The 115,343-nt window shown below is 44.3% G+C and carries 103 protein-coding genes (1 of these 103 running past the window's edge); 72 read left to right on the top strand and 31 right to left on the bottom strand.

The features are described 5' to 3' along the window. From DVG78_RS18075 to DVG78_RS17965, 23 genes are all read left to right on the top strand, one after another. Nucleotides 1-2,479, top strand: partial view of an SLBB domain-containing protein gene (locus DVG78_RS18075; protein WP_114462452.1) — the 3' portion only. Its footprint begins 5 nt before the window's first position; 2,479 of the gene's 2,484 nt are visible here — the last part of the coding sequence; the start codon falls outside the window, past its left edge; its stop codon occupies nucleotides 2,477-2,479. 42 nt (nucleotides 2,480-2,521) lie between these two features. Continuing rightward, a complete protein-coding gene (locus DVG78_RS18070; RefSeq protein WP_114462451.1) occupies nucleotides 2,522-3,604 on the top strand; it encodes a hypothetical protein in 1,083 nt (360 codons plus the stop codon). A 55-nt stretch (nucleotides 3,605-3,659) separates the two neighbouring features. Beyond that, complete coding sequence (locus DVG78_RS18065) at nucleotides 3,660-4,502, top strand: ABC transporter permease (RefSeq protein ID WP_114462450.1); 843 nt, start codon at nucleotides 3,660-3,662, stop codon at nucleotides 4,500-4,502. A 35-nt stretch (nucleotides 4,503-4,537) separates the two neighbouring features. Continuing rightward, complete coding sequence (locus DVG78_RS18060; protein ID WP_114462449.1) at nucleotides 4,538-5,788, top strand: ABC transporter ATP-binding protein; 1,251 nt, start codon at nucleotides 4,538-4,540, stop codon at nucleotides 5,786-5,788. Nucleotides 5,789-5,809: 21 nt separating this feature from the next. Then, the gene (locus DVG78_RS18055) at nucleotides 5,810-6,883 is read left to right on the top strand and encodes a DegT/DnrJ/EryC1/StrS family aminotransferase (RefSeq protein WP_114462448.1); all 1,074 of its coding nucleotides are present in this window, start codon (nucleotides 5,810-5,812) and stop codon (nucleotides 6,881-6,883) included. 2 nt (nucleotides 6,884-6,885) lie between these two features. Further along, complete coding sequence (locus tag DVG78_RS18050) at nucleotides 6,886-8,967, top strand: glycosyltransferase family 39 protein (protein ID WP_114462447.1); 2,082 nt, start codon at nucleotides 6,886-6,888, stop codon at nucleotides 8,965-8,967. 94 nt (nucleotides 8,968-9,061) lie between these two features. Continuing rightward, nucleotides 9,062-9,760: a WbqC family protein gene (locus DVG78_RS18045; RefSeq protein WP_114462446.1), complete on the top strand. Its 699-nt coding sequence runs from the start codon at nucleotides 9,062-9,064 to the stop codon at nucleotides 9,758-9,760. Between the two features lie 83 nt (nucleotides 9,761-9,843). Further along, nucleotides 9,844-10,497 (top strand): acetyltransferase, encoded by a 654-nt coding sequence (locus DVG78_RS18040; protein ID WP_114068060.1) that lies wholly within the window; start codon nucleotides 9,844-9,846, stop codon nucleotides 10,495-10,497. A 125-nt stretch (nucleotides 10,498-10,622) separates the two neighbouring features. Continuing rightward, entirely contained in the window at nucleotides 10,623-11,615 is a 993-nt protein-coding gene (locus tag DVG78_RS18035; protein ID WP_114462445.1) for a glycosyltransferase family 2 protein, read from the top strand. 3 nt (nucleotides 11,616-11,618) lie between these two features. Further along, nucleotides 11,619-12,722: a glycosyltransferase family 4 protein gene (locus DVG78_RS18030; RefSeq protein ID WP_114462444.1), complete on the top strand. Its 1,104-nt coding sequence runs from the start codon at nucleotides 11,619-11,621 to the stop codon at nucleotides 12,720-12,722. Continuing rightward, on the top strand, nucleotides 12,722-13,906 hold the full coding sequence (locus DVG78_RS18025; RefSeq protein WP_229598260.1) for a glycosyltransferase family 4 protein: 1,185 nt from the start codon (nucleotides 12,722-12,724) through the stop codon (nucleotides 13,904-13,906). Before DVG78_RS18030 ends, DVG78_RS18025 begins: the two co-directional genes overlap by 1 nt. Beyond that, nucleotides 13,897-15,957 carry an ArnT family glycosyltransferase gene (locus tag DVG78_RS18020; RefSeq protein ID WP_114462443.1) on the top strand — a complete coding sequence of 687 codons (2,061 nt, stop codon included), beginning with the start codon at nucleotides 13,897-13,899 and terminating at the stop codon, nucleotides 15,955-15,957. The genes DVG78_RS18025 and DVG78_RS18020 overlap by 10 nt, the downstream gene beginning before the upstream one ends. Nucleotides 15,958-16,027: 70 nt before the next feature. After that, nucleotides 16,028-16,999: a glycosyltransferase family protein gene (locus tag DVG78_RS18015; protein ID WP_114462442.1), complete on the top strand. Its 972-nt coding sequence runs from the start codon at nucleotides 16,028-16,030 to the stop codon at nucleotides 16,997-16,999. Then, nucleotides 16,981-17,931, top strand: coding sequence for a hypothetical protein (locus tag DVG78_RS18010; RefSeq protein WP_114462441.1), 951 nt, complete (start codon nucleotides 16,981-16,983; stop codon nucleotides 17,929-17,931). The genes DVG78_RS18015 and DVG78_RS18010 overlap by 19 nt, the downstream gene beginning before the upstream one ends. A gap of 81 nt (nucleotides 17,932-18,012) precedes the next feature. Then, a complete protein-coding gene (locus tag DVG78_RS18005; RefSeq protein ID WP_114462440.1) occupies nucleotides 18,013-19,128 on the top strand; it encodes a glycosyltransferase family 4 protein in 1,116 nt (371 codons plus the stop codon). Continuing rightward, complete coding sequence (locus DVG78_RS18000; RefSeq protein WP_114462439.1) at nucleotides 19,125-20,330, top strand: glycosyltransferase; 1,206 nt, start codon at nucleotides 19,125-19,127, stop codon at nucleotides 20,328-20,330. Before DVG78_RS18005 ends, DVG78_RS18000 begins: the two co-directional genes overlap by 4 nt. A gap of 87 nt (nucleotides 20,331-20,417) precedes the next feature. Next, nucleotides 20,418-21,437 (top strand): acyltransferase family protein, encoded by a 1,020-nt coding sequence (locus DVG78_RS17995; protein WP_114462438.1) that lies wholly within the window; start codon nucleotides 20,418-20,420, stop codon nucleotides 21,435-21,437. Nucleotides 21,438-21,514: 77 nt separating this feature from the next. Beyond that, nucleotides 21,515-22,231: a glycosyltransferase family 2 protein gene (locus DVG78_RS17990; RefSeq protein WP_114462437.1), complete on the top strand. Its 717-nt coding sequence runs from the start codon at nucleotides 21,515-21,517 to the stop codon at nucleotides 22,229-22,231. 56 nt (nucleotides 22,232-22,287) lie between these two features. Then, nucleotides 22,288-23,541 carry a hypothetical protein gene (locus DVG78_RS17985; RefSeq protein WP_147277113.1) on the top strand — a complete coding sequence of 418 codons (1,254 nt, stop codon included), beginning with the start codon at nucleotides 22,288-22,290 and terminating at the stop codon, nucleotides 23,539-23,541. A gap of 20 nt (nucleotides 23,542-23,561) precedes the next feature. Next, the gene (locus tag DVG78_RS17980; protein ID WP_114462435.1) at nucleotides 23,562-25,124 is read left to right on the top strand and encodes a putative glycosyltransferase family protein; all 1,563 of its coding nucleotides are present in this window, start codon (nucleotides 23,562-23,564) and stop codon (nucleotides 25,122-25,124) included. Nucleotides 25,125-25,401: 277 nt separating this feature from the next. Further along, nucleotides 25,402-27,339: a galactose-binding domain-containing protein gene (locus tag DVG78_RS17975; protein WP_114462434.1), complete on the top strand. Its 1,938-nt coding sequence runs from the start codon at nucleotides 25,402-25,404 to the stop codon at nucleotides 27,337-27,339. A gap of 150 nt (nucleotides 27,340-27,489) precedes the next feature. Next, nucleotides 27,490-28,494, top strand: a complete 1,005-nt coding sequence (locus DVG78_RS17970) for an SGNH/GDSL hydrolase family protein (RefSeq protein WP_114462433.1) — start codon at nucleotides 27,490-27,492, stop codon at nucleotides 28,492-28,494. Continuing rightward, nucleotides 28,451-29,611, top strand: a complete 1,161-nt coding sequence (locus DVG78_RS17965; RefSeq protein ID WP_229598259.1) for a glycosyltransferase family 4 protein — start codon at nucleotides 28,451-28,453, stop codon at nucleotides 29,609-29,611. The genes DVG78_RS17970 and DVG78_RS17965 overlap by 44 nt, the downstream gene beginning before the upstream one ends. Before the next feature lie 2 nt (nucleotides 29,612-29,613). Here the strand turns inward: DVG78_RS17965 and DVG78_RS17960 are convergent, their stop codons facing one another. Beyond that, nucleotides 29,614-30,798, bottom strand: a complete 1,185-nt coding sequence (locus DVG78_RS17960; RefSeq protein ID WP_114462431.1) for a VCBS repeat-containing protein — start codon at nucleotides 30,796-30,798, stop codon at nucleotides 29,614-29,616. 147 nt (nucleotides 30,799-30,945) lie between these two features. Here DVG78_RS17960 and DVG78_RS17955 point away from each other — a divergent pair, with 147 nt between their 5' ends. Both DVG78_RS17955 and DVG78_RS17950 read left to right on the top strand, forming a co-directional pair. Further along, nucleotides 30,946-31,527: a hypothetical protein gene (locus DVG78_RS17955; protein WP_114462430.1), complete on the top strand. Its 582-nt coding sequence runs from the start codon at nucleotides 30,946-30,948 to the stop codon at nucleotides 31,525-31,527. 99 nt (nucleotides 31,528-31,626) lie between these two features. Beyond that, nucleotides 31,627-32,277, top strand: a complete 651-nt coding sequence (locus tag DVG78_RS17950; RefSeq protein WP_114462429.1) for a Uma2 family endonuclease — start codon at nucleotides 31,627-31,629, stop codon at nucleotides 32,275-32,277. Nucleotides 32,278-32,334: 57 nt separating this feature from the next. On the opposite strand, the gene clpB is transcribed toward DVG78_RS17950, so the two are convergent. Then, the gene (gene clpB, locus DVG78_RS17945) at nucleotides 32,335-34,965 is read right to left on the bottom strand and encodes an ATP-dependent chaperone ClpB (RefSeq protein ID WP_114462428.1); all 2,631 of its coding nucleotides are present in this window, start codon (nucleotides 34,963-34,965) and stop codon (nucleotides 32,335-32,337) included. A gap of 158 nt (nucleotides 34,966-35,123) precedes the next feature. Between clpB and DVG78_RS17940 the strand changes: the two genes are divergently transcribed. From DVG78_RS17940 to DVG78_RS17930, 3 genes are all read left to right on the top strand, one after another. Then, the gene (locus tag DVG78_RS17940; RefSeq protein WP_158550047.1) at nucleotides 35,124-36,275 is read left to right on the top strand and encodes a ribonuclease D; all 1,152 of its coding nucleotides are present in this window, start codon (nucleotides 35,124-35,126) and stop codon (nucleotides 36,273-36,275) included. An 82-nt stretch (nucleotides 36,276-36,357) separates the two neighbouring features. Beyond that, a complete protein-coding gene (locus DVG78_RS17935) occupies nucleotides 36,358-37,149 on the top strand; it encodes a hypothetical protein (protein ID WP_114462426.1) in 792 nt (263 codons plus the stop codon). 40 nt (nucleotides 37,150-37,189) lie between these two features. Then, complete coding sequence (locus DVG78_RS17930; protein WP_114462425.1) at nucleotides 37,190-37,819, top strand: carbonic anhydrase; 630 nt, start codon at nucleotides 37,190-37,192, stop codon at nucleotides 37,817-37,819. Nucleotides 37,820-37,887: 68 nt separating this feature from the next. Here DVG78_RS17930 and DVG78_RS30580 read toward each other — a convergent pair whose 3' ends face one another. Further along, nucleotides 37,888-38,766: an AraC family transcriptional regulator gene (locus DVG78_RS30580; RefSeq protein WP_114462424.1), complete on the bottom strand. Its 879-nt coding sequence runs from the start codon at nucleotides 38,764-38,766 to the stop codon at nucleotides 37,888-37,890. 110 nt (nucleotides 38,767-38,876) lie between these two features. Between DVG78_RS30580 and DVG78_RS17920 the strand changes: the two genes are divergently transcribed. The 11 genes from DVG78_RS17920 (at nucleotide 38,877) to DVG78_RS17870 (ending at nucleotide 52,915) form a co-directional block, all read left to right on the top strand. Beyond that, nucleotides 38,877-39,842 carry a VOC family protein gene (locus tag DVG78_RS17920; RefSeq protein WP_114462423.1) on the top strand — a complete coding sequence of 322 codons (966 nt, stop codon included), beginning with the start codon at nucleotides 38,877-38,879 and terminating at the stop codon, nucleotides 39,840-39,842. Between the two features lie 23 nt (nucleotides 39,843-39,865). Next, nucleotides 39,866-40,585: a PIG-L deacetylase family protein gene (locus DVG78_RS17915; protein WP_114462422.1), complete on the top strand. Its 720-nt coding sequence runs from the start codon at nucleotides 39,866-39,868 to the stop codon at nucleotides 40,583-40,585. A 147-nt stretch (nucleotides 40,586-40,732) separates the two neighbouring features. Then, nucleotides 40,733-42,391: a carboxylesterase/lipase family protein gene (locus tag DVG78_RS17910; protein WP_114462421.1), complete on the top strand. Its 1,659-nt coding sequence runs from the start codon at nucleotides 40,733-40,735 to the stop codon at nucleotides 42,389-42,391. A gap of 71 nt (nucleotides 42,392-42,462) precedes the next feature. Further along, on the top strand, nucleotides 42,463-43,080 hold the full coding sequence (locus DVG78_RS17905) for a 4-carboxy-4-hydroxy-2-oxoadipate aldolase/oxaloacetate decarboxylase (protein ID WP_114462420.1): 618 nt from the start codon (nucleotides 42,463-42,465) through the stop codon (nucleotides 43,078-43,080). A 109-nt stretch (nucleotides 43,081-43,189) separates the two neighbouring features. Then, on the top strand, nucleotides 43,190-44,320 hold the full coding sequence (locus DVG78_RS17900) for an ATP-binding protein (protein WP_114462486.1): 1,131 nt from the start codon (nucleotides 43,190-43,192) through the stop codon (nucleotides 44,318-44,320). Continuing rightward, nucleotides 44,320-45,096, top strand: coding sequence for an NAD(P)-binding domain-containing protein (locus DVG78_RS17895; RefSeq protein ID WP_229598258.1), 777 nt, complete (start codon nucleotides 44,320-44,322; stop codon nucleotides 45,094-45,096). The genes DVG78_RS17900 and DVG78_RS17895 overlap by 1 nt, the downstream gene beginning before the upstream one ends. After that, the gene (locus tag DVG78_RS17890) at nucleotides 45,097-46,200 is read left to right on the top strand and encodes a 4-oxalomesaconate tautomerase (RefSeq protein WP_114462418.1); all 1,104 of its coding nucleotides are present in this window, start codon (nucleotides 45,097-45,099) and stop codon (nucleotides 46,198-46,200) included. 126 nt (nucleotides 46,201-46,326) lie between these two features. Beyond that, complete coding sequence (locus DVG78_RS17885; RefSeq protein WP_114462417.1) at nucleotides 46,327-46,689, top strand: hypothetical protein; 363 nt, start codon at nucleotides 46,327-46,329, stop codon at nucleotides 46,687-46,689. Nucleotides 46,690-46,805: 116 nt separating this feature from the next. Then, complete coding sequence (locus DVG78_RS17880) at nucleotides 46,806-50,156, top strand: DUF1553 domain-containing protein (protein WP_229598257.1); 3,351 nt, start codon at nucleotides 46,806-46,808, stop codon at nucleotides 50,154-50,156. Beyond that, nucleotides 50,153-51,613, top strand: a complete 1,461-nt coding sequence (locus DVG78_RS17875; RefSeq protein WP_114462415.1) for a DUF1501 domain-containing protein — start codon at nucleotides 50,153-50,155, stop codon at nucleotides 51,611-51,613. Before DVG78_RS17880 ends, DVG78_RS17875 begins: the two co-directional genes overlap by 4 nt. A gap of 138 nt (nucleotides 51,614-51,751) precedes the next feature. Beyond that, the gene (locus tag DVG78_RS17870; RefSeq protein ID WP_114462414.1) at nucleotides 51,752-52,915 is read left to right on the top strand and encodes a hypothetical protein; all 1,164 of its coding nucleotides are present in this window, start codon (nucleotides 51,752-51,754) and stop codon (nucleotides 52,913-52,915) included. 61 nt (nucleotides 52,916-52,976) lie between these two features. Here DVG78_RS17870 and ftsY read toward each other — a convergent pair whose 3' ends face one another. The 3 genes from ftsY to rpmG form a co-directional block, all read right to left on the bottom strand. Beyond that, on the bottom strand, nucleotides 52,977-53,933 hold the full coding sequence (gene ftsY / locus DVG78_RS17865; RefSeq protein ID WP_114070324.1) for a signal recognition particle-docking protein FtsY: 957 nt from the start codon (nucleotides 53,931-53,933) through the stop codon (nucleotides 52,977-52,979). A gap of 180 nt (nucleotides 53,934-54,113) precedes the next feature. Beyond that, on the bottom strand, nucleotides 54,114-54,266 hold the full coding sequence (locus DVG78_RS17860; RefSeq protein WP_013927273.1) for a DUF4295 domain-containing protein: 153 nt from the start codon (nucleotides 54,264-54,266) through the stop codon (nucleotides 54,114-54,116). Nucleotides 54,267-54,350: 84 nt separating this feature from the next. Then, complete coding sequence (gene rpmG / locus DVG78_RS17855; protein WP_114068027.1) at nucleotides 54,351-54,533, bottom strand: 50S ribosomal protein L33; 183 nt, start codon at nucleotides 54,531-54,533, stop codon at nucleotides 54,351-54,353. 120 nt (nucleotides 54,534-54,653) lie between these two features. On the opposite strand from rpmG, the gene DVG78_RS17850 reads away from it, so the two are divergent. From DVG78_RS17850 to DVG78_RS17805, 10 genes are all read left to right on the top strand, one after another. Next, entirely contained in the window at nucleotides 54,654-55,688 is a 1,035-nt protein-coding gene (locus DVG78_RS17850; RefSeq protein ID WP_114462413.1) for a sensor histidine kinase, read from the top strand. 161 nt (nucleotides 55,689-55,849) lie between these two features. Next, on the top strand, nucleotides 55,850-56,923 hold the full coding sequence (locus tag DVG78_RS17845) for an NAD-dependent epimerase/dehydratase family protein (protein WP_114462412.1): 1,074 nt from the start codon (nucleotides 55,850-55,852) through the stop codon (nucleotides 56,921-56,923). A gap of 53 nt (nucleotides 56,924-56,976) precedes the next feature. Beyond that, nucleotides 56,977-57,918, top strand: coding sequence for a glycosyltransferase (locus DVG78_RS17840; protein WP_114462411.1), 942 nt, complete (start codon nucleotides 56,977-56,979; stop codon nucleotides 57,916-57,918). 39 nt (nucleotides 57,919-57,957) lie between these two features. Next, complete coding sequence (locus DVG78_RS17835) at nucleotides 57,958-59,562, top strand: hypothetical protein (protein WP_147277112.1); 1,605 nt, start codon at nucleotides 57,958-57,960, stop codon at nucleotides 59,560-59,562. A gap of 80 nt (nucleotides 59,563-59,642) precedes the next feature. Further along, the gene (locus DVG78_RS17830; RefSeq protein WP_114462409.1) at nucleotides 59,643-60,524 is read left to right on the top strand and encodes a class I SAM-dependent methyltransferase; all 882 of its coding nucleotides are present in this window, start codon (nucleotides 59,643-59,645) and stop codon (nucleotides 60,522-60,524) included. 84 nt (nucleotides 60,525-60,608) lie between these two features. Beyond that, on the top strand, nucleotides 60,609-61,544 hold the full coding sequence (locus DVG78_RS17825; protein ID WP_114462408.1) for a hypothetical protein: 936 nt from the start codon (nucleotides 60,609-60,611) through the stop codon (nucleotides 61,542-61,544). 108 nt (nucleotides 61,545-61,652) lie between these two features. Beyond that, nucleotides 61,653-62,495 (top strand): phytanoyl-CoA dioxygenase family protein, encoded by an 843-nt coding sequence (locus DVG78_RS17820; RefSeq protein WP_114462407.1) that lies wholly within the window; start codon nucleotides 61,653-61,655, stop codon nucleotides 62,493-62,495. Further along, nucleotides 62,492-63,463 (top strand): glycosyltransferase family 2 protein, encoded by a 972-nt coding sequence (locus DVG78_RS17815; protein ID WP_114462406.1) that lies wholly within the window; start codon nucleotides 62,492-62,494, stop codon nucleotides 63,461-63,463. Before DVG78_RS17820 ends, DVG78_RS17815 begins: the two co-directional genes overlap by 4 nt. Further along, entirely contained in the window at nucleotides 63,460-64,275 is an 816-nt protein-coding gene (locus DVG78_RS17810) for a glycosyltransferase (protein WP_114462405.1), read from the top strand. The genes DVG78_RS17815 and DVG78_RS17810 overlap by 4 nt, the downstream gene beginning before the upstream one ends. An 84-nt stretch (nucleotides 64,276-64,359) precedes the next feature. After that, nucleotides 64,360-65,103: a glycosyltransferase family 2 protein gene (locus tag DVG78_RS17805; RefSeq protein ID WP_114462404.1), complete on the top strand. Its 744-nt coding sequence runs from the start codon at nucleotides 64,360-64,362 to the stop codon at nucleotides 65,101-65,103. Between the two features lie 8 nt (nucleotides 65,104-65,111). Here DVG78_RS17805 and DVG78_RS17800 read toward each other — a convergent pair whose 3' ends face one another. The 5 genes from DVG78_RS17800 to DVG78_RS17785 form a co-directional block, all read right to left on the bottom strand. Further along, nucleotides 65,112-66,968, bottom strand: coding sequence for a hypothetical protein (locus tag DVG78_RS17800; protein WP_114462403.1), 1,857 nt, complete (start codon nucleotides 66,966-66,968; stop codon nucleotides 65,112-65,114). A 37-nt stretch (nucleotides 66,969-67,005) separates the two neighbouring features. Further along, nucleotides 67,006-68,472, bottom strand: a complete 1,467-nt coding sequence (locus DVG78_RS17795; protein ID WP_114462485.1) for a TonB-dependent receptor — start codon at nucleotides 68,470-68,472, stop codon at nucleotides 67,006-67,008. A gap of 139 nt (nucleotides 68,473-68,611) precedes the next feature. After that, nucleotides 68,612-68,830, bottom strand: coding sequence for a hypothetical protein (locus tag DVG78_RS29915; protein WP_147277111.1), 219 nt, complete (start codon nucleotides 68,828-68,830; stop codon nucleotides 68,612-68,614). An 11-nt stretch (nucleotides 68,831-68,841) separates the two neighbouring features. Then, a complete protein-coding gene (locus tag DVG78_RS17790; RefSeq protein ID WP_147277110.1) occupies nucleotides 68,842-69,291 on the bottom strand; it encodes a hypothetical protein in 450 nt (149 codons plus the stop codon). An 89-nt stretch (nucleotides 69,292-69,380) separates the two neighbouring features. After that, nucleotides 69,381-69,944: an RNA polymerase sigma factor gene (locus DVG78_RS17785; protein ID WP_158550046.1), complete on the bottom strand. Its 564-nt coding sequence runs from the start codon at nucleotides 69,942-69,944 to the stop codon at nucleotides 69,381-69,383. A gap of 120 nt (nucleotides 69,945-70,064) precedes the next feature. Here DVG78_RS17785 and gatC point away from each other — a divergent pair, with 120 nt between their 5' ends. The 8 genes from gatC to rlmB all read left to right on the top strand — a co-directional run bounded on the left by gatC (nucleotide 70,065) and on the right by rlmB (nucleotide 75,026). Further along, nucleotides 70,065-70,352, top strand: coding sequence for an Asp-tRNA(Asn)/Glu-tRNA(Gln) amidotransferase subunit GatC (gatC, locus tag DVG78_RS17780; RefSeq protein WP_114462400.1), 288 nt, complete (start codon nucleotides 70,065-70,067; stop codon nucleotides 70,350-70,352). Nucleotides 70,353-70,391: 39 nt separating this feature from the next. Continuing rightward, nucleotides 70,392-70,625, top strand: a complete 234-nt coding sequence (locus tag DVG78_RS17775; RefSeq protein ID WP_114462399.1) for a hypothetical protein — start codon at nucleotides 70,392-70,394, stop codon at nucleotides 70,623-70,625. Nucleotides 70,626-70,807: 182 nt separating this feature from the next. Continuing rightward, complete coding sequence (locus DVG78_RS17770) at nucleotides 70,808-71,170, top strand: hypothetical protein (RefSeq protein ID WP_114462398.1); 363 nt, start codon at nucleotides 70,808-70,810, stop codon at nucleotides 71,168-71,170. Between the two features lie 322 nt (nucleotides 71,171-71,492). Further along, the gene (locus DVG78_RS17765) at nucleotides 71,493-72,308 is read left to right on the top strand and encodes an Fpg/Nei family DNA glycosylase (RefSeq protein WP_114462397.1); all 816 of its coding nucleotides are present in this window, start codon (nucleotides 71,493-71,495) and stop codon (nucleotides 72,306-72,308) included. A 116-nt stretch (nucleotides 72,309-72,424) separates the two neighbouring features. After that, entirely contained in the window at nucleotides 72,425-72,736 is a 312-nt protein-coding gene (gene rplU / locus DVG78_RS17760) for a 50S ribosomal protein L21 (RefSeq protein ID WP_114070322.1), read from the top strand. 44 nt (nucleotides 72,737-72,780) lie between these two features. Then, nucleotides 72,781-73,050, top strand: coding sequence for a 50S ribosomal protein L27 (rpmA, locus tag DVG78_RS17755; RefSeq protein WP_114068013.1), 270 nt, complete (start codon nucleotides 72,781-72,783; stop codon nucleotides 73,048-73,050). A 130-nt stretch (nucleotides 73,051-73,180) separates the two neighbouring features. After that, nucleotides 73,181-74,218, top strand: coding sequence for a methyltransferase (locus tag DVG78_RS17750; protein ID WP_114462396.1), 1,038 nt, complete (start codon nucleotides 73,181-73,183; stop codon nucleotides 74,216-74,218). Between the two features lie 4 nt (nucleotides 74,219-74,222). After that, entirely contained in the window at nucleotides 74,223-75,026 is an 804-nt protein-coding gene (gene rlmB, locus DVG78_RS17745) for a 23S rRNA (guanosine(2251)-2'-O)-methyltransferase RlmB (RefSeq protein ID WP_199563271.1), read from the top strand. Nucleotides 75,027-75,091: 65 nt separating this feature from the next. On the opposite strand, the gene gmd is transcribed toward rlmB, so the two are convergent. From gmd to DVG78_RS17730, 3 genes are all read right to left on the bottom strand, one after another. Further along, a complete protein-coding gene (gene gmd, locus DVG78_RS17740; protein ID WP_114462395.1) occupies nucleotides 75,092-76,207 on the bottom strand; it encodes a GDP-mannose 4,6-dehydratase in 1,116 nt (371 codons plus the stop codon). Nucleotides 76,208-76,241: 34 nt separating this feature from the next. After that, the gene (locus DVG78_RS17735; RefSeq protein ID WP_114462394.1) at nucleotides 76,242-76,775 is read right to left on the bottom strand and encodes an SPOR domain-containing protein; all 534 of its coding nucleotides are present in this window, start codon (nucleotides 76,773-76,775) and stop codon (nucleotides 76,242-76,244) included. Between the two features lie 95 nt (nucleotides 76,776-76,870). After that, nucleotides 76,871-78,823, bottom strand: coding sequence for a DUF3857 domain-containing protein (locus DVG78_RS17730; RefSeq protein WP_114462393.1), 1,953 nt, complete (start codon nucleotides 78,821-78,823; stop codon nucleotides 76,871-76,873). A gap of 78 nt (nucleotides 78,824-78,901) precedes the next feature. Here DVG78_RS17730 and DVG78_RS17725 point away from each other — a divergent pair, with 78 nt between their 5' ends. Both DVG78_RS17725 and DVG78_RS17720 read left to right on the top strand, forming a co-directional pair. Beyond that, nucleotides 78,902-79,534: a TIGR04282 family arsenosugar biosynthesis glycosyltransferase gene (locus tag DVG78_RS17725; protein ID WP_114462392.1), complete on the top strand. Its 633-nt coding sequence runs from the start codon at nucleotides 78,902-78,904 to the stop codon at nucleotides 79,532-79,534. A 186-nt stretch (nucleotides 79,535-79,720) separates the two neighbouring features. Beyond that, nucleotides 79,721-81,373, top strand: coding sequence for an amino acid permease (locus DVG78_RS17720; protein ID WP_114462391.1), 1,653 nt, complete (start codon nucleotides 79,721-79,723; stop codon nucleotides 81,371-81,373). A gap of 224 nt (nucleotides 81,374-81,597) precedes the next feature. On the opposite strand, the gene DVG78_RS17715 is transcribed toward DVG78_RS17720, so the two are convergent. Continuing rightward, a complete protein-coding gene (locus DVG78_RS17715; RefSeq protein WP_229598263.1) occupies nucleotides 81,598-82,302 on the bottom strand; it encodes an AlbA family DNA-binding domain-containing protein in 705 nt (234 codons plus the stop codon). Between the two features lie 167 nt (nucleotides 82,303-82,469). Here DVG78_RS17715 and DVG78_RS17710 point away from each other — a divergent pair, with 167 nt between their 5' ends. Both DVG78_RS17710 and pbpC read left to right on the top strand, forming a co-directional pair. After that, nucleotides 82,470-82,772, top strand: a complete 303-nt coding sequence (locus tag DVG78_RS17710; protein WP_114462389.1) for a DUF4286 family protein — start codon at nucleotides 82,470-82,472, stop codon at nucleotides 82,770-82,772. A gap of 41 nt (nucleotides 82,773-82,813) precedes the next feature. After that, on the top strand, nucleotides 82,814-85,135 hold the full coding sequence (gene pbpC / locus DVG78_RS17705) for a penicillin-binding protein 1C (RefSeq protein ID WP_114462483.1): 2,322 nt from the start codon (nucleotides 82,814-82,816) through the stop codon (nucleotides 85,133-85,135). A gap of 5 nt (nucleotides 85,136-85,140) precedes the next feature. Here the strand turns inward: pbpC and DVG78_RS17700 are convergent, their stop codons facing one another. The 8 genes from DVG78_RS17700 to DVG78_RS17665 all read right to left on the bottom strand — a co-directional run bounded on the left by DVG78_RS17700 (nucleotide 85,141) and on the right by DVG78_RS17665 (nucleotide 93,842). Further along, on the bottom strand, nucleotides 85,141-85,641 hold the full coding sequence (locus tag DVG78_RS17700; protein ID WP_114068004.1) for a DUF3299 domain-containing protein: 501 nt from the start codon (nucleotides 85,639-85,641) through the stop codon (nucleotides 85,141-85,143). Nucleotides 85,642-85,702: 61 nt separating this feature from the next. Then, nucleotides 85,703-86,656 carry a fasciclin domain-containing protein gene (locus DVG78_RS17695; RefSeq protein WP_114462388.1) on the bottom strand — a complete coding sequence of 318 codons (954 nt, stop codon included), beginning with the start codon at nucleotides 86,654-86,656 and terminating at the stop codon, nucleotides 85,703-85,705. 121 nt (nucleotides 86,657-86,777) lie between these two features. Then, entirely contained in the window at nucleotides 86,778-87,758 is a 981-nt protein-coding gene (gene hemB / locus DVG78_RS17690; RefSeq protein WP_114462387.1) for a porphobilinogen synthase, read from the bottom strand. Between the two features lie 66 nt (nucleotides 87,759-87,824). Next, on the bottom strand, nucleotides 87,825-88,739 hold the full coding sequence (locus DVG78_RS17685) for a PfkB family carbohydrate kinase (protein ID WP_114462386.1): 915 nt from the start codon (nucleotides 88,737-88,739) through the stop codon (nucleotides 87,825-87,827). Between the two features lie 104 nt (nucleotides 88,740-88,843). Then, complete coding sequence (locus DVG78_RS17680; RefSeq protein ID WP_114462482.1) at nucleotides 88,844-89,539, bottom strand: tetratricopeptide repeat protein; 696 nt, start codon at nucleotides 89,537-89,539, stop codon at nucleotides 88,844-88,846. 291 nt (nucleotides 89,540-89,830) lie between these two features. Beyond that, nucleotides 89,831-92,281: a GumC family protein gene (locus DVG78_RS17675; RefSeq protein ID WP_114462385.1), complete on the bottom strand. Its 2,451-nt coding sequence runs from the start codon at nucleotides 92,279-92,281 to the stop codon at nucleotides 89,831-89,833. Nucleotides 92,282-92,301: 20 nt separating this feature from the next. Next, on the bottom strand, nucleotides 92,302-93,042 hold the full coding sequence (locus tag DVG78_RS17670; RefSeq protein ID WP_114462384.1) for a tyrosine-protein phosphatase: 741 nt from the start codon (nucleotides 93,040-93,042) through the stop codon (nucleotides 92,302-92,304). An 11-nt stretch (nucleotides 93,043-93,053) separates the two neighbouring features. Next, a complete protein-coding gene (locus DVG78_RS17665; RefSeq protein WP_147277109.1) occupies nucleotides 93,054-93,842 on the bottom strand; it encodes a polysaccharide biosynthesis/export family protein in 789 nt (262 codons plus the stop codon). 159 nt (nucleotides 93,843-94,001) lie between these two features. Here DVG78_RS17665 and rnhB point away from each other — a divergent pair, with 159 nt between their 5' ends. Together rnhB and glyA are read left to right on the top strand one after the other, a co-directional pair. Continuing rightward, nucleotides 94,002-94,577, top strand: coding sequence for a ribonuclease HII (rnhB, locus tag DVG78_RS17660; protein WP_114462481.1), 576 nt, complete (start codon nucleotides 94,002-94,004; stop codon nucleotides 94,575-94,577). A gap of 105 nt (nucleotides 94,578-94,682) precedes the next feature. Beyond that, entirely contained in the window at nucleotides 94,683-95,969 is a 1,287-nt protein-coding gene (gene glyA / locus DVG78_RS17655) for a serine hydroxymethyltransferase (RefSeq protein ID WP_114462382.1), read from the top strand. A 71-nt stretch (nucleotides 95,970-96,040) separates the two neighbouring features. Here glyA and DVG78_RS17650 read toward each other — a convergent pair whose 3' ends face one another. The 4 genes from DVG78_RS17650 to DVG78_RS17635 all read right to left on the bottom strand — a co-directional run bounded on the left by DVG78_RS17650 (nucleotide 96,041) and on the right by DVG78_RS17635 (nucleotide 100,353). Continuing rightward, the gene (locus tag DVG78_RS17650) at nucleotides 96,041-96,763 is read right to left on the bottom strand and encodes an RluA family pseudouridine synthase (RefSeq protein ID WP_114462381.1); all 723 of its coding nucleotides are present in this window, start codon (nucleotides 96,761-96,763) and stop codon (nucleotides 96,041-96,043) included. Nucleotides 96,764-96,898: 135 nt separating this feature from the next. Then, nucleotides 96,899-98,335 (bottom strand): pentapeptide repeat-containing protein, encoded by a 1,437-nt coding sequence (locus tag DVG78_RS17645; RefSeq protein WP_114462380.1) that lies wholly within the window; start codon nucleotides 98,333-98,335, stop codon nucleotides 96,899-96,901. Nucleotides 98,336-98,477: 142 nt separating this feature from the next. Beyond that, nucleotides 98,478-99,365 carry a hypothetical protein gene (locus tag DVG78_RS17640; protein WP_114462379.1) on the bottom strand — a complete coding sequence of 296 codons (888 nt, stop codon included), beginning with the start codon at nucleotides 99,363-99,365 and terminating at the stop codon, nucleotides 98,478-98,480. 40 nt (nucleotides 99,366-99,405) lie between these two features. After that, nucleotides 99,406-100,353, bottom strand: coding sequence for a stage II sporulation protein M (locus tag DVG78_RS17635; RefSeq protein WP_114462378.1), 948 nt, complete (start codon nucleotides 100,351-100,353; stop codon nucleotides 99,406-99,408). Nucleotides 100,354-100,462: 109 nt separating this feature from the next. Between DVG78_RS17635 and DVG78_RS17630 the strand changes: the two genes are divergently transcribed. Beyond that, nucleotides 100,463-101,173: an RDD family protein gene (locus DVG78_RS17630; RefSeq protein WP_114462377.1), complete on the top strand. Its 711-nt coding sequence runs from the start codon at nucleotides 100,463-100,465 to the stop codon at nucleotides 101,171-101,173. Between the two features lie 25 nt (nucleotides 101,174-101,198). Continuing rightward, nucleotides 101,199-101,630 carry an acyl-CoA thioesterase gene (locus DVG78_RS17625; RefSeq protein ID WP_114462376.1) on the top strand — a complete coding sequence of 144 codons (432 nt, stop codon included), beginning with the start codon at nucleotides 101,199-101,201 and terminating at the stop codon, nucleotides 101,628-101,630. A gap of 51 nt (nucleotides 101,631-101,681) precedes the next feature. Here the strand turns inward: DVG78_RS17625 and DVG78_RS17620 are convergent, their stop codons facing one another. Continuing rightward, entirely contained in the window at nucleotides 101,682-102,536 is an 855-nt protein-coding gene (locus DVG78_RS17620; protein ID WP_199563270.1) for a M48 family metallopeptidase, read from the bottom strand. Between the two features lie 201 nt (nucleotides 102,537-102,737). Between DVG78_RS17620 and DVG78_RS17615 the strand changes: the two genes are divergently transcribed. The 5 genes from DVG78_RS17615 (at nucleotide 102,738) to pruA (ending at nucleotide 109,478) form a co-directional block, all read left to right on the top strand. Next, a complete protein-coding gene (locus tag DVG78_RS17615) occupies nucleotides 102,738-104,450 on the top strand; it encodes a GMC oxidoreductase (protein WP_114462375.1) in 1,713 nt (570 codons plus the stop codon). A 35-nt stretch (nucleotides 104,451-104,485) separates the two neighbouring features. Continuing rightward, nucleotides 104,486-104,935 carry a nuclear transport factor 2 family protein gene (locus DVG78_RS17610; protein ID WP_114462374.1) on the top strand — a complete coding sequence of 150 codons (450 nt, stop codon included), beginning with the start codon at nucleotides 104,486-104,488 and terminating at the stop codon, nucleotides 104,933-104,935. Between the two features lie 227 nt (nucleotides 104,936-105,162). Then, nucleotides 105,163-105,618: a hypothetical protein gene (locus DVG78_RS17605; RefSeq protein WP_114462373.1), complete on the top strand. Its 456-nt coding sequence runs from the start codon at nucleotides 105,163-105,165 to the stop codon at nucleotides 105,616-105,618. Between the two features lie 97 nt (nucleotides 105,619-105,715). Beyond that, nucleotides 105,716-107,818 carry a prolyl oligopeptidase family serine peptidase gene (locus tag DVG78_RS17600; protein WP_114462372.1) on the top strand — a complete coding sequence of 701 codons (2,103 nt, stop codon included), beginning with the start codon at nucleotides 105,716-105,718 and terminating at the stop codon, nucleotides 107,816-107,818. Nucleotides 107,819-107,849: 31 nt separating this feature from the next. Further along, nucleotides 107,850-109,478, top strand: a complete 1,629-nt coding sequence (gene pruA, locus DVG78_RS17595) for an L-glutamate gamma-semialdehyde dehydrogenase (RefSeq protein ID WP_114462371.1) — start codon at nucleotides 107,850-107,852, stop codon at nucleotides 109,476-109,478. 124 nt (nucleotides 109,479-109,602) lie between these two features. Here pruA and DVG78_RS17590 read toward each other — a convergent pair whose 3' ends face one another. The 3 genes from DVG78_RS17590 to DVG78_RS17580 are packed head-to-tail and all read right to left on the bottom strand — an operon-like array spanning nucleotide 109,603 to nucleotide 112,039. Then, entirely contained in the window at nucleotides 109,603-110,439 is an 837-nt protein-coding gene (locus DVG78_RS17590; RefSeq protein WP_114462370.1) for a M15 family metallopeptidase, read from the bottom strand. Then, nucleotides 110,372-111,139 (bottom strand): DUF4846 domain-containing protein, encoded by a 768-nt coding sequence (locus DVG78_RS17585; RefSeq protein WP_114462369.1) that lies wholly within the window; start codon nucleotides 111,137-111,139, stop codon nucleotides 110,372-110,374. Before DVG78_RS17585 ends, DVG78_RS17590 begins: the two co-directional genes overlap by 68 nt. Nucleotides 111,140-111,190: 51 nt before the next feature. Beyond that, entirely contained in the window at nucleotides 111,191-112,039 is an 849-nt protein-coding gene (locus DVG78_RS17580; RefSeq protein ID WP_229598256.1) for an alpha/beta hydrolase family protein, read from the bottom strand. Nucleotides 112,040-112,143: 104 nt separating this feature from the next. Here DVG78_RS17580 and DVG78_RS17575 point away from each other — a divergent pair, with 104 nt between their 5' ends. Then, the gene (locus tag DVG78_RS17575) at nucleotides 112,144-113,298 is read left to right on the top strand and encodes an MFS transporter (RefSeq protein ID WP_114462368.1); all 1,155 of its coding nucleotides are present in this window, start codon (nucleotides 112,144-112,146) and stop codon (nucleotides 113,296-113,298) included. A 225-nt stretch (nucleotides 113,299-113,523) separates the two neighbouring features. After that, a complete protein-coding gene (purH, locus tag DVG78_RS17570; protein ID WP_114462367.1) occupies nucleotides 113,524-115,044 on the top strand; it encodes a bifunctional phosphoribosylaminoimidazolecarboxamide formyltransferase/IMP cyclohydrolase in 1,521 nt (506 codons plus the stop codon). Nucleotides 115,045-115,343 lie beyond the last annotated feature (299 nt).

Here is a 115,343-nt window from a genome sequence, read left to right as displayed (position 1 = left end):
GAAGTTTTTTGGAAGTTTATCTCTATCAAGCGCTCGGCGCACCATTTTCAACGTTTGCCTGGTAAGTGTTCTCGCCATTATGAGCATAAACGCTCAAACTCCCGCGGGGGCAGGCTCAACTTCAAGCGGTTCGGCAGGAGCGGGGGCTCCCGCAGCAGCACAAGGGCAACCTTCGGCAACTAATGCTGGCAATACCCCGACCGCTGCTCAACAAAGTGCCATCAACAATGCCATGTCTAAAAAGGCGGAGCAAGCCAAAGACCCCAACGCTCCCGTGAATCCTACGGAAACAAAAACAAAAGCGGATACGGTAGCATTAGATCCAGAAGAAGCTTATCGGCAGGCACAATTGGTTAAGTTGCGCCGTAAAATATTCGGTACGCAGCTTTTTAATAATCCCAAAGTAGATTTTGCTCCTTCTGAAAATATTGCCACCCCTCGCGATTATACCATTGGGCCAGGTGACGAGTTGACGGCCTATATTTATGGGTACTCGCAATCACAAATTGAAATGGTGGTAAACTCGGATGGGTTTGCGTTCATTAAACCCGTCGGAACGGTTCAATTGAGTGGCCGTACTATTGAACAAGCTCAGAAAGAGTTGATTACTCGATTGGCCCCTTATTACAACAACTTGGGGACTCCTGGCAATAGCAGTGCAAGTACGTTTCTTCAAATTCGTTTGAGCAGAATCCGGACTATCCGGGTAACTGTTTTGGGCGAGGTAGCCACACCAGGAACGTATAATGTATCTTCTTTGTCATCGGCACTTAATGCCCTTTATTTGACAGGTGGCCCTAATGAGCTGGGTTCATTTCGTCAGATTCAAGTGGTTCGCAGAAATAAGACCATCGCCACCCTTGATTTGTACGAATTATTAATGAACGGTACGTTGAATAGCGACATTCGCCTTCAGGACAATGACGTTATTCAGGTAGGTGTTTACAACAAACGCGTTGAAATAAAAGGGAATGTAAAACGCCCCGGTATTTATGAACTGCTTCCCACTGAAACCATTAATAAAGTATTGGAATATGCTGGTGGATTTTCAGACAATGCCTATACGGATCGCTTAAAAGTGTTGGGATTAACGACCAAAGAGCGCAAAATAATTGACGTCAAAATCAGCGAATTTGATAAGTACATTCCCAAGAACGGCGATGAAATAAGCGCAGAGATGTTGCTGGCTCGTTTTGAAAATATGGTTGTGATTAATGGCGCGGTTTTTCGGCCGGGTCAGTACTCGTTAGACCAAAACAAGTCGTTGCTTGAATTAATTAAAAGTGCGGAAGGGCTAACAGGAGAGGCATTTACGGGGCGGGTTAATATTATCCGTACCAGAGACGACCTATCGGTTGAGAATATTTCTATCAATTTAGCCGATATGATTAACGGCAAAACCGATGACTTACTTCTAAGACGGGAAGACCAAGTGATTATTCCTTCCAAATTTGAATTACGGGAAGCGGCTTTTATCAACATTAGAGGAGAAGTAAACCAAGGCCCTGCCGTAGGATTGCCTTATACGGCAAATTTAAGCTTAGAGGACGCCATCATCAGAGCGGGCGGGTTTAAGGAATCGGCGGCAAATTCGCAGGTAGAGGTTGTGCGTCGTCGTCGGGATGTCAATGTACAATCTGCTTCAGCCCAAATTGCAGATATTTTTACCTTTGATGTAAACCGTGATTTGACCATTGACGGAAACGACAGTCGCTTTATGCTGGAGCCTTATGACGAGATTTTGGTAAGGGCTGCATCTAACTACCAACCCCAAACTTTTGTTACGGTTCAGGGCGAAGTGGTAAATCCTGGAATGCACGGTATCAAGAGTAAAGATGAAAAATTGTCGGATTTGCTCGTGCGGGCTGGTGGCTTAACCGCTCAAGCGTATGTGAACGGAGCTACGCTGTTACGGAAAGTAACCCTGACAGATGAAGAATTAGAACAACGCAATAAGGCCGTGGCGGAGATTTCGGATGATGCAAAGAAAGGCCAATTTGTAGGCGGCGAAATTGATAAAAACAAGGAAGAAGCCATTGGTATTGATTTGAGACGAATTTTGCAAAACCCTGGCGGCCGGGAAGATATTATCTTACAAGACGGTGATATAATAGACATTCCAAAGCGATTGGAAACTGTACGCCTTCAAGGAGAACTATTATTTCCTACCACCGTTAAGTTTCGGAATGGCAGTTCATTTATGGACTATATATCGCAGGGAGGAGGGTTTACACGTACTTCCTTAAAAAGAAAGTCATACGTGATTTACCCGAATGGCTCTGTTGACAGAACGCGTAAATTCCTTTTCTTTAATATTTACCCTAAAGTTGAACCAGGCTCAGAGATACATGTTCCACAAAGAACTCAGTCTGATTTGGTTGAAGCGCAACGTGCTATTCAATCGGTTATTGGTATATCTTCAACATTAATGACCTTAATTACGACAGTAATAGCTTTTAGATTTTTGGGTAATCAATAAATAAGATGTAAAAAATAGAAGCTATTCAGGCTTAAAAGCATCATGGAACAACAACAACAAGAACAAGTAACACTTAGTCCGAAGCTTATATTTCAGAAAATAATTCAGGCCAAAGATTTAATTCTGAAAAACTGGTGGCTTATCCTGATTTTGGTCGGAGTTGGTACCGCAATAGGTTATTATGTCGACTCTGAGAAAAACAAAAGAGTACAATATGTCTCCGAAATCATCTTTAACGTTACTGGCTCGGGAGCTACCCAAGATTTAGGAGGCTTAGGGAGTTTGCTCGGTGGCATGGGAGGAGGGCGTGGTGACGCAGGCTTGTTTACAGGAGAAAATCTTTTCTATGTCATCAAAACTCGCCCTGTGTTGGAAAGGGCTTTATTAACTCCCATAACACTGAGTAACGGTAAAAAAGAGCTCTTTGTCAATTATTATCTTGACTCTACTTTTATCCGTCAAGATGATTGGGGTGATTTCTTGAAAGAGTGGTTGCCTGTACGTATTCAGCACACCAAGCGTGACTCTATGTCAAGGCTGGAAAGACAAGTATTTGATGGTGTACTGTACAAAATTCGGGATCGTGAGATTACGATCGGGCAGCCAAATATAAAAACGGCATTTTATGAGCTAACGGTTTCTATGGAAAATGAAGGTGTATCCAAAGTATTTATTGAACTTTTGCTTTCAACGGTAGAAAGGGTATACCAAGAAACCCAGACCCGGAAATCCCGGGAAATGATGGGAATAATGAGAGCTCGGGTAGACTCGTTGGGACGAGTACTCAACCGAACCGAAAGCCAACTTGCCAAAACGACTGTTATCAATGTAGAAGCCGTGGCTCCTACGGCTAAAGTAGCCGAAGGGAGACTCACCCGAAGTACTTCGTTTGTTACAGCATTGTATTTGGAAGCTTCGAGAAGTCTGGAGAGTCTCCAAATGTCAATCGTGAAAGAGTCTCCTTTGTTTACGATTATTGAGCCGGTGGTTTTGCCGCTAGAAACAAAGCTTTTTACCCGGGAGAATACTAAATTTGGGGCAATTCTTGGCTTCATTGTTGCTGTCATTTTTGTATTAGCCAAGCAAACGTATTCGGAAGCACTGAAAGACATGAAGAAAAAGTGAGTTAGTTTTTCCTGATTTTATGGAAGCTAACTCTTAATTCGTACAATAACTACAGATGGCATATTTAAATGAAGTAGTGATTGAGGCTGGTCACGGCGCCAAAAACTATTGGAAAGATTTGTGGAAAAACCGAGAATTGCTGTGGATTCTTGCCCGGCGTGATTTGTCGGTTCGGTACAAACAAACCGCTATTGGAGCTGCTTGGGCCGTTTTACGGCCCTTGGCTACAATGGCGGTAATGGTTTTTGTTTTTGAAATGGTGGGTAAATTTGAGGGAGACGCGGGTGTCCCTTATCCCTTGATGGTATTGGCGGGTATTACGATTTGGACGTTTTTTGCCAATACGTTTACCCAAATCAGCCACAGTATTTTGCTGAACTCCAATTTGGTAACCAAAACATATTTTCCCCGACTGATTATGCCGTTAAGTTCGGTTTTGGTTGGATTTATAGACTTTGCCGTATCGCTGGGTTTATACTTCATCATTGCCCTCTGGAAAAACCATTTGCCTGGTTTGGAGATTATTTTCCTTCCGTTGTTTGTATTGTTGGCTTTGTTGACATCTTTATCATTTGGATTGTTTTTCTCCGTATTGAATGTTCGCTTCCGTGATATTGCCCAACTCATTCCTTTCCTAGTGCAGATTGGATTCTATGCCTGTCCGATTGCTTACAGCGCTTCATTAGTAGAAGCCAGCCAAGATGCTTGGTGGTACGATTTGTATTATCTCAACCCGATGGTGAGTATTATCAACGGATTTAAGTGGTCTTTGCTAGGGGATGGTTCCTTTTTCAAGGTGAGTAGTTTGTACAGTACGGTGGGTGTTATATCGGTTATGTTGCTGATTTCCATTTACTATTTTCGTAAGGAAGAAAATTCATTTGTTGACTACATTTGATTACTTTTGAACCTATATAAACTTTGGGGCGCTCAATGCAGGTAATTGTAGCAGAAGATATAAGCAAAAAATACATCATCGATCACCAAAAAGCGATGCGTAAAAGTTCGACCTTACGCGATACTTTTTCGGAGAAATTCAAGCATTTTTTTGGTAAAGGCGAACAGGATGAGGTAGAAAAGGAAGAGTTTTGGGCACTTCGGGATGTGAATTTTGCCGTTGACCAAGGCGACAGGGTAGGGATTATCGGCCATAATGGCGCGGGTAAATCTACTTTGTTGAAAATCCTCAGTAAAATCACTGAGCCTACGGGCGGAAAAGTAACAATAAAAGGACGTGTGGCGAGTTTGCTCGAAGTCGGGACGGGTTTTCACCCTGAATTGACGGGGCGGGAAAATATCTTTCTCAATGGAGCGATTCTCGGTATGAAACGCCACGAAATCAAGAGTGCGTTCGAGAGTATTGTGGAGTTTGCAGGGGTTGAGAAGTTTTTGGACACTCCCGTAAAACGCTATTCTTCAGGGATGTATGTACGACTAGGCTTTGCTATATCGGCTCATCTTAGTCCTGAAATCCTCATAATCGATGAAGTGCTTGCGGTAGGCGATGCCGATTTTCAGAAGAAATGTCTCGGCAAAATGCGCGATGTATCTGAAAGCGGCCGTACGATTTTATTCGTAAGTCATAACCTTGCCGCTGTGCAATCTCTTTGCAATCGTGCTTTCTATTTTGAACACGGGCGCCTAAAAATGCAAGGAGATACCACGCACGTCGTCAATAATTACCTTAGCCATGTGGCCAAAACGAACTTGGAGCATTTCTGGGAAACTCCCGAAGAAGCCCCTGGTAGCGACGAAGTGCGCTTTAGGACAGTTCGTATTGACCCTGAGTATCAGGGAGGTAAACATTACATAGATGTAACAACCCCCGCCCGTGTTCACATTGAATTTTGGAACATGGCCGAGCGTGCCGATTTAAATTTAAGTCTGCACTTATATGCTTTTACGGGAGAGTGTATCTTTAACGTAGGAACTACCTCCCAATCTTTTGAAAAAGGATTGGTGGCTGCTACGCTGGAGATTCCGGGCAATTTCCTGAATGACGGCTCGTACGTGATTTCAATCATGGTCGTAAAAGATACATCTACTGTATTATTTCAGTTGCCCGATGCACTGGCCTTTGAGGTGGAAGACCACCGGGAGGGTGTTACTTGGTACGGCAAATGGCCCGGGTATGTGCGCCCTCAATTAAATTTTCAAATTTCTCAGTCAGAAGTACTGGTCTAAACGGTCGGCTCGCCGAAGCGAATGATTAACGTTACTAAAACATACCTTCCCGATTTTGATCAATATGTTTCTTATTTAAGAAAAATCTGGGACAAGGCCCTGCTTACCAACAATGGGCCTTTGGCGCAGGAATTGGAACAGGGGCTTAAAGAATACTTGAATGTAGACCATCTGTATTTTTGTGGCAATGGGACGATTGTGCTTCAAATGGCGCTTAAACTATTGGATGAGCCTGGAGAAATTATTACAACGCCTTTTTCATACGTTGCCACCACCAATGTGATATTGTGGGAAAACTCTACGCCTGTATTTGTCGATATTGATTCCCAGACCTATTGTATTAACCCCGACCTGATAGAAGCCGCCATTACCGAACGCACGCGGGCGATTCTGGCGACTCACGTCTATGGTAATGCCTGTGATGTAGAAGCGATTGAAAAAATTGCAAAGAAGCACAACCTCATTGTTATCTATGACGGTGCTCATGCATTTGGCGCAACCTTAAACGGGCGTTCTTTGCTTTCTTACGGCGATTTTTCTACGTGCAGTTTCCACGCTACCAAGCTTTTTCATACGGTAGAGGGGGGGGCTATTATTGCAAATGATGCCAAATGGCACGATAAATTACACCTATTGCGGGCTTTCGGCCATCGGGGTGATGATTATTATTTTGTCGGAATCAACGGTAAAAACTCCGAAGTTCATGCCGCTATGGGGCTTTGCAACTTGCCGCTTGTGCCGCAGTTGATTGCCGCTCGTAAAGCAGTTTGTGATTTATATACTGAGCTACTTGATTGGAATCACCTTGAGGCTCCTCAATGGGTAGAAGGACTAGGGCGTAATTATGCCTACTATCCCGTTGTTTTTGAATCAGAAAATAAAACGTTGGAAGTGCGTGATTTTCTGGTCAAAAACGAAATTACTCCGCGTCGTTATTTTTATCCTTCTCTCAATAAATTGCCCTTTTTGAAGGATGCGGAATCCTGCCCTGTTTCTGAAGATATTTCTTTACGGGTGCTTTGTTTACCTCTGCACGCCGAACTGCCCCACGAAGACGTAAGGCGCATTTCGGAATTGATTAACCAAATTCTGTAAGTATGGTGCTGATTAGCTTACTAAGTTTCGGTGTTTTTTTAGGATACATCGGACGCACGTCTGCCGGTATTTGTCGTCCGTCTTTGATAGAATGGTTGATTACGTCATTTCTCCTTTTTGCAGGCAGCATTATTATTACGGGATATTGCCTCTCGGCGCTAGACCTGACAGGTAGTACATGGGCGTGGGCGATTGCGGTTTTTATTCCTCCTACAATTCTAAGCTTTGTTTTTAGCAAAATAACCCCTCAAACAACGGCTTTTTCACCCCTTAAAATGGTAATAAGTCGTTGGCACGCCGCCCAGCGTTGGTATGTCAGTGGGACTGTATATTTGAGATTCCTGTTTGGAATCATGATTCTTTCGGTAGCCATTATCGGGATTACGAATTTACTTTTAGTGCTTTTCACGGTTCCTAATGAATGGGATAGCATGACAGGCCACTTGAATCGGGTCATTCAGTACATTCAACGCGGTACCATGGCGCATTTTGGAGGTACCAATTGGAACATTGATACCTATCCCAAAAGCGTGTGTACCATTCAGATTTATTCGTATTTGATTACGGGGAAATTTGAAAATGCCTTTAAACTTATCCATCATCTTTCGTACTGGATTACCCTCGTCGCTGTTTTTGGGATTGCCCAGCGAATCACCAAAAACCGTCTTAATGCAAGTTTTTTCTGTGCTTTAGCATTTGCATTGTTTTTGGATTTTTTGATGCAGGCTGTTACAACCGAAACCGACATTGTACTAGCGGCTTATTTGAGTTGCTTGCTTTATTTTTTGTTTACGTACCGAGTAACCTACGAAAACCGCTATTTGTATCTGGCGGCGTTGAGTTTTGGAATCGTTTATGGTCATAAAGTAACGTTTACGCTACTTCTGCCATCGGTTTTTGTAGTGATGATTTATACGGTGTTTTTGCAAAAGGGAAAAGGTCAAAAGAAAGAAAATGTAATATTAGGTATCAATTGGACCGCTATTTTTAAACTGGGAATTGCAATTGTTGTTTGCTTCTGCCTGTGGACATTGCCAACGGGTTACGTTAAAAATATACAGGTATTCGGACATCCCATCGGGCCACCAACTTCACTCAAACACCAGTCTATCGAACGAGCCACCTCCAATGGAGGCTACCGAAACCTGTTTGAGCAAGGCTCGCGCAATGTGGTCAGATATGCCTATGATTTTGTCAATCTGGACGGGCTGCGTAATGTGAAAATAGGGCAGGATATTAATCGTGGGATGCGTATTCCGCTGGTTTGGTTAGAAGATAAGCTGCGGATGCGGCTGGACGAAACGACGGAGTTTTCGATTGTTCCTTTTTCTTTTGAACGCCGGTTTGAGTTTTTTAATGGCAACCCGTATTGGGGAATCTTCGGTTTTGCCTTGGTGTTTCCCTTGTTGTTTTTGGCGTTGTTTGGCATCCTCCGTTCGCCGTCGCACTGGTTTTTGGCCGTTGCGTTATTGCTTCATTTTGCGGCATTGTCTTATTCTGCCCCCTACGACCCTTGGAAAGGGCGTTATTTTCAGGAAACGGGCGTTTTTGGGGTATTATTTTTAACATTACTCTTTACCCATAAATACAGCCTCGAAAAATCAGGGTATTCGGTAGCGTTGAAAACATACGTGGGTGTCGTGACCGTTGTCGCCTGTATTTCGGCGCTATTGGCGGTATTTCTCAATTTCCGCTGTTTGCCTTTTGATGCGTTGGGTAAAAAGTCTGCCTTTAAAACGGAGCGTATTCCGATGATGACGTTTGCGCGGCCCGATATTACGCAGGCTTACTTGAAATTTGATGAGTTGGTGCCCGACTCCGCCACGGTGGCCTTAGGAACCATCAATGATGATTTTGAGTACCCGCTCTACGGAAAACACCTTACCCGACGATTGATTCCAATTCGCCCTTTTGAACAACCTCTGCGGCCCATTCCGCCGGGAACTGACTATTTGATGTATGCCAAAAGCGATACCATTGCCCTTTTTAGGCCTCTTCCAACAGATATTAGATTAGGAACAGATACGACAATGAAGGGGATGATTGTGAAAGGAGAAGATTATTATTTACGAAAGCTGAAATAGCGTTGGCTCGATAAATATCCTTTTCCGAACGTTCGTATAATTTATACGAACGGTTTTTTTTAGTGTTGATTATAAACTTAACATCTCTCATCTTATGCGCCTTGCCATTATGCAACCCTATTTTTTGCCTTACATTGGGTACCTGCAACTGCTGAATGGTGTTGATAAGTTTGTGTTGTATGATGATGTCAATTACATCAATAAAGGTTGGATTAACCGGAATCGGATATTGGTAAATGGTCAGGAGTATTTGTTTACGATTCCCCTCAAAGAGGCCAGTCAAAATAAGCTTATCAACGAAATTTACCTGGGCAATGACCCCAAATGGCGGGGAAAGCTGCTCAAAACACTTGAGCAAGCCTATAAAAAGGCGCCGTTTTATTCAACGGCTTTTGCAGTCACCGAAAAAATTATCAACTTAGATGCCGAAAAACTGAGCGACTGGATTGCCGATGGTTTTCGGATTTTAGTTGATTATCTCGATATTCAAACCGAGATTGTGTCGAGTTCTAGTATCTATCAAAATACCCATCTGAAGGCGCAGGAACGAATTTTGGATATTTGTCAGCAAGAAAAAGCAGCGCATTATATTAATCCGATTGGGGGTATGGAGTTGTACGATAAAACCGTGTTTGAGCAAAATCAAATTCGGTTAAACTTTATCAAAGCAAAGCCGATTGTGTATCCCCAATTCAAAAATGAATTTGTGCCTTGGCTATCGATTGTGGACATTATGATGTTTAATGACGTGTCCACAATTCAGGGTTTTTTGAACGAATATGAATTAGTTTAGAAGAAAGTCATTGGTTAAACGTTTATTGAAAATGGAATTGCCTAGTACATAATGCTTAACCAAAGACAATTAAGGATAAAAAAATGGCTAAAGTTGTAATTTTTGGAGTGCTTGACACGGCGGAACTGGCGCATTTTTATTTAACCCACGACTCCGACCACGAGGTAGTGGCTTTTACGGTCAATCGGGAATATTTAAAGGAAGCCACTTTTTGGGGATTACCCGTTGTTGCTTTTGAAGAGGTAGAAACCCTCTTCCCGCCGTCGGAGTTTAAGTTTTTTGCGCCCATGACGGGTCGGAAAATGAATAAAAACCGCGAAAAAGTATACCTCGATGCCAAAGCCAAAGGCTACGAGTTTATCAGTTATATTAGTTCAAAAGCCACGTTATTTGGCAATGAAATTGGTGAGAATTGCTTCATTTTAGAGGATAATACCATTCAACCTTTCACCAAAATCGGCAATAATTGCGTACTATGGAGCGGGAATCACATTGGCCACCACGGGGTCATTAAAGACCACGTATTTTTTACATCGCATGTGGTGCTTTCGGGCCACTGTGTAGTAGAATCGTATTCGTTTTTTGGGGTCAATGCCACGATTCGCGACTATACGGTCATTGCCGAAGGTACGCTTGTGGCAATGTCTGCTTCTATTACAAAAAATACGGAAGCTTGGGGGGTCTACATGGGAAGCCCTGCGGAAAAAAGACCTACACCAAGTTATAAAGTATATTAATTCATTGATCGTTTAACACCGCACGGGCGGCCCCGTTATCATTCAGCATTGAGGGCTTCCAAATGGCCAAAAATGGCTGATATTCAATGATAAATGTTCGCTGATAAATGATAAATGTTTTTTGAATGGACGTTTCGATTATCATCATTCACTATAAAACCCTCAAATTAACCACCGATTGTATCCGCTCAATTTATGAGCATACCAAAGGAGTTAGCTTTGAAATTATCGTGGTCGACAATGACTCGCAAGACGGTGCGGGGGAAATCATAACGCGTGAATTTAGCGACGTTCAATGGCTCAATATGGGTTATAATGCGGGGTTTTCGAGGGCAAATAACGCGGGAATTCGGGCATCAGAAGGACGTTATTATTTGTTGCTTAACTCTGATACTGAGCTTATTGAAGATACCATTACGCGTTGCGTACAGCGCTTGGATGCGCAGCCAGAGACCGTTGCCTGCGGAGGTGTTCAGCTTTTTTCGGACCGTACTCCACGCCCTTTTTACCGCAGTTTAGCCGTATTTAAGCGGACACTGTACGTGTTGCCGCCCGGGCAAATTTTTAAGACATTGCTCGAAAAATTAATCCCTGAAACCCATTACGACGACCCCGACCAAGTGGATTGGATTCCAGCGGCCTTTTTGTTGGCCAAACGAGAAGCGGTCGACAAGGCAGGGTTATTGGATGAAGACTTCTTTTTGTACGGTGAAGATGTGGAGTGGAACTGCCGACTAGGGCGCGTCGGCAAGCTGAAAGTGTTTGAAGATTGCGGTTACATTCACCATGAGTGGGGAAGTAATCCCAAAAGGAAAGAAGTGTTGATTACCATTATCAATCGTTTTTATCCCCAAATTCAACTTTCAAACTTGGTTTGGGTGAGAAAAGAATTCGGCATTGGGCGTTTTTTGGGTCTTATGCTCAACTATTATTTGATGATTCCCGTCTATTTTGGGTGGAAAATAGCCCTTAATGCGAGTAAGTTTCGGAATCCATTTGGGGAATTGGAGCAACAAAAAGACTTCACACGTAAAGTTTGGCTGTTTTCTACCTATTTTTGGAAAATCATTCGTAACAAGCCTTATTTTTATAAGCTCGATCCAAAGAGCCATGTCTAACGCATGAAGATTTTATTTTTTACCCCTACCGGCGCGCGGACAGGTTCGGAGATGGTACTTTGGTATCTGATTAAGCATCTGACAGGAAGCGATATAAAAACAGCAGTTTATGCGCGTCAGGCGGGAGAACTGTTTGCCAAGAACTCCCCAGCCGACGCTACCTATATTCATAAATTCCACCGTGGTTTACCTTATTATTCGGTAGAGGCGGTCTATCATCGGGTGTTCGGACTGACGCCAGAAGAGAGTTATATTAAGCGAATTCACCAAGAGTTTAAGCCAGATGTATGGTATTTCAATACAATCACCATGCCGCAGTTTGCGCGGTTGGCGCGTAAATTAAAGGTACCCTATGTGGTACACGTGCATGAATTGCTAGAGACATTCGATACGCTCCGGGCCGATTCTTTTGCGGAAATGCTTACCTATGCGCAGACTACACTTGGATGCTCACAAATTGTGGTGGACCAACTTCAAAAAATGGGAGCCCCTAATCTTCACCTTTTGCATTCATTTATCGATACCCAAAAAATAAATCTTCAAAAAGACCGGGCTCGCTTGCGGCAGGAGCTAGGATTGCCAGCAGATGCTTTTGTGTGGTTGATGTCGGGTACGATGTGTATGCGTAAGGGCTACGATATAGTGCCCGATTTGCTGCAACACCTTCCCAAAAACGCGTATCTGGTGTGGCTAGGAAGCGGTAGCGAGTATGGGGTTTCGTATTATTTGGAAGAACGGGTAAAAAGAGAAGGCCTAAATTTTATTGCTTTAGGGGCCAAAGGTGGACAAGACTACTATGATTATCTCAACATCTGCGACGGTTTTGTGCTGACCTCTCGCGAGGACCCTTTCCCGTTGGTGATGATTGAATCGGCTTATTTACAAAAACCTGTGGTAGGCTTTAATTCGGGCGGAATCAGTGAGTTTGTACAGCCAGGAATGGGCGAAGTCGCTCCCGCGTTTGATATTCCCAAACTGGCCGACATCATGCAAAAAGTCATGAACGGCTCCATTGTTATTGATAAAAATGTGCTTCGCGAACGAGCATTAACGTTTGATGTAAATCGTCAATTGGATAATTGGCAAAAACTGTTGACGAAATTTTAATGAAAAAAATCCTCTTCATAAGCCACGATGCCAATCGTGCCGGCGGACAGATTGTATTGTTACAGTTGTTGCGGCAACTCAAACAGCATAATTTGCCCATGCACCTACTGCTTTGCAGCGATGGGCCGTTGGAAGAGGAATTCAGGTCGTTGGTTTCCACTACCCGTTTACCTCGATTGGGGGATGTTCATTTCAATCCTTTGGTGGAAAAACTCCTTTCTTTGCTGTCGTTGGATAATTGGGCAAAACAGAAGGTATTGAAACGTCGCTGGCGGCGCTTTAAAGAGCTGTTTACGGCGCAGGATTTTGGGCTTATTTTTGCCAATACCATCGGAGCAGCTGCCGCGTATCGGCAGTTGGATTTTATTTCGGCGCCCACTGTCCTCTTTGCGCATGAGCTGGAAATGTCAATCAAAAAATACAGCGACCCGCAGGACATGGCTTATCTCATGAGTCGTACCAATCACCTGATTGTGGTTTCGCGAGCGGTGGCGGCTTATTTTCAGAAGACATATTCGTATCCTGAAAATCAAATCAGTACGTTTCAAATTATAGATACCCCGCTGATTCTTAAAAATATTGCAGAAGCAAAAAAAGTAAACATCCGTCGAAAGATGGGATTGCCAGCCGAAGCTGTTTTGATTGGCGGCTGTGGCCATGCCGAGTGGCGGAAAGGCAATGATATTTTTATGATGGTGGCACAGCAGGTCATCACGCATTTTGGTAATAAACCCGTTTATTTTGTGTGGGTGGGAATGCCCGTTGAGTCTGAACTCTACGAAGTTCAACGCTTCGACGCCGAAAGAATGGGACTTTCAGAACGTATTATCCACGTAGGGCTTACCTCGGAGGTGTTCCATTATTTAAGCCAATTTGACGTTTTTGCGCTTACCTCTCGCGAAGACCCGTACCCGTTGGTGGTCTTGGAGGCTGCTTTGGCCGAAAAACCGATTGTGTGTTTTGAAAAAGCGGGTGGTGCGCCTGAGTTGGTCGAAGAGGATGCGGGTTTTGTAGTTTCGTATCTAGACAGTGTCGCAATGAGCAATCGAATCATCGAACTGGTTGAAAATGATGCCTTGCGCTTAAAAATGGGACAAAATGCCAAACGCAAAGTCCTAGAACGGCACCCTACCGACGAAAGCGTAGAAAAAGTGGTGCATATCATTCAAGGCCTATGCGAGTAACGTTTATCAAGTTTTTGGTGAGTGTAGGAGTCTTGGTCTATGTTTCGACCGAGCTGCTTTCTGCGTTTAATCTACTTACGCCTTTCTTTCTGTGGCTGTTTTGGCTATTGACGCTGGGCGCGGGACTTTATCTATTTTGGAGAAACCGACCGCATGATATTTCAGGGGGACGAGTGTTTGGGCAACTTTCAGGCAGTGAGCAGATTATGTTGATTTTGTGCGGTGTGCTCATTGTTCTGCCATTGTTGTTTTTGGCCGTTTATGCGCCGCCCAATAATGTGGACTCCAACAATTATCATCTTACGCGGGTGGTGTATTGGTTGCAAAACCACAACGTAAATCACTTCCCGACGATTCATGTACAGCAGTTGTATCACAATGTGATGTCGGAATATTTGCTGCTTCATGTATTTGCGCTGAGTGGTCACGATTATTTTGTCAATGTGGTACAATGGGGGGCTATGCTTGGTACGGTCGCAAGTGTGGGGGCAATTGCCAAACAATTGGGGCTTAAATCTGGCGTGCAAGTCTTGGTCAGTATTTTACAACTTACCTTACCCATCGGCATTTTGGAGGCTTCCACTACCCAAAATGATTACGTAGCGGTGTTTTTCTTTACTTGTTTCATGTATTTTGGAATAAAACTGCTACAAGAATTCAGGTGGGAAGATGTTTGGTGGATGAGTGTCTGTTTGGCGTTGGGCGGGTTTACGAAATACCCCGTTTTCTTTTATGCGTTTCCGTACTGCCTTTGGATTGGGATTCAAATACTTCGAAAAAAAGGACTCAAAACTGCTGTTTCAACGTTTGGGGTTGCATTAACAACGTTATTATTGGTTTTTGGCCCTTTTTTTAGTCGGAATTACGCTTTGTTTGGGTCAATTTTAAGCCCAAAGATTGGTAGCTCTTTGTTTGTTGAAAACATTGCCGTTGAGAAATACTGCTTCACCTGTACACTGAGCAATGTCGCCAAAAACATTGGGTTGCATTTAGGCCTTCCCAGCGCGGGTTACAACGCGAAAATAGATGCTGTGATGGCGAAATTTCATGCCCTGATTGGAGAGGATATCAACAATCCACAACTGTCGCTGGATAACTACCGGACGCAGTTTGTGATTCAGGAAGATATGTCGGGAAATCTTTTGCTGTTGATTGCCATTTGTATCGCCGCATTTTGGCTGCTTTTTCAGAAAAAACAGGGTGTATTTAAGGGGATATTGGTCTGTGCGGTGGTCGGTTTCGTTATTTTTTGCAGTTCGGCTAAATTTCAATTTTGGAGCTCAAGAACCCACATGCCAGTATTTGCACAGGGAACTCTACTGGTCGGGCTTTTAGTGGCCAATTGGCCCGCTAGAGGGCGAGTTATTTTAGGTTATTTCTTCGTTTTGACCGCCATACCCTATATTGTTGACAATTTTAACAAGCCTCTTTTCCCGATTAGATATGCGTCAAAATATTGGTTGGGATACATCCCGCGCCACCTATGTGTGCCAGTTGGTGCCAATGAAAATCAGTACCGGGAAGCGTTGGGAAGCTATTATAATTTCGCAAAACCCGAGCCTTGTTATCCTTTAAAGCAGGATTTGCCCTATGCACAAAGGCAACAAATTGTGACAAAACTGAACGCGTTGGATTATTATAAACTTGAGAGTGAGCATATTTTTAAATACGAACGGGCGCATTACTTTTTCATCTGCGACCACGATTATCCTAATACCTATTACGATTTTAAGGAGCTTGCCAAACGCATTGAGCCCAGCTCAAAAGGGGTAGGAATGTTGTTGGAACAAAGCGTAGGATTTTACCGCTATTGGAGCATCCTTCGGCCTCGGATGTCAGAAGATTGGCAAATTAGATACATTGTTTTTGAAAAAGATTATTTGGCATTGCCCAATGCGCGTCAGATATTTGCGTACGATTATGTATTGAGTGACAATGAAAAATTCATTGACAGGTACCTGCCCAAAACACAAATCGAGGCCATTTATCGAACGGGTTCATTGGTATTGGTCAAATTAAAGAAACCATCGGTTCAATTGTATAACTATTAGCTCTATCCCTTCGGTCGTTACTCATGGCGAGGCCGAAAGACGAACAGGAACCGTAACGTATATCACAGGAATGACTTTAGCTTTTACGCTTTGCTCTATCAATTATCTGGCCCAAGCCCGTACGCTTGGGGATTCTTTAAAGCGTACCAATCCGCATATTCGCTTTGTTATTGGGCTAGTAGACCGTTTAGATACGGCCAATGTTCCAGTAGATAAACTCCCCGAGTTTGAACTGCTCGAATTGCACCGAATTGGCATCGACGGGCTGGATGAAATGTGTGAGCACTATAATATTACAGAACTAAATACGGCCGTTAAACCTTATTTTTTCAAGTATTTTTTCGGTAAAGTTCCTCAGGTGAAAAACGTTATTTATTTTGACCCTGATATTATCGTTTATCAGCCGCTCGCGGAGTTGGAAGCATTGCTCGAAAAAAATGACTTTGTCTTAACGCCTCATTTGGCTACGCCTATCGAAGACCAACTCACACCCAACGAGTTACATCACCTCAATACGGGTGTTTATAATCTTGGGTTTATAGCCCTTCATAAAAGTCCCGAAGCCTTGGATTTTGTGAAGTGGTGGGAAGAGAAACTATTTGACGAGTGTAAGATAGACCTTTGTAATGGCCTTTTTGTAGACCAACATTGGGTCAACTTTGCGCCCGTGTTTTGGAACAATGTGCACGTAGAAAAGCACCCTGGTTGGAATGCAGCCTACTGGAATCTCCACGAACGTACATTTACAGAGGAAGAAAAGGGACATTTTGTCAATGGACAGCCAGTCGTATTTTTTCATTACAGCGGCTACGACCCCGCTAAGCCGTCCGTTATTTCCAAATACCAAAACCGATTTACGTTTGAACAACGGCCGGATTTAAACCCGTTGTTTGACTATTATCGCGACGAATTATTACGTAATCATAATGCGTATTATCGGCAGTTTCCGTGCTATTATATCAAGTCTGAGCCGCTGTACAAGTACCAACGCATAAGGGCATTATTGAAAAAACCGTTTGAAAAATGGCTGGCAAGACTTTAATATTTACCGTTTGTTCGGCAGAACATTACCCCTTTGCGCAGGTTTTGGCCGATAGCCTTCCGAAGGAATTGACGTTTAAGATAGGGATGGTAGGAGAGGTGGCGACTAGTGATTTGAATGTGGTTCAGTTTCGAGAATTACCGTTTGAGGTGATTCCTGAAATGCACCAACGATACGATACGCCCGCGCTTGTGGCCGCCGCAAAGCCTTTTTTTGCAAGTTATTTCTTGCTACAAAACGGCATTGAACACGTCATTTATTTTGACCCGACAACGTTTGTTTTTGGTAATTTTGATGATATTCTCCAAAAATCAACCACTTATGATATTGTCCTGACGCCCCGGTTGACCCGCAAGTTTGGAAAATCGACCTACGGAGACGAGAAAATGTTTCTCAATACTGGAATGTACGACAACGGTTTTTTTGCCGTACGTAAAAGCCAAAATACGTTTCGTTTTTTGGAGTGGTGGCAGCAACGACTCACCGACAGAGCCTATCTGGACCTATGCAACGGCATGAATCATGACCAACTTTGGTTGAATTACGTCCCCATTCTTTTTGAGAACAGCTGCATTTATAAGAATATCGGTTGGAATGTGGGTTTGCAAAATTTACACGAACGCGTGCTCACTTTCAAAGACAATAAATGGGTTGTTAACCTAACTGAACCCTTGGTGTTTTTCAATTTTAAAGAATGTCTGGAAGAGGGAACAGAGGTAAAAAAGATGATAAAAGACTCGGGGGCGGCTAAGTTGCTGAGCAGCTATAAAGAAAGGCTTAAGCAATATACAGCTGTTATACCGCCCGTATTTTCATTACGAAAATCACTTCATTCTCCAGATTCTGCCTTCAGAAAAGGGTTAAAGGATATGCTGAGAACAATTGTGGATACGATTACTTATTTTCCGATTTACCATAAAATAAGTAAATAACCATTCAGATAGAGTTTTTTTGTACTTTTGCGGGAAATAACCGCAAATAGCGGCCTATTTATTATCTTTAATGAGTGCTGCATGAAAGTTCTTTATGACCACCAGACCTTTACCGGCACCCAGTATGGCGGTATTTCCCGGTATTTTTATGAGCTGATGAATGCTTTTGCGGGATGCCCGGACATTGAATTTGAACTAGCATTAAAATTTTCAAATAATGAATATCTTCGGGATGTAAACTACTCACATCCTGTTCGTTATCAGCAATTTGCCAATAATCCCCGGGTCAATCAATTATTTTCTCGGCTCAATCGCCTCTACAGTTCTACCAAGCTGAGTTTGGGAAATTTCGACATTTTTCACCCTACTTACTATCATTCTTACTTTTTGGATAAGGTAGGAAAAAAGCCAATGGTGCTGACTTTTCATGATGTATTGAGTGAAAAATACGGAAAAATATTTCCAGTATTGGGCGAAGGACTTTCGGATTTGAAACAACAGTTACTCAAACGCGCCGACATCGTTATTTCGGTTTCAGAAGCTACCAAACGGGGTATTTTGGAGTATTTTGACGTCGATGAAACCAAAATAAAAGTGGTTCCTTTGGGTAATTATCTTGATAAACCCGCGCTTATCGGACAAAAAACACTAACGCTGCCTGAGCGTTACGTTTTGTTTGTTGGGAAGCGAGATTATTACAAAAACTTCGATACTTTTCTGGCCGCTATGGCGCCTATTCTGCTCAAAGACAAAGATTTACATCTGGTTTGTGCGGGTGGTGGAAAATTTTCAAACGAAGAAATTCGCTCAATAAATGAAGCGGGAGTGCAGAAGCAAGTACTTTATCACCCCATTTTTGATGATACTACGCTGGTTCAGTTGTATGAGCGGGCGCAGTTATTTGTGTTTCCGTCGTTGATGGAAGGCTTTGGTTTACCCGTTTTAGAAGCGATGAGTTGTGGCTGTCCAGTGGCGGTGACTGGGGGAACCTCTTTTGATGAAATTGCGGACGGAGCAGGCGTTTATTTTGAAGCTGAAAATAAAGATTCTATCAAAGACGCCATCGAAAAGGTTGTTTATAGTCAAACGCTTCAAGGGCAAATGCGCCAACGTGGCTATGAGCGAGTGCCGCTTTTTAAGGCAGAAACAACGGCTAAACAAACGCTAGAAGTGTATAAAGAATTGGTAAACGCATGATGCAACTCCCAGTACGCACCCTTATTTACGACCGAGACATCAGCGGGCATCATTTAGATTACTTGCAGTTTTTGGTGGAATATTTAAAAAAAATGCCCGAAGAAGTTCGGAGCCAGTTTGTGTTTGTTTTGCACGAAGGAGCTCGTGACCGATTCCGTGCGGATGAATCGCTGGTGCAGTTTCATTACATTGATTCAGAACAATTAGCCTCTTTTTTAGCCCTGACCAGCGTATTGCGAAGGGCGGGGGCCGAAATGCGCTACCTGACCGATTTGATTCATAAATATAAGGTTGAACGGCTGATTTTTATGCACATTGATGCCTTTCAATATGAGCTGGGAAGGACTTCGATAAGTAATTTGGGCGTAAAATTTTCGGGATTGTTATTTTTACCTTTCCGTAAATATTATGAAGACGACTCCACCCTGACCGACAAATTGCGCCGCGAATGGCGAGGATGGCGGAAAGGATGGCAAATGCGATGGATGCTGCGCAATCCACAGCTAGAACGTATTTTCTTTCTGAACGATAAACAGGGCGTAGAAGAGTACAATGTACGTTTTGGCCCGCGATTTGAGCATTTGCCAGACCCGATTGACGTGGCGCAAATCACCACTACATCGGTAGTAGACTTAAAAAGAAAGTACGGCTTAGCGGAGGGCCGCCGAATTTTCTTGATATACGGACATTTATCAGCCCGCAAAAACGTTCCTACCATTCTGGCGGCGTTGCAGCGATTGACTCACCAAGAGCGCAGCCAACTGAGTATTTTGATTTGTGGAGAGCCCGAAAAAGGCTACGATACTACGCTTTTTGCGGCTATTAACGAGGCAGAAAAGAAATACCCTGAGGTGTTGTTTATCAAGCACTTTCACTTTTTTGCCCCTGCTGCTACCAATGAAGTTTTTAAAATTGCGGATATTGTCTTGGTCCCTTACATCAATTTTTTTAGCTCCAGCAATATTCTGGGCTTGGCGGCTAAGTACAGTAAGCCGCTAATTGCCTCTAAACTTGGGGTAATGGGCGTATTGGTCAGCCAATACCAACTTGGTATTACGGTTGCTCCTCACCGGGCTGAAGCCATTGCAGATGCCATGAGTACTTATTTATCACAAAAGAATCCCGTAATTGATGGAAATAAATACCTTCAGGACTACCGTTCGGAGGTATTTTGTCAAAAGTTGCTGTTTTCGAAAGAGTAGTTTTTTGAGAAAATTAAATTTCACTTTGAAATACAAAGTAAAAAAATCAACTTTGTAACGCAAAGTGAATTGTACCTGTAATCAATTATGTCTAATAAAAAACAGCGGTTAGCTACATTAGATACATTTAGGGGCATTGCAGCGTTGGCGGTCGTTCTTTTCCATCTTACGTTACATCAGGCCGAAGCTCCAGTCCATTTTTCATGGGGAGTGACTGGTGTTGATTTATTTTTCATTATCAGCGGTTTTGTGATTTACATGACGCTCAATAAAACCACCCGGGCCGTAGATTTTGTCTTTGCCCGTTTTTCGAGGCTGTATCCAGTGTATTGGGTAGCAGTTACATTGACTGCTGTTTGGATGCTCATCGGAAAATATTGGGGCTACAGTGACATCTCTTGGGGTGATTACTTGGCCAATATGAGCATGTTTCAGCATTATTTTGGGGTGAGAGACTTAGACGAATCCTACTGGACGCTCATTGTGGAGATGCTTTTTTATGGATTGATGCTGTTGGCATTTTTGTTCAATAAAGTTAAAAACCTTGAGTGGTACGGATTTGCGCTGGTCGTTATTCAGGCGATTGTTCATGGGTGGGCCAGTGTTTCGTATCCTTCTTTGTATGCTTCTATTCGTGAAGGCTTTCCGCTGATTAATCATTTTCAACTTTTTTGGGCGGGTATTCTTTACTATAAAATTTATACGGAAGGTTATGGATTGCAGCGTGTTGGGGGCATTGTGCTGGCTTATATCCTTACGCTATTCTTATTTGAAAAAACGGGTCGGAGCAATTTGTTTTTAAGCTGGCCCGAATACATTGCCGTCAGTACGCTTTATTTTGGGAGTTTCTTTTTGTTTGTAAGTCAACGTTTGGAGTGGATTAATAACCGTATCACGCGGTTTTTGGGAACAATTTCGTACAGCCTTTATGTAATTCACCATTATTTTATGAATGGAGTTGTAACTTTACTGCGCGATAAACTAGGCTGGCAATTTATCCCAGCGGCCCTTGTGGCGTTGGTGGGGGCTTTGGTATTAGCGGTAGGGATTACGTATCTGGTCGAAAAACCAGCTTTGAACTATTTACGACTACGTTACCGCTCTTAAAAAGTTGACTAACTGTAGCTTGAGAATGAGTAGAAGACACTATTAAATCAGTGCAAAAATATTTAAAATAATTAATCGTGAGTTTAAAACTTAGCATTGTAATTCCCGCTTATAACGAAGAAAAAACGATTCAAACCGTTTTGAAAGCAGTTGCCTCTGTGGAGTTGATTGGTGGTTTTGAGAAAGAGATTATCGTGGTAAACGATTGCTCAAAAGATGAGACAGAAGCACAAATCTTTGCGTTTAAGGCAATGAATCCCAGCGTGGAGGTTTCTTATTTTAAGCATGAAGTAAATCAAGGAAAGGGTGCAGCCCTACATACGGGGATTCGCAGAGCACAGGGTAATTATGTCGTTATTCAGGATGCTGACTTAGAATATGACCCCAAAGAGTTTAATATTTTATTACAACCCATCGTAGATGGCCACGCCGATGTGGTATATGGTTCACGTTTTATGGGTGGTAAAGCGCACCGAATTTTATTTTTCTGGCATTCAATCGGGAACAAAATCCTGACGTTTTTGAGCAACATGTTCAGCAATTTGAATTTGACGGACATGGAAACCTGCTACAAGCTTTTCAGAATTGACTTGATTCAGGGGCTTGAATTAAACGAGAAACGGTTTGGTTTTGAGCCAGAAGTAACCGCTAAAATTTCGAAAATACCCAATATACGAATCTACGAAGTGGGAGTTTCGTATTATGGACGAACCTATGCAGAAGGCAAGAAAATCAACTGGAAGGACGGTTTTCGGGCTATTTACTGCATTTTTAGATATGGATTATTCAAATAAGTGACGGAACAATGTGGGAGGAATTGAAATACTATCGCCAGGCGCTTGGGATTAACATGCTTTGGAACGCATATCCGATTGTTTTTATCGTTCGGGATGGTTTCGGTATTGGTCCTCAAGGAAGTACGTTTACTATATTGTATTGGGCAGTTGGGTTGGCATTGTTAATGCCTCTGAATATTTTCAGAACTATATTTTTGCCTAACCAAACTCTTTTTGTTTGTTGGTTTAGCTTTTTGGTGTTGGGATGGGTGTATTGGAAATATTACCCAAGTCCGGCGGGTTCTCCAGAAAAGCTACGAGAAACATTGACTTACATCATACCCGTTGTGTTTCTTTTTGCATCCATGTATTATCCCAATGATAAAGCAAATATTGTGCTTAAAGTCATGGTCTTTTACACACTAGTAGCCAGCATTGGCCTTCTATACAGCTTGACCAAAGACCCTCACTGGACGTTTGGGGAGCGTGCCGCCATTAAATTTGCGGCCAATACCCAAAATAGTAACCCCCACGCCTATGCCAATAATGCGTTGTGTTCTATTCTTTCGGCATTGTTGGTGGCAGGGCGTACCAAAAACTGGATTTTCAAAATTTGCTATTTCTTGATTGCTATTTTTTCCGTTGGTGTATTAATTCTGGCCCGGACCAACATGAGTTTGATTGGCTTAGGTGTCATGATTCTCATTTATGTTACGTTGCACGGTCGTGGTATGGTGGCCTCTATATTTAAGCCGCGAGTGTTGGCTATTGCCGCCGTAGTGTACGGAATTGTTGCTTTTTTACTTTCGCAGTTTCAGTTTGCGTCGTATGCGCTTGGGGTATATTTTAATACTTTTATGTCGCGCTTCGGGAGTGTTATTTATACCGTCACTGGCGTTGAAGTAGACCAAAAAACGGCATCGATTGACCACTCTTCGGTCAATAGGGTGTATAGTTTTAAATACGTTTTTGAGGTTTTTTTGGGAGAAGGCTCCCTCGGAACCATCTTGTTTGGGGAAGGATACAAGGCCCAGTTTTTTGATGTGCCAGCCATCGAAGCGCTTGTAAATCAGGGTATATTGGGCTTTATTCTGTTCAATAGTTTCTTTGTGGTAATGGGTTTTACGGCCCTTCAGCAATTTTTCAGACCAGCCAACGATTTGTCTTTGTTTCTGGCTTATTTTTCAATCATTGTTCTTATTGCTCTGTTCTCAGGAGCACGCCCACAGGATCTCAGTATGTGGTTGGTCTATGTAATGTTTATCCGTTTTTTCGGCGTTTATTCAACACAAAAAGCCAAAAGTACCTTACAACCTCAACCCGCATAAGTTAAGTTTAAGATTGTTTCATGGCTTTGATTGAGAAAATACTTACGCGTCGTTCTTTGGTAATCGGGGTATTGTTGTTGATGACAATGGCTGGGTATTACGTTCCCCTGGTGCTGGGAGAAGACCCCGGCTTTGGTCTAGCTGTTTGGAATGATATGCTGAGTACGGGGCAATTCAATACACTTCTAATACCGTCTCCTGAAAATATTGCCCAAAATCAATCCTTGTTTTTGACATGGTGGAGCCCTGGTCAGTATATGGTACCAGGGGCACTAAGTGAATTGTTAAATATTTCGCCTGGAATGGCAAGCTTGTGGATAACGCTGGCTTTTTCGGTGGCGGGGCTAATGGGTTGGTATTTTGTATATCAGTGGTTAGAATTTGATAAAACAACCATTGCGCTCGGGCTATTTTTTATTGCTACTTCTCGGTTATTTACCATCAACTTTCTCAATTATACGGGGGGGGAATTGCTCCTTTTTGGAAGTCAGCCTTGGACTATTTGGTGTTTCTTAAAATATCGCCGCCAACCTTTTATCCTTTTTGGTGGGCTGTTGGTGTTGTCGTTGGTCTCTTTCTTCTTAAAAACGGCTTATACCATCGGCTTAGCTGCCTTGTGCGGTTGTGCAGGCATTGCTTTCCTGAATGATTTTAGAAAGCAAAAAAAACTCTTTATACCTGCTTTTTGGACGGCTTTGGCGGTAGGATTGTGCATGGTTTTTTATTTGGCACTTACTCAGTTGGGATTTATCAACCTCGGGACGAGCCCCATCACGAGTACCAACCAACCGTTTAATATTTCGTGGACGTCGTTTGAAACCCTTACCTATCCGCTTACGCATTGGTTCAGTATTGCCGAAATATACCCTCAGTTACTGATCCGCACGGATTTTCCTGAATGGGGGCACAGCCTATATTATTCCCTGATGGCGGTCAGTTTTCTGGGGTTAATATGGGTAATGAAACAATCCGGACATGACGAAGCCCGCTGGCTGTTTTTAGGTTTTTATCTGGTTTATTGTGGCATATTTTTATTATTGTATAACAAAGGCGCTGAAATTTCTGTAGAATACCGCCATACCAAAGTAGTGGCCTACTTATTTCTGCCGTTGTTGTTGGGGGGGGCGCGTCGGTCGCAGGTTTCGGCTAGATGGGTGCTTGGAACATTAATTATTTTGAACAGTGGTTATGGGCTTTCAACATTTATCCTCAAAAAAGTTGAAATCCGCAATGAGTCAGCTACGGGAAGTTCAGGTTTTGCATTGAGACATGCCGAAGAGGAGGATTTAGCGTTTATCCATGCAGTTGACAAACCAGAAAATATCCTTTATTTTACCTCGGGTTCCCTCAACGTAGATGCTGTAAAGGCGCGGAAATTGGTGGGGAGTATTGATCTCAAATTTGCTAAAGGATGTGGTTTTTTGGCAGAAAAATACGATGGAAAAGCGGGTAAAATATACGCGTTTGTGCACGAAGCCTATCAACAAATTCCAACCAATCCCACGTTAGAAAGTCAGTTTCCAGCTTATCGGTTTAGATTGGTGAGGCAAACTAAAAAATTTAAAATCTATGAAGGGATATAATCTACGTTTACGTATGCTAATTTGTGCTTGATAAGCGCCCGTAAAATGAGCTATTTTTCGTCTTATACGGTGTATAATGGACTTTCTGCTATTTTGTTGCGGTGTTTTTAAATGATTTATTAAAGAAAAAACGGAATTTTAGAAACGCTCCTCAGATAACATCATGCCGCCATTATCGTTAGTTTAACTAGAATTCTGCCATTTGACTTTTACTACATGCTTACCCTCTTTGAGACTTCTTAAGAATTTTTACTCATTTTTGAAAAGAACCGGAAGCATGAAAAAAGTACTTGTTTGTCTTCAGATTTTTTTATTTTCCTTAAGTTTTGCAGGACACGGGCAAGACAATAAACGTTACTTAGCGATGTTAGTCCTTAATATCCAGGAAGATAATCAGTATGAACACTATGCTGATATGGTTCCGGGGGCAAAGTCGATAGGGTGTAATTCGGTGTATATAACTGTACGGTGGGATATCACCAAATGCCCGTCATTTCAGTGTCTTTCCAACCCAAATATTGCGTCGGAATGGCGGCCCGTAGATAATGTAATTGCAAAGGCACTCGAACAGGGAATGGATAAGATTGCGCTACGAATCCATTTGGGTGCCAATAATGCCTACGGAATAAACCGGTCGGGGTTTATCTGGGGAGGAGAAGCAAACGAAATGAGAGACGCGGCAGGAAATGTGTACACCGACGGCTACAATGATAAAATGTTCAGCCTAGCTCATCAGCCTTCGGTAGAAAAAGCCAAAGCTTTTGTGACGGAAGTGACCCAACGCTACAAATACCTTCAGGAGCAAGGTAAGTTGTTGTTTATAAGCGTTTCCATTACGTCAAATCAGGAAGGTGAATATCCGCATGGGTCTCTTTTTGACTATTCGTCGCACATGAAAAATGCGTTTAGTAACTGGCACTTAGCGCAGTACGGAACGGCAGCCCAACCACCCACCAACCAAAATGATGAGGCAGGGAGGCGTTGGTATATATTCAGGCATTTAAAATTGAAAGAATTTATTGACCAAATGGGTAATGCAGTTAAAGCCGTTGACTCAAATATAAAATTTGTGTTGGATATGGGGTCGGTTTTTGACGGTGCTTCAAAAAGCCGAGGAACAATTGGCTTTCAAAAGTTGAATTGCCGATTTGATGGGGTAAAAGTCAATGATGATATGTTCTATAATCACCGTTTTTCGATGGATTTGCTACGAACCAATGTCCCCAATAAATGGATTATGAATGAGATGTTTCCGCAAGGAACCACAACTGATAAAATTAATTTTCTAAAACAATCGTACGAACACGGGGCTAAATTTGTAACGTTGGTCATCGGCTCCCCCAACTCAATTAATGATTTTGCTCCTGCAACGCAAAGCGCAGAAATTCAGCAGCTATTAACTACTCCTATGTCGCCTATCAGTGCGACAAGTACTACGACGTACTCATTGCTAAGTATCCTTAATAATTCTGGGTATAATTTATCGGCGTATTCGCAGCCCAAAAATATCGTATTGAATGACGATATACTGCCGCAGTGCTCGCCCAACACCTGCAATTTTACGTTGGGTATCCATGCAGACAACCCCAACCCAACCTGCGGTTCAGAAGTTACGCTCTCGGCAAATTGCACGGGAGGCAACTGTGCTGGGGTGGCCTACAACTGGAGCGGCAAGGGAGTCAATAGCAGCGGGAACTTTGTAAGCGTGAACGTACCAGCAGAAAAAGGGAACTACACCTATACCCTGACGGCCACCAAAGAAGGGTGTAACAGTCAGGCCGTTACGACCCTGAACGTAATGGAGTGCGGAGAAGAAGAACTCTGCGCGGTGAATAGAATACGACTTAAATTTAGGGACGATTGTTGTCAAAGCCATTTGGTTGGGGCGCAGATTCAAGGTTCTTCTGATGGGGTAACTTGGGATAGTTTGTATACGATTTCTCAAAATGGAAACGGTACTTGGCAGGAGTTTAAGATTAATAATGGGGCTGTTTATCCCCAAATACGATTTGTGCCAAGCGAAAATGGGAATGGAGATCTGGCTGAAATAGAATTTTATCATGGAAGCAAAAAATTGAAAGGTACTCCATTTGGAAGGGGAGGGGATTTTATAAATGCGCTGGATGGCGATGAAAGTACACTTTGGGTTGCTCCCACGAGCAGAGTGGTAAATTTTATCGGTTTGGTTTTGAAAGGTTGCGGAGGGGGCAGTTGAACCCCAAAGATGGATTCCTCAATAATAACCATTACTGAAATGAGAGTGACGACAATTTTTGTCGCACTCTTATTTTTTTGACTACCGATTGATTCGTAGGTTTGTAGACAAGATAGAAGAAGAAAAAGCCTGAAATTAGGAAGAATAGAAATGAAAAAATGGCGTAAAATACTCGTTTTATTATTGGTTTTGCTTTCAACTACTGAGTTATTATTACGCTTTGTGTTTGGATTTTGCAATGCTCCGCTGTATGTAGAGGACCCCGATTTTGAATACGTTTTTGCCCCTGATCAATACCGTTTTCGTTTTAGAAATGTAGTGCGTACCAATGCGTTTTCGATGCGCAGTGACCCCATCAATCCTACCGATACGACGGTTGTTTTACTGGTTGGTGATTCGGTCATCAACGGCGGAAACCCAACCGACCACGACGATTTGGCCTCGACTATTCTCGAAAAACAATTCACGCAACATTATCATCAGCCCGTGCGTGTACTGAATGTGTCGGCAGGGTCTTGGGGGCCAGACAATGCGTTTGCTTTTTTGAAAAAGAAAGGGTTTTTCAGCGCCGATGTGATGTGCCTAGTTACTAGCAGCCACGATGCCTACGACAACATGAGCCATCATAAATTGGTGGGGGTGAATCCCAATTACCCTGACAAACAATACACGGTGGCGCTGTACGAGTTTTGGCACCGTTATATTTATACTTTGTTTGTCTATCACTACGTAGAAGTGCCTTTGAAGGAGTTTTTCTCGCCAGCCGCGCAACACGCCCCCAACGATGTGATTCATAAATTCGGAACGGTATTCAATCCTGGTTTTCAGCACCTAGCCGATACGGCTAAGGTGATGCGTATTCCTTTTTGCCTTTATTTACACCCTGAATTGCCCGAAATAGCTCAAAATCGCTACGATAGTCAAGGCGAAGAGATATTGGCGTTTGCCCGAAAAAACCGCATTCCAGTGATTGATGAGTTGAAATTGCACCGAAGTGGGTTTCCGTTGACCAACGACCTTTTTCGAAATCCTGACTTTGATAGCATTCATTACAACGCCAAAGGACAGGCCTACATGGCCAAACACTTATACCCGCTATTGAAACAATACCTTGACGCTTATTTTGCCCGCCATGCGCGTACTCATCGTCCATAACCAGCTTTGGGCACATTATAAGTCCAAATTATTCAGCGAACTACACCGACTTTCTCCGCAGTACGGTGTAGAAATTCACGTTGTTCAAATTGCCCTTTCCGAAAAAAGCCGCGCTAACATGGGCGATGCCGACGCCTTTCGGTACAACTATGACTATGAGGTGCTTTTTAATACGTCGCTCGACCAAGTCAAACTGTGGCCGCGAACCAAGGCACTGTTGAAAAAAATCCGCAGTTATCGTCCCGATGTGCTGAATCTGACGGGCTGGTATGACCCTGCGCAGTGGGTTTTACTGTTTTATGCCAAACTGGCGGGTATTAAAGTCATCATTTCTAATGAGTCCAACGTGCGCGACCACGTGCGGATGGGAGCCAAAGAGCGTTTTAAGCAATTTCTGTTAAAGCAGGCAAACGGTTTTTTCTGTTTCGGACAATCATCGGCGGCGTATTTGGAAAAATTGGGGGTAAAGCCTTCCCAAATTCTGACCCGAAAAGCAGCGGTGGTCGACAATGACGTGATTTTGGAACATTATCAAAAAGCAACTCCCGAACGGGAAAAACGAAAAAACCAAAGAGGCTGGGCCCCTTATAATTTCATTTTTGTAGGTCGGCTGATTCCACCCAAAAATTTAACGATGCTGCTGGAAGCATTTGCCGAAATCAGCGCCGAAACAACCGATTGGGGTTTAGTTTTGTTGGGAGAAGGAGACCAAAAACCAATGTTACAACAGCAAGCCCAAAAGATAAAAAATATTCGCTTTGAAGCTGGGGTTGCTTGGTACGAAGTGGCCGAATATTTGGCTTTAGCGGATGTACTGGTGTTACCCAGCGATTCGGAGCCGTGGGGATTGGTGGTCAACGAAGCCATGATTTGTGGCTTGCCGGTATTGGTCTCAGCACCTTCTGGCTGCGTGGAAGATTTGGTTCGTACAGGTCAGAACGGCTTTACCTTCGACCCGCGTCAAAAACAAGATTTAGTAGCCAAAATGCGCTATTTTGTTCAAAATGCTGCATCATTATCACGTATGGGCGATGCTTCCCGACAGATTGTAGCACCTTTTGCCCCCGAAAAAGTAGCCCATGAAATGCTTCAAGGCATTGCCAATCTTCAAAAGTAAAGCTATTTGTTGATTCGTTGATTCCAATAAATCAGCACATTGAGGGTGGCGCGGCCTGCGGCAATGATGTCCAAATCGCCGTCACCGTCCAAATCGGTGGCCAAAAGGTCCTCGCAGGCCATCATGACGCTTTCATCCAATACAAATTCTTCCCAGTTTTCGCCAGCGGCATCTTTTGGTACAAATAAGCGTACACCTACCTTTTTGTCGGGGTTGGGATTGCGCCAACCCACCGCTATTTGTGAGTAGCCCAAGCCCAGAAAATCTCCGCAGGCCAGCGCGTGGCCTTGACTCAGGCGGTCGGTCAGGACTTTTTTAGAGTTGGTTTTTGGATTTAAAACCACCAATTGATTGCCGTGCCAAGGAGCCACCGCCGCCACAAAAGCGTCTTTATTGGGTAAATATCCTCGGCGTACTTCGCCCACTCCCAAACCTTCACCAATCCATTGTCCAGTAGGTTTCCATTGATTTTTTTGGTACGAAACCACTTTGCCGCCTTCTTTGCTGCCAATCAACACCTTGGTGGCATCGGCGTCTTCCCAAATTTCAAAATTATGAGTGATGTGTAAGGTTGAATCCATTAACTGATACGGCCACGGTTGTTTTGGGTTTTTGGGGACGTCATACGCCAGCACCTTGACGCCTTTGCCTTCTCCGTTGGCATTGCCTAAACCGTGCAATGGGACCACAATCAACTGGTATTTATTTTTACTTACCTGTGCCCAGCGCATCCGGTGCGTTGTGATTTCGTGGTGAAGCGGCACGGGTTCCCAGCGCTGGGTCGGGTCTTGCGGTCGAATCAGGTAAAAAACCGCGCCCGATTTAGTTATATCGTTCGTCTCGGCGGGGTTCCACATGGCACCGATTGCTACTTCTACCTTTCCATCGCCGTCGATGTCGCGGGCTGCGATGCAAACGTTGTCTTTGGGAGTTACGTTTGAAACCATCACGTGTCGCGTCCATGATTCTCCGTTTTTAGTGCCTTCATTTTTATACCAAACGATGTCTTTTTGGTCGGCCAATAAAATATCCAGTCGTTTGTCGCCGTCAACATCGCCAACGGCCAGTCCATAGCCAATATTGATTTGATTATCAACTACTTGTAGTTTAAAATTGGGAGTGGTTGTTTGGGCAAAAACCGAAAAGGAAGTTAATCCGCAAAGGAATAAAAAAAACTTTTTCATCATTGTTTGGATTTAGTGAAGGTGACTGGCCTGACGGTACAATCGTCTAATATTTTAAAAGGAATAGAAAAGCAGAATCTTTCCTGTAAATTTTGAAAATTTACAATACTTTTGAATCAAACCAATAATTTAACTTAATCCTTTACCAAAATGAAAAACCTGTTTGCCTTGTTGATTACATTAGCGTGCTTCGGTATTGCTGTTGATACCGTTGCCCAAGATGATACAAAACCTAAAAAAGAGACCAAGGCCAAGAAAGAAACTGGCGGCGATAAGAAGGAGACCAAATCAAGTAAAGGAAAAAAATCGGAACCGAAAGACAAAGCCGACAAAAAGGAAACTGGCGATGATAAGAAGGAAGGAAAGTCGAGCAAGGGTAAAAAATCTGACCCAAAAGACAAAGCTGAAAAGAAAGAGGACAAAAAAGCCGATAAAGCCGATAAGAAAGTAGACAAAAAAGAGAAAAAAGAAACCGAAGTAGCGGACCGTAAGGCGGATAAAAAAGAAGATAAAGCCGATAAAAAAACGACTTCTACCAAAACCAAAGTAACTCCCAAGGACGACGATGGTAAAGAAGCCGACAACGGAACCCGCAAAAAAGTAGCAGGTGCTGACAAAACCATTGGTAAAGATGACAAAGGCCGTACAATCTATCAGGGACCCAAAGGTGGTCAGTATTACATCAATTCAAACGGCAATAAAACGTATTTGAAGGCCGATAATAAGTTGTAATGCGCGCTTATTTAGGCTTGTTTTAAGAATCCTGCCGAACGTCGGCGGGATTTTTTTTGCCAATGAAAATTCGGTATCTTTAACAAACAATATGAATGAATGAAGATAGAAACCCAAAAAATACCAACAACACTCGCCGAATTGGAAGCTCTTGGGGAAGACGTAATGCTGCACATTCCTGCCTCATTTGAGGAATACCTCGAATGGGTCGAAAAGTGTCAGTTTACGATTGAGTACTTCAACAATGAGATTGTTATTATGGGAAATGCGAGTTATTACCACGAAAAATTAGTAGCCGAAATTATTTTTTGTCTTAAAACTGTTTTTAATCGAATTTCAGGATTTTCGGTTTTGGGCAGCAATATCAAAATTCACATTGCCGATGTGCTCTCCCCAACGGATTTTAACGCCGATGTTTCAGTAGTACAGGGAGAGCCTGAGTTTGTGACATTGCCTTCTGGTAAAAAGTCGACAAGTACCATTACGAACCCCGTGTTGGTGGTGGAAGTAACTTCAAAAAGCACCATTTCTCACGATTTTGGGGATAAATTGTTGGCTTACAAGAAAATTGATTCGTTGCAATACGCCATTTTTGTAAGTCAATATCAGCCGTTTGTGACTGTCTACGAGCGCAAAGGCATTCATCATTGGGAACTTCGTGATTATACCCGCTTAGAGGATTCGTTCTCCATTATGGAGCAGCCACTTACCTTGGCGGAGATTTATAAAGATATTCAGTTTGAGAATTAACAAAAACGCCCTGCTGAAATCTCAGCGGGGCGTTTTTGTTAATCAATAAAGTGCAACTTACAATTCTATTTTCGCTTCTGTTATATTCTCAAAAACGACTTCTCCGTTTTCGCCGAGTTCCATCATGATGACGGAGTCTTTGGTGATTTTGCCACTCAGAATCTGTTTCGACAACTCGTTCAGGATACGGCGCTGAAGGACTCGTTTCAGCGGTCGGGCACCAAAGGCGGGCTCGTAGCCTTCTTCTGAGAGTTTGAGTAGCGCGTCGTCGGTGGCATCGAGGGTGATACCCTGCTCGGCGAGCAAACCTTTGATGTGGTTGAATTGAATCCGTACAATCTGTTTGAGGTTGTCGTGGCTCAGTGGGTCAAAGAGTACGATTTCGTCGATACGGTTCAGAAACTCGGGCCGAACGGTTTGTTTCAACAGGCTCAACACATCGTTTTTGGCTTCTTCTTTGAAGTACAGTTTCCAGCCTTTGTCGGTTTTGTTGCCTGCTTCTTTGAATTTCTCCATGATGATGTCGCTGCCGATGTTGGAGGTCATGATGATGATGGTGTTTTTGAAGTTGGCCATCCGTCCTTTGTTATCGGTCAGGCGGCCGTCGTCCAATACCTGCAACATGATGTTCCACACATCAGGGTGTGCTTTTTCGATTTCATCTAGCAAAATCACGCTGTACGGCTTGCGTCTGACGGCCTCGGTCAACTGACCGCCTTCGTCGTAGCCTACGTAGCCGGGAGGCGCTCCCACCAAACGGCTGACCGAGTGGCGCTCCTGGTACTCGCTCATGTCGATACGCACCATGGCGTTGTCGTCGTTGAACAGGTAGTTGGCGAGGGTTTTGGCCAATTCGGTTTTTCCTACCCCTGTTGGCCCCAAGAACAAAAAGCTACCAATGGGGCGTTTGGGGTCTTGCAATCCCGCCCGTGAGCGGCGGACAGCATCAGCAACGGCTTCAATGGCTTCTTCCTGCCCAGCTACCCGTTTTTGAAGTTCTGTTTCCAAATTAAGCAATTTGTCGCGCTCACTTTGCAGCATTTTGCTCACCGGAATGCCCGTCCATTTGGCGACAATTTCCGCGATGTGTTCAGGGGTTACTTCCTCGTTGAGGAGGTGGTGGTTGGAATGGTTTTCTCCAATATCTCCCGCCAATTTTTTCTCAATTTCTGGGATTTTACCGTAACGAAGTTCGGCTACTTTTCCGTAATCGCCAGTGCGCTCAGCTTGTTCAGCTTCCAGACGAAGTTGGTCCAGTTGCTCTTTAAGCGTACGCACTTCACTGATTTTGCCTTTTTCCAGTTCCCACTGCGCTTTGAGAGCGTTTCGGTCTTCACTCAAATCGGCAATTTCTTTGTTGAGGCGGGTTTCTTTGTCCTTGTCGTTTTCGCGACGAATGGCTTCTCTCTCAATTTCCAACTGCATGATGCGGCGGTTGAGGTCGTCGAGTTCTTCGGGGACCGAATCCATCTCTAAACGTAGCTTGGCGGCAGCTTCATCCATCAGGTCAATGGCTTTATCGGGCAAAAAACGGTCGGAAATATACCGGCTCGACAGTTCTACGGCTGCAATGACGGCATCATCCTGAATCCGTACTCCGTGGTGAAGTTCGTATTTGTCTTTGATGCCGCGCAAGATACTGATGGCGTCGGCCTCGCCGGGCTCATCGACGGTTACGACCTGAAAGCGGCGTTCGAGCGCCTTATCTTTCTCGATGTACTTTTGGTACTCTTTGATGGTGGTAGCCCCAATGGTATGAAGTTCGCCGCGCGCGAGGGCCGGTTTGAGTAGATTGGCCGCATCCATGGCGCCCTCACCTCCGGCCCCCGCCCCGATGAGTGTGTGGATTTCATCAATGAACAAAATTACTTCGCCTTCCGAGTCGGTTACTTCTTTAATCACCGCTTTCAGACGCTCTTCAAACTCCCCTTTGTACTTGGCCCCCGCTATGAGCAGACCCATGTCGAGTGACACAATTTCTTTGGTTTTTAGCTGTTCGGGCACGTCGCCTTGCACAATACGTTGGGCGAGGCCTTCCACAATGGCGGTTTTACCGACCCCAGGCTCACCGAGTAGCATGGGGTTGTTTTTGGTACGACGCGCCAAAATCTGTAATACCCGACGAATTTCATCGTCGCGGCCAATGACGGGGTCAATTTTTCCGGCACGGGCCAATTCATTCAAATTTTTGCTATACCGCTCCAGAGAGCGATATTTAGCTTCGGCATTTTGGTCTTTCACAGGGTTATTTTTTCCTCTTAATTCTTTAATCGCGGCCAACAGACCTTTTTCTTTAAAACCAACCTCCTGCATGAGTCGGGCGGTGGCGTCTTTGCCCGTAGCCAACCCCAGAAAAAGCATTTCAACACTGACAAATTCGTCCTGAAATTCTTTCAGATAGGTTTGGGCTTTTTGAAAAGCGGCGTTTAAGTCATTACTTATATATTCGGTAGCGGCCGTTCCTGCCACTTTTGGGTAGGCGTTTACGGCGGCTTGGATTTTGGTTTGTAGCAGTTGAGAAGATACGTTGAGTTTTTTCATCAAAAACTGTGAGGTGTTGGGGTCGTCTTCCAAAATGGCCTGCAAAACGTGCCCCGTCTCTACCGCTTGCTGCTGGTTTCCCTGCGCAATCTGTACCGCACGCTGGATTACTTCCTGCGCTTTGATGGTATATTGGTTAAAATTCATGGCGGCTTTTTTGTTAATATTTTAGTGAATGTGATTTAGATAACACCTTCTGTACAAGGAGTATGCCTGTTCTGAAAAGCGGCAATTTTGGCATATTTTTTTTGTTTTTTGGGTGGGAATGTAGACAAAATGACGTTGTTTTTGCTATTTTTGACGCTATGTCAATACCTTTAATTATTCAGACCCAAGAGGCGTTTGAAAAAGTGGTTGAGCATCTAAGCGGTTTGGAGGCGTTTGCTATTGATACCGAGTTTGATCACAACCATTATGCCTACGGTTTTACGCTTTGTCTTATTCAAATTGCTACTCCTGATACTTGCTATTTGATTGACCCATTTGTTGTTCCCGATTTAACTTCCCTCTGGCGGGTTTTGGAGAGCGAAACGTCCGAAAAGATTTTTCATGATTGCGGCGAAGATTTACGTTTGCTTCATTTGCACGGCTGTTCGCCCCGCAACATCTTCGATACCAGCGTAGCGGCCAAAATGCTGAGTTTGGAGAAAATCGGGCTTAGTAGTGTGCTGTATGAGCTGCTGGGGGTCGAATCGAGCAAAACAAAACAGCAGAGTAACTGGCTGAAACGCCCGCTGTTGCCGATGCAATTAGAATACGCGGCCAACGACGTTATCCATTTACCAGCCTTGCGCAAACTAACTGCCGAGCGTTTGCAAGTGCAAAATCGGTGGGAATGGTTTGAGCAAATGATGCGGGTGGTGGAGCAAAAAGACTATTCTCCCAAATCCAAAGAAACCTTTTTGAGTCCCAAAGAGCAGCGTGATTTTACGCCGTTTCAACAATACATTCTGAATGAACTCTATCGGTTTCGGGATGAACAAGCCAAACGCATCAATAAGCCTCATTACCAAGTATTTTCCGAAAAAATAGTCTATCAGGTCATGGAACACCCGTTTGTTTTGAATGACTGGATGAGCCTGAAAGGTATTCATTACCGCATTCAGAACGAAGCCGTGGCTGAGCAATTTAGAGCAGTTTTGGAGCAAGCCCAAGCTGCCGCAAAAGCACAGTTATTGTCTACCCAAAAACGGGTACCCACTGGACAGGAGATTGCCGAGTGGCAACGCAAATCGACCCGCTACAATCGCCTGCGCGAACACGTATTTTTGCCCATTAAGCGCTGGATTGAAGAAAGCTACGGGGCGCATTTTGCGCCGTATGTGTTGAGCAATGAAACCATCGGCATTTTGATTGGGGGAGAAATGAAGCTTTCAGAAATAAATCCCGTATTTCAACAAAGCATTATCAGAGAAGCGGCACAGACGTTGAATATAGATATTTCGGCGTTTGAGTAGCTGATTTTGACTGGAGAAACTGGTATATTTGGTTGTAATAAGTAGCCGCCTCTCTGGCAAAAATGAACGTAGAATTGGACTAATGCCTTTGCGTCGCCTTTTTTTGTGGATTTTGATGGGAAGTGTTGCCTTCGTCGTGAGTTACTTCGTCCTCTTTCCGCATGTATTTCGTTGTTTTGCCGTTCAATATTCGGATTTTAGCCTTTCTGCCGAACGGCTGTACGTCAGTCCAGAGCTTTCGCCCCGGGTTCAAGGTCATGCCAATGTACTAATCCAAGAAGCTCAGAAGCGTATTGAGACTTTTTGGGGGAGTCGAGTAGGGAATCCAACGATTATTCTTTGCCAACGCGCCGACCAATACCGTCGTTATTGTAACAGCGGCGAAGGGGCGGGGTGCAGCATCGGCACTCCTTGGGGAACTTCCTACATTGTACTCAACATGGATGGTCTCAATGCCGATGTGATAGCCCATGAAATGTGCCATGATGAGCTTTTTAGTCGCTTAGGTTGGTGGAAAACTACCCGGCAGATTCCGCAGTGGTTCAATGAAGGCTTGGCACTGATGGTCGATTATCGGTTTGTGCCCAAAACCGACAGCATCCAACGGTACGTTGATTACAAAGACGAATATTTGTATCTTTCTCGGGGTGGACAAGTAGCCCTTGATTTGGACGAAATTGCTTCTATGCGTGGTTTTTTCAACGGCCATGAAGGGCACGTAATGCTGGCTTATATGACATCTGGAATGGAAGTGGCGCGGTGGCTGGCAGGGGTGGGAGAAAAAAAAATTCCCACTTTGGTTCAACAAGTAGCCGAAGGCCGAGAGTTTGAGAAAGTATATGCTCAGTTAGAGCAAAGCCATGCCCCAAAATAGAGTACTATCTACTGCACTTACACTAAACACTCATTCTATCATGGATAAATTTCAACGCATTTTTGAGAACAATGAACATTGGGTTGCCGAAAAACTCAAAAAAGACCCCGAATATTTCGAAAAACTTTCGAAAGGGCAAAGCCCCGATTTTCTGTACATAGGATGTTCAGACAGCCGAGTGACCGCCGAAGATTTAATGGGCGTGCAGCCGGGAGAAGTTTTTATTCATCGAAATATTGCCAATATGGTGGTAAGCATTGATTTGAACGTGATGAGCGTGATAAATTATGCGGTCAGGCACCTCAAAGTCAAACACATCATTGTGTGTGGTCATTACTCATGTGGGGGTATCAAAGCCGCCATGCAGCATGCCGATTTAGGGATTTTGAATCCTTGGTTGCGCAATGTCCGGGATGTGTACCGGACGCACAAAGAGGTACTGAATGCGATTGAAGATGAGCAGGCTCGCTATGACCGATTGGTGGAGTTGAATGTGCAAGAACAGTGTATCAACGTCATTAAACTAGCCGCAGTGCAGGAAGCCTACCGCGAGCGAGGAATTACGGTTCATGGCTGGGTTTTTGATATTCATTCGGGCAAATTAATAGACCTGAAAATTGATTTCCCCACCATATTGGAAGATATTATGGAGATTTATCGGTTAGACTGAGTGCCGACTAGCCCCGCAACCCATTCCCAAAAGTGACTGTTTTCTAAAATGGGGGATTCTGCTCAAAACTAATTTCGCTGTTTTTTACGAAATTCGGCGGGCGATAAGCCTGTGTATTTTTTGAACAGTTTGGCAAAGTAGTTTGGATACTCAAACTTCAATAAATACGCAATTTCCGAAATCGAATAAGAGGTGTGCGTAAGGTATTTTTGGGCTTCGCCGATGAGGTAGCGATGAACCAACTGAATGGCCGAATGGCCTGACACCGAGCGGCATATCCGGTTAAGGTGAATGGGGGTGATGTTAAGTTCAGCGGCAAATTCAGGGATACTTTTTGGGTAGTTTGCCTCTTTGATTTTCTTCTGAAATCTCCGAAAGTGACTCATCGTCACGTTGTCTTTTTTTTGTTCTTCTCCTTGCCGAACCATGCGGTGGAGTTTTACGAACAACTGGGCAAAATAGGCATTAAGCATAGCCCTCCTTTCTGATTGCTCTTCAAACAACTCTGTCTCGATGGCACCAATCAACTCTGTGATGGCTTGAAACGATTCTTTTTCGTCAAAATGATGGATTATGTGAACCTTATGGAATGATTGCCAAATGGTCGAAGATGTTTGAAAAATATCCTCCATGATAATTTCTGAAATCGTCAAAATATGCCCAGATACGTCGGGTGTATAGGTTAAGCCATGCAGGGCCGTGGGAGGTATGAGAAAAATACAAGGGGCAGTGTAGGTGTCAATTCTGGTGCTTTCCTGAAACGTAACCTGCCCGCTGTTAACGATAAATACCTGAAATAGATGGGTATGAATGTGAGGCTGAATCACCCAGTTGAAAGTTTGGCTGCGGGTGGAAATCAGTTCGAGAAAAATGTATTCTGCTGGATAGCGCCTGTTTAGGTCTCCATACAGCCCTTCAAAGTTGAGAATGGGTTTGTCGTTTCCCATAAAGATGTTTGATTTTTATCTACAATATTAAAAATAATATCCAAAAATAGCGGCCATCACTGCCTAACATTGCAAACTGGAAAATTACTTTGTTTCTGTTCTCAAAATCAATGAAAAATCACCTTTGGGATTTGGCCCATATTGCGCACGTAGAGCTGTTTACGCCCAAATTGGAGGCCAGTACGCGCTTTTTTGTCGATGTTATGGGCATGTATATTTCGGCCGTCAAAGGCGATTCGGTTTATTTGAGAGCATACGACGATTATGAACATCATACCCTGAAATTGACCGCTCACAAACACGCTGGTATGAAGCACTTTGCGTGGCGGGCCAAAAGTCCAGAGGCGCTCCAACGCCGCGTGGCGGCCCTTCAAAAAAGCGGTTATGGCATGGGTTGGAACGACGGGGATATTGGCCACGGGCCTGCGTATGAATATCATTCGCCCAGTGGGCATTTGACAGAAATCTATTTTGAAACGGAAAAGTATAAATCGGGAGCGTCTGATACTTCGGCCTTGAAAAATACGGCCAGTAAGTTTCCCGCCCGAGGCATCAACGTCAGACGAATAGACCATCTAAATTTGTTTGCCAAGGATGTTAGGGCTTTTCGAGATTTTCAACTGGAAAATTTAGGGGGAATTTTGACCGAGACCATCGTCGATAATTTAGAGGATTTAAACCCCAAAGCGGTTTGGTTTATGGTCAATTCCAAATCCTACGATTTGGCAGTGACCGAAGATTATTTAGGGATGAATGACCGTTTTCATCACGTTACTTATGCCGTCAACAGTCGCGAAGAGGTCTTGATTGCCGCCGATATTTGTCTTGAAAACGGCATTTTTATCGAGACAGGCCCTCATAAGCACACCATTCAGCAAACGTTTTTTTTGTATGTGTATGAACCCGGCGGCAACCGGATAGAAATTGCCAATACCACTGCTCGATTGATTGTTGACCCTGATTACGAAACCGTCGTCTGGACGTTGGAAGAGCGAAAAAAAGGGCAGGCGTGGGGTTTGGCTACCGTGCCGAGTTTTCATACCAAAGGTACTCCCATGCCAGAGGAATTGGATTGATTTTATATGACACATTTAGTATTATGAAGAAGAAATTGTTAGTAATCGGAGCGCATTCGGGCGATTTTGTGTGGCGAGCCGCTGGCACCATCGCCAAAGCCATTGAAGAAGGGGGTGACACCTTGGTCATTGCCATGTCGTACGGAGAACGCGGCGAATCAGGCGAATTGTGGAAAGAAAATCCTAACCGCACCGAAGAAAGCGTCAAAATTATTCGTCATGAGCAAGCACAAAAAGCCGCTGACATTCTCGGAACACCCATTCAATTTCTGGATTGGGGCGATTATCCGATGTTGATTTCTGACGAACGTATTACGCAACTCACTAAAATAATTGGTGACTTTGAGCCTACCGTGATTATGACCCATTCCGAAAAAGACCCCTTCAATCCCGACCATCCGTTGGCTTTTCAGGCCACCCAACGTGCACGATTGTTGTCGTCGGGGGCGGGTGTGCCGAGTGCTTTTAAAAATATTGACCCGCCCGTTTGGTATTCGTTTGAGCCCCATCAGCCCGAACTTTGCGGTTTCGTGCCCGATACTTTCGTTGATATTTCGTCGGTTATGGACAAAAAATTGGCGGCTATGAGCTGTATGGGTGCGCAAACTTATTTGAAAGACTACTATGCAGAATTGGCCTCCCGTCGCGCCAATCACGCCCGCCGCATTTCGGGAAAGAAAGACATCAAATTTGCCGAAGCCCACCAGAGCCAAGTACCGAGGGTGGTTTCTTCCATTTTTTAAAAGCCGAATGTCGACTATTTTGAACTATTGATAGATTAAAAAGACTGATTCAAGGATTTTTAGAAAAAAGCCCCCAAAGGGCGCTCTATTTTAAGGTATTATTGTCCTGTCTATTTTTTTCTTTAACCTATTAATATCAGTTAAATTATGAAATCATCAAGACGTAATTTCATTCAGTCTTTGGGGGTTGGGGCCGCTAGTTTGGGGGTTGCGCATCAATCAACGGCTCATGCGCATGAGCCGCCCAAATCATCAAAGCCAAACGCGGATGACCAGGTTTTGTTTGTGGGCGACAACATCGCGGTTACCAACACTGAGTATGGAAAAGTGAGAGGCTTCATCCTGCGCGGAATTCATACTTTTTTAGGAATACCCTACGGCGCAGATACGTCGGGCAAAAATCGTTTTATGCCGCCTCAAAAACCTGCTGCTTGGACAGAAATTCGGCCTGCACTTTGGTGGGGAAACACGGCTCCGCAAATCATGGAAAAACGATATGCAAACACCTATGCGTCGTTTGTGGATCACTGGAACTACGACGACGTATCGGAAGATTGCTTGAAAATCAACGTCTGGACACCTGCCCTAGATACCCAAAAACGTCCAGTGGTTGTTTGGCTACACGGCGGCGGATTTGTCAATGGAAATGGCATTGAGCAAGACGGCTATCACGGCGAAAATATCTCGCGCCTTGGCAATATCGTATTTTGTTCGCTCAACCACCGACTCGGGTCATTGGGATATAGCCACCTAAAAGCAGCGGGTGGACATCCTGCCTCGGGTAATGTGGGTAATTTGGACATGGTAGCTGCGCTCGAATGGGTCAAAAATAACATTGCCAATTTTGGGGGCGATGCAAGCAATGTGACCATCATCGGCCAGTCGGGGGGAGGCTCTAAAGTAACAACCTTGATGAATATGCCAGCGGCGAAGGGATTATTTCATAAGGCGGTGGTGTTGAGCGGCGGTTCATTGGCGGGTGTCAATAAAGAATACGCCGAAAAATTAGGACTGAAAATAATGGAGGAAGCGGGGCTGAAAGCTGGGGAGATAGAAAAATTACAACAAATTCCGTGGCGCGAATACATAGACATCGCCGACAGAGCCGTTGTCAAAATGGCTGACGAAGCCAAACGTCTCAACGTGCAAAGGGGAGGTTACTCACCAGTAGCCGACGGAGAATACCTGAACGCTAACCCGTTTTTCAGCGATGCAACGCATTTCTCAAGCGATATTCCACTGATTATTTGCTCGACATTTAATGAGCAAAGCCCAAGTCGAACAGATGCGGCGTTGGAAAAACTAACACTGGCAGATGTAAAAGAAAAAATCAAACCGCGATTCGGGGAAAAATCTGGTGAAATAGCCGATGCTTATGCCCGGAGCTTTCCGAAGGCGCGCCCGATTGAGATTTGGTCGTTGATTCTTTCAAACCGAAAAAATGCCGTTGCCATCGCTGATGCTAAGACGTCGCAACGAAAAGCTCCAGTCTATTTGGCTTGGTTTGGCTGGCAACCACCTCTTTTTGACGGTAGAATGCGGGCTTTTCACTGCGACGATATTTGTTTTTGGTTTTACAATACCGATTTGATGCTTACCCATACGGGCGGCGGAAAACGCCCTCGGGCTTTATCGGAAAAAATGGCGAAATCATTTCTCAATTTTGTCAAAACAGGAAATCCAAACGGTGGCGGCCTGCCCCCTTGGAAATCGTATACCACTCAAAATGGTGAAACGATGATTTTGGACGATACCTCCGCGTTGGTAAATGACCCAGATCGCGATGCCCGAAAATCATTGGCGTAATTTTTTGAATTCTATGAGGTTTTCGCATCAGAAATCCTCATAGAATTACCACTGATAAGCCATTGTAAAATATGGAGTTAATAAAAGAGCTTTCGAAGTTTTCAGCCGCTACGATTTGTGAAGCCCTTGGAAACAAAGGTAATTTGCCGTCGGCCATCAAACCAATCGCTGTAAGCATGAAAGTCTGCGGCCCTGCTTATACGGTTCAGACCATGCCTCGTGACAATGTTTTGTTGCATCGGGCTTATGCGTATGCTAAAGCGGGAGATGTCTTAATCGCCAATTGCTCAGGTTTTTATGAAGCAGGTTACTGGGGCGATTTGATGAGTTTGGGGGCAAAAACCAAAGGAGTCAACGGCTTAGTTATTGATGCCTGCGTGCGTGATGCCGACGATATTGAGGCGATGGGCTTCCCTGTTTTTTCAAGAGGATTATGCATTCGTGGTACGTCAAATCACGGTGATGGAACGCTCAATGAACCCATTATACTCGGAGATGTACTGATTCATCCCGGCGATATTGTGGTGGGTGACCGTGATGGCGTCGTAGTTGTTCCGTTCAATAAACTGGAAGAAACCATCGAAAAAGCTGCTGCAAGAGAAGCCAAAGAAGAAAGAACAAGAGCCGAACTCAGAAAAGGAAGAACGTCTCTTCAGATTTATGGTTGGGATGAGAAGTTTGGGTATTAGTCTGCTACTGACTGAATTAATGCAAATTCAGTCAGTACATTGACTGAATTTGCATTAATTCAGTCAGTAAGTGGTATTTTCTTTATATTTGAGAAAAACCACGGCCAAAATGATTATTCAAAGATATCTTTTAACCACGATTAAAAACTCCCTTAAACCAGGAAAAGTAAATGTTTTGATTGGAGCAAGAAGAACAGGAAAGACCTTTTTGCTTAAACAATTAATGCAAGAACTTGCCATACCGCATCTGTGGCTCAATGGTGAAGATATAAACACTCAAAAGGTGCTTGCTGAACGAAGTGCGGCAAATTATCGAAGACTCACGTCAGGAGTTGAATTATTAGTCATTGATGAAGCACAGGTGCTACCCGAAATCGGCAAAGTGCTCAAATTGATGGTTGATGAAATTCCAACCTTGAAAATAATTGCAAGTGGATCATCTGCTTTTGATTTAAATGCGCAGATAGGCGAACCATTAGTTGGACGGGCGTATTGGCATGAGTTGTTTCCAATCGCGCAAACTGAACTTAAACACCATGAAAATTTATTTCAGACCATCGAAAACTTGGAAGAAAGGTTGATTTATGGCAGTTATCCAGAGTTATTTCAGTTAGAAACCATTGTTGAAAAAGAAAGATACGTCAATAGTCTGATAAATAGTTTCTTGTTGAAAGATATATTGAGCTTTGAAGGCATCAGAAACGCTGGTAAAGTCCGCGATTTACTCCAACTGATTGCTTTCCAACTGGGAAAAGAAGTTTCCTATGATGAGTTGGGCCGACAGTTGAGTATGAGCAAAAATACAGTTGAAAAGTACTTGGATTTGCTTGAAAAAACCTTTATTCTCAAAAAAGTTAGGGGTTTCAGTAGAAATCTCAGAAAAGAAATATCGAAAAATTCGAGGTGGTATTTTTGGGATAACGGTGTACGTAATGCCTTAATTACTGACTTTAAGCCATTGAGTTTACGGCAGGATGTAGGAGAACTTTGGGAAAACTATCTCATCACAGAACGTCTTAAGCGCCTCAGTTACGGGGAAGAAAATAAAGAATATTATTTTTGGCGAACCTACGATCAGCAAGAAATCGACTGGATTGAGGTTAGAAATGGGGAAATAGAAGCCTATGAATTCAAATGGCAAAAAAACACTTCTAAAATCCCAGAAGCCTTTGCCAAAGGCTATCCCGAAGCTAAGTTTCAGGTTATTTCAAAAGCCAATTATTTAGATTTCATAGAATAATGAACGAGCCATTAAAAATTGCCATTTTGGGTTTGGGCGAAGCGGGTTCTCGTTTTGCCAATGATTTGGCCGAAATGGGCGTGACCGTGACGGGCTACGACCCCAATCCCGTTCGAGAATTACACCCTTCTGTGACGCTTGCTTCAAGCAATGCCGAAGCCGCTAAAGACGCAGAAGTGATTTTCAGCGTCAACCTATCGTCGGTATCAGAAGAAGTGGCGCAGGATATTTTTCCAGTCCTTAAAAACACGCAGTTTTTTCTGGAAATGAATACTTCTTCGCCCGATAAGAAAAAGAAGATTGACATGATTTTGAAGCCAACTGGCGTCCAATTCATTGATTTGGCCATCATGGCACCAGTGCCGCCCAAAGGTATCAAAACCCCATTTTTGGCGGCGGGAGAGGATGTTTTCGCTTTTTTGGAGAAAATGAAACCGTTGAAGTTGGACCTGTCGCTCGTCGAAAATGGCAAAGTGGGTGATGCCGCTACCATGAAATTGCTGCGCTCAATTGTCTACAAAGGCGTGGCGGCGGTTATCTGTGAGGCCGTAGAAGCGGGGGATGCATTCGGGATGCCTGAGTATATCCGCAAACAAATCAGTTCGATTATTGGCGGAAACGACGACTTGATTGACCGTTTTGTGGAAGGCAGCAAAACCCATGCCCTGCGCCGAATGCACGAAATGGAAGCCGTGATTGAAATGCTTGAAGAACGCAATCTGGACCCGATTGTCACCCGTGCTACGAGAGATAACTTGGCAAAACTGATGAACTAAATGCAAACGGCCATTCCATTCATGCAGCTTCGGGGTGGAAGCTCCAAAGGGCTTTTCTTTAAAGCCGAAGACCTGCCTACCGATGAAAACGAGCGAAACCGTTGTCTTCTACTCGCGATGGAAGGAACTACCGAGGGCGATCCTCGCCAGATTGACGGCTTAGGCGGAGCCACTTCTTTAACCAGCAAAGTAGCCATTGTTAGCAAATCAATAACGCCCGAAGCGGGATGCCGCCCAGCCGATTTAGACTATCTGTTTGTACAGGTAGTGGTGGGCAAAGGCAAAGTATCGACTACCCAAACTTGCGGCAACATTTTGGCTGGTATTGTGCCTTTTGCTATCGAATCGGGCATGATTGAGGCTACTCACCCTGTCACTGCTGCCCGAATTAATATCATCAATACGGGTGGAATTTGTGAAGTGGTGGTACAAACCCCAAACGGTCAAATCGAAACCAAAGGTAATGCCAAAGTAGATGGTGTACCGGGCACCGCCGCTCCTATTATTTGTAATTATTTAGAAACCGTAGGCTCAACCTGTGGGGCTTTGTTGCCCACGGGCCACGCTAAGGATGTAATTGAGGGAGTAGAAGCTACTTGCATAGACAATGGTATGCCCATTGTGATAATGCGAGCGAGTGATTTTGGTTTGGTAGGCAATGAAAACAAAGAAGTTCTAGAAGCCAATGAACCTCTCAGACAACAAATTGAAAATATTCGCTTGAAAGCGGGGCATTTGATGAATTTGGGCGATGTCAAAGACCAAACTATTCCCAAAATGTGTTTGGTGTCGCCCCCTGAAAAAGGCGGAGTGGTCAATACAAGAATGTTCATTCCCCACGTCGTTCATGAAGCTATCGGTGTTTTGGCGGCGGTTTCGGTCGCTACTGCTTGCGTGGTTCCTGATACTGTTTGCCAAGGAGTAATGAGTGAGCAAAATTCATCTCTTATCGTTCATCGTTCATCTCTCTCCATTGAGCATCCTTCGGGTGAGTTTACAGTAAATCTTGAATACGAATTTATTGATAGTCAAATTGTTATTCACAAATCAGGCGTGATTCGTACGGCTCGGTTGTTGAGTAAGGGGGAATTGTTTGTGCCTTAAACATTATGAAATAAATCGTTAGCACTCAAAAATAGCCGAATATCCTCATTTTGGGTATTTTATCAATAAATGAGATGAATTTTATCATTGATTTGTAGTTTAGCCGCTCAATAAAAGACATATTCAATGCGAACAAATGTTATACCTGATTTCAGTAAATTTTCCAATGACCCCTTCACCCCCAAACAAATTCGGCAGCTAAACTACTTAAACGTTGTGATGTTGATGCTGGGAGGTTGTTGTCTGGCTTATTGGTATTATCTGACCAATGGAAATCTTTTAAGAAAAATTGATATTTACAGTGAATCTAGTATGAAAGAATTGATGATACCGTTAGGAACAGTTTCTCTACTTTTGCACGGTATTTCGGGGTTGACTAGCTTTCAATTGATTAGACCGATGAGTCTGCGAAAACAGTGGTTTGTCATGTCGGTTTCAATGATATTGTCCAGTATTATTACTGGGTTGGTTATTTTTCAAAAAGTGTAACCGACTACTACGTAGCTGGCAAACACTTTAAATTTTTCGCGCTTTTTTAAGTACTTTTACTTTGGTGATAACTTTTTATAATAAGTGGTTTCAAGGGCCGTATCATTATTGTAAAAATGGAAAAAAGAGCTTTCTATCATTGGAGTTTAGGGATTGTAATAATGGCGTTGGTAGGCGCTTGTGGTGGCAATATTGAAATACCGCAGGACGTCGAAAAAGCGGCGGCGAACTTGCCCGAAAAGTTGGATTATAATTTACATGTCAAGCCCATTCTGTCGGACCGCTGTTTTGCGTGTCATGGTCCTGATAAGAATAAACAAAAAGCTGATTTGCGTTTGGATATTGCCGACGCTGCCTACGACAAAGAATGCGAAAGCGGCCTAAAAGCCATCGTGGCAGGCAATCCCGCCAAAAGTGACTTAGTGCATCGTATTTTGTCAGAAGACCCTGAATATGTGATGCCTGAGCCCGCTTCTCACCTCACGCTGTCGGTAGAAGAGAAAGCCATCCTTATCAAATGGATTGAGCAAGGGGCGGAGTATAAACCGCACTGGTCATTTGTGGCTCCTGTTAAGCCAGCGTTGCCAAAGGTTAAAAATGAAGGTTGGGTCAAAAATGACATTGACCGATTTATCCTTAAAAAATTAGAAGATAAAAAGCTGACTGGCAACCCCGAAGCGCCCAAAACTACCTTGCTTCGACGCGTTTATCTTGATTTAATCGGGTTGCCCCCAACGCCCGAACAAGTCGAAGCGTTTGTCAAAGATACGTCTCCTAATGCTTACGAAAAAGTAGTGAATCAATTACTCCGAAATCCTCATTTCGGGGAACACCACGCCGCAGATTGGCTTGATGTGGCGCGCTATGCCGATACTCACGGTTATCAGGACGATGGTCTGCGTACCATGTGGCCTTACCGCGATTGGGTCATTAAAGCCTTCAATCGAAACCTAGCCTTTGACCGCTTTGTGACTTGGCAATTGGCGGGGGATATGTTGCCCAACCCACAAAAAGAACATCTGGTAGCTACGGCCTTCAACCGCAATCATCAACAGAGTCAGGAGGGAGGAATTGTGCCACAAGAATATTTTGTGGAATACGTAGCCGACCGCACCAATACCTTCGGAAAGGCGTTTTTGGGACTGACGGTCGAATGTGCGCGTTGTCACGACCACAAATACGACCCCATCAGTCAGAAAGATTATTATTCATTGTTTGCGTTTTTCAATAACAACAATGAATACGGCCAAATCCCCTACAACGGTGAGCCTAGTCCAAGCATTACTCTGCCTAAACCTGCAACGGAAAGACAACTACGATTTATTAAAGAGAAGCTTTCTGTCGTTGAAAAAACGCAGTTGCAAAATGCATCTGCCCTTCGTCAGCGGTTTGAAAAATGGTTAGCTAAGTCAGTACAAGCACCGCTAATTGCGCCCAAAACGGCTTTGGTGATTGATGTGCCCTTTGACTCCATGACGGTGCGCCCCGCGGGAGAAAAGAAAGACAAAAGACGGCCAATATTTACAAATTTGGCCAACGATACCCTCAATTTTGAAACCAACGGAGATTTGGATTTTCTGCCCGTGCGAATCAAAAGCCCGCGCGGCAAAGGCGTACGCTTGGTGGGAGAGAGCTATATGCAAATGCGCGGTATCAACGGTTGGGGTCAATACAAAGAGGTGCCGACCATTTCGGGTTTTTTTGAACGAAACCAACCTTTTACCGTCAGTTTGTGGGTGGGTATCACTGACCCTAAATTCAAAGGGCCACTCTTTAACCGAAACTTAGGGCCATTCAACGGTTTCCGAGGCTACGAGTGTGAGCGTTTGGAAGACGGGCGGCTGGCGTTTCGGTTAAGCAATGTTTGGCCCGACAATGCCATTGATTTTGAAACTGACTACGTGCTCAAAGCCAATCTTTGGGCGCATCTTACCATGACTTACGATGGTTCAAGCAAAGCCAATGGCCTGAAAGTATATATTAATGGAAAACGAGCCACGGGTCGGGTCATGTCGGATGGCTTGCGGGAAAGTATGCTTTGGGGGAAAAATCATACCAATTGGGGAGCCGGCGCCCCTAATTTTTCCATCGGCCAGCGCCACGATTACAACTATAAAGGCTATGCGGTTGATGAACTCAAGGTCTTTGCCCGTGAGCTGACGCCGCTTGAAGTCCACAGTGTGATTGGCCAAAAAGATTTTGTCAAAATCGCCCTTCAAACTCCCGCCAATAAACGTAATGATTTTCAAAAAGAAGGTCTCTTTGAGTATTTCGTTACCAACATAGATACCGAAAATCAGAAGCTATTGGCGGAGCGGAAGCACTTGTTGGCAGAAGAAACAGAGTTGCTCAATAAAGAAATTGACGTGATGGTGATGCGCGAACGCAAATACCCTCGCAAAGCGCACATACTCAAACGCGGGGCCTACGATGCCATTGACCAAGAAGTAACGGCTGATACGCCCGACCAATTTTTTAAAATTCCGAAAGAATTGCCGCGTAATCGCCTTGGCCTTGCCAAATGGCTCGTTCACGAAGAAAATCCGCTCTTTGCGCGCGTAATGGTCAATCGGATGTGGCAACGGTATTTTGGAAAGGGGCTGGTGGTATCAGCAGAGGACTTTGGAAATCAAGGAGATTTACCCACGCACCTCGAATTGTTGGATTATCTGGCGGTCAAATTCAGAAATTCTGGCGGACTGTCGCATGGATGGAATTATAAATTGTTGCAAAAGGAAATTGTTATGTCGGCCACGTATCGACAATCATCGGTCGCTAAACCTGAATTATTGGAGTTAGACCCCAATAATTTATTGTATGCCCGAGGTCCAAGTTACCGTATTTCAGCGGAACAAGTGCGGGATGCGGCATTGGCGTCAAGCGGCTTATTGAGTCCTTACATCGGAGGCCCAAGTGTGCACCCTTACCAACCCGACGGTATTTGGGAGGCCTTAGCCACGCGAAATGCAGTGCAATATGTTCAAAATCATGGTGATACACTGTATCGACGAAGTATGTATACCATTTGGAAGCGTAGCTCTCCACCGCCAATGATGCTTAATTTTGATGCTTCTGAGCGTCATTTTTGCAGTGTAAAGCGCCAAAAAACCAGTACGCCTTTGCAGGCGCTGGTCACGCTTAATGACCCCCAGTTTGTAGAGGCCGCCAGGGTATTAGCGCAGCGGAGTTTACTGTTAAACAAAGGTGCAGATAGTAAATCTCAGGCCGTCACTCGCATTTTTATGGCCCTTACGTCCCGTCCGCCGCGAGCGGGTGAGTTGGCAGCCATGACGCAGTTGTACAATGAAGAATATCAGGATTTCCTGAAAAATCCTAAGCGCGCAGATGAGCTATTGAAAGTAGGTGAATATCCTGTGGAGATGTCCCTGAATAAACTGGAATTGGCAGCCATGACCATCGTGGCGAGTACCGTAATGAATTTTGATGAGTTTGTGATAAAGAGATGAAAAACGCATTGGAAGAATTCGAACAGCATACCCACGACCAACTCAGTCGTCGGAATTTTTTGTCGCGTACCAGCATGGGCCTAGGTGCGGCGGCTTTTTCGTCGTTGTTGGGAACAAATCAAGCGCAGGCTGCGACTGGTCCTGGGGGAGCTTTGGGGAAACCACATTTTCCTCCTAAGGTAAAACGCGTCATTTATCTTCACCAAAGCGGCGCGCCTTCGCAGTTGGAACTGTTTGATTATAAGCCAAAACTGGAACAAATGTGGGGCAAAGACTTGCCTGAATCTGTTCGGAAAGGCCAACGCCTCACGGGCATGACGGCGGGGCAAAGTAGCTTTCCATTGGCGGCATCTTACTATAAATTTGCCCAACACGGCCAAAGCAAAATGTGGGTCAGTGAGTTGTTGCCTTACATTTCTAAAGTTACTGATGAGGCCACTTTTATACGTTCCATGCATACCGAGGCCATCAACCACGACCCCGCCATTACGTTTTTCCAGACGGGGAGTCAGCAGGGCGGAAGGCCTTCTTTTGGTTCTTGGGTAAGTTATGGGTTGGGTTCAGACAATCAAAATTTGCCATCTTTTGTGGTATTGCTTTCCAAAGGACGCGGGGGTGATCAGCCTTTATACGCTAAATTGTGGTCAAACGGTTTTCTACCTTCCGTACATCAGGGTGTTGTGTTCCGCTCAGGGCCAGACCCAGTCTTTTATCTTAACAATCCAGCAGGCATCGACCGCACGAGCCGCCGACGGATGTTGGATTATTTGGCCAAAATGCATCAGGAACAATACAAACAGATTCTTGACCCCGAAATCAACAGCCGCATGGCGCAGTACGAAATGGCCTATCGGATGCAAACGGCTGTACCCGAAACGATGGATATTTCCAAAGAGCCTGACTATATTTTTGATATGTACGGTCCCGAAGCCAAAAAAGCGGGGACATTTGCCGCAAACTGTTTATTAGCCAGAAAATTGGCCGAGAAAGGCGTGAAATTCATTCAGCTCTATCATCAGGGCTGGGACCAACACGGCAATCTCCCTAACGACATAAAAACCATGGCCAAGTCGGTCGACCAACCTTCGGCGGCGTTGGTGATGGATTTGAAACAGCGCGGTTTGTTGGATGATACCCTCATTATTTGGGGCGGCGAGTTTGGCCGAGGCTCCTATTCGCAGGGGAAACTCACCAAAGAAAACTACGGCCGCGATCACCACCCGCGATGCTTTACCATTTGGATGGCTGGAGCAGGGGTGAAAAAGGGCTACATTCACGGAGAAACCGACGATTTTAGTTATAATATTGTGCGTGACCCAGTCCACGTACATGATTTTCAGGCTACGGTCATGCACTTGTTGGGGATTGACCACGAGCAGCTTACCTTCAAGTCACAAGGCAGGCGCTACCGTTTGACCGATGTACACGGAAAAGTTGTGAAGCCTATTTTGGCGTAACTTTCTCACGCTCAAATGTCAAAAAGTACAGGGTCTATTCTTGTGCTTTTTTAACATTTTTTTTAGACGTTTAGGAGTCAATAATTTCTTCAAAAAGGCGTTGTAAAAGTGAATTTATCCACTCAAATCTTACACGCCATGAAACACAGCTTTACATTAGTCCTTCTGTTGCTTGCTACTGCGGCCTTTGCCCAAACCGAAAAAGGAAATTCCTTTATTTCTGGGAATATTTCGACAGGGTATTCTGCAAATATTTACCCTAAAAACAGTCACAATAAATCTGGTACCTTTTCGCTGTCCTCGGGAATTTCCTACGGGAAATTTATCAAAGATGATATTCTATGGCGTATCGGAGTATCTGAAACCTTTAGTAGGAACTACTGGAAAAATAATAATTCAAAACTTTCTAACCCTTATGGTTCACTTTCACTTAATTCGAGCGGGCTTTATTTTTTTGGAAAAGAGCGTTGGCGAGGGTTTGTAGGAGGGGGGCTTAGTATTTCTGGAAGCTTTTTTAACATTAAGCAAAGCGTTGATGGTAAACAGGAACTGACATCTAAAGAACGAAATTTTTCAATTCGGCCTATTTTTGAAGCAGGTGCACTCTATTTTTTCAATAAACATTTAGCCATACAACTTGCCACATCTTCCAATACTTTTCCTCTCAACAGTTATGGTTTTTCTACGGGATTACTTTACTGGATTAAGCCTACTTCGTTTGAGGCTGAGACCAAAGAGCTGTCTATTTTAAATAAAGGGAGATGGACGTTGGGTGCAGGTTTTGATGTGGATACGCGTCGATTAAGAAATAATCTTTCTAACCAATCTTCAATTCCAAGTCAATCCGATGAAAATGAGACGAATGTATCTCTACAGATAGGAAAGTTTGTCAAGAATAGAACAATGATTGGAGTAAGAATGGGATATAGTAAAAATTATTCTGAAGTTACTTCTACGCCCCAAATTATCACTAAAAGAAGTATGTACCGAGTAGGTATTTTTAGGAAGCAATATTTTTTTGCTACGCGTCTTACTCCTTATTGGGAAGTTGAATTCGATTATATACGCAATAATCAGGAACAAAAAGATGCATCTACTAATTCAATTGGGCATCTTAACACCTTTGAACTACGACCGAATATAGGATTGGCCTATTTGATCAGTAATCATTTTTTAGTGGAAACTCAATTGGCAGATCTGTTAATCAATTATAGTAGCCAAGCGAATACAGAGTATAAAAACTGGAGCGCAAACCTAAGTGGCGGCCTTCGGCCCAATCTAAGTTTATCCTACGTATTCTAACAAAAAGCGAGCAGACGCATATGAGTGTCTGCTCGCTTTTTTCTGCTATGGCAGCTATCGCTTATTTCTTAAACAGCGAATCTACAAATTGAGCGCGGTCAAACACCTGTAAATCGTCCATTTTCTCACCTACTCCGATGTATTTGACGGGGATTTTGAATTCGTCCGAAATTCCGATTACTACGCCACCTTTTGCAGTGCCGTCCAGTTTGGTAATGGCTAAGGCCGTTACGTCGGTGGCTTTGGTAAACTCACGGGCTTGAATAACGGCATTTTGGCCCGTACTTCCATCCAACACCAAGAGTACCTCATGCGGTGCTTCGGGCAGAAACTTCTGCATGACGCGTTTGATTTTTGATAACTCGTTCATCAAATTGACCTTAGTATGCAAACGACCTGCGGTATCAATGATGACCACATCGGCATTCATTTCCACGCCTTTTTTCACGGCATCGTGCGCCACGGCGGCAGGGTCGGTGTTCATGCCGTGGTCGATGACCAATACGCCAGCGCGCTGCCCCCAGGTTTTGAGTTGGTCTACGGCGGCGGCTCGAAAGGTATCACCCGCACCTAAAACTACTTTTTTGCCGCGTTTTGTAAACTGATGGGCGAGTTTGCCTATGGTGGTGGTTTTGCCCGCGCCGTTTACACCTACGACCATAATGACGTATGGTTTTGGTAAGTTGTCGGTCTCAAAACTATCCTTAAAATCGAGCGATTTATTTTCTGTCAGTAAAGTGGCTATTTCGTCGCGCAGGATACTGTCAAGTTCTGAGGTGCCAGTGTATTTATCGCGTGCTACGCGCTCTTCAATTCGCTTTATAATCTTGACGGTTGTACCCACGCCCACGTCAGAACTGATCAGAATATCTTCCAATTCATCGAGTACGTCTTCATCAACGGTAGATTTCCCTACAATTGCCCGGCTGATTTTTCCGAAGATACTTTCCTTAGATTTTTCCAGCCCTTTATCAAGCGATTCTTTTTTCTCTTTAGAGAAGAAATCAAATAAACCCATAGTACGTAGCGGGGCCGCCCGTGCGGCAGTTTATAGTTTACGGCCAGCAACGCTCGGCAGAATAAACAAATTCGGAGGGTTGCTGGAGAACACACAAATAAAAAACGCACAAATATAAAAACAAAAAAAGTCCCTTATCGGGACTTTATCAAATATCGTTATGGTAACAGAGGTTGCGGATTAGTTTTTCAACGCAGCCTGTACTTCGTCGGTAGGAACGATAACCTCCTTAAATGTGTAAGCGCCAGTCTTTGGTGATTTAATTGCTTGAATCACTTTGGCGTAAGTCTTACCACCTTCTTTTTTCAGGGTTGCAACTACTTTCTTTGCCATTGTTGTATAAGTTAAAATTGTTAATTGTTAACGGTCAGTCAGTTAACAGCACTTGTTGACTATTAACGATGAACAAATAACGAATTATTTAATTTCTTTATGAACCGTTACTTTTTTCAAATACGGATTGTATTTCTTAAACTCCATACGTCCTGGAGTATTTTTGCGGTTCTTAGTTGTGATGTAACGTGACATCCCTGGAACGCCCGATTCTTTCTGCGCTGTGCATTCCAAAATTACTTGTATTCTGTTACCTTTCTTTGCCATTGCTTTACGTCAAATTTGAAAACGGAGTGCAAAGTTACAGATAGTCAAGCAGAAGACAAAATAATTTCTTAAAATTTCGGCAAAAAAATTTATCTACCTTTGCGCTGAAAATCATTCATTATGCGTATCAACCCGCGTATCACCGCTTTATTGCTGGCTTTTGCCATTTCAGGCATCACAGTGGCCTTCCTTTCGTTTGTCAGCGGCACCACGCTGAGCATGCTTTTTGTGTCGGGAGTTGCTGGTTTTTTTGGCGCGTTTTTTCTGATTTTATACGCTATTGAGATTTTGGTGTACCGAGAAGTAACCAAAATGCACGAAACCATTCAGCGCCTTAAATTGAAGGATTTTAGTTTTCCTCGTAAGAACATTGTCAGTGACCCCAATCCCCTCAAAAAACTGAATCAGGAGATTTTTGTATATGTGGCCCGCAAACAGCAGGAAATAGATGAATTGAAGAAAATGGAGGTTTTTAGGCGGGAGTTTCTGGCCGATGTTTCGCACGAGCTGAAAACCCCCATTTTTGCCGCGCAGGGGTTCATTCATACCTTATTGGACGGGGCGATGGACGACGAGAAAGTACGGGATAAATTTCTGCAAAAAGCCGCTAAAAGTTTGGACGGACTAGATGCGTTGGTCAAAGACTTGGTGGCGCTTTCACAAATGGAAACGGGCGAAATCAGAATGCGTAAAGACCGCGTTGATTTACGGCTAATTACCCTTGAAGTATGCGAACAACTCGAAAACAAGGCCAATCAGCGGAATACAGTTCTTAAAATAAAACCCGACCGAATGCTGCACGTGTGGGTAAAAGCAGACCCGCAGCGGATAAGTCAGGTAATGACAAATCTCATCGAAAATGCCATTAAATACGGAAATGATAATGGCAAGGTAATTGTACATTTTGAGGAAGATAAAAAACATTTTCTTGTAACCGTGCGTGATAATGGCCCAGGGATTCCGCCCGAACATTTATCGCGGATTTTTGAGCGATTTTATCGGGTAGACAAAAGTCGCTCAAAAGAAAAAGGAGGAACTGGTCTGGGATTGGCCATTGTAAAGCACATAATTAACGCTCACGGTTCAAAAATTACGGTTGCGAGCAAGATAGATAAAGGAACCACGTTTACGTTTAAATTAGACAAAGCAGATTGATTTAAAGACACTATTTATCCTATCCATAAACATGGTCGTTAAACGAATGACTTATTTTACGGATTAGGCTGATTGAACTTTTTTGACTTATTTTACGCCCTTAATTCAAGAAAAATAGAAATTTTCCAATATTAATCACACTTCAAAAAGACGATTATTCTATGAACATTGCACTTGTCACCGGTTCGGCCGGATTGATTGGGAGCGAATCTGTCGCTTTTTTTGCTGATAAATTTGACCTCGTGATTGGGGTAGATAACAATTTACGTCAATATTTCTTTGGACAGGACGGAAACACCGAATGGAATCGAAATCGTCTCCAAGATGGTTTTGCCAATTATAAACACTACAGCGCTGATATTCGGGAAGTGAGCCAATTGGAGCCTATTTTTAAAGAATATGGCACCGATATTAAGCTTATCGTACACGCGGCGGCGCAACCTAGCCATGACTGGGCGGCGCGTGAGCCGTTTACTGACTTTGGGGTAAATGCCGTAGGTACCCTCAATATGCTCGAAATGACGCGTTTGCATAGCCCTGATGCCGTGTTCATCTTTACATCTACCAATAAAGTTTATGGCGATAATCCTAATTATCTGCCGTTGGTAGAATTGGAAACCCGCTGGGAAATTTCGGAAGACCACGTTTATTACAAAAACGGGATTGATGAGCACCACAGCCTTGACCATACCAAGCACTCTATTTTTGGCGCGTCCAAAGTAGCGGCGGATATTATGTGTCAGGAATACGGCCGTTATTTTGGCATGAAAGTAGGAGTATTCCGTGGTGGCTGTTTGACGGGCCCGAACCACTCAGGAGCGCAATTGCACGGATTTTTGGCTTACCTTATGAAGTGTACCATTACGGGCAATCCTTACACCATTTTTGGATACAAAGGAAAGCAAGTGCGCGACAACATTCACAGCTACGACTTGGTAAATATGTTCTGGCATTTTTATCAGAACCCACGCCCTGGCGAAGCTTATAATGCAGGTGGCGGGCGTCATGCCAACTGCTCTATGTTGGAGGCCATCGCCATTTGTGAGCAAATTGCGGGCAAAAAATTGACCTATCATTATTCAGAAACCAACCGCATCGGCGACCATATCTGGTACGTGAGTGACTTAACCAAATTTAAGAGTCACTATCCAGGTTGGGATTGGAGTTATAACCTTGAGCAGACATTGGTTCAAATTCACGATGGTATTGCTGCTCGTTTGGCAATGCCTGCGTAATTGTTATCGGGTAACTACAGCTTATGCTCGATAGATAACTGATAACGAAAGAAATGACCCCAAAATACGTCATACTCATACCACAATACAACGATTGGGAGGCGCTAAACCTGCTCATCGAGCGCATTAATCAAGACGTAGCGACCGACACACTGGCCGCTACGTCTTTGGTTATAGTGGATGACTGTTCGAGTCAGGAAATGGAAAAAATAGCGCCTTTTGCTGGACAAAAAGTCCAAATCGTGCGGCTGTACCGTAACCTAGGCCATCAGCGGGCCATTACTATCGGGTTGTCGTATATTGCCAAAGAGCTACCCTGCGAGAAGGTCATTGTCATGGATGCCGATGGCGAAGACGCACCCAAGGATATTAATGCTCTGGTAACGGCTTCTGAAAAATGGCCCGACAAAGTCATTTTTGCTCAGCGGACCAAGCGGCAGGAAAGTTTTCTTTTTCGATTTTTTTACGGTATTTATAAGTTCATTTTCAGGCAATTGACTGGGAAAGTGATTACGTTTGGTAATTTTTCCCTTATCCCACAGCGTCGCCTACAAAACTTGGTGCGCGTTTCCGAAATCTGGAATAATTTTCCGGGCGGTATCATTCGCTCCCGGATTCCGTACGAAGCAATACCCACCGAGCGAGGAAAACGCTTGGCTGGCGAAAGCAAAATGAATTTTGTGTCGCTGGTGTTGCACGGATTGAGTACGGTATCAGTTTTGATTGATGTAGCGGCGGTCCGGATATTGATATTTTCCATTGGAATGTCCTTGGTTGCGCTGTTCATCATTTTTGTGGTATTATTTTTGAAATGGATGGACCATGCCACGCCGGGGTGGGCGTCTACGCTGAGTTCGGCGTTGCTGATTGTGGTGCTGCAATCTTTTCTGATTTCATTGTTTTTAGTTTTTATGGTACTTCAATACCGTACCCAACAGCAATTCATCCCCGTACTTCAATACCGTGATTTTATTGAAAAAGTGGAAGAATTGTAAACGAATTAATACGAGTCATAACTTGGTAAAAAACAGTAAGTGATAAGCTTCGATGATTTCCCTGTAGTTTATTTTGCACTGGGCTATGCATTGGCCGCTGGAGTCGTATTGCTTTTTTTTCTTCGAAAGAATATCCCCTTTTTTCCTACATTACTACTGATTCTCAGTGCCGTTCTGGTGGTATTTGTACGTTTGCCTATCCTGCTTTTCAATCAGGAAATCAATCCAGATGAGAGTCAGATTATTGCTCATGCCATTACCCTAAGCCAATATCCAACCTATTGGGAGTCAGTGGATGGAACGACGATTGGGCCTATCAATAACTATATGCTTTTGCTTCCTGCCTTTTTGGGGCTGGGTTTTGATTATACGGCTATTCGGTTGTTGGGTTTGGTCTGGGTCATTGGGAGTTTGTGGTTTTTCTATCAAAGTGTCAAAAACTTTTTTGATGCACCCACGGCTCAGTTGAGTCTTCTGCCCCCCTTGTTTTTTCTTGCGTTTACCCAAGACCCTGATTTTGTACATTATTCGAGTGAACAATTGCCGCTTTTTTTGTTGAATGTTGCGTTGTGGAGCGTTTCAAAAATAAACGTTGCTCGCTCAAACGGTTTTGTAGGCATTTTTTTGCTGGGAGTAGTACTGGGATTGAACCCTTTTGCCAAGATACAGGTAGTGCCGCAGGTGGTTGTAATTGGCCTTTGGGCGGTGATAAGCCTTTATCAACATAAACACTTTTTGAAGTCTGTGCTAGTCTTGGTGGCGGGTGGTTTGACTGTGCCCGTTTTTATTGTTGCATTGGCCAGATTATTGGGGGTGTTGGATGATTTGTGGGATTATTACGTGCTTGGAAACCTCATCTACGCGGGAGGTAGCTCATTGGTTGATGCCATTTTTCGATTACCCGCCTTTTTTGCGAAAAGTACCGACTTCTTATTATATCTAGGAAGTTTAGGACTGCTTTGCGTGCTTAGTTTTTTTCAAAAAGACAAACGACTTTCTGTTTCCAATCAAATAGGAGCGTTTGTTGTATTGTGGTTGGTAGCGGCGCTGTATGCGGCCACAAAAACGGGTAATGACTTTGTCCATTATCTTAATCTCTGTATTTACCCATTGGCGCTTTTAGGAGCATTATTCATTTACAAAAGTTCCAAAAATGGTTCACTTGTTCCAGTAGCTGCTTTGGTGGTATTGATTCCATTTCTTGTGAGTTTTGGTTTGAAAGCTATTCAGCATCGTCCACTCAATGCGTATGTTTCGGGAAATGACCATCGAGTGCCAGTGAGTGCTGTTTCTAAGCTAATTCTTAAATACGCTCAGCCCACAGACCGTTTGGTGGTTTGGGGTTGGATGTGTCGCTACCATGTCGAAACCCAAATGCCGCAGGGAACGGCCGAGAATCACTCCGAGCGGTCTATTTATCCGCACCCGTTGCGCCAAAAATATTACCAGCGTTATTTGGATGACCTGAAAAAAAATCATCCCAAAGTGTTTGTGGATGCAGTTGGAAACAGTTTATGGCTCAATGACCGCTCCACGCAAGCGCATGAGGCATTTGCTGAATTAAACGATTTTATAAGAAAGAACTATCGTTTCGTAGGAGAGGTAGAAAATACACGCGTCTACTTACGGAATACCGAACAATAAATTTGAAAATGTTAGCCACTTACTTATGCGCTAACTTTATGAAAGTTACGCTAATTTTGAATCTTGAATAGTAATACATAATGACACATAATCAATTTCTCGAATCGCTGGTTTCCCCAAAAACAGGAGAACCGCTGAAAGTAGCCGACAATGGCTTATCTCTTACCGCTCCCGATGGCACCATTTATCCAGTATTGGATTCGGGAATTGTAGATATGGTTCATCCGCGCGAATTGTTTGAAGACGACGCCCGCGAGCAGTACCTATACGACCAAGCCTATCAGCGCTATGACCGTGGTGTATCGTGGGTGTTTGAAACCCTCAATCACTCCGACGAAGCCGCTACGCGTGAGTTTATGATTGGTTTGATGGGGCTTAAACCTGGGCAAACTGTGCTAGAAGTAGGAGCGGGAACGGGCAAAGATTCGGCTTTGATTATCGACCAAATTAGCCCCGGCGGTACGGCGGTATTGTCAGATTTGTCGCCCAATATGTTGCGTTTGGCTACGCAAAAACTGCAACCAAAAGACGTAGATGTTCATTTTTTTCTAGGCAATGGCTCTTATCTGCCCTTTGCCGACGGAACCTTTGACTCGGTATTTCACTTTGGCGGTATCAACACTTTCTCGGAGCGTAAAAAAGCGTTTGCTGAACTTACGCGCGTGGTGAAAGTAGGAGGTAAGGTGGTTATCGGAGATGAAAGCATGGCTCCATGGCTGCGTAAAGAACCCACGTATGAGATTCTTTGGAAAGCTAACCCACTCTTCAGGGCAGAAATACCCTACGAAGATTTGCCGGCGACCGTTGAAAATTTCAAGCTTCATTACATTTTCGGGAATTGCTTCTACGTGATGGAATACACCGTAGCGGCCAAAGCGCCCGAAATTGACGTTGAGTTGCCGATTCCTGGCAAGGATTTTGTCGACAACTGGCGTATTCGCGCGGAAGGAAGTTCAAAATAAATGTTTTGTCAGCCCGAAAGAGCCTTCTAAGAATCGTGTCAGTTAGATTTTAGGGGCTTTTAGCACGACAAATACCGATAAACTATGTGGCAAAAAAAAGGAGTAATTTATAAGCCTGATGGCTCATTGGCGCACAGTCGCTCGCACGCACAGGTACCGTTTGCATATAAGCACCCCGATTTCTTACGGGTTTATTTTTCCTCCCGCGATGATAATGGGTATTCGCGTCCAACCTTTATTGATGTTGATTACGACGACCCTACCAAGATATTATACATCCATGACCGGCCAGTACTGGAGCTTGGCGGTCCAGGAGAATACGATGAAACAGGGGCGATGCCCGCGTGGTTTGTCGATATGCCCAACGGTGATATTTGGCTATATTACACGGGTTGGAACCGTACTTGGAACTCCTACCGGCTTTCGATGGGATTGGCCGTAAGCCATGACGGAGGGCTTTCCTTTACCAAAATGTTCAGAGGCCCTATCATGGACCGCAGCATTGAGAATCCGTTGTGGGCAGCTCAACCGTCAGTCATTCGTGAAGACGATGGCACGTGGCGGATGTGGTACATTTCGGGGCACAAATGTGAGTACATACACGGCTATCCAGAGCCTTATTATCGGGGGCAGTCAGCAACGTCGACTGATGGTATTCACTGGAAAATCAGCGATGTGCCTACACTAGATTTTGACGATTTTTTACACGCAGTAGGGCGTCCGAGCGTTTTTAAAGAAGACGGAATCTATAAAATGTACTACTCGTACCGTCATACTCGCGATTATCGTATTGATCGCAATCAAAGTTATCGCCTCGGATACGCCGAGTCGGTCGATGGAGAGCATTGGGAACGGAAGGATAATTTAGTCGGTATTCATAAATCTGAAAATCCAGAAGATTTTGATTATCAGATGATTGATTATGCAAATTACTATACCCATAATGGCAAAAAGTACTTGCTTTACAATGGTAATGGCTTTGGTGCGGCGGGGTTTGGGTACGCGGTATGGGAAGAATAAAGGATTGGAACGATTGTTGTAATTTTACCTTTTGATTTTTGACCAATGTCATTCTTTCAAAAGGAGTTGTGTGTTAGAATTGGGTTTTAAACCAAACAAATAAGTAAAATGGCAACATTAGCAGAGCAGTTTCGCCAGGAGGGTTTTTTACTCCTTCGTAATTTCTTAGACAAGAGCGTGGTAGAAAATATTTACCGTGAGGCGCGTGAAATATTTGCTGTTCAAATCAAGCGTGTAACGGGTCGTGTGGTTGATATCGATAATCGTGATGAGTTTGAAAGTGCAATGTTTGAGTTTTTTGAAAAAGACTTCCAAGCTTTTCGCAATACAGGTGTGACGGTTCAACACAGCTTGTCGCTTCACCGTTTTGCGGTCAGCGAAAAAATTAGTGATTTGCTGAAAGAAGTGGGGATTGAACAACCCGTTATCGGAGCACGTCCAGCCATGCAATTCAACAGTCGTTTTTTGTCAAAAGATGGTAGCAAACACTGGAAACTCGACGCCCACCAAGACTGGAGAACGGGCCAAGGCTCACTAGATAGCACTGTTATTTGGTTTCCGATGGTGGATGCTGGCGCCGATTTGGGTGCATTACAGGTGATTCCCCGCAGTCATAAAACGGGATTGTTGGAATCAAGCACCTCGGGCTATCAGGGAGGAATTACGGCAGACTTGAAAGACGAGGATTTTGTACAGACCGAGTTTCAGGTAGGAGATTTGTTGATTTTCTCGGCTTTTCTGGTACACCAGTCGGGAAATAATATTACCCGCAATATTCGTTGGTCGGTACAACTACGTTTCAATAATTTAGCTGAGCCTACTTTTATTGAAAGAGGGTACCCGATGGCTTATATTTACAAACCAGAAGCTGAATTGGTCACGCCCAACTTCCCGTCAGTGGAACAATTGGAAACCGTTTTTGCGTCTTCACCAGCCTCAGCAGTACAATGAAAGTAAGCGTCGCAATTCTTACGTACAACCAAAAGAATTTCATCGGTAAGGCCATCGATAGTGCCCTTGCTCAGCAAACTGATTTCGATTTTGAAATTTTAGTGGGCGACGATTGCTCAACAGATGGTGCGCAAGAAGTGATTCAAGCATATGAAGACAAATATCCGAACAAAGTAAAGGCTGTTTTGCACTCCAAAAATTTGGGTCAAAACGGCCTTTTCAATACCATAGAAACCCTCAAATTGGCCAAAGGGCGCTACATTGCGCCCATGGACGGCGACGATTACTGGACCGACGCTTCGAAGCTTCAAAAGCAGGTGGATTTTATGGAAGCACACCCCGATTTTTCGGCCTGTTTTCACAATGCGTTGATTACCTACGAAGATGGAAGCTCGTCTCATGTGTTGAATCCGCCCGATCAGAAAGCCGTTATCACCGTGGAAGACCTCGTGGGGGAGGATGAAATTTGGTTTATGGCCACCTCTGCCGTGATGTTTAAAAACGGGCTTATGCACTATCCTGAATGGTTTTTGCAATCGACCAGTGGTGATATTCCACGCTACGTGATTTTAGCAAAACAGGGTCCAATTGGCTATGTGCCAGGCGTTATGTCCGTGTATCGTAAAAACCGGGGCGGGGCTAGTTTTAGGGATCATTATCAGGATGCTCGATTTTTATACAATCGTATTCGGATGTATGAAGGAATCAACAAAGAACTTGGTCGCCAATACGATGCGTTGCTCAAACGAAACATTGCCCGCTATTATCGTATGTTGTTGGATGCTCGCCAATACCAAAAACGGTATTTCCAACGGGCTGGATTGGCGTTAAAATACCTATACTTAGGAAAACCCGATAAAGAGACCACAAAAGAGACCATTCGTGACTATATTTTGCCCAAGTGGCTGTTGCAAGTGTATAGCTTTTTTGCGCTGTTGCCCCACCGTTTGAAAGAATCATCTCGATGAAAGTAAGCGTCTGCGTTCCCACCTACAACCACGAAAAGTACATTGCTCAGATGCTTGAAGGTGCGCTCATGCAGCAAACCGACTTTGCGTTTGAGATTGTTATCGGCGATGATGCATCGACCGACACAGCCCCCACTATTATTGAAGAATATGCCCAGCGTTTTCCCGATAAAATTCGGGCCTATCTTCATCCCCAAAATTTAGGCCCTAAAACACCCAAAGAATTTGGAGGGCGTAACAACGTTCTTTTTTTGTTAAAAGCCTGTCAGGGTCAATACGTGGCGCTTTGCGAAGGAGATGACTACTGGACCGACCCGTTTAAACTTCAAAAACAGGTTGATTTTCTGGAATCTCACCCCGATTTTGCCATTTGTCACCACGATTTGGAGGTAATTTATGAGGATGGCTCGGAAAGTCATTCATTTAACCCCAAAACACAAAAGTTGATTTCGGATATTGAAGATTTATTGGAAGACCGTTGGTTTGTAGGTACTGCCAGTCTGATGTATCGCAATTTTTTTCGGGAAGAAGAGTTTGCGGATTGGCACCATCGGGCCGCCGCTGGCGATTGGGCGTTAGTGATTCAATTGGCGGCGCGGGGCGGCATCGGGTATATTCCAGAAGTGATGGGTAACTATAGAAAACACCGAGGTGGTTTAAGTAACGTCCATGCTGTAACCAATGCTTATTTTCTGCGTAATCGCCGTCAAATGTTTGCCAATGTCAATGAATGGCTGTCATATAAATACAATGATACCGTGCAGCAAACGCTCCGAAAATACGACCAGTTAATAGAAGAAATTGGAAATTAAAGCAAAACAAACCAATTTTGCCCTCACCGTCATTAATTTAACAACTACCTAATCGCACCGGCAGCCCGGTCATTCCGCCACTAAATGAAGCTTAGCGTTGTCATTCCCGCCTATAACGAACAGGAATCTTTACCACAAACGTTGCAGACTCTGTACGCAGCTTTGTCTAAACATGCTGTACCCCATGAGATTTGGGTGACAAATGATAACTCTAAAGATAATACGTTGGAGGTTTTGGCAAATTTGTCAAAAGAAATCCCTACGTTGGTTTACGAAACGAATCTCGGCCCAAATGGGTTTGGTTATGCGGTGCGCTATGGCCTAGAACGCTTTTCAGGCGATTGTGTGGCGGTCTTTATGGCCGACTTATCAGACGACCCCGAAGATTTGGTGAAGTTTTATAAAAAAATGGTTGAGGGAAACTACGACGCCGTATTCGGAACCCGCTGGGGCAAAGGAGGTAAAGTGTACGATTATCCAATGGTAAAAAAAGTCATCAACCGGATGGCCAATTTTATCATTCGGGTGATAATGGGGGTGAAATACAACGATACAACCAATGCTTTTAAGCTTTATAAAAGAGAAACGATGGAAGGACTGAAACCCTTTCTTTCGGCTCACTTTAACCTGACGGTTGAACTACCGCTTAAAACGATTGTACGAGGCTACTCATTCGCAATCGTCCCCAATAGCTGGACCAACCGAAAATACGGGGAGTCAAAGCTGAAAATCAAAGAAATGGGCAGTCGCTATTTCTTTATTTTGATGTATTGCTTCATTGAAAAGACGTTTTCTCGCGGTGATTATCGCAAAAAAACGCAGAAATAATTGCCTTCTTAGTTTGTTTCCACCCGAATAACCGCTGGTACTGTATCCGTGGTTCCAGTGCCACAAGTATTGTTTACCATCACAACTTTATACTCGGTTGTGGTGCGGGGATTTACCGTGAGTTGGTACGGATTGATAAAGGTTCCGTTGATGGTGGTGCCGTCAGAAAGCACAAATGACCAAGGTGGAAGTCCATTTTTGAACGATACGCGCAGGCGTGCCGCACCACCCGGACGAATCACGGCTCCGCCGGTCACGAGGGCTTGGGCGGCATTAGGCATCATCACTTGAAGCGTGGTTGGGGTTCCTTCAATGAGTGGGTCGGTAGAAATAACCCGTACTTGTTGTGTTGAAAGTGTGTCTTTCAGGTAGGGCGGTAGAATCTTAGCCCGCAGTGAACTGGTGCCACCGATGGTAGGCAAATACACCCAACGCCCGCTGGTATCTTTGATTTGTACCAAAAATTTATTGGCGTTGTTGAAACGACCAGTAGTACTGAAAGGAACCGTAATTTCGGTGCCTGAACAAATTGTTTTATCTGATAAATTCCCAGTGGCAATCGTTGGCGGTGGTATTTTTACGTTCACAAACGCCGTCCCCGACAAATCGCCCACGCCGCAAAATCCACCAGCTGAGGTGATTGTGTATGCCGTGGGATTAAGGGGGGATACTTTTACGGTATAGGGGGTGGTCCGAATGTCATTTTGGTAGGTTCCATCCGAAAGCAAAACAAACCAAGGTCCACCACCGCTAAAATCTAGGGTTAAGTTGGTAGACTCCCCTTCGGCGATTTGAAGGGTATCAGGGCGTAAAACTGTTTTGGCCGGAGCCGAAATAGCCACGTCGACAGTGTCGCTCATGATGGTCGGAAAGGTCGAAACAACGCGCAGTTTATAAATCCCTGGCTCTAAGCCTGTGGGTGTTTTGGCCATGATGGGACTTTGCGGAATCAACTCCGAAATATTCTTAAAATTTTGCCCAGTCGTATCGCTCAATTGAACGATAAAACCGTTGCCCGCCTCGTATTTTCCTGTTGCACTGAAATTAATTTGAAAAGGTGTGGCGGTACAAAGCCTAAAACCGACGCGAGGAATGGCTTTGAGGGCAATGACCGGGAGTGTATCCTGACTTACCTGAACCACGACTTCGCCTGAGGTGGTACCGCTTCCGCAGGTATTATTGACGCTTGTTACTTTAAAAGAACTCGTTTGCTCGGGAGCCACTTGCGCCGTAAATGGATTCACTAACGTATTAGTGACCGTAGTACCGTCAGAAACGGTAAATGACCAAGGGGCAGCGCCCGTGAGCATCACGCGGTAAGAGGCGGCTTGTCCTGGGCCGATTTTGGTATTTGTACTGCCGTCAATCAGTTCCATGCGGGCGTGAGGCAAGGGCAAAATCGTTAATCTTGTTGGTTTACCCACAATTTCAGGATTGGTGGATACGACCCTAACCAATACACTTCCTGAGCGGTTAGAGGGCAAAGTGACTGCAACAGGCCCTTCTTTGGCTGGTTCAGAAAGGTTGACAAACTTACCCGAAGCATTGGTTATTTGGACGATGAATTTATTATCTTCTTTAAAAGTTCCTGTGGTTGTAAAAGGAATCAGAATGGGGCTGCCCGGACAAACCGATAGGTAGGAGAGGTCGCTGATACGAACCTCGGTTTTAATCACCGTATCTGGCCTGAAAGTAGTATCACGCTGCAAGCCAATGAGCGTAGGCTTAAGCGTGTCTTTGCGAATCGTATCTGCACGCCAGGCGTTTTGAGTGGACTTAAATTGGCCGATATTTTCATTCCCTAACCACAGCCCCAGACTCGTCCAAGTCGCTACGAAACAACTAATAATGAATTTATGATACATACTTCTTCCGATTGACCCGCAAAGTTAAGACAATCTCTTATAAATTCCCCACTGCCTGATGGATGTGTGCTGCTTGTTTTGGTTCAAATACCACGCAGGGGAATCCAAACAAACATTTGTCCTTAATCATTTGAGCGACTTCGACGGGGACTTTATCTTCCCAGCCGGGTTCGCCCCGTTTGATAAGTTCTAACACACTGTCGGTGGAGATTCGGAGATTATCTTCATCGAAATCACGAATGTCTTCGATTTTATCGTTGCAAAGTAGGAAGTTAAAAAGGGGCTGGAGATTGGTAGGCAACGCAAAGTTTTGACAGGTCGAAAGCCTTCCATCTTTGAAAGTTGGATAAACAAAGAGTTTGACATTTCGGCTGAATAAAGTCGAAAACGACTCCAAAATTCCGCCTGGCAGTTTTTGGTAGTAACTTTCTTCAAAAATGTATTCTAAATTAGGAATCCCCAACACCAGTCCGATTTTGAGGCGGGTTGTTTTTGCTAGAAAAGCCACCAAACGGTGGTATTCGTGGTAGTTTGAAATCATAACGGTTTGTCCCAACGAAATCAGAATATCCACACGGTCCAAAAAGTCTTTTTCGTTGATGTCTTGCTCGCCTCCGCGCAGGTTGTGAAGCGTAAGTTCGGCTACCATAACTACTTTTTTGTCGTCCACGTCGGGTTCTGCCTTGAACTGCTTGAGGCCGTTGCGCAACATATCTACGTGTACATTGGTGATGGGCCGCAGGCGTCCGCGCAAGAGCAGGATATTTTTCTTGTAAAGTGCTTCCGACGGTTGTAAAACGTGGCCGTCAGGGCCAAACATGGCTACTTCAGTAAACCCGTGTTTGACGAGGTAAAGACTCATGAGCCGATTGTCAACTTTTTGAAAATCAGGGCCCTGAGTACGAATCATGTCGATTTGGATACGATCAGGACTGAGGTCGTCCATCAAAGAAATCAAAAGGGTTTCGGGTGATTTATGGTAAAAAAAACAGCCATAAATCAAATTGACGCCGATGATTCCCAAGGCCTGCTGTTGCAGAATGCTGTCGTTATCGAGCATTTTAATGTGGATAACCACATCGTTGTAGGGGGCACGGGGAGTAAGTTGGAATCGCAGGCCGAGCCAGCCGTGACCTTCATTGCTTTTCTGGTAATTGAGGGCAACAACGGTATTGGCAAAGGCAAAAAATAAACTGTCGGCACCGCGTTTTTCGGCGAGTCGTTGCTCCACAAGGTCGTATTCGTGTTGAATCATTTTCATCAATCGCGATTCAACCACGTAGCGGCCACTGGGCTCAGGGCCGTAGATTTCATCACTGAATTTCATGTCATAGGCCGACATGGTCTTAGCGATGGTCCCTGAAGCGCCGCCTGCTTTAAAAAAATTGGCTGCAGTATCCTGCCCTGCGCCGATTTCGGCAAAAGAGCCATAAATACGTCGGTCTAAATTGATACGAAGGGCTTTTTGTTTGGTACCGAGGTTTTTATCGTATTTATTATTCATGGAAAAGTCGTTTGTTGATACCGGTGGGTTTAAAGTTTCCAAGTTTTTTTGTAACAAAAGCCTGAAAATGTAAGTAGCCGTGCCGTATTTACAAAAATACAATAAACTCCTTAATCCGCACCGTACAAACAGACATAAACTACTCCTTGGGTGATGTAAAATAGGCGATAATGGAATAGACTAACCCCACCAAAATGACCCTAAAAAGCCAATTGATAAGTGTATCGCTCACCGAATGTGAATGTTTATCAACTTCGATAAATGCCAATACACAATAAGCGAGTGTGCATGTCAGTAGCCCCCAGCCAACCAATGAAGACGGTTTAAAAAAGAGCCCTTTTCGAACAAACCAATGCATAATTTTTACGTTTAGTTAGTTTTTTCTATGTGAGGAGTGTCAAGACGATGGATGTTTTTTTCCATCATGTTTTCAGTAATGACATAAAATCCTAGGAATAAGGCGATGCCAAATCCGAGAGCAATCAGGAATAAATTCCAGAAACGTACTTTGATGGTAATAGAAATTTCATTTTGCTCCTTGTCGTAGATGATTTTTAAGAGCGAAAGTAGATTCATTCCTGCGGCAACCAAGGGAAAAAACAGGAAAAGCATCGGTGAAAACCACCATCCATGAGCGCGGTCAAAAACGGAGAGGGTGGCAAAGACGGTATCGATAAAATGTAAATCTACCTTAAAAACATATTTCATGACCACGCAAGCCAAAAAGAAAGACGGCAAAGCCACCAGCCACCAACCAATGGCGGCTGATTTATGGGCGTTGAGAAGCGGGAGTTTCAAATACTCTTGATGCTGAGTCATTACTTCAGGTTTTTTTAGGTTCTGTAATCTTTTTTCAAAATCGTCTTGATTTTCCATAGTCAATTTTCAATACTTATACGGTTGACTGGTTACTCAAATTTTTGGCGTAATTGTTCCAAACCGCGCGATAGTAGGGATTTTACGGTTCCTTCGGGTTTGTCCAAAATGGCACTGATTTCCAAGAGCGTTTTTTCTTCAAAGTATTTCAGTGCAATCACTTCCTGGTATTTGACAGGCAGGGTTTTAAGGTGTTTTTGTACTTCCGTAAAAGCCTCATATTCTTCCATTTGGCGTTCGGTGTCCATCCTTTCTTTTTCAAAAACAGCCATCAATTCACGGTCAGAAAGCATCTCCTCCGAAAGTTGTCCAAACAAATCTGGTCGGTATTTTTGACTTCTGAAAAAGAGATTGATTTCGTTGGTGGCGATTTTGTATAGCCACGCCGAAATGGAATGCCCCTCAAACCGGTATTTTTTTATATTCAAAAAGGCTTTTAAAAACGTTTCGGCTGCTACATCCCTCGCAATGTCATAGTCTCCTACGCGCCGAAAAGCATACCCAAAAATCTTTGGATAGAATACGTCGTAAATTTTCCCAAAGACCTGCGGGTCGTTTGTATCAAATTCTTTAAAGTCGGAGGAGGTAGCTTTCAAACGCAAAACGATTTGAACCTGTAATGCAAAAGAGAAAGAAAGGTTGCAGTTTTTGGTGGAATTTAACACTTATCCACCCAAATTGTGGATAAAATCCTAATTTTGTAAAAAAATTAAGCAATGCAAATCGACAAAGCCACCCTTCACAAGATTGCCAACTTGGCACGTTTGGAAATCACCCCCGAAGAAGAAGCGCCCTTACTCCAAAGTCTGGAAAATGTATTGTCATGGATGGAGCACCTCAATGAACTGGACACGGACAACGTAGCCCCCCTGACGCACATCTCTTCCGAAATCAACGTCATGCGTGAAGATGTGGTTGGAGATCACCTGCCCCGAGAGCAGGGCCTCTACAATGCCCCCTCACAGGATGGAACCTATTTCAGAGTGCCTAAAGTGATCGAATAAGCAGTAATTGGGAAATCAGCAACCCTAAAACCGGTCATTATGAAACAAATAACGTTGAGTGTCCCCGACCGTGAATACACCTTTTTTATCAAGGTGATTAAAGCCTTCAGTTTTGTAAAAATTGAAAAAACAAAAACCGTAAAAGAGTTTGTGCCGACGCCTGAACAAGTGGAATGGGTCGAGGGGCTGAAATCGGCATTGGAAGAAGTGGAAGAACATCAGCAGGGAAAGAAACAATTGAAGAATTTAGATGAACTGATTGATGAGCTTTAAAATTGTTGCTTCCGAGCATTTTGGCAAGCAACTTAAAAAGCTGGCTAAGAAATATCCTTCCATTAAGCAAAATTTGATTTTACTGCGAGAAGAATTGAATCAAAACCCGTTCCAAGGTTCGCCGCTTGGTAAAAATTGCTATAAGGTTCGGATGAGTATTGCTTCCAAAAACCGGAATCAAAATGACAAAAAGAAACACTCTTATAATTCTCGGATTTGTTATAGCTGTTATTGTTATAATAGAGTTAACTATTAACACAATTGGCGGATATAATACCCCTGATCTAGATGAACAGCTTCATGAAATAGTAACAAACAATGAAGGTTTATCAAAGCAAATTGGAACGTTCAGAGCAAGTAATGTTGTAATAAGTAATTTCCTAAATATAGAAAAAGATACAATAACTTTTAATGCTGTTTTTTCTGGTAATAGGGCTAAAATATTTCTAAAGGGAAGAATGAAAAAAAATGAAGATAAATGGAAGATACTGTGCCTGTTTATGATTAGAAACGCCAATGATAGTGTTTCTATTCCACTAACGTAACGATAGTGTGTGATGAGTGTTTAGCAACCTCATAGAATTTAATAATCTCCTCGCTCTATGTCATATTAGGCCAATTAGGCCAACTCTTACAACAGCAAATGCCGTGCATTCAAACATTCAGTACGAACCTGTACTGCTTTAGTAGAGTAATAGCACTAATCTAACCATTACCTGCGTCAAGATTGTCAATGATGTACTGTATCTTCTTTCAGTCTATGACAAAAGCGAGAAGGATTCCTTAGATGAAAAAGAATTGGATATCTTAATCAAAATGGCGGAATTTTGAGTTTGATAGCTATCAATACTTATTGACCGTTATGCCATGCCCGAACTTCCCGAAGTTGAAACCTATCGACGCTATTTTGAAGCCACCTGTCTTCACCAGCCCATCGAGGCCATCGATGTAGAAGACCGAAAACTCCTCACCACCGATTACGCTACGCTTACCGAAACGCTTATTGGCCAGACCTTTGTCAGTACCAAACGTGTCGGAAAAAATCTCTTTATTCATACCAACGGCGGCAGTACGCTTCACATGCACTTTGGCATGACGGGCGATTTGGAGTATTATCATTCGTCGCTCGACCGACCGCGCCATGCGCGGATTCTGTTTATTTTTAAGTCAGGGTTTAATTTGGGGTTTATCTGTCCGCGCAAATTTGAACGCATCGGATTGGTAGAAGGCGTAGATGCTTATCTTAAAAAGAAGAAAATCGCACCCGACGCGCTTGATATAAGTTTAGAGGAATTGACGTACAACATCAGAAAACGCAAGAGTTTTATCAAACCCGTTTTGCTGGATCAAAGTACGGTGGCGGGCATTGGCAACTGGATTGTGGACGAGGTACTATTTCAGGCGAAAATTCATCCTGAAATGTTGAGTAACCAATTGAATGACAATGAAATCGGACGTATTTTCAGTGCTACGCGGTACGTACTCGAAACGGCCATTGAGCACGAAGCCAACTACGGACGTTTTCCCCAACATTTCCTGATTCACTCCCGCGAATGGGACGTATCTCCTTACGAAGACGCGCTGCGTCACAAACGCTGCCCGTGCGATAAAGTAGAAATTGAACACATGCAAGTAGGGGGGCGCACCACGTATTATTGCCCTGAGTGTCAGGTTTTAAGATAAATCGGGAGAAATGTGCGGGATGACCCGATTTTTTTTAGAAATAGCTTGGTAATTTTTCTCGAAACCGCTATTTTTGCACTCCATTTTTGGAAAAAACTGTTTTAATCGAAAATAACATGTACGCAATCGTAGAAATCGCGGGACAGCAATTTAAAGTTGAAGAGGGCCAACAAATCTTTACCAATCGTTTGGAAGGAGATGTGGACGCTGCGCTCGTATTTGAAAAAGTATTGTTGGTGGATAACGAAGGAACCATCAGCATTGGCGCACCGACGGTAACCGGTGCCAGTGTAAAAGCCACAATCGTTGAGCACCTTAAGGGTGAAAAAGTGATTGTTTTCAAGAAAAAACGTCGCAAAGGCTACGTGAAGAAAAACGGTCACCGTCAGTCATTAACGAAAGTGAAAATTGACGCAATCGTCGGCTAATTCCTTAATTAATCGCATCTTAAAATTTTAAAATACCCAAAGAAATGGCACACAAGAAAGGTGTAGGTAGTTCGAAAAACGGTCGTGAATCGGAAAGTAAACGCCTTGGCGTTAAAATCTACGGTGGCCAGCCTGCTACAGCCGGTAACATCATCGTGCGTCAGCGTGGTACTAAATACCACCCAGGCCGCAACGTAGGTGTTGGCCGTGACTATACGTTGTTTGCATTGGCAAACGGTACAGTGAAATTCTCTCGCGGACGTGACAACAAGTCATTCGTTCACATTGAATTGCCTGAACTGGCCGAAGCATAAGCATTTTTACAGAAGAAACTTGGCATAAACCCGTCTGAATTTATTCGGACGGGTTTTTTGCTGAAAAACAATTTTTCTGCTCACCGCACGGGCGGCCCCGTGAAAACTGTTTACTGCCAACTGGTATTATATGCAACTCCGCGTCGCTCCCGAAAATCCGTTGGAATGGTTGGCCCTGAAAACCAATCAGGTGCCCATTCCGCTGTTGCATGTTCAGATGTATTTTATCATGGCCAAAGCCGTGATGGAAGCGGCAGATGCAGGAGTTTTTGACGCCATTTATCAGGGAAAAAATACATCGGAGACGATTGCTGAAGCCTGTCATTTACACCCGCGCCCTACGGCACAATTGCTGACATTGTTGGTGTCGATGGAATATTTGTCGTTTGAGAATGACCAATTTCGGTTAACAACAATGGCCCAAAAATGGATTGTATCCCAAAGTCCACATTCGGTACATGCCATTGCGGTTTACAACAATCGTGTTGCCTGGGATTGGGTGAGCAATTTAGGGAATTACCTTCGCACTGGGCAAGGAATGGAGTCGCATGAGGTATTTGATGAAAAACAATGGCAGCTCTATCAAGACGCTATGCAATCGGTGGCCAAGTCGGAAGTAAGGGAGTTTGAGAAAAGAGTGCCGATTTCTAAAAAAGCCACGCGTTTACTGGATATTGGCGGAGCCAACGGTCAATATGCCGCTACTCTTTGTCGTAAATTGCCTAATCTGGAAGCAGTCATTCTGGATTTGCCCGAAGCCATTGAGAAGTCATCGCTTCCCGCTGATGTTCAGAATCGAATTACATATCAGGCAGGAAACGCGTTGATGGATGATTTGGGAGAAAATCAGTTCGATGCCGTTCTTTTGTCAAACGTGGCTCACCATTTTACGGAGGCGCAAAATCAGGAGTTAACCGCGCGGGTAGCACGTAGTTTGCGCAAAGACGGCATTTTTATTGTCAATGAATTTATCCGTCCTGCTCTGGATAGTACGCCCGAATTAGTGGGTAGTTCAAGCAGTCTATTTTTTGGGCTGACCAGCACGTCTGGAAATTGGACGGTGCAGGAAATTCAGGCCTGGCAACGGGCCGCAGGATTGAAAATATATAAAACGATTCGATATTTTACCATCCCCGGAATGGCGATGGTGATTGCTAAAAAAAGTTAATAAAATGGCATTTGAAAGAAACGAATATCCTAAAAAAAGGACAATTCATACCACAAAACCCGTCGATAAAACGCGGGAGAAAGAACTGGTTTTCGGTACTCAGCCGGTGATTGAAGCACTAAAGGCAGGACAGGAAATTGACAAAATAATTGTGTTTCGGGAGCAAAGTTTTGCCGATATTCTCGAAATGGCCATTGAGCGTGGTATCCCTGTTCAGCGCGTTCCGATGGAAAAGTTGAACCAGATTACGCGCAAAAATCATCAGGGCGTTATTGCCTTTGTATCGGCTATCCGTTATGTATCGCTGCATAATATATTGGCGAGCATTTTTGAAAAAGGCGAAGTGCCATTGTTATTAATGCTAGACCGAATTACGGATGTGCGCAATTTCGGCGCGATTGCCCGTTCGGCAGAGTGCATGGGCGTTCATGCAATTGTCGTTCCGATGCGTGGGGCGGCTCAAATCAATAGCGATGCCATCAAAACTTCCTCGGGCGCGCTGAGTCACTTGCCTGTTTGTCGTGAAAATAATTTGATGGACACCGTACAGTATCTACAAGACAGTGGAGTGCAGGTCATTGCCTGTACCGAAAAAGCCGCCCAGATTTTGACCAATGTCGATTTCACAACCCCCACGGCCATCATCATGGGCTCAGAAGAAGATGGGGTTTCACCTGAACTGATTCGCCGGTCGAATATGAATATCAAAATTCCGATGAAAGGGAAAGTTGCGTCGCTGAATGTATCGGTAGCGGCGGGAATGGTGATTTATGAAGCTGCGAGGCAGCGGATGCAAGAGATTGTTTAAAATAAAAACAGTTCACAGCCAGAGGTTTTCCTAACTGTGAACTGTTTCCCAAAAGCCCAGTCCGTTTATTCAAAATAATTCAACGGACGGTGCCCTTCGCGTTCCAGAATCTGGTCGCGTTTGAATATATCTAAGTCTGCTTCAACCATTTCTTTCACCAAAGCAGGCAAATCATATTTAGGAATCCAGCCTAATTTTGTATTTGCCTTGGTGGGGTCGCCAATGAGCAACTCCACTTCGGTAGGACGGAAATAACGCGGGTCAATCCCCACTACTTCTTTTCCAATCGGCAGTTGATAATCGGGGTTGTTGCATTTAGAAACAATTGCTTTTTCGTCAACGCCTTCGCCCACAAACTCAAGTTCAATGCCTACTTCGTCAAACGCCATACGCACAAAATCGCGGATGCGCGTTGTGACTCCCGTGGCAATTACAAAATCCTCGGGCGTCTCCTGCTGAAGCATCAGCCACATGGCTTCTATATAGTCTTTGGCGTGGCCCCAGTCGCGCTGCGCGTCTAGATTCCCCAAAAACACTTTTTCTTGTAGGCCCAATGCAATCCGGGCTACGGCACGGGTGATTTTACGGGTAACGAACGTCTCACCGCGCAAAGGCGATTCGTGGTTAAATAAAATCCCGTTGACGGCGTACATGTTGTAGGCTTCGCGGTAATTGACCGTTATCCAATATCCGTACAACTTAGCAACGGCATACGGAGAACGTGGGTAAAAAGGAGTGGTTTCTGACTGCGGAACGGCTTGTACCAAACCGTATAGTTCAGAGGTAGAAGCCTGATAAATACGCGTTTTTTGCGTCATACCCAGCAAACGAACGGCCTCCAAAATACGCATAGTACCTAATCCATCCACTTGAGCGGTGTATTCTGGTTCTTCAAAACTCACCCGAACGTGCGACTGTGCCCCAAGGTTATAAATCTCATCGGGCTGAATTTCCTGAATCAAGCGAATGATATTGGTAGAATCAGAAAGGTCGCCGTAGTGAAGAAAAAGACGAACGTCAGTTTCGTGCGGGTCGGCATAAAGGTGGTCAATCCGCTGGGTATTAAATAAAGAACTCCGGCGCTTGATACCGTGTACTTCGTATCCCTTTTGTAGTAAAAATTCGGCCAGATAAGCACCATCTTGACCCGTAATCCCTGTAATTAGTGCGCGTTTTCTCATATAGAATTATTGAACAACGAAACAGCAAACTTAGCTATTTTACCATTAAACTTTTCTTTAAATCAATCTTTTCAGCCAAAATGACCGCACTCTCGTAACGGCTGCGTACCTGTTGCAGATAGCGTTCTGCTTCCAAACGCGTCATAAAATCGCCAATTCTGACGCGATAAGTGGGTTGACTGTAGACCAAGTAGGGGTTTAATTCTGGGAAAGTTTGATAGGTAAACAAGCGCGCATCGTCGGCTTCTTTGCGTGTATTACCCACATAAATTTGGATACGATACCCCGAAGCAAAACGAATGGCACGGTTTTTGGAAGCGATCGTGTCCACCACGGCATCCAATTTACGATTTACGTGCAGTGGCTGGTCCGACAAAACCCGTTTTACTTCGGGTTTTTTGGCCGTTTCGACAGGGGCTGATTCTTTGTATTTTGGCCTTACTGCGGATAAATCCTCGTCGTAATTGCTGTAAGCATCAACGGTGGTGGAGCGTACAGGTTTGGAAGATGCACAACCCATGAAAACAGACCCCGAAATGAGCAGTAAGACAAAAAATTTCAAGTTCATTGTAAGCGATGGAAAAGTGAATGTTTAGGCCCAAAATCGCCCAGAATTGCGCTGGTGTGATTAGAAAACAAAGTTATAGATTCTGGATGATTCTTTTATTTTTTCTCTAATAAGAGCGTCACTTTGTTGAAATCGGCCGCAGCATTGATGATTTTTTGGAAAACATCATACGTTTCAAGTGGTTGTAAAACCTGCTTATAGTACTCATCAATCGTAACGGTCAATAAATTTCCTTCCATCTTATAATCAGACACAAAACCCATGATGGGCTCGGTCTTTCCATCGGTAATAGAACGTTTTAGGCTTTCTAAGCCGCTTACTTTATAACCTTCCGGAATCCGAATCTTCATCACACGTTTGTAAGAGTGGGCATTGCCCATATCAATCGAAAACTGACGGGCGCCTTCGTTGTACATTTCAACCTGTGGCCCAATCAACTCGCCTACTTTAAATAAATACTTTTTACCAGCGCGTTCCAAAACGCTTTTAAGTACCATATCGGTAGATAAAATAAACGGTTTAAATACTTCGTCGCTGTTGAGATTGGTGTTTTTGATTTGGACGTTGGTGTAAGTTACATCGGGCTTGAGTGTCGATTTGATGATTTCATTGGTGAGGCTTTTGCGCTCTTCTTCGGCTTTTACAAAATGATAGTAAGGACGCAATTGTGCCGCCTGATGCCCCGTCATTTGGCGAGTTACTTTCCCCTGAACCTGATCCATAGTGGGAGAAAAAGATACTTCCATGGCCAAGTCATCGTGGTTGTCGGCGATTGTGGAAAAAGGAATCAGCCGAATTTCTCCTTCGGGAATTGTTTCGGTGCCCGCTTTTTTCTTTTTGATAAAGAGCGCGTAGTTTCCTTCCATAAATTGGTCAATCATGCCGTACCGTAGAATAGGACTGCCAGGGTCGAGAAACTTTTTTGTGGTGGGGAAATAGAGTAAATATTCATCCAAAAAACTCCAAGAGTCAAATTCTTTGTCAAAAACTGCACTGGCACGACTGGTTCCTACGACAATCTCATACGGAATATTGAGCGATTCCAACGCCGTGATGTACAGGCGCATCATGCCCGCTTTGGATGCGTATTGTTTTTGTAAAATAGCGGAGGCCGTTTCGGCATCTTCCTCTTCTTTGATTGCAATGTTGGTTTTGGTATAATTTTCAAATTTCTTAATCGCAATTTCTGGCGGAAGTCCTTTGAATTTTTCCTTGACCAATACCGCATCTACGGCCTTTTTAGACTCGTTGAGGCCCGTTCTTAAATAATCAAAAAACGTTTCGGCGGCACTTTGCCACGTATACAGTCGTTCTTCGCCTCGGCTGAGGTTGTACGATAATTTATAATCGGCTCGTACCAAATTGGCCTTTATGTTGGCGTATTTTTCTTCGTGAATGGGTTTTAGATTATTAACCAAAACGGTGGTAGTTCGTTTTTCATTCAAGGTGTCTGTTCCAATGGCAGCGGGTGCATTGTACACTTTGGCTTCAAATTGTAGGTAAGAAGGTGTAATGATTTTCAATTCAGAGGTACGAACGGGAATATCGCTTTGCAGGATTTCGGAGCCAAAAAGTGTGCTGTTACGTCTGAACAGGCTGATGTACTCCAATTCTCCGCCCGCTTCGATGCCTTCAACGGCCAGAATTTTATACACGCGGCCCTGTTCTTCCAATTCTTTCACGGCTTCCAGCCCGACTTCCTTGATTGTGCCGTTTTTGCTGATACTTCGGGCTTTCAGATAAAGAAGGTCGTTGGTATTGGGAACGGGAAGGATGATTTTGTTGTACATTTCAATGGCTTTGGAGTCATTGATACGAATCCGCTTATAAATTCCCTGAATGCAGGAAAACTGCCCCAGCGAATCAAACGTATATTCAATAAAAAGTTGATTTTTGAGTACTACCCCCGACTCACTTTGTTCAGCTTCGGTGAGGGTAGCTAGCGTGGGGTCAACTTTTTGATTGGCAATGATTTTCTTAAAGGCAACGTCTTGGGCGTATGATGTGGCGGTGATCAGGATGAGGGCTATCCAAAGGAAATGTTTCATAAATGCGTATGAACTGCTCAATTGTTCTATTTTTTTATCAATCTTACTATCTTTCTTTCAACTATCCAACCCAAACGAATGATTTGCTCAGTTATTGTTTTTGTTAAAAACCCGATTTTAGGTAAAGTAAAGACGCGGGTGGCGGCTAGTGTAGGCAATGAAAAAGCCGTAGAGGTATACGTGGAGTTGCTTCAACATACCAAAAATGTCATGAAAGAATGGATGGAAGAGGCCGTTGAGTTTACCCAAAAACGGGTTTGTGTTTACTACGGGGATTTTATCAACGACAATGACTTGTGGAATGGCTCTTTTTTTGAGAAGAAACTACAATGTCAAAGCGGTGATTTAGGCGACCGAATGAAAGCGGCATTTGAAACGGAATTGAAAACCGCTGACCGTGTCGTTATTGTAGGAAGTGATTGTTTGGCCATTCGGCCTGAGCATTTATCAAAGGCATTTGTCGCATTAGAAACCCATGAGGTGGTTATCGGCCGTGCCGACGACGGAGGATATTACTTATTGGGAATGAAAAACTTGCATCAAAGTTTGTTTGAAAATAAATCATGGAGTCAGCCCACGCTCTTGCAAGAAACCATCGCCGATTTAGCGCAAACAAGTCAACATAACCCTGATTCTGCGAGTTATTGTCTGCTAGAAACGCTGTCAGATATTGACACGTGGGAGGATTATGTAGCGGCCAAAAATCGGTGAATCAGCTTGGATTAATGAACGTTTTTGTAGGCTGAAAATCCGTTTTATCTTCTCGGTTAACTCTTTAAATGTTATTGATAAAAAAGTGTCTTTTACACCGAAAAATCAGTTTTTGGCGAGATTTGTCGTAATAATTCCTATTTTTACCCGCTTTAAAAGCAAGCTAAACCCTAAACAACACTTCAAATGAACAATTCCCTTTTTCGAAAAAAATCATTAGAGCAAATTCTGAAAAATGCCGAAGCCGAGAGCCATGCCAACGGCGGGATGTCAAAAATCCTTGGGGTTCGTGATTTGGTATCGATGGGAATTGCGGCGGTTATCGGAGCAGGGATTTTTTCGACGATTGGCGCTGCCGCCTATGATGGAGGGCCAGGCGTTATTTTCTTATTTGTGATTACGGCCATTACTTGTGGATTTACGGCCCTGTGTTACGCCGAATTTGCCTCCCGAGTACCCGTATCAGGAAGCGCCTATACCTATTCTTACGTCACCTTTGGCGAAGTGGTGGCTTGGATTATCGGCTGGGCGTTGATTTTAGAGTATGCCATCGGCAATATCGTGGTCGCAATATCGTGGAGTAGTTATTTCGATAATATTTTACAGGGAATTGGAGTCGTCTTGCCGCGTTGGATGGTGACCGATACCACAACAGCCCTTAAACTTTACGAAGCAGCACAGGCAGTAGGTAAGCCGCTCGAAAATCTGGCTTGGACGGCCGCTCCTATGTTGGGAGATACAAGGCTGATCTTTAATTTACCCGCTTTTGTCATTGTAATATTAGTAACGATTCTGGCCTACATCGGCATCAAAGAAAGCAAGAAAAGCGCCAACGCAATGGTAGGGTTAAAGCTTCTTGTGTTGCTGGTAGTGGTAGTAGTTGGGGTATTTTTTATCAATACTGACAACTGGACACCATTCTTTCCTAATGAATTTGGGGGCGTGTTGAAAGGAGTATCAGCGGTATTTTTTGCTTACATTGGCTTTGATGCCATTTCAACTACGGCAGAGGAGTGCGCCAATCCGCAGCGCGATTTACCCCGAGGAATGATTTATTCGTTGATTATTTGTACCGTGATTTACATCGTTATTGCATTGGTCATTACGGGTATGGTCAATTATTCGGAGTTTCAGGGCGTAGCCGATCCGTTGGCGTATGTATTTGATAAGATTGGTCAGCCGAAAGTAGGTTATTTTGTTTCAGTTAGTGCCGTTGTGGCGGCTACGAGTGTATTGTTGGTATTTCAGATAGGTCAGCCGCGTATTTGGATGAGCATGAGCCGCGACGGACTGTTGCCGAAGGCCTTCAGTAAAATTCACCCCAAATACAGTACGCCCTCTTTTGCAACGATTATGACGGGTTTTTTGGTGGCGATTCCCGCGTTATTTATGGATGCTTCTTTGGTAACAGATTTGACAAGTATCGGTACATTGTTTGCGTTTGTGCTGGTGTGTGGTGGGGTTTTGGTGTTGCCAAGAGAAAGCCGTACGGTTAAAAAATCCTTTAGTTTACCCTACATCAACGGTCAATTTATTGTGCCTGTTTTATGGATTGTATTTGCGTTTTTCTCACGAGAAAGAATCTTTGGCGGTTTTTCGCATTTTGGCAATGAACAACACCAAGAATACCTGTTTTTGATTTTTGTATTTCTCTCTTTCGCCTTTTCTGTTTTTAGTTTTCTGCGTAAATGGTCCTTGATTCCCGTGTTGGGAGTGCTTTGTTGTAGCTACTTGATGATTGAAATTCCCGTCAATTCATGGTTTGTATTTTTTGCATGGATGATTGCCGGGCTAATCATTTATTTTGGTTATGGATACCGTAGAAGTAAAATAGCGTAGCGAAAATCAAAAAATAAATTCCCTCAAAAACCAATGATTGAAGGTTTTTGGTAACAAAAAGAGGTGTTTTTTGTTTTTACGGAACAAATTTGGGCGTACGGAAGTTATAAGAGGTACAACCAAGTATTTTTAATTTCGGAGCTTTCCGAAAAAAAATATAATGGTAGAGGTTTAGGTAGTATACAATCCATCATCCTTCCTGAGGGTGATGGATTTTTAGTTAATTAAAACCCTGCCACGGTAAAACGGTCGACCATTTCGTCGGGGTGCACTTCCAACACATTGGCGAGGACCAATAACACGAGGGTTTTGGAAGCTAAATTTCGGGGAATGTTTGCAATGGTAGCAAATACATCGACAGTTACGCTTTGGTGCTGGTCTAAATGCTGCATGAGTTTACGCTCTTTCTCACCGTATCTGAACTGAACATTGCGGTCGTCGCTTTTACGGCGTAAAATCTCCCGCATTTCCCAACTGGCTTGAATAGACTTATCCGCAACGCGTACATAGGCTTTACGCACTTGATTGGTATTTTTTTGGGGAACGTATTTTTTGCGGACAAAGGTCGTATTTACGCGTGGGTGTTCTGCTTCTTGCAATACGTAGTGCGGGCGCCCCTTGCTGGGATACACCGTAAACACAAGCACGTCGCGCTCTTCGCCGACGGGAATGCGGTCAATGGAGTATTCGATGCCAGGGGAGCAGTATTTTTCGATGGCCCGTGTCAGAAGGTACTCGTCTTCGTCGACGTATTTTAGGCCTTTGATAGTGCGGTCATCGCCGATGCCGATGAGGAGGCGCCCGCCGTCAGTATTGGCAAAAGCCACCACTTCTCGGACGATTTTTTCGGGGTGATTGGTTTTGAGTTTAAACTCTACTCGTTTGCCTTCACCCTGTCTGACCAATTCTTTGAGTGCCTTATAGTCCATTGGACAGGTCTTAAAATTGGAGGGACGCTTTAGACTGCCTGAGCAGTTGATAAAGCTACCAGTTTCTCCTGAAATGCCAAAGAAATCAAGATTATTTTTTTGTTGTGACGAATAATCGCTCATTTTTTTAAATATTGCGCTAATTAGAGAACAAAAAAACAATTGATATGATTCTTCACAGTGTTACTGTAAACATAGATAAGACCTTGGAGTTGGAATGGCTGCAATGGATGAAAAACGTTCATATCCCCGAAATTATGGCCACAGGATTGCCGATGGGAAATAAGGTATTAAAGCTGTTGACCGAAATAGACAACGAAGGGACGACCTTTTCGTGTCAGTACTATTTTCAGACCATGGAAGATTATTTTACCTTCGACAAACTCCACGCAAAAGAATTTCAGGATAAACATCACGTACGTTTTCTGAATAGATACGTTTCTTTCCGAACGTTGTTGGAGGAAGTATAATTTTAATTGGGGTAGTAGCGATGTGGAAGGCATTCAAGTTAATGAAAGAAGGTGGCCAAAAATCTTCTAACATACTGAAAAAATGGCTTTGTTCTTCCCGTTTTTGGCTATTGATAACCCCTTTTTTGCTTTTTTTACTGTTAGATGTTGCAATTCCTTTTAAGGTTTCACCGCGCTACTCAACGCTTATTGCTGCTTCAGACGGGACGATTCTGCACGCCTTTCTGAATGATGATGACAAATGGAGACTTTATACGGAGTTGGAGGAAATTACTCCAGTACTTCGGCAAACTATTCTCCAAAAAGAAGACCGTTATTTTTATTATCATCCTGGATTTAACCCCGTCGCCTTAGGACGGGCTTTCCTTAAAAACACAGCGACAGGGCGACGAAGCTCGGGGGCTTCTACAATTACGATGCAGGTGGTGCGTTTGCTGGAGCCTCGACAACGCACGTATTTGAGTAAAGCAATCGAACTTTTCAGGGCGATGCAGTTGGAACTGCATTATTCCAAAGAGGAAATTCTACAATTCTACCTCAATCTGATTCCTTACGGCGGCAATATTGAAGGCATTAAATCGGCGTCATTGCTGTATTTTGGGAAACTGCCGCAGTTACTGAGTTTGGCCGAAATCACAACGTTGACCATCATTCCCAATCGTCCTTCAAGTTTGCGATTGGGCCAAAAAAATGCTTTTATTGTTCAGGAGCGAAACAAATGGCTCCGTCGATTTGAAAAAGCCGCCTTGTTTGATAAACAAGTCATTGACGATGCCGTCAACGAACCCCTGACTGCTTATCGTCGTGAGGCACCCAAGTTGGCTCCTCATTTGGCATTTCGTTTGAAAAAAGAACATAAAAATACGCCTATTATCCGAACCACCATTTTGCCGACCCGGCAGGCACAGGTAGAGCAAATGACCCGAAATTATGTCAATCGACTGCAAAGTATGGATATTCACAATGCGGCAGTCATTTTAGTTAATAATGAAACCATGCGCGTGGAAGCCTACGTAGGCTCGGCTGATTTTAATAATCCGTACGATGGCGGGCAGGTGGATGGTATCAGGGCGGTACGCTCGCCGGGTAGTACCCTAAAGCCCCTGCTCTACGCTATTGCGTTTGACAAAGGAATGATTACGCCCAAGTCGGCCATCAATGATGTGTTGACCAATTTCGGTGGTTTTGAGCCAGAAAACTTTGACCGTCGTTTCAATGGAAAAGTAACGATTGAGTTTGCTTTGGCCAATTCGCTCAATATTCCGGCCGTGAAGGTGTTAAAAGAACTGACTCCGAGTGTTTTGATTGGTTATCTGAAAAAAGCAGATTTTCAAACCGTGAAAAAACAGTCCAAAGACTTGGGGCTTTCCATGATTTTGGGCGGTTGCGGAGTCACGTTGGAAGAGCTGACGCGTCTGTTTACAAGTTTTGCCAATGAAGGAAAAATACACGGTTTAAATTATTCGGCAGATGCCAAAAAATCAAAAGGAGAAGTGCTCATTTCTCCTGAATCGGCGTATTTAATTAACGGGATTTTAACCCAAATTACCCGACCTGATTTGCCCAACAATTTTGATAACACCTACCATCTGCCACGTATTGCGTGGAAAACAGGGACTTCTTACGGTAAAAAAGACGCTTGGAGCATTGGCTACAACCGCCGTTATACGGTTGGGGTTTGGGTGGGAAATTTTTCGGGTGTAGGCGTACCCGAACTCAACGGGGCCAACATTGCCACCCCGCTGTTGTTTGATGTCTTCAACGCCATTGATTATAATTCGCCTACGGGATGGTTCAAGCCGACCACCGATATTACGCGTCGAAAAGTATGCGCCGAAAGTGGTGACTTACCCGCTAAATTTTGCACACATCAGGTCTTGGATTATGCCATTATGGGCATTTCGCCCACGCGCAGATGTCAACATTCGAAATGGGTATTGACCGATAAAAACGCTGAAATTTCGTACTGTACTCAGTGCCTTCCCGACAGCGGCTACGTGCGGAAATTATACCCAAATATGGCCCCCGAATTAATTGCGTACAACGAATTAAATCATATCCCTTTTCAACGAATTCCGCCGCATAATCCGAAATGTACCAGAGTTTTTGAGGTAGGTGCCCCCCTGATTACGAGCCCAAATGATGGGAGTGAATACTTTCTTGAAAATCAGGAGTTACAGTTGGCCTGTCAGGCGGGCAATGACGTGCGGGAAGTCTATTGGTACATCAATGATAAATTGATTCAAAAAGCAAACCCACAGGCTGCTTTGTTTGTAAAGCCCCCTGTGGGTAAGGTAAAAATATCCTGTAGCGACGATAAAGGCCGAAACGTGGACGTATTTATTAAAGTGCTAAGTCGGTAGAAGGCTTACTCTTCTGCTATTTCGGCTCCTTCGATATTGTAGTTCAATTCGTAGATATTATCGGCATTGAGTTTCATCACGCCGCGCAGGGTATGCCGTTCGTCGGTTTTGAATTTACGTCCGTTTTTCTTGAACTTCAAGCCAACTACTGATTCCGGACCTGCCCCGCCGCAGAAGAAACACGCACTGAACGGAAACGCCGAAAGGGCGTATAGATTTGATTCCACGTCAATCGGCAAAATATACCCCGTCAACAGTACTTCCTTTCCGTTGAGTTTATTGACATTAGGTCCAAAAGTAGGATAAAGCATGTAAACAGATTCTTCGGGATACCATTTTTTCTTGAAAGTAACATCACGCAGGGTTTCCCAAGTGATTTTCACGGGGTTATTTCCAGTAAGTGCCCGATAGCGAAATTTATCACCCGATTCAGACGGTTGTTCAGATTTTACAAATCCTGTGAGGACAACCGAAAACAGGACTAGGGCAGCGACTAAACTTTTCATGCGTTTATTGATTGATTGGCAACAAGTTTAATACAATTTTTAGGGTAATTATGTTCCCGATTTAGGGTTTAGTATATAAAACATGATCAATGGCAAAAATGACGCCATTGGTAGCCGTTATATCTGCCCTGACAACATTGGCTGTAGTAGCGGGGGCAGCGGTTAGTTCGTCCGCAATTTTTATTCCTGTCGCAGACTTTACGATGCGAGTTACGTATACGGCATTAAACATTGGAAGGTTACCAAAAGGCAATGTCGGTGAAAAATACCGACTCAATGCAATATGGTACGAGACTAGATTGGCCAGTGCAGCGGAAGAAACCGCCGTTGAATTGATTCTTGCCAAATTGAGTCCAGCCGCTTCCATAGCTTGATTTGTGGGTACGAATAGGGTGTAAGAGGGGTCAATGGGGTTTGCTCCTGTAGAATCTGTAAATATTTTTAAGCGTGTTTCGCTGGCAACTGCTTTCAAGACTGCCGCGCGGAACAGACTAAATTCAGGCGTGTTTTTGAGGAGTTGCCCTACTGTCTGTTGGGGAATCTGGATGAGACCGTTGATTACGTGAACTACGCCATTTGTTGCATTCAAATCCAGTTTGCTTGCCCGCGCCTGATTTAAGTACGCAATTCCATCGTTGTATGTCAGATAAAGCCTGGATTTCGACATCATACTAACGGGATTGTGCGCACCAAGCGCCATGCTGGTCGATGGATAATTGGACGTGATGACATGGTTCGTTATCAACGCTCTGACTTGCTCGGCTGGTAAAGCGGCGATGGCCGAAGCATCTGCAAATCCCGCAGCTTTGAAACCCTCATCAGTTGGCGCAAAAAGCGTTACAGTGCTAGTTTTAAAGGCATCCTGCAAGCCAGCGTGGTTGATTGCCGCACGCAGCATTCCGAGGTCGTCTTGTTCGAGTAAAATATCTGAAATGCTTTTGGGTTGTGGCTCATCCTGACGACAGCCTGCTGCTAAAAAACCTGCGAGTAAAAAAACACCAATGAGTTTTTTCATTACACTAAAACAATTATTAGGTGTAAAATAAACGTTGTTAAAGTTAAAAAGCTTAAATGAATGCACCTTTTCAACCTTAATACATGTCTAAACGCTTAGAAAAGCCGAAAATTGTTGCACTTTACGCTTGCAAAAGGGCAAATTCTTTGGCAAAATACGTCAGGATAATTTTGGCTCCCGCCCGACGAATGGAAAGCAGGGTTTCGAGCATGGCCCGATTGCCGTCCAACCACCCATTTTGGGCCGCTGCTTTAATCATGGCATACTCACCAGAAACGTTGTAGGCAGCAATGGGCAAATCAAAATTCTGATTTAAGGTTTTGATAACATCTAAATACGCCAAGGCAGGTTTAACCATCAGAAAATCAGCACCTTCTTCGTAATCAAGTGCCGCTTCGATGAGGGCTTCGCGTACGTTGGCGGGGTTCATCTGATAGGTTTTTTTGTCGCCAAAACGCGGTGCAGAGTCGAGCGCGTCGCGGAAAGGTCCGTAAAAAGCGCTGGCAAATTTGACCGAATACGACATAATGCTGACGTCGGTAAAACCTTCTGCATCCAATGCCTGACGGATATACCCAACGCGTCCGTCCATCATATCGCTCGGACCGAGAATATCAGCGCCGGCGCGGGCTTGCGCCACGGCCATTTTGGCTAAAATATCGAGGGTTTCGTCGTTAAGAATTTTTCCGTTTTTAACCAAACCGTCGTGCCCGTCGCTGCTGTAAGGGTCCATCGCTACGTCAGTCATCAAGGCCAACTCTGGAAAATTATCCTTTACCGCCTTCAGGGCGTCCAGATAAAAGGTGCCTTCTCGGTAGCTTTCAGTAGCGAAGGTATCTTTTTTGTCTTCTGAGTAATTAGGAAACAAATCAATGCACTTGATACCCAAATCCGTTACTTCTTTGAGTTCTTCCAACAATGTATTGAGGGAGTATCGATAAATACCCGGCATTGATTTGACTTCACTCTTAATACCCTGACCCTCCATAATAAACATAGGATAAATAAGGTCATTGACCGATACGGTTGTCTCCTGTACTAAGGCTCGAATGGCCTCCGACTGTCGATTGCGACGCGGACGGCGAATGATGGGATAATTCATAACATCGAACGATTAAGATGAAATCTCTCAAGTCCGACCTTAATCGGACTTGAGAGCACTGATTTTTTATATCTGGAAATGTGCTAACTGTACAAATTCCTGCACACGAGCGGTGATTTCCTCCTGAGTCAGGCCAACGATTCGCTCGGAGCCAAATTTTTCTACGCAAAAAGAGGCCATTGCCGACCCGTACACGATGGCACGTTTCATGTTTTCGAAACTGATGTCGTCAGTGCTGGCAAGATAACCGATAAAACCACCCGCAAACGTATCGCCTGCGCCCGTTGGGTCAAATACATCTTCTAACGGCAATGCAGGGCAGAAAAACACTTGGTCGCCTTGAAATAACAGCGCACCGTGTTCACCTTTCTTGATAATCAATGTTTTAGGTCCCATCGCCATCACAGTTTTTGCCGCGCGGCGCAGCGAATAGTCGCCAGAAAGAATGCGGGCTTCTTCGTCGTTGATAGTGAGTACGTCTACCATTTTCAGAACCGACTTGAGGTCATCCATGGCAATATCCATCCAAAAGTTCATGGTATCGAGCATGACCAATTTGGGGCGCTTTGTGATACGTTCCAGCACCATTTGTTGAATGGCAGGGGCGGTATTGCCAAGCATCAGGTATTGGCAGTCTTGGTAAGAATCGGGGATGACGGGATTAAATTTTGCCATGACGTTGAGTTGTACTTCAACGGTATCACGGCTGTTCATGTCGTTGTGGTATTTGCCCGACCAAAAGAACGTTTTCTCGCCCTGTTTGATTTGTAATCCTTCGGTGTCAACACCATGCTCTTGGAGTAATCCAATCATTTCCTGTGGGAAATCATCTCCCACAACGGCGACCAAGTTGTTTTTTGTAGAAAAATAAGAGGCTGAAAGGGTAATATAAGTGGCGGCGCCGCCAATAATTTTATCCGTTTTGCCAAAAGGAGTTTCGAGCGCATCAAAAGCAACGGAACCGACCGTAAGTAAACTCATGGGAAATGTTGGGGTGTTAAATGTGGGACAAAGTGTGTTGAAAAAGCAAAAGGGATAAAACCGGTGAGTCTTATCCCTTACTGTTTTATTTCATAATGAAATGATTATTCTGCTGCACTTTCGAGCAAGCCCTTAAACTTCTTCGCGTTAAGAACTTCGGACGATTGTGGATATTTTTCGATGAGATTGCCATATACTTCGATGGCCTCCTGATTCTTCTTCGCTTTCTCGTAGGCAATACCTAATTTAACCATGTAGATAGGAGTAAAATAGGCATTGGGCTTATAGTCAACGGCTTTCTGATAATAGCTGATGGCTTCTTCGGCGCTGTTTTTTTCCATATAAGCATCGCCGATGAGTGAGTAAGCGCGAGCTTGTACAAGTAAATCAGAAGAACTGAACGATTTTAGACGCTCAATGGCTTCGTCAAACTTACCTTGCTTCAAAAGGGCAGTACCCGCATAAAAGTTGGCCAGATTTCCTGCAGGAGTAACACTGTACTCATCAGCAATAGACAGCAAACCAGGGTTTCCGCCGCTGCCTTTGAGGGCTTTATTGAGAGAGTCAGATTCTACGGCAAATACAGGGTTGAATAAAACCGCCTGTGCTTGTTCGTCTTGGCTGCTCACATACCAGTGATAGCCCAACCATCCTGCCAAAGCTGCTACTATTACTCCACCTATAATAAAAAAGATATTACGGTTTTTTTCGAGGTTTTTCTCGAACTTGGTTAACTCCCCCGCTAAGCCTTCCGGGCTCTCCAAGAACTCTAAACCAGAATCTGTGTCTTTGTTGCTCATTACCATTGATTTCAAATTGGACTGCAAAATTAGGAAAACTGTTGGAAGTCAAAAAGAACTATTTATTTTTTTCCTGAATTCTATCCATTTATCACTAATTTTTTTAATTATTTTCTTAACCGCTTGGTGGTAAGTCATTTCGTCTATTTAGCGCTGCCCTGTCATTTTTGGTTGCTCAAAGGGCTAAAATGGACTAATTACGCCTTTTTCTTTATCTCTAAATGATGTCTAGCACTATCAATTTGAGGAAAATAGGCGAATCAAATGAAAATTATTGGATTTGCTGATCATTTAGGTACGACTGAATAGCTTCCTTATCCATTGACCAGATCTTTTGAGCAACGATTTGCGTTTTTCGCCTTCATCGGTGTAGTAGGTGTTAGATTTTCCGTAGTAATCGTACGTGTACTTATAACTGTAACCGTAGCCCTTGGAGGCATAATAAGAAGCTGATGCCAGCGAGGCATAAAGATCATCTTTATAAAAATCGTTGACAATGACGCCCACCGATTTGAGGTCAAATTCTTCCGTAATTTGGTCGGCGAGCAAATGCGATTCTTCGTTTGAATACAGCCAACGGATGATGAAAATTACCAAATCACTTTTTCTCAATAACGGAATATTGTCGGAAACCAAACCAATAGGAGCCGTGTCAATCAGCACAAAATCATATTCTTGTTGGCAGGCTTCAATCATATTTTCGAAGCGCTCATTCTGAATGAGTTCCGTAGGATTAAAAGGCACTGGCCCCGCAGGAATGTAGTCTAAACCTTCAATCACCGAGTGTTGAATCACCTTTTGATAATCTTCGGCTTTTCCAGTCAGAAAGGTGCTGAGTCCCACTTTATTGGGGTTGTTGAAAAAACGATGCAGTTTTGAGCGGCGTAAATCTGAGACGATAATTAAGACTTTCTTGCCTACTTTGGTCAGCGAGGTTGCTAGATTAATCGTCACAAAAGATTTTCCTTCACCCGATACTTCCGAGGTAATCACAATCAGTTTTCCTTTCGTATCCTCACTGGTGATAAGGAAATTGAGATTGGTTCGTACGCTATTGACCGACTCGGCAAAGAGCGAGCGATTGTCCAGAAAGTGTAAAAGGTCTTTTTCGTTGTTTTGTACTTTTTCTCCGTAGCGATGAATAGTGCCTAGTAAATTGACGTTGCTATTTTGGCCGATTTTTGGAATTTCGGTAAACTTTCCGTTGAGATAGCGGGCTAGAAAGATGGACCCCATCCCTATCAGCAAGCCAAGCATAATAGATAATAAGAGCAGTCGGGCGGCTCGGGGATATACTTTGTAGGAATCGGTTCGGGTCAACACCGTAAAGGAAGGGAGCATTCCTGCCTTCACGATGGAGGTTTCGATTTCTTTGTTGATTAGAAGAAGGTAAATCTTTTCGTTGACGTCGCGGTCGTTTTGAAGGTAGCTCAACTCGCGCTCCATAGAAGGTAGCGCATTCATGCGGCTTTCGAGCAGGGATAAATTCTCGTTGATGATTTTAAGCGTTCCTTCGTTTTTTTGGCGTTGGAGCTTGATGTTACTCAAAATTTGCTCGCGTAGGTGTTCAATTTCATCGTCGGTGGCTTTGACAACGGGATTGTTGACGCTCAGGTTTTTGCCGATGGTGAGCCCCTTTCGGTCCAAAATCAGTTTGTTTAGTTCTGTCACCAACCTTACGAGCACGCCGTCGCTGTTGTTGTCAAGGCCGATGTTGCCAATATTGATGGGTTCAAAACGGTTAGAGAGGCTTTGTTCCAGGAGGTTAATGTATGACTTCTGGATTTCGAGCATATTCTTTTGGGTTTTGAAACCCGTAATCTGACTCATTACGTCCGACATCGACGCCTGTAAATTGGGAACTGACCGGCCTTGTTTGTACTTTTCTAGTTCAGAAGATGATTTTCGCAGCGCATCAAAGTAGATTTTGATTTGTTCACGAATAAAATCAATGGTCAGATTGGAGGAACGTTTCTTTTGGTCTAGGTTGTATTTTTGGTAAGACTCAATCAGGCTTTGCAAAAAATCTTGCGTGAATTTTCGATTGTGGTACGTAAAAGAAATCGTCAGAATCGGCATGTTGTGCTCGGCTTCTTCTACGTAAATCAGGTTGTCCATGCGTTCGCGCATGGCGTAAATGTCATTGTAAGTAAACCCGTAATCTTGGGTGAAGGTAGCCACTGAATTGACTTTGAACGAAAGGCCCTTGACTGCAATCAGGGTATCTTTGGCTAAGTCAAAACGACTTATTTCTTCGCTGAATTCTGTCTTATACGTAATTACTCCGCTGGGCTGGATTTCAAACTTGCCGTACTCATATTCGCTCGATTCATACGAGACGATTTCGGCCGTAAACGGCTTAAACGGATAAACATCTTCGGTCAGAAAGGTAGATTCACTATAAAATGTAAAAGGGTATTTCAGGCGCTCTACAGCGCCGTTGATAACTTCCTCTGATTTGATAACGTATTTTTCGGTTAAGTATCCCTGAACGCTGGCTTCAGGTTGGATGAGTTTATTTAGCTCATCTATTTCTGTCTGTTTTTCGTTGTATCTCAAAAGTACTTCGGCCACATAGCGCGGTTTGGCTACCTGTAAAAAGATAATACAGCTAACGGTTGTGACGGTTAGAGCCCCCAAAACCCAATACCAACGACTCCAAAGGACCCGCAAGATGCGTTTTACGTCAATGTCTGCGGATACTTCTACATATCTATCCCGCGATTTATTCTCATTCTGCATAGAGGCGTTACCAAAACTTTTTAGCCCAGACGGTTGAGCAAAGGTAATTGTTGTATGCTCTCAAAGAGAGGATTTTGCGTCAATTCGCTTAATTTTTGCAAATGCCGTAGCCCGTGGGCGTCTGTTCCGACGGCATCAATGTAATCTGCTTCCAGCAATTGCTCGGCAGCCCGCCGCTCGGCGGCGCCATAAAACCCCGTCAATGATAATAGATTGAGTTGAAAACAGACCCCGTTGTTTTTCCAAAGACTCCATTCTTTCGGTTTGTTGTGCCAATAACGATAACGCTCAGGATGGGCTAAGAGAGGGGTATAACCCTTTTTCTGAAGCATTTCGGCCAACTTAACACCCCAGAGACTGGCGTTTTGCATGGGTAATTCAAACAAAATGTACTGATTTTCAATGGGTAATAGTTGCCCGTGTGTGATGAGTTCAAAAAAGTTTTCATCGGCATAATACTCCGCCGACGCTTCTAAAACCAACGGTAGGTTATGCGTTTGAATTAGTTTTTGTACTTTTTGAAAAGCGGCCGCAATTGTTTCGTTGGTGTTTTTATAAAAATCGGCGCGAACGTGAGGGGTAGCCACGATTTTTTTGATGCCCATTTGTACATAATAGTGCAGCATTTCTAAACTCTGTTCTTCGTTCTGGCTGCCATCGTCAATCCCAGGCAGGATGTGGCAATGCCAATCGCTTTCGATGGCTGCCAGCGATACGGCCTGTGGAGATTTGCTTTTGGATCCTTTTAAAAACGAAAACATAGAGGATGGAATCAGTTTCGGCTGATGGTTATGTAAAGCCCCAGTAATATAGCTATTGCATTTAAAGTTAGGGCAATAGGTTGTAAAATGCTGGAGAATTTTTGGTTTTTTATTACCCTTAAACTGCTTTTGGATGGGGGCACAAACACATAGTCGCCATCAAAAATCGGGATGTTGGCCACGGCGGGATCACTTAGATTTCGAACATCATAACTGATTTCTTGTTGCATACCTGAGCGGGTGCGAATCAGCTTGATGGTATTGTCAGCGATGGTAAAATCAATTCCGCCTGACATCGCAATGACTTCTCCCAGGGTTATTTTTTCCATTTCCATCGTAATGACCCCTTGCTTAGCAACCGCCCCCAACACCTGAATACGACGATTGATGATTTCAATGTCAAAAACAGGGTTGTTTATCAATGGTTGATATTGCTTTTCTATTTCAGCCGCCACTTCGGCTTTGGTGAGTCCAGTTACGCTGATGCGCCCCACCTGGGGCAGAATGATTTGGCCTTTTAAATCTACCGTAGCAAGATACGCGGGCGCACCGCTTGCTTGTCCGCCAGTCATAGGAGAATTTCCCACCGAGATATTTCCACCTTGCGGATAGATGATTTCGAGAGCGTTTAGACTCTGAATTCGGAGTTTATCGCCCATTTTAATACGATAAACGGAGGTGTCTTTGGGAATCCCAAAATAGTTGGTACTGATAATTCCGCCTGTTTTTAGGGTATCAGCGGCACTTTTTTGGGCCACAACCTGAAAACACAACAGTATAAATAACAATGTTAAACGCATGGTAAAAATAGACAAGGAGATATAACCTCGAAACAAAATTAAGTAAATTGCCCGCCAGACCAAAATTACGGCCGACGTCAAAGGTATGACCTTAAATTATATACATCTGTTTTGAGGTCAATGTCTGTTATTGCAAACGTTTTATTTTCTAAAAACAACATGCTAAAACCTTTTTATCATCCACATCTCATTGAAGCAGGGCTCGACGAAGTAGGCCGTGGATGTTTGGCGGGCCCCGTGGTTGCGGCGGCCGTTGTTTTACCCAAAGAGTATACGAATCCTTTGCTTAATGATTCTAAGCAGCTCACCAAAGCGCAGCGCAATCAATTGCGTAACGAAATCACCGAAGTGGCATTGGCTTGGGCCGTAGCGGAGGTTTCTAATCAGGAAATTGACCAAATCAATATCCTAAAAGCTAGTTTTTTGGCCATGCACCGCGCGCTGGACCAGCTGACGTTGCGCCCCGAACATTTGTTGGTGGATGGAAATCGTTTTACACCTTACCCTTTTGTAGCGCATACTTGTATTGTGAAAGGAGATGCTAAATTTATGAGCATCGCGGCGGCGTCGGTGTTGGCAAAAACCTATCGTGATGACCTCATGGAGCGGCTTTCCGAAGAATTTCCACAGTACGGTTGGGCCAGAAATGTGGGGTATCCCACTCCTGTTCATCGGCGAGCCATTGAGGAATTTGGCCCCTGCCATCACCATCGAATGTCATTTAAGTTAATATGAATTTCAAAGGTTTACAGAATAACACTGTAAGTTTTAACGCGTCTTTGTACCTTTGCCGAAACATTTCCCCATTTTGTATTTCGTAAATCCCAAATTGTAAATCCAATGGTTGCTACGACAACAGGGCGCGACACCCAAATATTTGATTTGATCGCTAAAGAACACCACCGCCAAGAGTCGGGTATTGAACTGATTGCTTCCGAAAACTTTACTTCTAAGCAAGTAATGGAAGCTCAGGGAAGCGTGTTGACCAATAAATACGCCGAGGGCTTGCCCGGCAAACGTTACTACGGTGGCTGCGAAGTAGTGGATCAAATTGAGCAGATTGCGATTGACCGCCTTAAAGAATTGTTTGGAGCCTCTTGGGCCAACGTACAGCCCCACTCGGGAGCTCAAGCCAACACGGCAGTGTTTTTGGCTTGCTTGCAGCCCGGTGATAAAATTTTAGGCTTCAACTTAGCGCACGGCGGTCACTTGACCCACGGCTCACCAGTCAATATTTCTGGTAAATATTTTCAGCCGTTTTTCTACGGAGTAGAGCAGGAAACTGGACTGATTGATTGGGACAAAGTAGAGGCTACTGCCCTCAAAGAGCGCCCCAAAATGATGATTTGCGGAGCTTCTGCTTATAGCCGCGATTGGGATTATGTACGTCTGCGGGCCATTGCTGACCAAATCGGTGCGGTTCTTTTGGCGGATATTTCGCACCCAGCGGGTCTGATTGCCAAAGGATTATTGAATGACCCGCTTGAGCATTGCCACATAGTAACTACAACTACGCACAAAACCCTGCGCGGACCACGCGGTGGGGTGATTATGTTGCGGAATGATTTTCCTAACCCGTTTGGTATCACTACGCCCAAAGGAGATATTCGTATGATGTCGTCGTTGCTTGACTCTGGCGTATTTCCCGGTATACAGGGCGGTCCGTTGGAGCATGTGATTGCGGCCAAAGCCGTAGCTTTTGGCGAAGCGTTGAGCGATGATTATACCGAATATGCCGTTCAGGTACGTAAAAACGCGCAGGCTATGGCCGCCGCGTTTGTAGGAAAAGGCTACAAAATTATTTCAGGAGGCACAGATAACCACTTGATGCTGATTGATTTGAGCTCGAAAGGGCTGACGGGTAAGTTGGCCGAAAATACCCTTATCAAGGCAGATATTACGGTAAACAAAAACATGGTGCCGTTTGATACTAAATCACCGATGGTAACTTCAGGAATGCGCGTCGGAACGCCCGCCATGACCACTCGCGGCCTCAAAGAAGCCGACATGGAGCGTATTGTTGATTTGATGGATACGGTATTAATGAATGCTGACAACGACGCAAAAATCGAAGCCGTAAAACAGGAAGTAAACGACTGGATGGCAAAAGTGCCTCTCTATTTATAAGTAATCAGTCTTCAGTAGGCAGTAATTAATACAAAACTTTGTTTTTCTACTGCCTACTGCCTACTGCCTATTTAACTATTCTTCTCCAACAACTTCACCAATACTGCAAAGTCTTTGGGATAAGGGGCTTCTACTTTAATGGTTTCGCCATTCATCAACTGAAACGAAAGCGAGAAAGCGTGCAGCGCTACTCGTTGCATGATGGGGCGCTCTTCGGTCTCTTGCTTTAATTTATAATCCTTTTTCAACGAAGACAAAAGCACGTTGGCTCCGCCGTAAGTTGGGTCGCACACGATGGGTGCTTTGAGGCATTGCAGGTGGATACGTATCTGGTGCATCCGGCCAGTGATGGGAATACATTCCACCAATGTGTGTCGGCGGAAGGCTTTGAGCGTAAAGAATACGGTTTCGGCCGCCTTTCCTTTTTGACGGTCAATCTTTACGGCGGTGCCATCTTTTACGGGTGAAATCGGCAAAAACACCGAAATACTGTCAAAATCGTGGAGGCCGTTGGCCACGGCGTGGTAGCGTTTGGTCACTTCGCGGTGTTCAAACTGCATGGCCAAATGCCGGTAGGCTTCGGGATTTTTGGCAATAGCCAACGCACCAGAGGTTTCTTTGTCCAATCGGTGGCCTACCTGAGCGTCAAAACTATATTCTTTGGCCATCCGAAGAATACTCACCGACTTGTCGGCGGTACGTTCGTTAATGGTGGCTACGTGCGGTGGTTTATTGATAACGATGTAATCTTCGTTTTCAAACAGTATCAAATCTTTAAAATCAAATTTTGTCATTTATTGGGAGTCCTGCTATTGTGGGAGGATAAAATCAAAACCAAAAGAAGCGGTTGAGAATTCCGAACCTTGCTTAGAATGGTGCGTTTTTTAGTAATTGCCACAAAATTAGCCTTTTATTTGACGACTTACCAACTACGGCGCAAAAGGCAAGTCAAGAATGACTTGTTTGAGGGGAAGATTTTGGAGGGACACCGCCGCTTTGTCGCCATACAGCAGCTTGAGTTTGTTCTGAACACTTTGCAAACCATACCCGCCGCTGATAGGCTCGGGGAAGCTAGGGCCGTTGTCATGGACCGTAATTCGTAGTAGGTTTTGTTCTTTGGTGACTCGGACTTCAATCACGCCACGGTCGGCAATACGCGCAATGCCGTGTTTGATAGCATTTTCAACCACGGGCTGAATTAAAAAACGGGGAACGGGTATGTTTCGGAGTGTTTCGTCGCGAACAATGATTTTAAAGGACAGACGGTCGCCGAAGCGCACTTGCTCAATTTCGAGGTAGGTCGCGACCATTTCCAATTCGTTGTCGAGTGAATCAAAATAATCCGCTTTTTTATTGGTCACGTATCGGAATAATTTCGATAGCAGCAAGGTCATCTGCTCGGCTTTGTCGGGGTCAATATGAACCAAACTCGCGATGCTGTTGAGAGAGTTATATAAAAAATGAGGGTTGATTTTGGCCTGAAGTGCTTCCAATTCGGCTTTGGTCTTTGATTTTTCTAATTCCGAAAGTTGCAGTTCTTGCTCGGTAATGATGAGCGTAAGCTGTTTGCCCTGCTTTTGAAAATAATGAAAAACGTTGGCGACAAAAATGGGGCACAGAACGTACACGTACCAAGGGGCGCTGTTGGTGACTTGATTGGGAAACTTCTCCAGCACATCGGTGATAATTTTGTCGCCGAATTGAAAATAAGAAAAAGTTATTAAACCCAAATAGCCAATTCCCACAATTAACGACAGTGTTAAGTGCTGAATCCACGTGGTTTTAAAATACTTTTCCAGTGGGCCAGACAGCCAATTCGTCATCAGAACCGTGATGATTCCACCCGAAATATTATTTCCAACAATGTATTGGTTGAGCATGGCCAAGCTCGGGTCAGAGGCGGTCAGAATCTGGTGTGTAAAATAAATGACCGCACTGACTCCGTAGAAAATAAATGCTCCGATAAAAATCCCGATGACGGTCCCAAACCAGCCTGTTCGGTATAAAAAATGGGTGAGAGAGGCAAAACGGTCGGCGGGGTTTCGTTTGCTGATGCCTGAGAAACTGAAATTTGCCCCCGCAATTTTGGCGTTGGTGAGATTAGCTTCCACCAATGACGAGAAGCTCAAATTGGCATCTGTCAAGTCGGCATTTTCAAAATTGGCATCGTCAAGATTGGAAAAACTGAGGTTTGTTTTCTTTAAAATTGAATTACTGAAATTAACCCCTGACAAATCAGAAAATCGAAAATCTGCGCCCGACAAATCCATCCCGCTCAAATCCATTCCAGTTATCTCCGTTTTACGAAAATTGGAACGGGCATTTTTGAGGTCTTCGTAAATTTGGTCGCGCGAGGCCGATTTCATTTCTGTACAACGGATTCGTGGTGCATGTATTTCAATAAAAATAAAAATCAATAAGTAAACTGGCGGTTTGTTTTTGACAAATCAATGTATCGAAGGGGTGAAGTCCTTAATTCTTCTGACCAAACTTCTCCTCCATTCATTATTAAAACTCTTCTTCCCGGCGGTCAATTCTCGGTGTGTCGTTTTTACCGATGTCTTCAATCGCGCCCATAATCCCCGAACCATCCCGACGTTCTACTAAATTATAATACTGAAATCCCACTGCTACCAGCACCAATGACCGCACTAGAACAGAACCCACGGTTCCGATTACCCCACCCACGGTGGTCCAGAAAGTATTGATGCCATCGCCGATTTGAAGAATAGCAGAAAACGTAACAATCATCGTCGGAATCTGAAATACATAACCGATAATACCTGAGATGATTCCCATAATCATCAACAGCCCAAATGTAGACCACCATTTATCATTAATAAGATAAAAACACCGCCGAAACGTAGCTTCCAAACCGAGGTTTTCGCGCATCATGACCATGTACATTAGCGAGAGCGTAACCCCCACGTAGATGCCCGGAATGAGAAAAAACATCGTTGCTACAATGACCGCTGCTACCATCACAATGCTGAATCCTACTCCTTTGCCAATGTATTCTTTTACCCGATTCCACATGATTTCGGGCGTAATATCTCGGTTTCCTTTTTCATACTCAATCAAGTAAGCGTTGACCACCAGTGTGGCGGCAAGCCCCGCCGCTCCCAAAAAGATGAACAGTAGCAACATGGATGAACCCATGGAATAAATACTGGAAAGGGAGCTGTCGACGTCGTCGGAGCCTAAGATTTGCTGTTGGAGCGAAAGCATATTGGACTGGTACGCGCCCATAAAAAAGCCGCCAATCAGTGCTGGTGGGCCTGCAATGTACAAAAGAGAAAGCATCAACGGCTTGAAATTCTGGATAATAAACTCAAATGTTACATTGATTTTTTGCCCAAAATCGCGCTCCTGTTGTAATTGGATAGGTGGTTTCATCGGTTAGAAAGTTAAGAGGAGATGGTTCGTTAGGAGGAAATTAAGAGAGGGTCGTTTGTTGGTAAATTTTTCGCGGGTACAGAACAAAATACCACACGATAAACAGGGCCGAAGCAATAATGCTGCTGCTGCTAACTACGGGATGCAGGGTAAGCCGGGTAATAAAACTTTCTAAAAAACCCGCAGTAATAAAGACGGGCACTAAGCCAATGACAATTTTCATGCCCTTTTTTGCGCCCTGTTTAAATGATTCTAGCCGGCTGTAGGTGCCAGGGAAAAGTAAACTGTGGCCCATCACCAATCCAGCGGCCCCTGCAATGACAATGGCGGAGATTTCGAGCGTACCGTGAATCCATATTTTCAAAACAGAAGTCAATAACAGGTCGCGCTCAAAGAAAAAGTACTGAAAAGAACCCAACATAACGCCATTTTGGAATAGTATAGCGATGGTGCCAAACGAGAAAAAAGCTCCCAACGCAAACGCCACAAACGAAACTTTGATGTTGTTGACGGTGATTTGCATGAACATATCGGCTTGGCCCGTACCGCCATAAATAGCCAAAGGGTCGCCATTTTTAATGTTTTCGAGGGTTTGATTTACGTACTCATCTCCCATGATGAGTCTTACGTAAGTATCGTCGTGGGCCGCCGATAGCCAGCCCAGAATACAAGCGCCGAAAAAAAACAGGAATGAGTACAACAACTTAAACCGTGATTCAAACATCAAAAGAGGCAGTTCGTATTTCCAAAAAGCGGCAATGCGGTTGCGGTCTTCTTGGCGGTTGGAATAGAGTTTTTGGTGAAATTGAGCCGCCACCCCGTTGAGATAACGCGTCACAGTGGACTTGGGATAGAACGTCCGGGCGTACGAAAGGTCATCGGTCAACTCAATGAATCGCTCCGTAAGCCGGTCGGGGTCGTGGGCGGGGGTAGACTCGTATTCGTGCCACTTTTCCGTATTTCGTTTGACAAAAACAGCTTCTTTCATTAAAATGAATAAATGATAGAATGAGTAAATAAACGAATTGTCTATTTTGCGGAAAAGTTATAAAAAACTATTCACTCATTCACAAATTCATCCTTTTCCACCCGAAAAAATGTCTGTCCGTATCCAAACTTCCCAAAATGTTGAATTAGAATATGAACCAGCCAGTGTGGGAGACCGTATCTTGGCGACCATCATCGACCGATTGATTTATTTGGGGTGGGCTATGGCGTGGTTTGGGTTGTTTTCTTTACTCAAACTAGGTGATGATCAATCCATGTTTTTGATGGTTTTAACCATTATCTTGCCCGTTTTACTTTATCCTTTGCTTGCCGAATATTTTCTAAATGGGCAAACATTGGGGAAAAGAGCCATGAATATTAGGGTGGTGCGCTTGGACGGCAACAAACCAACGCTGAGCGCCTACCTGTTGCGGTGGCTATTGTTGATTATTGACACGGGTATTTTTACGCCGATTGTGGCCATTATTGCGATAGCGGCCAATGGGAAGGGCCAGCGAATAGGCGACATTGCGGCGGGTACTACCGTAATAAAAACAACCAAACGCGTACAGCTCAGCCAAGTAGTTTATCAAGAACTGCCCGAAGATTATAAAGTTACCTACTCGGAAGTGGTCCAATTAACTGACCGTGATATTGAAACCATTCGGCAGGTACTTAGAAGACGTAATGAAGAATTGACAGCCCAAACGGCCGAAAAGGTGTCGAATGTGCTCAGTATCAATAATATCACTGAGCCGCGTACTTTTCTGCTGACTATCATCAACGATTATACGTATTTGGCTTCTCAAGAAAATAATTGATTGAATCTGAAACGCTCCAAAAAACATGCTTTTTATTCAGGAATTTATCAAAGACTATCCTTCTTACCTCGAACTGCCCGTTCAGTGGGGGGATATGGATGCCATGCAGCATGTAAACAATGTTTCGTACCTGCGTTATATGGAGTCGGGCCGAATTCGTTTTTTTAGCGATTTTTTGCAATTAGCGGCGTTGCCAGAAGGAATTGGGCCTATTTTGGCTGAAATAAACTGCCGATATAAGTTTCCTGTCACGTATCCTGATACGGTTGTAGTTGCGTCGCGGGTCAAACCTGAGTCGGTGGATGAATTCAGTATTCAACTGCAACAATTGGTCATCAGTACGCGTCATGAGCGCATCGCTGCCGAAGGTGTTGCCCGGGTGGTATTTTATGACTATGCCCAAAAAAAGAAAGCCCCCATTCCGGAGGCCATCAGAGCACGACTTTTGAAAAGTTAAGAGAATGTCGTAACGTCGGCGAGGTTCAAAACCTCGCCGACGTTGTATTTTCTATCGTCTTCCCGTTGATTTAGTATTTCCGGTTGATTTGTTATAAAGCTTCACTGCATCGGGCATCAACTTCTGAAGGTTGGACACGCGGCTATTATCAGCGGGGTGAGTAGAGAGCCACTGCGGAGGTTTCTGACCACCACTTGCCTGCGCCATCCGTTGCCAAAAATCAACGGCAGCGCGTGGATCATAGCCCGCCATAGCCATAAACGTAAGTCCCAAACGGTCGGCTTCACTTTCCTGATTGCGGCTATTGGGTAAAATATACCCCACACTGGCCGCCGCTGGTGCCGCTATCCCGTACAGCCCCATCCAAATGTTTTGGGTTTCTTGGGGTTTGTTGGCCATCGCTACGCCCAATCCCACTTGACCAGCAGTGAGCGCTCCCTGGGCGAGTAGCCCTTGACTCATGCGCTCAGCGCCGTGACTGGCAATGGCGTGTGAAATTTCGTGGCCCATCACCACGGCAATGCCTGTTTCATCGCGACAGATGGGTAAAATCCCCGTATAAAAAACCACTTTCCCGCCGGGCATACACCAAGCATTGACGGCTTTGTTGTCGATGACGTTAAATTCCCACTGAAACCCTTCCAATACCTGACTGTAATTATTGGCGGTCAAATAGGCTTCAACGGATTTTTTGATGCGTTGCCCAGCGCGTTTAACCATTTCTACCTGAGCGCCGTTTCGCAAAACTTTGCTGGTGTCGAGTACTTCTTTGTAGCTGCTGAAACTCATGGGTAGCAGCTCTTTACTGTTGATGAGCATCAACTGATTACGGCCCGTGAGCGGCACTTTTTGGCACGCAACCACGAAAACCAACGATGCGAGAGAAGCAATTATGAATCGTTTCATTTTGATGTAGAGATTAGTGAATTTCGAATAAGGCAGCGAATGAATAATGCTGCACAGAGAATGCTTAAAAAAGTGTGCCAGTAGCAAAGGGAAGTGTGGAATTATTTACACACCTGCACTTTTTCTTCCCATCATAAATCTTAGTACCTTCGAGTTCGTGAATTTACTTTTGTAGTTGTTTATAAAAGAACCCGTTTCTATATGTATTTGAATATCAACGCGGAAAAACAAAACACTTACGACGCTATCGTTATCGGGTCGGGTATTTCGGGTGGTTGGGCGGCCAAAGAACTCTGTGAAAAAGGCTTGCGTACGTTGGTATTGGAGCGCGGGCGCGATGTAAACCACATCACAGATTACCCCACGGCCATGAAAAATCCGTGGGAATTTGAGCACCATAACCGCCTTCCGCCGTCGTTTAGGGAAGAAAACCCCATTGCCAGTAAATGCTACGCGTTGGATGAAGCCACACAGCAGTTTTTTACCAAAGATGCCGAACAACCTTACATTCAGGAAAAGCCCTTTGACTGGATTCGGGCGTATCAGGTAGGCGGCAAATCACTTTTATGGGCGCGGCAGGTGCAGCGTTGGAGTAAGTTTGACTTCGAAGGGCCCGCCCGCGATGGCTTCGCCGTTCCGTGGCCTGTTTCCTACGACGAAATGGCCCCTTGGTACAGTTATGTAGAACGATTTGCCGGCATCAGCGGCAATAAAGATGGACTGGAGGGATTGCCCGATGGGGAATTTTTACCCCCGTGGGAATTAAACTGCGTTGAGAAGCACCTGCAAAAATCGCTGAACGCTAACTACACCGATCGTCACCTTATCATTGGTCGTTGTGCGCACCTCACCAAGCCACAGCCTTGGCATACGGCCCTTGGCCGGGCGCAGTGTCAGGCGCGGCATTTGTGCTACCGAGGGTGCCCTTTTGGTGCGTATTTTAGTTCGCAATCGTCTACCTTGCCAGCCGCACGTAAAACGGGAAAGCTCACGCTGAGGCCGCATTCGGTGGTACATTCTATTATTTATGACGAAAAACAGGGCAAAGCCACAGGCGTCCGGATTATAGATGCCAATACCAAAGAGGTGATTGAATATTACGCAAAAATCATTTTTCTGAATGCTTCGTGCTTAGCAAGTAACCAGATTTTGCTCAATTCAACCTCCAACCGCTTTTCCGCAGGGTTGGGAAATGACAATGGGTTGCTGGGGCATTTTGTGGCTTTTCACAATTATCGCGGTATTGCTTATGCCGATATTGACGGCTTTGAAGATCAATATTATTTTGGTCGGCGGCCAACGTCAGGTTTTATGCCACGTTATCAGAATGTGCATAAACAGGAAACCGACTTCTTGCGGGGGTATCTCGTGGCGCTGAGTGCGGCCCGTGGTGGCTGGGGAAATGCAGCGGGGCAAGAAGGCTTTGGGGCCGACTGGAAAGAAAAAAACAGTCAACCCGGGCCATGGCATTTGTACGTACAGATTCAGGCTGAAACAATTCCGAAGTTTGAAAACCATTTACGACTCAGCCCTGACCACAAAGACAAATACGGTATTCCGCAGTTGATTACGTCGGTAGGATATGATGACAATGACCTGAAAATCATTAAACACTTTCATACCACAGTGGCCGAAATGTTGGATAAGGCAAGTTTTAAAAATATTCGTTTGGTAGATGATAAACGCAATCCCGGACTGGATATTCACGAAATGGGTGGTGTAAGGATGGGTGCTGACCCCAAAACCTCGCTGGTCAATAAGTGGAATCAGTTGCACGCCTGTAAAAATGTATTTGTCACCGACGGGGCGGCCATGACGTCCATCGGCACCCAAAACCCATCCTTGACGTTTATGGCGTTTACAGCCCGGGCGGCTAATCATGCCGTTCAGGAAATGAAGAAAAAGAATTTGTAGTTTTGTGCATTAGTTTTCCAATAATTTGATTGAAAATGAAAAATCTATCAAGGTTCACTCTCATCGGGGCCATTTTGCTGCTCTGGGTATTTAAAAGTTATGTGGCATTGTCTCAAACATCCAAAGAGACATTGGTTGCCGATATTGAGAAAAAACGCTTTGCGGCATTGGTCAGCAAAGATTATGCGTACCTGAACCAAGTCATGGGTGAAGACATTATTTACTGCCATTCCAACGGATTGATTGACACGAAAGCCTCTTTCATTCAATCAATAAAGGACGGTAAATTGGTCTACAACGAAATGACCGCTGACGAGTTGAAAGTGCGGATTTATGATAAAACGGCTGTGATTACGGGGGTCTGTACTGCCAAAGTAGTCAGCAATGGCCAACAACTAAATACCCGTTTTCGTTTTACAGATGTCTATGTTAAGCGCAAGGAAGGCTGGCAAATGGTCACTTGGCAATCTCTTCGTTTGCCGTGAGAAGTGGGCCTAAATTAAAAAAGAAATAAGGATGCAACGTGTGGCCTCTTTTTTTCGTCTTGATTATATAAGACGAGTTAAAAGTACCATTGAATAGGTTTTGCGTCGAAAGCTTGTAAGTTTTTTGAAAAAAACTGATATTCGAGCGCAATATTAAACCTTTGGCGTGGGTTTTGTATAGTGAGTTAATTGTGAAGAATCAATTTTACTTAAAATAGTAACTATTTATGAAACGTTTTTTTACGGTTTTTGTAATGATTGCAGTGGTAGGTACCGTGATGGTTTCAAGCTGCAAGAAGAAACCTAAACCTTTAAGCGAAATTATCGGACGAGTGTGGAGCGCGCAATTGATTAAGCATGGTTCGAGCGTAGTGTATACCAAGGGCGCCGCTACTAACCCAACACCCGGGTATCTTAATTTTCGGTTGGACTTGAGTAGCCCTACCTCCGCAACCTTGAAAGAGTGGGATGGAAATACTTTTACGGGTCAGTGGGAAGTGCAGGAAACAACTGCCGGCAACACCCTAATATTGAAGAATTTGACACCACAACCAACGGGCACCAACGGAACCATTCAGTTTACGATAAACTCGGCTACTGAAACGGAATTTGTAATGACCCGCACCTCTGGAAGCCAAAAAACGGGCGGAACCATTAATAACTATACATTGGTATCACCTTAAAAAAGGTGTCAAAATAAACTATTTAGGTGTCGTTCTCTGACAAGAGGACGACATTTTTTATTTTTGCCAAACTCTTCATCCAAACGCGTATTCCATCATGGTAAAACCCTTTATTTTTCTCGCCTTGTTCTCCGTCACTCTACACGCCCAAATGACTTATCCCTCCACCCGAAAAGTAGCGCACACCGATGACTATCATGGTACAAAAGTAGCCGATCCTTATCGTTGGCTCGAAGACGATAACGCCGCCGATACCAAAGCCTGGGTAACGGAGCAAAACAAGGTCACTTTCGGATATTTAGAAAAAATATCCTACCGAGGCCTCATCAAACAGCAGTTGGAAAAAGTATATAACTACCCCAAATATTCGGCTCCGCGCCGCAAGGGAGAGTATTTTTATTTTTATAAGAATGACGGGTTACAAAATCAGTCGGTGTTGTACCGCCAAAAAGGAATGAATGGTGCGCCCGAAGTTGTGCTGGATCCCAACAAACTTTCGGCCGACGGCACCACGCGACTGACGGTATTTAGTTTGTCCAAAAAAGGAGATTATGCTGTTTGTGGTTTTTCCCAAGGCGGCTCCGATTGGCAGGAATACCAAATTATGGACATGAAAACCCTGAAAATGCTCGCCGATAAAATCGAATGGGTAAAAGTATCGGGGGCTTCGTGGCAAGGAAATGGTTTTTATTATAGCCGTTATCCCAAACCTGAAGGCAGCGCATTGGCGGCAAAAAATGAAAATCACCAAGTGTTTTTTCACAAAGTAGGAACCGCGCAGTCAGTGGATGAATTGGTGTATGAAGACAAAGCAAATCCGCAGCGTTTTCATGGGGTGTATGTGAGTGAAGATGAGCGGTTTTCGTTCCTGAATATTTCAGATAGAGGCAAAGGCAAAGATGGGAATGCACTTTATTATCGCGAAAACGGCCAAAAAGAGTTTAAGCCCGTAGTTGCTGAAATTACAGACGATCAGTTTTCGATTGTCGACAACGTGGGCAATAAATTTTTGCTCCGCACCAATAAAAATGCCAAAAACGAGCGTGTCGTACTTTTTGACCCGGCCAATCCTGACGAGAAAAATTGGAAAGAAATTCTTCCAGAAAAACCCGAACCATTGCAGGGCGCAGGCACGGCAGGTGGGAAAATGTTTGTGACCTACCTCAAAGACGTAACGACCCGCGCTTATGTGTACGATTTGAACGGAAAGCTCGAAAATGAAGTACCGCTCCCCGGCTTAGGCTCAGCGGGTGGTTTTGGTGGTGAAAAAGAAGACAAAACGGTTTTTTACACGTTTTCTTCGTTCAATTATCCCCCCACGATTTTTAGTTATGACATTGCATCGCGCAAAAGTACAGTGTTCCGTAACCCTGAAGTGGCCTTTACACCCGCTGATTATGAGACAAAGCAGGTGTTTTATCCCAGCAAAGACGGCACCAAAATTTCGATGTTTATTGTCTATAAAAAAGGACTGAAATTGGACGGAATGAATCCCACTATTTTGTACGGCTATGGTGGATTTAACATCAGCTTGACGGCTAGTTTCAGTCCCGTATTGATTCCGTTTTTGGACAACGGCGGCGTGTATGCTCAGGCCAACCTGCGCGGCGGGGCCGAATACGGTGATAAATGGCACGAGGCAGGAATGCGGCTTCAAAAGCAGAATGTATTTGATGATTTTATTGCGGCAGGGGAGTACCTCATTGCTCAAAAATATACCTCCAACGCCCGTTTGGCGTTGCGCGGTGGCTCCAACGGAGGCTTGCTGGTCGGAACAGTCATGAATCAGCGGCCTGATTTGGCCAAAGTGGCGTTTCCGCAAGTGGGCGTGATGGACATGCTTCGTTTTCATAAATTTACCATCGGTTGGAACTGGATTGCCGATTACGGCAGCAGCGACAATGCCACGGATTTCAAAAATTTGTACGGCTACTCGCCACTGCACAACATCAAAGAAGGCATTAATTATCCCGCAACGCTCGTTACTACCGCCGACCATGACGACCGAGTGGTGCCAGCGCATTCGTTTAAATACATTGCCGAATTGCAGGCCAAAGCCGCCAAAACCACCACAAATCCTCTCTTGATTCGGGTTGACGTGAACAGTGGACACGGTGCAAGCAATACCGCTAAGTCGTTGGAACAAACGGCAGATATTTACGCTTTTATGTTTTATAACATGGGACTTAGCTGGAAGTAACATTCATCCAAAAATCAACAAACACAATATTATGGCTACTGGATTTTTCAACGTACCCGTTCCCAAGAACGAACCCGTCAAATCTTACGCACCGAATTCGCCCGAACGGGCCGCGCTCAAAGCGGCTCTTGTGGAAGCACGAAGTCGCCAAATAGAGATACCAATGTACATTGGTGGCGAGGAAATAATGACGGCTGATAAACACGCCGTGACGCCTCCCCACGACCACCAACACATACTTGGGTATTATTCTTTGGGGGATGCGTCGCACGTGACAAAAGCCATTGAGGCAGCTTTGGCGGCGCGTGAAAATTGGGCAAATTTAAGTTGGGAACATCGGGCCGCCATTTTCTTGAAAGCGGCTGATTTACTGGCGGGTCCGTACCGCGCCGAAATCAATGCGGCAACCATGCTTGGACAATCCAAAAATGCCTATCAGGCCGAGATTGATGCGGCCTGCGAAATGATTGATTTCTTGCGTTTTAACGTGCATTATGCCTCCCAAATATACTGTGAGCAGCCACAGTCTTCGGAGGGTGTTTGGAACCGCTTAGAGCACCGTCCGTTGGAAGGGTTTGTGTTTGCCTTAACGCCCTTCAATTTTACGGCGATTGCGGGAAACTTGCCTACTTCGGCGGCGTTGATGGGCAATGTATGCGTATGGAAACCCGCGCTTACGCAAGTGTACGCGGCCAACGTTTTGATGAAAGTATTCAAAGAAGCAGGCGTACCCGATGGCGTTATTAACCTGATTTATGTAGATGGTCCCGTAGCGGGGGATGTCATTTTGAGCCATCCTGACTTTGCAGGCATTCACTTTACGGGCAGTACAAAAGTGTTTCAGCATATCTGGAAAACCATTGGCGATAATCTTTCTATCTATAAATCCTTCCCGCGTATTGTGGGCGAAACGGGCGGTAAAGACTTCGTCGTGGCTCATTCATCGGCCAACGCCAAAGCTGTGGCGGTGGGCTTGGTGCGCGGAGCGTTTGAGTATCAGGGGCAAAAATGCTCAGCGGCTTCGCGGGCTTACATCCCAGCCAACTTATGGGAAGAAGTAAAAGGCTACATGATTGCTGATTTGGCAAGCATGAAAATGGGTGTTACGGAAGATTTTTCCAATTTTATCAACGCCGTCATTGACGAAAAATCGTTTGATAAAATCGCAGGTTACATTGAGAATGCCAAAAATGACCCCCGTGTGACGGTCATCGCGGGTGGAAATTATGACAAATCAACGGGCTACTTTATTGAGCCTACGGTACTGCTCACCACCGACCCCATGTATACCACGATGTGCGAAGAAATATTTGGACCAGTGCTTTCTATTTATGTTTACGAGCCAGATAAATTTGAAGAAACGCTCGAATTAGTCGATAAAACATCCCCTTATGCACTGACAGGCTCTATTTTTGCCCAAGACCGCTACATAATTGAGCAGGCAAGTAAGAAATTGGTAAATGCCGCAGGGAATTTCTACATCAACGACAAACCTACGGGCGCCGTGGTAGGGCAGCAGCCGTTTGGCGGGGCGCGAGCGTCGGGAACGAACGACAAAGCGGGCTCTATTTTGAACTTGTTGCGTTGGGTATCGCCCCGCACCATAAAAGAAACTTTTGTTTCACCAGTGGATTATCGTTACCCATTCTTAGCGGAATAATAAACCGTTTTTAAAACTAAAAATCCGCCTTTTAGGGTAGACAGCCAAGCGTCTGTTTACTATAAAAGGCGGATTTTTTGCTAGAATCTCTTTCTCGTTTTTTGGTCATTTTGCCGAGTTCCAATCATTTCAGCAGTAATTCGGGCCGATATTCGAAGTGCATGGTGTCGTAGTGGTACCATTTTCCACCCCAGATAAAGCCATGTTTTTCAAAGATTTCAACGACTTGGGCGGCGATGAGGTTGCGGTACTTGAGCTTGACGGATTCATCCTTGCAGCGGCAGTCCCATTGCCAATAATGCGAGAGATTTAAGTTAATATCAATAGCTGTGCCGTAGCTGTGCATACTAAGCCGGCTGGTGCCGCTGATGACCCGCCACGAAAATGTCCCAGCGGGATTGTTGACGTATTTTAGTAATTCAGGATGTTTTTCCAGTTCATCAGAAACGGCCTGAAAATGCTTATCAACGTTGTTTATTTTTGTTACTAATAACTTCTTTTTTTGGGTTTTGGGAAGCCAGATAATCTCCATTAGGTTTTTGCGGACTTCGGCCTCTGTGTTTCCGTACATCTTTCGAAAAAAAGGCTCGTAACGAAAACGACCGGGGTCTTGATTGAGGGCAGGCGGATTTTGAACGCGATTTAAAGGATATTTTTGGGCTAATTGGTCTTCTAAATCAGCGTTTTGGAGGAGCTGAGCAAACGTTTTTTTTTGCCCATCATCAAACGGCATGGCTGTTGAATCTTTCCAAATGAGTTGGTTTTTGGTGAATCTAACAATGTGGTCAGGATAAGCTTTGAGGTATTCAGATTGAGCGTAGGCCGTTGAACAGACCAAAAACGCAAATAACGAAAGCGCTTGAGAATGCAGATTTTTACGGACCAAAAATGGACTAATTACCCGCAAAACGACGGAGGTCAGCAGGCTCGAAAGTCCACTCAGGAGTAGTAATTGTTTCATTTTTAAGTTCATACCAAGGACTGAGCGAGTTATTTTGAGGATTGACCAATAACTGAATTTCTTGGGCAGGCATGTAGCTTTGGGCCAACAGATACACTTTTTGCCCCGTTGCTGGATTTTCGGCCATATCTACCACAATGACGGCATGGCCAAATGGAATTCCTTTCTGAATAAAAACATCGCCGATTTGCATTTTTGACATCGCAACGGGCTTTAATTCATCGTGCAAAGAACGGGTATTGGCCGATATAAAAATGTATTCCATGTATTTCCAGAATTTCGGGTAAGTGTAATCGCCTTTTGCGTAGTTCTTAAAAAAGCGGGGCTTGCCGTCGGCCACAAAATTAAAATGAATCTCTTCGAAACGACGTTGGGCGTACAGGTATTCTGCCCGTAGGCGCATCACGGCGTCGGCGCATTGGTGGAGGTCTCTTTTGCCGATACCTAAATCCACGACGGAGACGTACACGTTGGGCGTATTTTTGGTCCGGCCGTCAAAATACAATACGTTGCTGTTCCAAGGCTTCAGCGGCAAACGCCTCAGGTAATAAGCAAACGAGTTGGATTCTGTAGCCTTGCGTTCAAAACCAACAGGCGGAGCAAAACGCGTCGAAATAGTCGTCGCCGATTTGTCTATTTTAACCTGCGCAACCGTGTTTAAAACCACAAAAAGGATTGGGAGAAAAAACGCTTTTGACATGTGTTATTCAAATTGTTAGTGTGTTTTAGGCCCTTTTAGGGCGACAACGCATTAATCCCGCCATGTAGCCCGTAAGATAAACGCCACGATGGGCGAGGGGTCTTTCAAGCTGTGCGGATGGTGCTTTACGCCGGGTTTGTGAATAACCGTGATGTTGCCGCCCAGCGCTTTTACGCGTTGCTCAAACAATGTAGTATTTTCTTCAATAGGCACCACCTCATCGGCATCGCCGCAGACATGGAGCATCGGATAGCCACCTTTGACGATTTTTTCCACGTTGTCGAGTGGGCTTCCTTTAAATTGTGCCGCTTCTTCTTCCGTTTGTAAATTATAATCCTGTTTGAATACCTCCCAATCTTTCGCACTCCCCGGGCCTCGGCCTTTGCCGCCTGGCCAACTTTTCAGATCTAGCACGGGTGCATCGGCGTAGACGCAGGATACTTTTTCGGGATTGGCGATGGCCCAATTGTACGCATATACCCCGCCGCGACTGAAGCCTTCGAGCGCAACTTTGGATGAAAGCCCCGCTTTATACAAAAAAGCGTAAAATTGATTCCAAATTTCAACGGCGTGTGCATTGCCGTAGAGTTCGGCTACGTCGCAATACACCACGTGAAACCCGCGAGCCAATAGCGTACTGTCGGCCTGTGGCTCGTGCCCCCAAAAACGTGCCCGCCATACCCAAGGAGCATTTCTTGCCACTTTGATTGGCTTCACGACTTTGGCTTGACGTCCGATAAAGAGAAACGAAGCACAAGGAAATCCGCTAAACGTACTGAGTTGTTTTTCGGGGGGCAAGGACTGGAAAATATCCATTTCGGAGGCGGGTTGTGCATAGGACAATTGAAGTATACAAAGCAGAAGACTGCCAAAAATCAGCGTAATTTTAGAAAGCGTCATGAAGAAAAAGGTCAAAAGGTTTTTCTATGAAAGTAAAAACGAATCAAAATCTATTTCCTTTTGAGAAACCGCTTATTCTTTGGTAACATTGCTTTTTGAATGGAATGAAACGACCTTATTACCTTCTTCCGCTGGTGGTGGTGGCGCAGTTTGCGGGCACTTCGCTGTGGTTTGCGGTCAATGCCGTCATGCAAACATTACAGGCATTTCATCCTCAAACGTCGGCTTTTATGCCCACCATGACCACGGCCGTTCAGTTGGGGTTTGTGTTGGGTACGCTTTTTTATTCTTATTTCTCCATTGCCGACCGTTTTTCTCCCGTACGGGTCTTTATGATTTCGGCAGCGCTGGCTGCTTCTTGTAATCTGACAGTTTTAGTCAGTTATCAGTCGCTCGAAGGCCTGTTTTTGGCGCGGCTGGGTGTTGGATTCTTTCTGGCGGGTGTCTACCCCGTGGGTATGAAAATTTGCAGTGATTGGTACGAAACGGGATTAGGAAAAGCCTTGGGCTATTTGGTGGGTGCGTTGGTGTTGGGAACGGCCTTCCCGTATATTCTTAAATCATTTTCGCTCAGCCTGCCTTGGCAATACGTCATTACAGTTACCTCAGGTCTGGCCGTTTTGGGAGGAATTGTGATTGGGCTGTTTGTAAAAGATGGCCCATTTAGGCGTGTAGCTGGACGCTTTAATCCCGCCGTTTTGCGAGATGTGTTTAAGGATAAGGCTTTTCGACGCTCGGCTTTCGGTTATTTCGGACACATGTTTGAACTTTATACTTTTTGGGCTTTTGTTCCGGTTCTCATCACTTCATATAACCAACTTGCCAATCAAAATCTGTCTGTTCCGCTGTTTGCTTTTGGTATCATTGCTTCGGGGGCGTTGGGGTGCGTTCTGACGGGCGAGCTTTCGTTGCGTTGGGGAAGTCACCAGACGGCTTGGTTTTCGCTGCTGATTTCGTGCATTTGCTGTGGGCTGTGCGTTTTTCTTCCAGTCTATTCTGTGTTCTTTTTTCTGGTATTTATGTTTATCTGGGGCGTCAGTGTGGTGGGAGATTCGCCGCAGTTTTCGACCTTGGTTTCGCAAAATGCCCCGTCAAATTATCGGGCTACGGCGCTGACGTTGGTCACTTCGATTGGGTTCTTTATTACCATTCCGAGCTTGTATTTGACCCAATGGCTTTTTAATGCGTATGGGCACTTTGCGCTAGTCGTATTGGGCTTGGGAGGAATTGTTGGGTTGGCTGCTTCACGGCGAATATAAGCGGTTTCGGCAACGCTGATTTTTCAAAGACCCGCCTTGTTGCAGGTTTTCTTTTTTCATTCTTCCTTTTCTAAGATTAAAAGCAGTAATTTTGCGGCTTCATTTTTTATCAGTGATGTAATCAGTTGTCAATTAACCGCTTTTGTTGCACTAACGATTTGTTCGTCAGGATAAATAATTCATTCCCCACGATAAATAATCAACAGTGCGGAAGCACTCAATTCAATGAAAAAAATCCAATCGGCTTTACTTTCGGTCTATTACAAAGACGGTCTCGAACCTATTGTCCAACTTCTCCACCAAAATGGCGTTAAGCTGTACTCGACGGGTGGTACGCAAACTTTTATCGAAAACATGGGTATTCCCGTGACGGCGGTGGAAGACCTTACGGGCTATCCTTCCATTTTTGGAGGGCGTGTCAAAACCCTTCACCCTGCGGTTTTTGGGGGTATTCTGTACCGTCGCGAAGATGCAGGCGATGTAGCGCAGGCTGCTCAGTTCCAGATTCCTGCCATTGATTTGGTAGTGGTAGATTTGTATCCGTTTGAAGAAACCGTGGCGTCGGGGGCGAGTGAGGAAGACATTATCGAAAAAATTGACATTGGAGGAATCTCGTTGATTCGGGCGGGTGCCAAAAACTTTCAAGATTCACTCATCGTATCGTCGCGTACGCAATACGCGGATGTGTTGAGCATTTTGACCGAGAAAAATTGCGGCACTGAACTTTCAGACCGCCGTCGTTATGCGCAAGAGGCTTTTGCGACCACGAGCCATTACGACATGGCGATTAATCAATGGTTTTTAGGGAAATCGACGAAGGATATTTACGCATTTACCGAGTTGCCGCAAAATTCATTGCGCTACGGAGAAAACCCGCACCAAGCGGCTACTTTTTACGGAGACTTAGAGGCAATGTTTGATAAACTTCATGGTAAAGAGTTGTCTTACAACAACTTGGTGGATGTAGATGCGTGCGTGGCGTTGATTGATGAATTTGGTGCTGAACCTACCTTCGCCATCATCAAACATACCAATGCCTGCGGCGTAGCCACCGCAGCTACTGCCAAAGAAGCCTACGCAACGGCCTTGGCCTGCGATCCAGTTTCTGCCTTTGGAGGAGTGATTATCACCAACGCTACCGTTGACGTGGCCACGGCCGAAGAATTGAATAAATTGTTTATGGAGATATTGATTGCTCCCGCCTATGAGCCTGAGGCATTGGCGTTGTTGCAATCGAAGAAAAATCGCATTTTACTTCAGCGTAAAAATGTGGAATTGCCCGCTAAGATGTTTAAAACCATCTTGAACGGAGTGCTTGAGCAAGACAAAGATTTGGTAGTAGAAACCGCTTCACAATTTAAAACCGTAACCGCCAAAGCACCGACCGAATCAGAAGTACGGGCGTTGGAGTTTGCGTTGAAAGTGTGCAAGCACACCAAATCCAATACGATTGTGTTGGCCACCGAAAATCGCCTGATTGCCAGCGGAACTGGCCAAACCTCCCGCGTGGATGCGTTGCGTCAGGCCATCGACAAGGCCTTGGCTTTTGGGTTTGAACTGAAAGGCTCGGTGATGGCATCTGATGCGTTCTTTCCTTTTGCCGATTGTGTGGAGATTGCCCGTCTGGCGGGCGTAACGGCCGTTGTGCAACCTGGCGGCTCCATCCGTGACCAAGACTCTATCAGCTATTGCGATGCAAACGACATGGCGATGGTAACCACGGGCGTGCGGCACTTTAAGCACTAGTATTTAAAAATAATCAGATTTTATGTCCCTCTTCTGACATTCAGGAGAGGGATTTTTTATTCAAAGATTTTCTCGTTTCCTTCCAGAAGTTTAGCGTTAAAACTTAACAAAAACTCCGCTATTGCATCCGAATTTCCACTGTCAGCCACAGGGTGTGTCTCCTCGGCAGTTAAGAGCATGTTTAAAAATTAAGTATTGTTATTATCAGAATCGATTAATAATTATTTGGCAATTAGCCCATAATATCCATGCTTCGGCAGAACTGACTGTTCTTTCATAGTCTTTGGAGTGCCTTCGGA

It is taken from the genome of Runella aurantiaca, from assembly GCF_003339505.1.
GTDB lineage: Bacteria > Bacteroidota > Bacteroidia > Cytophagales > Spirosomataceae > Runella > Runella aurantiaca.
The sequence above is the reverse complement of the archived record's forward strand: the minus strand, read 5'-3'. Positions and strand labels throughout refer to the sequence as shown.

Bases quoted from the DNA above. Each gene is read 5' to 3' on its own strand.
- DVG78_RS17900 (WP_114462486.1), top strand. From the start codon at position 43,190: ATGATTATTCAAAGATATCTTTTAACCACGATTAAAAACTCCCTTAAA.
- glyA (WP_114462382.1), top strand. From the start codon at position 94,683: ATGGTTGCTACGACAACAGGGCGCGACACCCAAATATTTGATTTGATC.
- DVG78_RS17605 (WP_114462373.1), top strand. From the start codon at position 105,163: ATGAAACGTTTTTTTACGGTTTTTGTAATGATTGCAGTGGTAGGTACC.
- DVG78_RS17930 (WP_114462425.1), top strand. From the start codon at position 37,190: ATGGATAAATTTCAACGCATTTTTGAGAACAATGAACATTGGGTTGCC.
- DVG78_RS17975 (WP_114462434.1), top strand. From the start codon at position 25,402: ATGAAAAAAGTACTTGTTTGTCTTCAGATTTTTTTATTTTCCTTAAGT.
- DVG78_RS18060 (WP_114462449.1), top strand. From the start codon at position 4,538: ATGCAGGTAATTGTAGCAGAAGATATAAGCAAAAAATACATCATCGAT.
- DVG78_RS29915 (WP_147277111.1), bottom strand. From the start codon at position 68,830: ATGCATTGGTTTGTTCGAAAAGGGCTCTTTTTTAAACCGTCTTCATTG.
- DVG78_RS17670 (WP_114462384.1), bottom strand. From the start codon at position 93,042: ATGTTTTCGTTTTTAAAAGGATCCAAAAGCAAATCTCCACAGGCCGTA.
- DVG78_RS17820 (WP_114462407.1), top strand. From the start codon at position 61,653: ATGGCAACATTAGCAGAGCAGTTTCGCCAGGAGGGTTTTTTACTCCTT.
- DVG78_RS17665 (WP_147277109.1), bottom strand. From the start codon at position 93,842: ATGCGTTTAACATTGTTATTTATACTGTTGTGTTTTCAGGTTGTGGCC.
- DVG78_RS17680 (WP_114462482.1), bottom strand. From the start codon at position 89,539: ATGAGCAACAAAGACACAGATTCTGGTTTAGAGTTCTTGGAGAGCCCG.
- DVG78_RS17790 (WP_147277110.1), bottom strand. From the start codon at position 69,291: ATGACTCAGCATCAAGAGTATTTGAAACTCCCGCTTCTCAACGCCCAT.
- DVG78_RS17860 (WP_013927273.1), bottom strand. From the start codon at position 54,266: ATGGCAAAGAAAGTAGTTGCAACCCTGAAAAAAGAAGGTGGTAAGACT.
- DVG78_RS17950 (WP_114462429.1), top strand. From the start codon at position 31,627: ATGAAGATAGAAACCCAAAAAATACCAACAACACTCGCCGAATTGGAA.
- DVG78_RS18010 (WP_114462441.1), top strand. From the start codon at position 16,981: ATGGCTGGCAAGACTTTAATATTTACCGTTTGTTCGGCAGAACATTAC.
- DVG78_RS17840 (WP_114462411.1), top strand. From the start codon at position 56,977: ATGACCCCAAAATACGTCATACTCATACCACAATACAACGATTGGGAG.
- DVG78_RS17715 (WP_229598263.1), bottom strand. From the start codon at position 82,302: ATGGACTATAAGGCACTCAAAGAATTGGTCAGACAGGGTGAAGGCAAA.
- ftsY (WP_114070324.1), bottom strand. From the start codon at position 53,933: ATGGGTTTATTTGATTTCTTCTCTAAAGAGAAAAAAGAATCGCTTGAT.
- DVG78_RS18035 (WP_114462445.1), top strand. From the start codon at position 10,623: ATGGACGTTTCGATTATCATCATTCACTATAAAACCCTCAAATTAACC.
- DVG78_RS17915 (WP_114462422.1), top strand. From the start codon at position 39,866: ATGAAGAAGAAATTGTTAGTAATCGGAGCGCATTCGGGCGATTTTGTG.
- DVG78_RS18025 (WP_229598260.1), top strand. From the start codon at position 12,722: ATGAAAAAAATCCTCTTCATAAGCCACGATGCCAATCGTGCCGGCGGA.
- DVG78_RS17750 (WP_114462396.1), top strand. From the start codon at position 73,181: ATGCAACTCCGCGTCGCTCCCGAAAATCCGTTGGAATGGTTGGCCCTG.
- DVG78_RS17620 (WP_199563270.1), bottom strand. From the start codon at position 102,536: ATGAAACGATTCATAATTGCTTCTCTCGCATCGTTGGTTTTCGTGGTT.
- DVG78_RS18020 (WP_114462443.1), top strand. From the start codon at position 13,897: ATGCGAGTAACGTTTATCAAGTTTTTGGTGAGTGTAGGAGTCTTGGTC.
- DVG78_RS18015 (WP_114462442.1), top strand. From the start codon at position 16,028: ATGACTTTAGCTTTTACGCTTTGCTCTATCAATTATCTGGCCCAAGCC.
- DVG78_RS17880 (WP_229598257.1), top strand. From the start codon at position 46,806: ATGGAAAAAAGAGCTTTCTATCATTGGAGTTTAGGGATTGTAATAATG.
- DVG78_RS17580 (WP_229598256.1), bottom strand. From the start codon at position 112,039: ATGACGCTTTCTAAAATTACGCTGATTTTTGGCAGTCTTCTGCTTTGT.
- purH (WP_114462367.1), top strand. From the start codon at position 113,524: ATGAAAAAAATCCAATCGGCTTTACTTTCGGTCTATTACAAAGACGGT.
- DVG78_RS17850 (WP_114462413.1), top strand. From the start codon at position 54,654: ATGCGTATCAACCCGCGTATCACCGCTTTATTGCTGGCTTTTGCCATT.
- gatC (WP_114462400.1), top strand. From the start codon at position 70,065: ATGCAAATCGACAAAGCCACCCTTCACAAGATTGCCAACTTGGCACGT.
- DVG78_RS18055 (WP_114462448.1), top strand. From the start codon at position 5,810: ATGATTAACGTTACTAAAACATACCTTCCCGATTTTGATCAATATGTT.
- DVG78_RS17735 (WP_114462394.1), bottom strand. From the start codon at position 76,775: ATGAACTTGAAATTTTTTGTCTTACTGCTCATTTCGGGGTCTGTTTTC.
- DVG78_RS17575 (WP_114462368.1), top strand. From the start codon at position 112,144: ATGAAACGACCTTATTACCTTCTTCCGCTGGTGGTGGTGGCGCAGTTT.
- DVG78_RS18045 (WP_114462446.1), top strand. From the start codon at position 9,062: ATGCGCCTTGCCATTATGCAACCCTATTTTTTGCCTTACATTGGGTAC.
- DVG78_RS17775 (WP_114462399.1), top strand. From the start codon at position 70,392: ATGAAACAAATAACGTTGAGTGTCCCCGACCGTGAATACACCTTTTTT.
- rpmA (WP_114068013.1), top strand. From the start codon at position 72,781: ATGGCACACAAGAAAGGTGTAGGTAGTTCGAAAAACGGTCGTGAATCG.
- hemB (WP_114462387.1), bottom strand. From the start codon at position 87,758: ATGAATTATCCCATCATTCGCCGTCCGCGTCGCAATCGACAGTCGGAG.
- DVG78_RS17730 (WP_114462393.1), bottom strand. From the start codon at position 78,823: ATGAAACATTTCCTTTGGATAGCCCTCATCCTGATCACCGCCACATCA.
- DVG78_RS17630 (WP_114462377.1), top strand. From the start codon at position 100,463: ATGTCTGTCCGTATCCAAACTTCCCAAAATGTTGAATTAGAATATGAA.
- DVG78_RS17890 (WP_114462418.1), top strand. From the start codon at position 45,097: ATGCAAACGGCCATTCCATTCATGCAGCTTCGGGGTGGAAGCTCCAAA.
- DVG78_RS17920 (WP_114462423.1), top strand. From the start codon at position 38,877: ATGAAAAATCACCTTTGGGATTTGGCCCATATTGCGCACGTAGAGCTG.
- DVG78_RS17625 (WP_114462376.1), top strand. From the start codon at position 101,199: ATGCTTTTTATTCAGGAATTTATCAAAGACTATCCTTCTTACCTCGAA.
- DVG78_RS17685 (WP_114462386.1), bottom strand. From the start codon at position 88,739: ATGAGTTTACTTACGGTCGGTTCCGTTGCTTTTGATGCGCTCGAAACT.
- DVG78_RS17640 (WP_114462379.1), bottom strand. From the start codon at position 99,365: ATGAAACCACCTATCCAATTACAACAGGAGCGCGATTTTGGGCAAAAA.
- DVG78_RS18070 (WP_114462451.1), top strand. From the start codon at position 2,522: ATGGAACAACAACAACAAGAACAAGTAACACTTAGTCCGAAGCTTATA.
- pruA (WP_114462371.1), top strand. From the start codon at position 107,850: ATGGCTACTGGATTTTTCAACGTACCCGTTCCCAAGAACGAACCCGTC.
- DVG78_RS17770 (WP_114462398.1), top strand. From the start codon at position 70,808: ATGACAAAAAGAAACACTCTTATAATTCTCGGATTTGTTATAGCTGTT.
- DVG78_RS17815 (WP_114462406.1), top strand. From the start codon at position 62,492: ATGAAAGTAAGCGTCGCAATTCTTACGTACAACCAAAAGAATTTCATC.
- DVG78_RS17935 (WP_114462426.1), top strand. From the start codon at position 36,358: ATGCCTTTGCGTCGCCTTTTTTTGTGGATTTTGATGGGAAGTGTTGCC.
- DVG78_RS17895 (WP_229598258.1), top strand. From the start codon at position 44,320: ATGAACGAGCCATTAAAAATTGCCATTTTGGGTTTGGGCGAAGCGGGT.
- DVG78_RS17695 (WP_114462388.1), bottom strand. From the start codon at position 86,656: ATGAAAAAACTCATTGGTGTTTTTTTACTCGCAGGTTTTTTAGCAGCA.
- DVG78_RS17585 (WP_114462369.1), bottom strand. From the start codon at position 111,139: ATGTCAAAAGCGTTTTTTCTCCCAATCCTTTTTGTGGTTTTAAACACG.
- DVG78_RS17765 (WP_114462397.1), top strand. From the start codon at position 71,493: ATGCCCGAACTTCCCGAAGTTGAAACCTATCGACGCTATTTTGAAGCC.
- DVG78_RS17675 (WP_114462385.1), bottom strand. From the start codon at position 92,281: ATGCAGAATGAGAATAAATCGCGGGATAGATATGTAGAAGTATCCGCA.
- clpB (WP_114462428.1), bottom strand. From the start codon at position 34,965: ATGAATTTTAACCAATATACCATCAAAGCGCAGGAAGTAATCCAGCGT.
- DVG78_RS17805 (WP_114462404.1), top strand. From the start codon at position 64,360: ATGAAGCTTAGCGTTGTCATTCCCGCCTATAACGAACAGGAATCTTTA.
- DVG78_RS17615 (WP_114462375.1), top strand. From the start codon at position 102,738: ATGTATTTGAATATCAACGCGGAAAAACAAAACACTTACGACGCTATC.
- DVG78_RS17600 (WP_114462372.1), top strand. From the start codon at position 105,716: ATGGTAAAACCCTTTATTTTTCTCGCCTTGTTCTCCGTCACTCTACAC.
- DVG78_RS17970 (WP_114462433.1), top strand. From the start codon at position 27,490: ATGAAAAAATGGCGTAAAATACTCGTTTTATTATTGGTTTTGCTTTCA.
- rlmB (WP_199563271.1), top strand. From the start codon at position 74,223: ATGGCATTTGAAAGAAACGAATATCCTAAAAAAAGGACAATTCATACC.
- DVG78_RS17910 (WP_114462421.1), top strand. From the start codon at position 40,733: ATGAAATCATCAAGACGTAATTTCATTCAGTCTTTGGGGGTTGGGGCC.
- DVG78_RS17960 (WP_114462431.1), bottom strand. From the start codon at position 30,798: ATGATGAAAAAGTTTTTTTTATTCCTTTGCGGATTAACTTCCTTTTCG.
- DVG78_RS17905 (WP_114462420.1), top strand. From the start codon at position 42,463: ATGGAGTTAATAAAAGAGCTTTCGAAGTTTTCAGCCGCTACGATTTGT.
- DVG78_RS17830 (WP_114462409.1), top strand. From the start codon at position 59,643: ATGACACATAATCAATTTCTCGAATCGCTGGTTTCCCCAAAAACAGGA.
- DVG78_RS17590 (WP_114462370.1), bottom strand. From the start codon at position 110,439: ATGAAACAATTACTACTCCTGAGTGGACTTTCGAGCCTGCTGACCTCC.
- DVG78_RS17825 (WP_114462408.1), top strand. From the start codon at position 60,609: ATGTGGCAAAAAAAAGGAGTAATTTATAAGCCTGATGGCTCATTGGCG.
- DVG78_RS18000 (WP_114462439.1), top strand. From the start codon at position 19,125: ATGATGCAACTCCCAGTACGCACCCTTATTTACGACCGAGACATCAGC.
- rpmG (WP_114068027.1), bottom strand. From the start codon at position 54,533: ATGGCAAAGAAAGGTAACAGAATACAAGTAATTTTGGAATGCACAGCG.
- gmd (WP_114462395.1), bottom strand. From the start codon at position 76,207: ATGAGAAAACGCGCACTAATTACAGGGATTACGGGTCAAGATGGTGCT.
- DVG78_RS17810 (WP_114462405.1), top strand. From the start codon at position 63,460: ATGAAAGTAAGCGTCTGCGTTCCCACCTACAACCACGAAAAGTACATT.
- DVG78_RS17985 (WP_147277113.1), top strand. From the start codon at position 22,288: ATGCTTTGGAACGCATATCCGATTGTTTTTATCGTTCGGGATGGTTTC.
- DVG78_RS17720 (WP_114462391.1), top strand. From the start codon at position 79,721: ATGAACAATTCCCTTTTTCGAAAAAAATCATTAGAGCAAATTCTGAAA.
- DVG78_RS30580 (WP_114462424.1), bottom strand. From the start codon at position 38,766: ATGGGAAACGACAAACCCATTCTCAACTTTGAAGGGCTGTATGGAGAC.
- DVG78_RS17980 (WP_114462435.1), top strand. From the start codon at position 23,562: ATGGCTTTGATTGAGAAAATACTTACGCGTCGTTCTTTGGTAATCGGG.
- DVG78_RS17800 (WP_114462403.1), bottom strand. From the start codon at position 66,968: ATGTATCATAAATTCATTATTAGTTGTTTCGTAGCGACTTGGACGAGT.
- DVG78_RS17845 (WP_114462412.1), top strand. From the start codon at position 55,850: ATGAACATTGCACTTGTCACCGGTTCGGCCGGATTGATTGGGAGCGAA.
- DVG78_RS17725 (WP_114462392.1), top strand. From the start codon at position 78,902: ATGATTTGCTCAGTTATTGTTTTTGTTAAAAACCCGATTTTAGGTAAA.
- DVG78_RS17635 (WP_114462378.1), bottom strand. From the start codon at position 100,353: ATGAAAGAAGCTGTTTTTGTCAAACGAAATACGGAAAAGTGGCACGAA.
- DVG78_RS18005 (WP_114462440.1), top strand. From the start codon at position 18,013: ATGAAAGTTCTTTATGACCACCAGACCTTTACCGGCACCCAGTATGGC.
- DVG78_RS17710 (WP_114462389.1), top strand. From the start codon at position 82,470: ATGATTCTTCACAGTGTTACTGTAAACATAGATAAGACCTTGGAGTTG.
- DVG78_RS17875 (WP_114462415.1), top strand. From the start codon at position 50,153: ATGAAAAACGCATTGGAAGAATTCGAACAGCATACCCACGACCAACTC.
- rplU (WP_114070322.1), top strand. From the start codon at position 72,425: ATGTACGCAATCGTAGAAATCGCGGGACAGCAATTTAAAGTTGAAGAG.
- DVG78_RS17870 (WP_114462414.1), top strand. From the start codon at position 51,752: ATGAAACACAGCTTTACATTAGTCCTTCTGTTGCTTGCTACTGCGGCC.
- DVG78_RS18030 (WP_114462444.1), top strand. From the start codon at position 11,619: ATGAAGATTTTATTTTTTACCCCTACCGGCGCGCGGACAGGTTCGGAG.
- DVG78_RS18050 (WP_114462447.1), top strand. From the start codon at position 6,886: ATGGTGCTGATTAGCTTACTAAGTTTCGGTGTTTTTTTAGGATACATC.
- DVG78_RS17700 (WP_114068004.1), bottom strand. From the start codon at position 85,641: ATGAAAAGTTTAGTCGCTGCCCTAGTCCTGTTTTCGGTTGTCCTCACA.
- DVG78_RS17955 (WP_114462430.1), top strand. From the start codon at position 30,946: ATGAAAAACCTGTTTGCCTTGTTGATTACATTAGCGTGCTTCGGTATT.
- DVG78_RS17885 (WP_114462417.1), top strand. From the start codon at position 46,327: ATGCGAACAAATGTTATACCTGATTTCAGTAAATTTTCCAATGACCCC.
- DVG78_RS17795 (WP_114462485.1), bottom strand. From the start codon at position 68,472: ATGAATAATAAATACGATAAAAACCTCGGTACCAAACAAAAAGCCCTT.
- DVG78_RS17645 (WP_114462380.1), bottom strand. From the start codon at position 98,335: ATGAAATCGGCCTCGCGCGACCAAATTTACGAAGACCTCAAAAATGCC.
- DVG78_RS17650 (WP_114462381.1), bottom strand. From the start codon at position 96,763: ATGACAAAATTTGATTTTAAAGATTTGATACTGTTTGAAAACGAAGAT.
- DVG78_RS17610 (WP_114462374.1), top strand. From the start codon at position 104,486: ATGAAAAATCTATCAAGGTTCACTCTCATCGGGGCCATTTTGCTGCTC.
- pbpC (WP_114462483.1), top strand. From the start codon at position 82,814: ATGAAAGAAGGTGGCCAAAAATCTTCTAACATACTGAAAAAATGGCTT.
- DVG78_RS17940 (WP_158550047.1), top strand. From the start codon at position 35,124: ATGTCAATACCTTTAATTATTCAGACCCAAGAGGCGTTTGAAAAAGTG.
- DVG78_RS17995 (WP_114462438.1), top strand. From the start codon at position 20,418: ATGTCTAATAAAAAACAGCGGTTAGCTACATTAGATACATTTAGGGGC.
- DVG78_RS18040 (WP_114068060.1), top strand. From the start codon at position 9,844: ATGGCTAAAGTTGTAATTTTTGGAGTGCTTGACACGGCGGAACTGGCG.
- DVG78_RS18065 (WP_114462450.1), top strand. From the start codon at position 3,660: ATGGCATATTTAAATGAAGTAGTGATTGAGGCTGGTCACGGCGCCAAA.
- rnhB (WP_114462481.1), top strand. From the start codon at position 94,002: ATGCTAAAACCTTTTTATCATCCACATCTCATTGAAGCAGGGCTCGAC.